The organism is Variovorax sp. LjRoot130, assembly GCF_964253755.1.
In the GTDB taxonomy this organism is placed as follows: Bacteria; Pseudomonadota; Gammaproteobacteria; order Burkholderiales; family Burkholderiaceae_C; genus Variovorax.
Window position 1 is genome coordinate 3,239,711 of record NZ_CAXURM020000001.1, and the last position, 112,149, is coordinate 3,351,859.

The 112,149-nt window shown below is 67.1% G+C and carries 110 protein-coding genes and 3 pseudogenes (2 of these 113 only partly in view); 34 read left to right on the plus strand and 79 right to left on the minus strand.

Annotated features, from left to right (window positions below; genetic code table 11):
• The 7 genes from ACSQ86_RS16090 to ACSQ86_RS16120 all read right to left on the minus strand — a co-directional run.
• Positions 1–710, minus strand: partial view of an NAD(P)H-dependent flavin oxidoreductase gene (locus tag ACSQ86_RS16090; RefSeq protein WP_436295650.1) — the 5' portion only. The gene continues 268 nt to the left of window position 1, outside the view; the window shows 710 of its 978 coding nt (coding positions 1–710); the start codon lies at positions 708–710; its stop codon lies beyond the left edge, outside the window.
• A gap of 3 nt (positions 711–713) precedes the next feature.
• On the minus strand, positions 714–1,934 hold the full coding sequence (locus ACSQ86_RS16095; RefSeq protein WP_093103536.1) for an amidohydrolase family protein: 1,221 nt from the start codon (positions 1,932–1,934) through the stop codon (positions 714–716).
• A gap of 62 nt (positions 1,935–1,996) precedes the next feature.
• Positions 1,997–2,317, minus strand: coding sequence for a 2Fe-2S iron-sulfur cluster-binding protein (locus ACSQ86_RS16100; protein ID WP_436304291.1), 321 nt, complete (start codon positions 2,315–2,317; stop codon positions 1,997–1,999).
• 13 nt (positions 2,318–2,330) lie between these two features.
• Positions 2,331–3,593 carry an NAD(P)/FAD-dependent oxidoreductase gene (locus ACSQ86_RS16105; RefSeq protein WP_436309118.1) on the minus strand — a complete coding sequence of 421 codons (1,263 nt, stop codon included), beginning with the start codon at positions 3,591–3,593 and terminating at the stop codon, positions 2,331–2,333.
• Complete coding sequence (locus ACSQ86_RS16110) at positions 3,590–4,828, minus strand: CaiB/BaiF CoA transferase family protein (RefSeq protein ID WP_436309119.1); 1,239 nt, start codon at positions 4,826–4,828, stop codon at positions 3,590–3,592. The genes ACSQ86_RS16105 and ACSQ86_RS16110 overlap by 4 nt, the downstream gene beginning before the upstream one ends.
• 16 nt (positions 4,829–4,844) lie before the next feature.
• Complete coding sequence (locus ACSQ86_RS16115) at positions 4,845–5,072, minus strand: hypothetical protein (protein ID WP_093103542.1); 228 nt, start codon at positions 5,070–5,072, stop codon at positions 4,845–4,847.
• Positions 5,073–5,320: 248 nt separating this feature from the next.
• A complete protein-coding gene (locus ACSQ86_RS16120) occupies positions 5,321–5,566 on the minus strand; it encodes a hypothetical protein (RefSeq protein ID WP_436304293.1) in 246 nt (81 codons plus the stop codon).
• 215 nt (positions 5,567–5,781) lie between these two features.
• Between ACSQ86_RS16120 and ACSQ86_RS16125 the strand changes: the two genes are divergently transcribed.
• Together ACSQ86_RS16125 and ACSQ86_RS16130 are read left to right on the plus strand one after the other, a co-directional pair.
• The gene (locus tag ACSQ86_RS16125; RefSeq protein WP_436309120.1) at positions 5,782–7,023 is read left to right on the plus strand and encodes a cytochrome P450; all 1,242 of its coding nucleotides are present in this window, start codon (positions 5,782–5,784) and stop codon (positions 7,021–7,023) included.
• A gap of 8 nt (positions 7,024–7,031) precedes the next feature.
• The gene (locus ACSQ86_RS16130) at positions 7,032–8,633 is read left to right on the plus strand and encodes a GMC family oxidoreductase (RefSeq protein WP_436309121.1); all 1,602 of its coding nucleotides are present in this window, start codon (positions 7,032–7,034) and stop codon (positions 8,631–8,633) included.
• Positions 8,634–8,654: 21 nt separating this feature from the next.
• Here ACSQ86_RS16130 and ACSQ86_RS16135 read toward each other — a convergent pair whose 3' ends face one another.
• The 11 genes from ACSQ86_RS16135 to ACSQ86_RS16185 form a co-directional block, all read right to left on the minus strand.
• Entirely contained in the window at positions 8,655–9,383 is a 729-nt protein-coding gene (locus ACSQ86_RS16135) for a 2-oxo acid dehydrogenase subunit E2 (RefSeq protein ID WP_093103549.1), read from the minus strand.
• Entirely contained in the window at positions 9,380–9,610 is a 231-nt protein-coding gene (locus ACSQ86_RS16140) for a biotin/lipoyl-containing protein (RefSeq protein WP_093103551.1), read from the minus strand. Before ACSQ86_RS16140 ends, ACSQ86_RS16135 begins: the two co-directional genes overlap by 4 nt.
• Positions 9,611–9,644: 34 nt before the next feature.
• Positions 9,645–10,655, minus strand: coding sequence for an alpha-ketoacid dehydrogenase subunit beta (locus ACSQ86_RS16145; RefSeq protein WP_436295642.1), 1,011 nt, complete (start codon positions 10,653–10,655; stop codon positions 9,645–9,647).
• Positions 10,652–11,635: a thiamine pyrophosphate-dependent dehydrogenase E1 component subunit alpha gene (locus tag ACSQ86_RS16150; RefSeq protein WP_093103554.1), complete on the minus strand. Its 984-nt coding sequence runs from the start codon at positions 11,633–11,635 to the stop codon at positions 10,652–10,654. Before ACSQ86_RS16150 ends, ACSQ86_RS16145 begins: the two co-directional genes overlap by 4 nt.
• 19 nt (positions 11,636–11,654) lie before the next feature.
• A complete protein-coding gene (locus ACSQ86_RS16155; RefSeq protein ID WP_436309122.1) occupies positions 11,655–13,370 on the minus strand; it encodes an FAD-binding protein in 1,716 nt (571 codons plus the stop codon).
• A 7-nt stretch (positions 13,371–13,377) separates the two neighbouring features.
• On the minus strand, positions 13,378–14,733 hold the full coding sequence (locus ACSQ86_RS16160; RefSeq protein ID WP_436304298.1) for an aromatic ring-hydroxylating oxygenase subunit alpha: 1,356 nt from the start codon (positions 14,731–14,733) through the stop codon (positions 13,378–13,380).
• A gap of 135 nt (positions 14,734–14,868) precedes the next feature.
• Entirely contained in the window at positions 14,869–16,071 is a 1,203-nt protein-coding gene (locus ACSQ86_RS16165) for an acetyl-CoA C-acetyltransferase (protein ID WP_436309123.1), read from the minus strand.
• 25 nt (positions 16,072–16,096) lie between these two features.
• Positions 16,097–16,675: a nuclear transport factor 2 family protein gene (locus tag ACSQ86_RS16170; protein WP_436309124.1), complete on the minus strand. Its 579-nt coding sequence runs from the start codon at positions 16,673–16,675 to the stop codon at positions 16,097–16,099.
• Positions 16,672–17,484: an SDR family NAD(P)-dependent oxidoreductase gene (locus ACSQ86_RS16175; protein ID WP_436309125.1), complete on the minus strand. Its 813-nt coding sequence runs from the start codon at positions 17,482–17,484 to the stop codon at positions 16,672–16,674. Before ACSQ86_RS16175 ends, ACSQ86_RS16170 begins: the two co-directional genes overlap by 4 nt.
• Positions 17,485–17,492: 8 nt before the next feature.
• Entirely contained in the window at positions 17,493–18,299 is an 807-nt protein-coding gene (locus tag ACSQ86_RS16180; RefSeq protein WP_436309126.1) for an SDR family NAD(P)-dependent oxidoreductase, read from the minus strand.
• A 56-nt stretch (positions 18,300–18,355) separates the two neighbouring features.
• Complete coding sequence (locus ACSQ86_RS16185) at positions 18,356–19,078, minus strand: SDR family oxidoreductase (protein ID WP_436309127.1); 723 nt, start codon at positions 19,076–19,078, stop codon at positions 18,356–18,358.
• Between the two features lie 207 nt (positions 19,079–19,285).
• Here ACSQ86_RS16185 and ACSQ86_RS16190 point away from each other — a divergent pair, with 207 nt between their 5' ends.
• The 3 genes from ACSQ86_RS16190 to ACSQ86_RS16200 all read left to right on the plus strand — a co-directional run bounded on the left by ACSQ86_RS16190 (position 19,286) and on the right by ACSQ86_RS16200 (position 23,380).
• On the plus strand, positions 19,286–20,440 hold the full coding sequence (locus tag ACSQ86_RS16190; RefSeq protein ID WP_436309128.1) for a serine hydrolase domain-containing protein: 1,155 nt from the start codon (positions 19,286–19,288) through the stop codon (positions 20,438–20,440).
• Between the two features lie 121 nt (positions 20,441–20,561).
• Positions 20,562–21,401: an IclR family transcriptional regulator gene (locus ACSQ86_RS16195; RefSeq protein ID WP_093103566.1), complete on the plus strand. Its 840-nt coding sequence runs from the start codon at positions 20,562–20,564 to the stop codon at positions 21,399–21,401.
• Positions 21,402–22,120: 719 nt separating this feature from the next.
• Positions 22,121–23,380 (plus strand): NAD(P)/FAD-dependent oxidoreductase, encoded by a 1,260-nt coding sequence (locus ACSQ86_RS16200; RefSeq protein WP_436309129.1) that lies wholly within the window; start codon positions 22,121–22,123, stop codon positions 23,378–23,380.
• On the opposite strand, the gene ltnD is transcribed toward ACSQ86_RS16200, so the two are convergent.
• Genes ltnD through ACSQ86_RS16230 form a run of 6 tightly spaced genes read right to left on the minus strand, consistent with a single transcriptional unit; the run spans position 23,373 to position 30,496 of the window.
• A complete protein-coding gene (gene ltnD / locus ACSQ86_RS16205; protein ID WP_436310272.1) occupies positions 23,373–24,212 on the minus strand; it encodes an L-threonate dehydrogenase in 840 nt (279 codons plus the stop codon). The two genes, ACSQ86_RS16200 and ltnD, sit on opposite strands and share 8 nt — an antisense overlap.
• Positions 24,213–24,226: 14 nt before the next feature.
• Positions 24,227–25,834, minus strand: coding sequence for an acyl-CoA synthetase (locus ACSQ86_RS16210; RefSeq protein ID WP_436309130.1), 1,608 nt, complete (start codon positions 25,832–25,834; stop codon positions 24,227–24,229).
• Positions 25,834–27,000, minus strand: coding sequence for an acetyl-CoA acetyltransferase (locus tag ACSQ86_RS16215; protein WP_436309131.1), 1,167 nt, complete (start codon positions 26,998–27,000; stop codon positions 25,834–25,836). Before ACSQ86_RS16215 ends, ACSQ86_RS16210 begins: the two co-directional genes overlap by 1 nt.
• 32 nt (positions 27,001–27,032) lie before the next feature.
• Complete coding sequence (locus ACSQ86_RS16220) at positions 27,033–28,259, minus strand: MFS transporter (RefSeq protein WP_436309132.1); 1,227 nt, start codon at positions 28,257–28,259, stop codon at positions 27,033–27,035.
• A gap of 4 nt (positions 28,260–28,263) precedes the next feature.
• Positions 28,264–29,442, minus strand: a complete 1,179-nt coding sequence (locus ACSQ86_RS16225) for an alpha/beta hydrolase (RefSeq protein ID WP_436309133.1) — start codon at positions 29,440–29,442, stop codon at positions 28,264–28,266.
• A gap of 55 nt (positions 29,443–29,497) precedes the next feature.
• On the minus strand, positions 29,498–30,496 hold the full coding sequence (locus ACSQ86_RS16230; protein WP_436309134.1) for a quinone oxidoreductase family protein: 999 nt from the start codon (positions 30,494–30,496) through the stop codon (positions 29,498–29,500).
• Between the two features lie 86 nt (positions 30,497–30,582).
• Here ACSQ86_RS16230 and ACSQ86_RS16235 point away from each other — a divergent pair, with 86 nt between their 5' ends.
• Genes ACSQ86_RS16235 through ACSQ86_RS16245 form a run of 3 tightly spaced genes read left to right on the plus strand, consistent with a single transcriptional unit; the run spans position 30,583 to position 32,916 of the window.
• Positions 30,583–30,906: a 2Fe-2S iron-sulfur cluster-binding protein gene (locus ACSQ86_RS16235; RefSeq protein WP_436309135.1), complete on the plus strand. Its 324-nt coding sequence runs from the start codon at positions 30,583–30,585 to the stop codon at positions 30,904–30,906.
• 4 nt (positions 30,907–30,910) lie between these two features.
• Entirely contained in the window at positions 30,911–31,729 is an 819-nt protein-coding gene (locus ACSQ86_RS16240) for an SDR family NAD(P)-dependent oxidoreductase (RefSeq protein WP_436309136.1), read from the plus strand.
• Positions 31,726–32,916 carry an MFS transporter gene (locus tag ACSQ86_RS16245; protein ID WP_436309137.1) on the plus strand — a complete coding sequence of 397 codons (1,191 nt, stop codon included), beginning with the start codon at positions 31,726–31,728 and terminating at the stop codon, positions 32,914–32,916. Before ACSQ86_RS16240 ends, ACSQ86_RS16245 begins: the two co-directional genes overlap by 4 nt.
• 46 nt (positions 32,917–32,962) lie before the next feature.
• Here ACSQ86_RS16245 and ACSQ86_RS16250 read toward each other — a convergent pair whose 3' ends face one another.
• Both ACSQ86_RS16250 and ACSQ86_RS16255 read right to left on the minus strand, forming a co-directional pair.
• Positions 32,963–33,553 (minus strand): NAD(P)-dependent oxidoreductase, encoded by a 591-nt coding sequence (locus ACSQ86_RS16250; RefSeq protein ID WP_436309138.1) that lies wholly within the window; start codon positions 33,551–33,553, stop codon positions 32,963–32,965.
• Positions 33,554–33,561: 8 nt separating this feature from the next.
• Positions 33,562–34,266, minus strand: a complete 705-nt coding sequence (locus ACSQ86_RS16255) for an NIPSNAP family protein (RefSeq protein WP_436309139.1) — start codon at positions 34,264–34,266, stop codon at positions 33,562–33,564.
• Between the two features lie 86 nt (positions 34,267–34,352).
• On the opposite strand from ACSQ86_RS16255, the gene ACSQ86_RS16260 reads away from it, so the two are divergent.
• The 7 genes from ACSQ86_RS16260 (at position 34,353) to ACSQ86_RS16290 (ending at position 41,254) form a co-directional block, all read left to right on the plus strand.
• Positions 34,353–35,303, plus strand: a complete 951-nt coding sequence (locus ACSQ86_RS16260) for a quinone oxidoreductase family protein (protein WP_436309140.1) — start codon at positions 34,353–34,355, stop codon at positions 35,301–35,303.
• A 14-nt stretch (positions 35,304–35,317) separates the two neighbouring features.
• Positions 35,318–35,923, plus strand: coding sequence for an NAD(P)H:quinone oxidoreductase (gene wrbA, locus ACSQ86_RS16265; protein ID WP_436309141.1), 606 nt, complete (start codon positions 35,318–35,320; stop codon positions 35,921–35,923).
• A gap of 39 nt (positions 35,924–35,962) precedes the next feature.
• Positions 35,963–36,808 (plus strand): IclR family transcriptional regulator, encoded by an 846-nt coding sequence (locus ACSQ86_RS16270; protein ID WP_436309142.1) that lies wholly within the window; start codon positions 35,963–35,965, stop codon positions 36,806–36,808.
• Positions 36,809–36,949: 141 nt separating this feature from the next.
• Complete coding sequence (locus ACSQ86_RS16275) at positions 36,950–37,798, plus strand: LuxR C-terminal-related transcriptional regulator (protein ID WP_436309143.1); 849 nt, start codon at positions 36,950–36,952, stop codon at positions 37,796–37,798.
• 81 nt (positions 37,799–37,879) lie between these two features.
• Positions 37,880–38,452, plus strand: coding sequence for a hemerythrin domain-containing protein (locus ACSQ86_RS16280; RefSeq protein WP_436309144.1), 573 nt, complete (start codon positions 37,880–37,882; stop codon positions 38,450–38,452).
• Between the two features lie 2 nt (positions 38,453–38,454).
• Entirely contained in the window at positions 38,455–40,230 is a 1,776-nt protein-coding gene (locus ACSQ86_RS16285) for an FAD-dependent monooxygenase (RefSeq protein ID WP_436309145.1), read from the plus strand.
• 52 nt (positions 40,231–40,282) lie between these two features.
• A complete protein-coding gene (locus ACSQ86_RS16290) occupies positions 40,283–41,254 on the plus strand; it encodes a Bug family tripartite tricarboxylate transporter substrate binding protein (protein WP_436309146.1) in 972 nt (323 codons plus the stop codon).
• Between the two features lie 28 nt (positions 41,255–41,282).
• Here ACSQ86_RS16290 and ACSQ86_RS16295 read toward each other — a convergent pair whose 3' ends face one another.
• The 5 genes from ACSQ86_RS16295 to ACSQ86_RS16315 form a co-directional block, all read right to left on the minus strand.
• Positions 41,283–42,422, minus strand: a complete 1,140-nt coding sequence (locus ACSQ86_RS16295; RefSeq protein ID WP_436309147.1) for an ABC transporter substrate-binding protein — start codon at positions 42,420–42,422, stop codon at positions 41,283–41,285.
• A gap of 34 nt (positions 42,423–42,456) precedes the next feature.
• Positions 42,457–43,173, minus strand: coding sequence for an ABC transporter ATP-binding protein (locus ACSQ86_RS16300; RefSeq protein WP_436309148.1), 717 nt, complete (start codon positions 43,171–43,173; stop codon positions 42,457–42,459).
• Between the two features lie 3 nt (positions 43,174–43,176).
• Positions 43,177–43,935: an ABC transporter ATP-binding protein gene (locus ACSQ86_RS16305; protein WP_436309149.1), complete on the minus strand. Its 759-nt coding sequence runs from the start codon at positions 43,933–43,935 to the stop codon at positions 43,177–43,179.
• Positions 43,936–43,996: 61 nt separating this feature from the next.
• Complete coding sequence (locus ACSQ86_RS16310; protein WP_436309150.1) at positions 43,997–44,944, minus strand: branched-chain amino acid ABC transporter permease; 948 nt, start codon at positions 44,942–44,944, stop codon at positions 43,997–43,999.
• On the minus strand, positions 44,941–45,828 hold the full coding sequence (locus tag ACSQ86_RS16315) for a branched-chain amino acid ABC transporter permease (RefSeq protein ID WP_436309151.1): 888 nt from the start codon (positions 45,826–45,828) through the stop codon (positions 44,941–44,943). Before ACSQ86_RS16315 ends, ACSQ86_RS16310 begins: the two co-directional genes overlap by 4 nt.
• A gap of 433 nt (positions 45,829–46,261) precedes the next feature.
• On the opposite strand from ACSQ86_RS16315, the gene ACSQ86_RS16320 reads away from it, so the two are divergent.
• From ACSQ86_RS16320 to ACSQ86_RS16330, 3 genes are all read left to right on the plus strand, one after another.
• Positions 46,262–46,717 carry a nuclear transport factor 2 family protein gene (locus ACSQ86_RS16320; protein ID WP_436309152.1) on the plus strand — a complete coding sequence of 152 codons (456 nt, stop codon included), beginning with the start codon at positions 46,262–46,264 and terminating at the stop codon, positions 46,715–46,717.
• A 69-nt stretch (positions 46,718–46,786) separates the two neighbouring features.
• Positions 46,787–47,989, plus strand: coding sequence for a cytochrome P450 (locus ACSQ86_RS16325; protein WP_436309153.1), 1,203 nt, complete (start codon positions 46,787–46,789; stop codon positions 47,987–47,989).
• Between the two features lie 95 nt (positions 47,990–48,084).
• Positions 48,085–49,209 carry an ABC transporter substrate-binding protein gene (locus ACSQ86_RS16330; RefSeq protein ID WP_436309154.1) on the plus strand — a complete coding sequence of 375 codons (1,125 nt, stop codon included), beginning with the start codon at positions 48,085–48,087 and terminating at the stop codon, positions 49,207–49,209.
• A 12-nt stretch (positions 49,210–49,221) separates the two neighbouring features.
• On the opposite strand, the gene ACSQ86_RS16335 is transcribed toward ACSQ86_RS16330, so the two are convergent.
• From ACSQ86_RS16335 to ACSQ86_RS16385, 11 genes are read right to left on the minus strand one after another with little or no spacing between them, the layout of a single operon-like run.
• On the minus strand, positions 49,222–50,007 hold the full coding sequence (locus ACSQ86_RS16335; RefSeq protein WP_436309155.1) for an SDR family NAD(P)-dependent oxidoreductase: 786 nt from the start codon (positions 50,005–50,007) through the stop codon (positions 49,222–49,224).
• Positions 50,004–51,248 (minus strand): cytochrome P450, encoded by a 1,245-nt coding sequence (locus ACSQ86_RS16340; protein WP_436309156.1) that lies wholly within the window; start codon positions 51,246–51,248, stop codon positions 50,004–50,006. The genes ACSQ86_RS16335 and ACSQ86_RS16340 overlap by 4 nt, the downstream gene beginning before the upstream one ends.
• Positions 51,249–51,267: 19 nt before the next feature.
• Complete coding sequence (locus ACSQ86_RS16345; RefSeq protein WP_436309157.1) at positions 51,268–52,032, minus strand: SDR family NAD(P)-dependent oxidoreductase; 765 nt, start codon at positions 52,030–52,032, stop codon at positions 51,268–51,270.
• Between the two features lie 17 nt (positions 52,033–52,049).
• Positions 52,050–52,838 carry an SDR family NAD(P)-dependent oxidoreductase gene (locus tag ACSQ86_RS16350; protein WP_436309158.1) on the minus strand — a complete coding sequence of 263 codons (789 nt, stop codon included), beginning with the start codon at positions 52,836–52,838 and terminating at the stop codon, positions 52,050–52,052.
• Entirely contained in the window at positions 52,835–53,302 is a 468-nt protein-coding gene (locus ACSQ86_RS16355) for a DUF3237 domain-containing protein (protein ID WP_436309159.1), read from the minus strand. Before ACSQ86_RS16355 ends, ACSQ86_RS16350 begins: the two co-directional genes overlap by 4 nt.
• 58 nt (positions 53,303–53,360) lie before the next feature.
• Positions 53,361–54,005 carry a VOC family protein gene (locus ACSQ86_RS16360; RefSeq protein WP_436309160.1) on the minus strand — a complete coding sequence of 215 codons (645 nt, stop codon included), beginning with the start codon at positions 54,003–54,005 and terminating at the stop codon, positions 53,361–53,363.
• 28 nt (positions 54,006–54,033) lie between these two features.
• Positions 54,034–54,357 (minus strand): 2Fe-2S iron-sulfur cluster-binding protein, encoded by a 324-nt coding sequence (locus ACSQ86_RS16365; protein WP_436309161.1) that lies wholly within the window; start codon positions 54,355–54,357, stop codon positions 54,034–54,036.
• A 32-nt stretch (positions 54,358–54,389) separates the two neighbouring features.
• On the minus strand, positions 54,390–55,427 hold the full coding sequence (locus ACSQ86_RS16370) for a branched-chain amino acid ABC transporter permease (RefSeq protein ID WP_436309162.1): 1,038 nt from the start codon (positions 55,425–55,427) through the stop codon (positions 54,390–54,392).
• 2 nt (positions 55,428–55,429) lie between these two features.
• A complete protein-coding gene (locus tag ACSQ86_RS16375; RefSeq protein WP_214683240.1) occupies positions 55,430–56,302 on the minus strand; it encodes a branched-chain amino acid ABC transporter permease in 873 nt (290 codons plus the stop codon).
• 17 nt (positions 56,303–56,319) lie between these two features.
• Complete coding sequence (locus ACSQ86_RS16380) at positions 56,320–57,033, minus strand: ABC transporter ATP-binding protein (RefSeq protein WP_436309163.1); 714 nt, start codon at positions 57,031–57,033, stop codon at positions 56,320–56,322.
• On the minus strand, positions 57,033–57,815 hold the full coding sequence (locus tag ACSQ86_RS16385) for an ABC transporter ATP-binding protein (RefSeq protein ID WP_436309164.1): 783 nt from the start codon (positions 57,813–57,815) through the stop codon (positions 57,033–57,035). Before ACSQ86_RS16385 ends, ACSQ86_RS16380 begins: the two co-directional genes overlap by 1 nt.
• A gap of 136 nt (positions 57,816–57,951) precedes the next feature.
• On the opposite strand from ACSQ86_RS16385, the gene ACSQ86_RS16390 reads away from it, so the two are divergent.
• From ACSQ86_RS16390 to ACSQ86_RS16405, 4 genes are read left to right on the plus strand one after another with little or no spacing between them, the layout of a single operon-like run.
• Positions 57,952–59,649, plus strand: a complete 1,698-nt coding sequence (locus ACSQ86_RS16390) for an FAD-binding protein (RefSeq protein ID WP_436309165.1) — start codon at positions 57,952–57,954, stop codon at positions 59,647–59,649.
• The gene (locus ACSQ86_RS16395) at positions 59,649–60,479 is read left to right on the plus strand and encodes an SDR family NAD(P)-dependent oxidoreductase (protein WP_436309166.1); all 831 of its coding nucleotides are present in this window, start codon (positions 59,649–59,651) and stop codon (positions 60,477–60,479) included. The genes ACSQ86_RS16390 and ACSQ86_RS16395 overlap by 1 nt, the downstream gene beginning before the upstream one ends.
• A 19-nt stretch (positions 60,480–60,498) precedes the next feature.
• On the plus strand, positions 60,499–61,230 hold the full coding sequence (locus tag ACSQ86_RS16400) for an SDR family NAD(P)-dependent oxidoreductase (RefSeq protein WP_436309167.1): 732 nt from the start codon (positions 60,499–60,501) through the stop codon (positions 61,228–61,230).
• 13 nt (positions 61,231–61,243) lie between these two features.
• Positions 61,244–63,223, plus strand: a complete 1,980-nt coding sequence (locus tag ACSQ86_RS16405) for an FAD-dependent oxidoreductase (RefSeq protein ID WP_436310273.1) — start codon at positions 61,244–61,246, stop codon at positions 63,221–63,223.
• 450 nt (positions 63,224–63,673) lie between these two features.
• Here the strand turns inward: ACSQ86_RS16405 and ltrA are convergent.
• Together ltrA and ACSQ86_RS16415 are read right to left on the minus strand one after the other, a co-directional pair.
• Positions 63,674–65,045: pseudogene (ltrA, locus tag ACSQ86_RS16410) on the minus strand (group II intron reverse transcriptase/maturase).
• A gap of 423 nt (positions 65,046–65,468) precedes the next feature.
• Positions 65,469–66,677, minus strand: coding sequence for an ABC transporter substrate-binding protein (locus tag ACSQ86_RS16415; protein ID WP_214683248.1), 1,209 nt, complete (start codon positions 66,675–66,677; stop codon positions 65,469–65,471).
• Positions 66,678–66,873: 196 nt separating this feature from the next.
• Here ACSQ86_RS16415 and ACSQ86_RS16420 point away from each other — a divergent pair, with 196 nt between their 5' ends.
• Genes ACSQ86_RS16420 through ACSQ86_RS16430 form a run of 3 tightly spaced genes read left to right on the plus strand, consistent with a single transcriptional unit; the run spans position 66,874 to position 70,361 of the window.
• Positions 66,874–68,091 (plus strand): cytochrome P450, encoded by a 1,218-nt coding sequence (locus ACSQ86_RS16420; RefSeq protein WP_436309168.1) that lies wholly within the window; start codon positions 66,874–66,876, stop codon positions 68,089–68,091.
• A 58-nt stretch (positions 68,092–68,149) separates the two neighbouring features.
• Complete coding sequence (locus ACSQ86_RS16425; RefSeq protein WP_436309169.1) at positions 68,150–69,364, plus strand: CaiB/BaiF CoA transferase family protein; 1,215 nt, start codon at positions 68,150–68,152, stop codon at positions 69,362–69,364.
• A gap of 13 nt (positions 69,365–69,377) precedes the next feature.
• Complete coding sequence (locus ACSQ86_RS16430) at positions 69,378–70,361, plus strand: NADPH:quinone reductase (protein ID WP_436309170.1); 984 nt, start codon at positions 69,378–69,380, stop codon at positions 70,359–70,361.
• A 59-nt stretch (positions 70,362–70,420) separates the two neighbouring features.
• On the opposite strand, the gene ACSQ86_RS16435 is transcribed toward ACSQ86_RS16430, so the two are convergent.
• Positions 70,421–70,756, minus strand: a complete 336-nt coding sequence (locus ACSQ86_RS16435; protein WP_436309171.1) for an aldolase/citrate lyase family protein — start codon at positions 70,754–70,756, stop codon at positions 70,421–70,423.
• A 354-nt stretch (positions 70,757–71,110) separates the two neighbouring features.
• Here ACSQ86_RS16435 and ACSQ86_RS16440 point away from each other — a divergent pair, with 354 nt between their 5' ends.
• Positions 71,111–71,710 (plus strand): flavin reductase family protein, encoded by a 600-nt coding sequence (locus ACSQ86_RS16440; protein ID WP_436309172.1) that lies wholly within the window; start codon positions 71,111–71,113, stop codon positions 71,708–71,710.
• Between the two features lie 45 nt (positions 71,711–71,755).
• Here the strand turns inward: ACSQ86_RS16440 and ACSQ86_RS16445 are convergent, their stop codons facing one another.
• From ACSQ86_RS16445 to ACSQ86_RS16500, 12 genes are all read right to left on the minus strand, one after another.
• Positions 71,756–72,430: an amino acid ABC transporter permease gene (locus ACSQ86_RS16445; protein ID WP_436309173.1), complete on the minus strand. Its 675-nt coding sequence runs from the start codon at positions 72,428–72,430 to the stop codon at positions 71,756–71,758.
• Between the two features lie 6 nt (positions 72,431–72,436).
• The gene (locus tag ACSQ86_RS16450) at positions 72,437–73,117 is read right to left on the minus strand and encodes an amino acid ABC transporter permease (RefSeq protein ID WP_436309174.1); all 681 of its coding nucleotides are present in this window, start codon (positions 73,115–73,117) and stop codon (positions 72,437–72,439) included.
• Between the two features lie 6 nt (positions 73,118–73,123).
• Positions 73,124–73,867, minus strand: a complete 744-nt coding sequence (locus ACSQ86_RS16455; protein ID WP_436309175.1) for an amino acid ABC transporter ATP-binding protein — start codon at positions 73,865–73,867, stop codon at positions 73,124–73,126.
• A 19-nt stretch (positions 73,868–73,886) separates the two neighbouring features.
• Positions 73,887–74,711, minus strand: a complete 825-nt coding sequence (locus ACSQ86_RS16460) for a transporter substrate-binding domain-containing protein (RefSeq protein WP_436310274.1) — start codon at positions 74,709–74,711, stop codon at positions 73,887–73,889.
• Positions 74,712–74,749: 38 nt separating this feature from the next.
• Entirely contained in the window at positions 74,750–75,727 is a 978-nt protein-coding gene (locus ACSQ86_RS16465; RefSeq protein ID WP_436309176.1) for an N-carbamoyl-D-amino-acid hydrolase, read from the minus strand.
• Positions 75,724–77,229, minus strand: coding sequence for a dihydropyrimidinase (hydA, locus tag ACSQ86_RS16470; RefSeq protein WP_436309177.1), 1,506 nt, complete (start codon positions 77,227–77,229; stop codon positions 75,724–75,726). Before hydA ends, ACSQ86_RS16465 begins: the two co-directional genes overlap by 4 nt.
• 12 nt (positions 77,230–77,241) lie before the next feature.
• On the minus strand, positions 77,242–78,180 hold the full coding sequence (locus ACSQ86_RS16475) for a dihydrodipicolinate synthase family protein (RefSeq protein WP_436309178.1): 939 nt from the start codon (positions 78,178–78,180) through the stop codon (positions 77,242–77,244).
• Positions 78,181–78,210: 30 nt separating this feature from the next.
• Positions 78,211–79,740, minus strand: a complete 1,530-nt coding sequence (locus ACSQ86_RS16480) for an amidohydrolase family protein (RefSeq protein WP_436309179.1) — start codon at positions 79,738–79,740, stop codon at positions 78,211–78,213.
• A gap of 38 nt (positions 79,741–79,778) precedes the next feature.
• On the minus strand, positions 79,779–80,579 hold the full coding sequence (locus ACSQ86_RS16485; RefSeq protein ID WP_436309180.1) for an ABC transporter permease: 801 nt from the start codon (positions 80,577–80,579) through the stop codon (positions 79,779–79,781).
• Entirely contained in the window at positions 80,572–81,357 is a 786-nt protein-coding gene (locus ACSQ86_RS16490) for an ABC transporter ATP-binding protein (RefSeq protein ID WP_436310275.1), read from the minus strand. The genes ACSQ86_RS16485 and ACSQ86_RS16490 overlap by 8 nt, the downstream gene beginning before the upstream one ends.
• Positions 81,358–81,368: 11 nt before the next feature.
• Positions 81,369–82,355 carry an ABC transporter substrate-binding protein gene (locus tag ACSQ86_RS16495; RefSeq protein WP_436309181.1) on the minus strand — a complete coding sequence of 329 codons (987 nt, stop codon included), beginning with the start codon at positions 82,353–82,355 and terminating at the stop codon, positions 81,369–81,371.
• Positions 82,356–82,483: 128 nt separating this feature from the next.
• Positions 82,484–83,443, minus strand: coding sequence for a LysR family transcriptional regulator (locus ACSQ86_RS16500; RefSeq protein WP_436309182.1), 960 nt, complete (start codon positions 83,441–83,443; stop codon positions 82,484–82,486).
• 134 nt (positions 83,444–83,577) lie between these two features.
• Between ACSQ86_RS16500 and ACSQ86_RS16505 the strand changes: the two genes are divergently transcribed.
• Positions 83,578–84,261 (plus strand): aspartate/glutamate racemase family protein, encoded by a 684-nt coding sequence (locus ACSQ86_RS16505; RefSeq protein WP_436309183.1) that lies wholly within the window; start codon positions 83,578–83,580, stop codon positions 84,259–84,261.
• Here ACSQ86_RS16505 and ACSQ86_RS16510 read toward each other — a convergent pair.
• Positions 84,203–84,709 (minus strand): aminotransferase class I/II-fold pyridoxal phosphate-dependent enzyme, encoded by a 507-nt coding sequence (locus tag ACSQ86_RS16510; RefSeq protein WP_436309184.1) that lies wholly within the window; start codon positions 84,707–84,709, stop codon positions 84,203–84,205. The two genes, ACSQ86_RS16505 and ACSQ86_RS16510, sit on opposite strands and share 59 nt — an antisense overlap.
• Between ACSQ86_RS16510 and ACSQ86_RS16515 the strand changes: the two genes are divergently transcribed.
• Complete coding sequence (locus tag ACSQ86_RS16515; protein WP_436310276.1) at positions 84,698–85,168, plus strand: LysR substrate-binding domain-containing protein; 471 nt, start codon at positions 84,698–84,700, stop codon at positions 85,166–85,168. The two genes, ACSQ86_RS16510 and ACSQ86_RS16515, sit on opposite strands and share 12 nt — an antisense overlap.
• Positions 85,169–85,184: 16 nt before the next feature.
• On the opposite strand, the gene ACSQ86_RS16520 is transcribed toward ACSQ86_RS16515, so the two are convergent.
• From ACSQ86_RS16520 to ACSQ86_RS16550, 7 genes are all read right to left on the minus strand, one after another.
• Entirely contained in the window at positions 85,185–86,654 is a 1,470-nt protein-coding gene (locus ACSQ86_RS16520; protein ID WP_436309185.1) for an N-acyl-D-amino-acid deacylase family protein, read from the minus strand.
• A gap of 11 nt (positions 86,655–86,665) precedes the next feature.
• Complete coding sequence (locus tag ACSQ86_RS16525) at positions 86,666–87,667, minus strand: Bug family tripartite tricarboxylate transporter substrate binding protein (protein ID WP_436309186.1); 1,002 nt, start codon at positions 87,665–87,667, stop codon at positions 86,666–86,668.
• 110 nt (positions 87,668–87,777) lie between these two features.
• Entirely contained in the window at positions 87,778–88,833 is a 1,056-nt protein-coding gene (locus ACSQ86_RS16530; protein ID WP_436309187.1) for a threonine ammonia-lyase, read from the minus strand.
• A 14-nt stretch (positions 88,834–88,847) separates the two neighbouring features.
• The gene (locus ACSQ86_RS16535) at positions 88,848–89,834 is read right to left on the minus strand and encodes an N-carbamoyl-D-amino-acid hydrolase (protein WP_093103646.1); all 987 of its coding nucleotides are present in this window, start codon (positions 89,832–89,834) and stop codon (positions 88,848–88,850) included.
• A 266-nt stretch (positions 89,835–90,100) separates the two neighbouring features.
• Positions 90,101–91,096, minus strand: coding sequence for a LysR substrate-binding domain-containing protein (locus ACSQ86_RS16540; protein ID WP_436309188.1), 996 nt, complete (start codon positions 91,094–91,096; stop codon positions 90,101–90,103).
• A 1,670-nt stretch (positions 91,097–92,766) separates the two neighbouring features.
• A complete protein-coding gene (locus ACSQ86_RS16545; protein ID WP_436309189.1) occupies positions 92,767–92,958 on the minus strand; it encodes a hypothetical protein in 192 nt (63 codons plus the stop codon).
• A 111-nt stretch (positions 92,959–93,069) separates the two neighbouring features.
• Positions 93,070–93,294, minus strand: coding sequence for a hypothetical protein (locus ACSQ86_RS16550; RefSeq protein WP_436309190.1), 225 nt, complete (start codon positions 93,292–93,294; stop codon positions 93,070–93,072).
• 416 nt (positions 93,295–93,710) lie between these two features.
• On the opposite strand from ACSQ86_RS16550, the gene ACSQ86_RS16555 reads away from it, so the two are divergent.
• Positions 93,711–94,259 (plus strand): cation transporter, encoded by a 549-nt coding sequence (locus ACSQ86_RS16555; RefSeq protein WP_436309191.1) that lies wholly within the window; start codon positions 93,711–93,713, stop codon positions 94,257–94,259.
• A gap of 255 nt (positions 94,260–94,514) precedes the next feature.
• Here the strand turns inward: ACSQ86_RS16555 and ACSQ86_RS16560 are convergent.
• Positions 94,515–95,006 (minus strand): annotated as a pseudogene (locus tag ACSQ86_RS16560) (phosphatase PAP2 family protein); the annotation flags it as partial.
• Between the two features lie 204 nt (positions 95,007–95,210).
• Here ACSQ86_RS16560 and ACSQ86_RS16565 point away from each other — a divergent pair.
• From ACSQ86_RS16565 to ACSQ86_RS16580, 4 genes are all read left to right on the plus strand, one after another.
• Positions 95,211–97,310 (plus strand): phosphatase PAP2 family protein, encoded by a 2,100-nt coding sequence (locus tag ACSQ86_RS16565; protein WP_436309192.1) that lies wholly within the window; start codon positions 95,211–95,213, stop codon positions 97,308–97,310.
• A gap of 48 nt (positions 97,311–97,358) precedes the next feature.
• Complete coding sequence (locus tag ACSQ86_RS16570; protein ID WP_436309193.1) at positions 97,359–98,537, plus strand: MFS transporter; 1,179 nt, start codon at positions 97,359–97,361, stop codon at positions 98,535–98,537.
• 88 nt (positions 98,538–98,625) lie between these two features.
• Positions 98,626–100,569: an FTR1 family protein gene (locus ACSQ86_RS16575; protein WP_436309194.1), complete on the plus strand. Its 1,944-nt coding sequence runs from the start codon at positions 98,626–98,628 to the stop codon at positions 100,567–100,569.
• 8 nt (positions 100,570–100,577) lie between these two features.
• Complete coding sequence (locus ACSQ86_RS16580; RefSeq protein WP_436309195.1) at positions 100,578–100,874, plus strand: hypothetical protein; 297 nt, start codon at positions 100,578–100,580, stop codon at positions 100,872–100,874.
• A gap of 33 nt (positions 100,875–100,907) precedes the next feature.
• On the opposite strand, the gene ACSQ86_RS16585 is transcribed toward ACSQ86_RS16580, so the two are convergent.
• From ACSQ86_RS16585 to ACSQ86_RS16645, 13 genes and pseudogenes are all read right to left on the minus strand, one after another.
• Positions 100,908–101,396, minus strand: coding sequence for a single-stranded DNA-binding protein (locus ACSQ86_RS16585; RefSeq protein ID WP_436309196.1), 489 nt, complete (start codon positions 101,394–101,396; stop codon positions 100,908–100,910).
• Between the two features lie 27 nt (positions 101,397–101,423).
• Complete coding sequence (virB11, locus tag ACSQ86_RS16590; protein ID WP_436309197.1) at positions 101,424–102,494, minus strand: P-type DNA transfer ATPase VirB11; 1,071 nt, start codon at positions 102,492–102,494, stop codon at positions 101,424–101,426.
• An 11-nt stretch (positions 102,495–102,505) separates the two neighbouring features.
• Positions 102,506–103,741: a TrbI/VirB10 family protein gene (locus ACSQ86_RS16595; protein WP_436309198.1), complete on the minus strand. Its 1,236-nt coding sequence runs from the start codon at positions 103,739–103,741 to the stop codon at positions 102,506–102,508.
• Between the two features lie 2 nt (positions 103,742–103,743).
• Positions 103,744–104,562: a TrbG/VirB9 family P-type conjugative transfer protein gene (locus tag ACSQ86_RS16600; protein WP_436309199.1), complete on the minus strand. Its 819-nt coding sequence runs from the start codon at positions 104,560–104,562 to the stop codon at positions 103,744–103,746.
• Entirely contained in the window at positions 104,559–105,365 is an 807-nt protein-coding gene (locus tag ACSQ86_RS16605; protein WP_436309200.1) for a virB8 family protein, read from the minus strand. Before ACSQ86_RS16605 ends, ACSQ86_RS16600 begins: the two co-directional genes overlap by 4 nt.
• Entirely contained in the window at positions 105,362–105,499 is a 138-nt protein-coding gene (locus ACSQ86_RS16610; RefSeq protein WP_436309201.1) for a hypothetical protein, read from the minus strand. Before ACSQ86_RS16610 ends, ACSQ86_RS16605 begins: the two co-directional genes overlap by 4 nt.
• A gap of 10 nt (positions 105,500–105,509) precedes the next feature.
• Positions 105,510–106,463 (minus strand): type IV secretion system protein, encoded by a 954-nt coding sequence (locus ACSQ86_RS16615; RefSeq protein ID WP_436309202.1) that lies wholly within the window; start codon positions 106,461–106,463, stop codon positions 105,510–105,512.
• Positions 106,464–106,476: 13 nt separating this feature from the next.
• Positions 106,477–106,740, minus strand: a complete 264-nt coding sequence (locus ACSQ86_RS16620) for a hypothetical protein (protein WP_436309203.1) — start codon at positions 106,738–106,740, stop codon at positions 106,477–106,479.
• Positions 106,741–106,744: 4 nt separating this feature from the next.
• Positions 106,745–107,467 (minus strand): P-type DNA transfer protein VirB5, encoded by a 723-nt coding sequence (gene virB5 / locus ACSQ86_RS16625; RefSeq protein WP_436310277.1) that lies wholly within the window; start codon positions 107,465–107,467, stop codon positions 106,745–106,747.
• A 1,396-nt stretch (positions 107,468–108,863) separates the two neighbouring features.
• Positions 108,864–109,985: pseudogene (locus ACSQ86_RS16630) on the minus strand (conjugal transfer protein TrbE); the annotation flags it as partial.
• The gene (locus ACSQ86_RS16635) at positions 109,985–110,320 is read right to left on the minus strand and encodes a hypothetical protein (protein ID WP_436309204.1); all 336 of its coding nucleotides are present in this window, start codon (positions 110,318–110,320) and stop codon (positions 109,985–109,987) included. The gene ACSQ86_RS16635 and the pseudogene ACSQ86_RS16630, both read right to left, overlap by 1 nt.
• A gap of 5 nt (positions 110,321–110,325) precedes the next feature.
• Complete coding sequence (locus ACSQ86_RS16640; RefSeq protein ID WP_436309205.1) at positions 110,326–110,580, minus strand: hypothetical protein; 255 nt, start codon at positions 110,578–110,580, stop codon at positions 110,326–110,328.
• A 170-nt stretch (positions 110,581–110,750) separates the two neighbouring features.
• Positions 110,751–111,380 (minus strand): lytic transglycosylase domain-containing protein, encoded by a 630-nt coding sequence (locus tag ACSQ86_RS16645; RefSeq protein WP_436309206.1) that lies wholly within the window; start codon positions 111,378–111,380, stop codon positions 110,751–110,753.
• A 238-nt stretch (positions 111,381–111,618) separates the two neighbouring features.
• Here ACSQ86_RS16645 and ACSQ86_RS16650 point away from each other — a divergent pair, with 238 nt between their 5' ends.
• Positions 111,619–112,149: the 5' portion of a helix-turn-helix domain-containing protein gene (locus tag ACSQ86_RS16650; RefSeq protein ID WP_436309207.1), read on the plus strand. It continues 327 nt past the right edge of the window; only the first 531 of its 858 coding nucleotides appear in the window; it begins with the start codon at positions 111,619–111,621; its stop codon lies off the right edge, out of view.

Genomic DNA, 112,149 nt, shown 5'->3' on the forward strand with positions numbered 1-112,149 from the left:
CGGATGCTGTCACCGAAGCGGCGGCCGACCAGCGTGGTGTCGGTTTCAGACGCGGCGAGCATGCGCGCCTTGACCTGCGGGTGCAGGGGCGACTCGCGCGTCAACAGGAAGCGCGTGCCCATGCAGACGCCCTCGGCGCCCAGCGCCAGGGCCGCGACCAGGCCGCGCCCGTCGGCAATGCCGCCGGCGGCCAGCACCGGGATCTTCAGCGCCCGCGCCGCGGCCGGGATCAGCACCAGGCCCGGCACGTCGTCAGCGCCCGGGTGGCCGGCGCATTCGAAGCCGTCGATGATCACCGCATCGACGCCGAGCGACTCGGCCTTCAGCGCATGGCGCACGCTGGTGGCCTTGTGCATCACCTTGACGCCGGCATCCTTCAGCGCATCGAGATACCGGGCCGGGCTGCCGCCGGCCGTCTCGACGACCGGAATGCGCTCTTCGCAGACCACCCGCACGTAGCCATCGACGTCAACGCCGCTGGCGCCCGGCAGCAGCGTCAGGTTGACGCCGAAGGGCCGATCGGTCATCGAACGGGTGCGCTCGATCTCGCGGCGCAGCGCCTCGGCATCCGGCTGCGTGTGCGCCGACAGGATGCCGAAGGCGCCGGCGTTCGAGACCGCGGAGACCAGCTCGGCGCGCGAGGCCCAGCGCATGCCGCTCTGCACGACGGGAAGCCGGCTGCCGAGCAGCGCACTCACCTTGGTCTTCATGCTTCACACCACCGGCGCGAGGAAGCGCCGGCCGTTGTCATGCATCACGCCCTGCGTCTGCTCGGCACCGAGCTGCTTGCAGGCCTCGTCGGCGAAGTCGCGCGGCGCCGGCACGCCTTCGGCATGCGGGTAGTCCGAGCCCATGATCATCCACTCGTGCGAACCGACCTGGTCGACGATCGTCTTCAGGTCGTCCTCCGGATAGGCCACCACGCTGACATGGCGCTGGAAGATCCGGCTCGGCCGCTCCTTCAGCTGCCCGCCCGGCCAGTAACCGTTCTTCGCCATGCCGCGGCACTTGTCCATCTTGATCAGCATGGTCGGCACCCACTCGGCGCCGTTCTCGGCCGACAGTACGCGCAGGTTGGGGAAGCGCGCGAAGAAGTTCCAGAAGATCAGCGACGAGATCGTCTCCACCACCGGCCGCTCGCTGTAGCCGTGCATCCAGACGAAGGCAGTCTGGCGCTGGCGCGACTGCTGCACCGGCTCGCCCCACACCGCCATGTGGTCCTTCATGTAGATCGCCTCCGACACGTGATAGACCACGCGGCAGTGCGCTTCGTTGAGGATGGACCAGAAGCGGTCGAAGTCAGGATGCGCCGGCGGCTTGCCGCCGAAGGGCCCCATCGGCATCAGGAACAGGCGCGTGCCGTTCCTGATGGCCCATTCGGCCTCGGCGCAGGCCGCATCCAGGTCGTCGAGCGAGACCAGCGGCGCGGAGTAGATGCGGTCCTTGTAGTTGAAGCCCCAGTCGTCGAGCATCCAGCGGTTGTAGGCATGCATCACCGCCGCCGCGGCCTTCGGCTCGTCGAGGTAGCTGATCGACGCGACCATGTTGCCGCAGTAGAGGAAGCAGCCTTCGACGCCGAACTCGTCCATCTTCGCGAGGCGGGCGTCGCGGGCATACATGTCTTCGGTCATCGGCACGCGCATGTCGACGTTCTCCTTGCCCTCCTTCTGCGCGCGCAGCCACTCGTGCAGCTTGCCCGGCGGCGGCACGCGGCCGTCCTCGGAGTAATAGCCGGCACTGATCTCGACCTTGCGCTGGCCCACGTACATCGCGTATTCGCCGTCGGCGCCGACCTTCCACTCGTAGCTCCAATCCTTCCTGAACTGTTCGGGCAGGTAGCGGCTGAAGGAATCGGGGGTTTCGTAGAGATGGGTGTCGCCGTCGAAGATCGGGCCCTTGAAGAGCGGTGCAGCAGAAGTGGTGGTGGTCGTCATCAGGTTCTCCGGGGATGGGATGCCACTCCGCGCGGTCGCGGCACGGCTCGAATTGGGGTGCTTCAGACTTGCGATGCGGGCAGGCGGATCACGAGGCCCTCGATCGCGGGCGTGACGCGCAACTGGCACGACAGGCGGCTCGTCTCGCGCTGCTCGAGCACGCACTCGAGCATGTCGCGCTCGGTGGATTCCGGCGGCGGCAGCCTGGACATCCAGATTTCGTCGACGTAGCAGTGACAGGTAGCGCAGCTGCAAGAGCCGCCGCAGTCGGCGAGGATGCCGGGCACCAGGGCGTCGATGGCGCCCTGCATGACCGACTGGCCGACTTCGGCGTCGACCTGGTGCTCGGCACCGGTGTGCTCGATGATCGTGAAACGGGGCACGGTGGTTTTCTCCTTATTGGGGCAAGGCTTCCGCAAGCAGGCTCTTCAGCGGCGCGCCGTCGTCGACCAGCCGCTCGGGCGGGATGGCCATGCGTTCGCCGACGATGCGCCTGGCCAGCATGAACTCGGCCGGGCGATTCACGGTGTCGACCGCGATCACGCGTTCGCCCTTCAGGTAGAAGGCCGAGAACGAGCGCTGCTCGACCGAGCCGCGCAACAGGAACTGGTCATGGCCCTGCGACAGGCCGACCATCTTCAGCTTCAGGTCGTACTGGTCGGACCAGAACCACGGCGCGCTCTCGAACGGCCGCTCATGCCCGAGCAGCGCCGCCGCCGCGGAGCGCGCCTGTTCGAGCGCATTCGGCACCGACTCGAGCCGCACGCAGCGGCCATACAGCGCGCTGTCGAAGCGCGTGCAATCGCCGGCCGCGACGACCTGCGGGTCGCTGGTGCGTGCGCAGGCGTCGATGCGGATGCCGTCGTCGACCGCAAGGCCGGCGGCGGCGGCGAGCTCGGTATTGGGCACCAGGCCGATGCCGACGATCACCAGGTCGCAGGCCAGGCGCTCGCCGTCGGCGCAATGCACGCCGGTGACCCTGCGGCGCGCCGCATCGAGCGCGAAGCCGTCGACCTGCACGCCGACGCGCAGGTCGACGCCGGCTTCGCGGTGCACCTGCTCGTAGAAGGACGACACGCGCGGCGCGGTCACCCGCGCGAGCACGCGGTCGGCCGCCTCCAGCACGGTGACCTTCAGCCCGGCCTTCACCGCCACCGCGGCCACCTCGAGGCCGATGTAGCCGCCGCCGACGATCGCGACGCGCGCACCGGGCTCGAAGTGCCGGCGGATGCGATCGACGTCGGCGAGCGTGCGCAGGTAGTGGAAGTTGTCGGCGCCAATGGCCGCGCCCGCGATCGCCGGCGGCAGCGGACGGGGGCGCCCACCGGTGGCCAGCGCCAGCCGCGCATAGCCGATCGAGGAGCCGTCCTCGAACGCGACGCGCCGGTCCGCTCGGTCCACGGTCTGCACGCGCCGGCCCTGCACCAGCTCGACGCCGGCCTTCTCGAGCGTGGCGCGCGCCTTCAGGTGCAACGAGTCGAGCGTCGCGGTGCCGGCCAGGTAGGCCTTCGACAGCGGCGGCCGGTGGTAGGGCAGCGCGGTCTCGTCGCCGACCAGCTGGATGCGGCCCTGCCATCCGGCCTCGCGCGCCTGCACCGCGAGCTCGGTGCCGGCATGTCCGGCACCGATGACGACCAGCGCATCGCGCTCGCCGCTCACACGACTCCCTTCGACTTCAAGCGTTCGATCTCCTCGGCGGCCAGGCCGAGCAGGCCGCGGTAGATCTCGTCGTTGTGCTGGCCCAGCGTCGGCGGCGCGGTGTAGTCGGTGATCGGCGTGTCCGAGAACTTGATCGGATTGGTGCAGATCCTGACACTGCCGGCCAGTGGATGCGGTACCTCCGCGGCCAGGCCGCGGTGCTGCGCCTGCGGATCGTCGAACACCTGCTTGAGATCGCGGATCGGCCCGGCCGGTACGCCGGCAGCTTCCATCGCGGCGAGCAGGTCGGCCTGGCGCCAGCGGCGCGTGATCGCATCGAAGGTGGCGGCGAGCGGCTTGCGGTTGCCCACGCGCAGCGGGTTGGTCGCGAAGCGCGGGTCGTCGGCGAGCTCGGGGTGATCGAGCGCGCTGCAGAAGCGACGGTATTGCTCGTCATTGCCGCACACCACCATCACGCCGCCATCGGCGCACGGGAAGACCTGCGACGGCAAGCCGCCGCTGCCCTGCGTGCCGCGCCGCACCGGCACCTCGCCGGTCGCCAGGTACTGCGCCGCGTAGTGCGACAGCGAAGCCACCAGCGAGTCGAAGAGCGCGACATCGACGTGCTGGCCGCGGCCGCCGCTGGCCTCGCGGTTCGCATCGCGCTCGTAAAGGGCCGTGATCACGCCGATCGCGGCGAACTGCCCGGCCACGAAGTCGGCGATCGAAGGGCCGGTCTTGACCGGCGCACCGCCCTCCTCGTCCGGATAGCCGGTCACGCTCATGAGGCCCCCCATGGCCTGGAAGATCGAGTCGTAGCCGGGGCGCGGCGCATAGGGCCCGGTCTGGCCGAAGCCGGTCACCGAGCAATAGACGAGGCGCGGATTGAGCTCGCGCAGGCTTGCCTGGTCCAGGCCGTAGCGCTTCAGGTCGCCGACCTTGAAGTTCTCGACCAGCACGTCCGACATCGCGGCCAGCCGGCGCGCCAGCCCCTGGCCCTCGGGCTGGGCGAGGTCGAGCGTGATCGACTTCTTGTTGCGGTTGCTGCCCAGGATGATCGGCGTCTCGTGCGTGTCGCGGCCGTCGCGGTCCTTCAGGAACGGCGGGCCCATCCTGCGCGCATCGTCGCCCGCGCCGGGGCGCTCGACCTTGATCACCTCGGCACCGAGATCGCCGAGCATCTGCGCGGCCAGCGGGCCGGCGATGACGCGCGACAGATCGAGAACGCGAATGTGCGAGAAGGGCTTTCTGGACATGGCAGTGAAGTGAGGATCAGGTCCCCTGGAGTGTCGGTCGCGGCACCTGCGCCAGCAAGGCGGCGCTGCTGCGCGCGAGCAGCTCCAGACCGCTTTCGGCGCCCTTCTGTGCGCACTCGCGTGCGTAGGCCGCGTCGCGCCAGAAGCGCGGCACATCCACCCACCAGCCGCGCCCGGCCATCAGCCACTTGAATGCGACGAGTTCGGTCAACGTGCCATTCGAATCGATTTGCAGGCTGTTCATAAGACTCACCTCGCTGTTCGTATAGTCGAATGATAGTCTACTTTAAGAACATTGCAAACCCTTTGCAGCATGCCTTCACATGCCGGTGCAGCCCGACGCCACGGGCGGCCGCAGGGCAATTCCATCAGGGGCAGACGCGCCTGTACAAGCCATCGCACGATGGCATCGCAGGGCATCCGAAGCGAATTCCGGCTCAGGCTCGCCGCGCGGTGCGCGCCGGCCCGGGCGCGGTCGGCGAGGCGCCGACCTCAGCGGCGCGACGCCGCGAAGACCTGGCCGATCGAGCCTCCCAGGTGGCCGTAGGCACGAACCATCTCCCGGTAGCACTCCTGGGCCGTCGCAGCCGGCAGGTTGCTGCCGCCCGCCCGGCAGACCTCGGCCTTCGAGGGGGCCGCGGCGCGCGCTTCATCGGACGCGTCCGACTTCAGATAGCCGAGCGAGCCGAACACACCCACTGCCGAGCCGATTGCCAACACTTTCAGACCACTGAGCATTTCAGTCTCCTCAGGCGACCCCTGCGCCGGCGACCCCATCAACACCGTGCGACTATCCGCATGACAGTCGTTCTATTTGGTGAATACTATTCTGCAATTAATCCGTCATGATCCGGGAAAACCCGAGAGCAGTTGCTCGCGTACGTAGAAAACCAAGTCGTATAGTTGAACATCGTTCTGCAATATCAATGCCGCCGATATCGACAAGGATCACCATGGGCGCCATCCCCCGCATCCAGGACTTCGACGACCCGGCCTACGACCCCTTCGTCTCCGATGACGCCGCGTTCGGCGAGCACGACGATCCCTACCCGCAGCTTGCCCGGTGGCGCGAACAAGGGCCGGTGCATGCCTTCGACTACCGGAGCGCGCTGGGCCTGCATCCGGACGTGACGATGGCGGTTCTGCCGGCGTACCTGGTGCTCGGCTACGACGCGGTCGAGAGCGTCTTCCTGGATCCGCAGACCTACTCGAACGGCATCTACGCGCGCAACCTGGGCATCTCGTTCGGCCAGAGCGTGAGCACGATGGATGCGCCGGACCATCCGCGCTATCGCAAGATCTTCCAGAAGGCGTTCCTGCCGAACACGGTATCGAAGTGGGGCGAGACGCTGGTCGATCCCGTCGTGGCGTCGCTGATGGAGAAGTTCAGCGGCCGCGGCCGAGCCGATCTGGTGCAGGAGTTCACCCACCACTACCCGTTCCAGATCATCTACAGGCAGCTGGACCTGCCGCCGGAGGACGTCGGCATCTTCCACAAGCTGGCGATCGCGCAGACGGTGGTGTCGTATGACGTGGCCCACGGCACCGAGGCGTCGCACAAGCTGGGCGTGTATTTCAAGGCCCTGTCGCAGGAGCGGCGCGCGGACCCGGGCGATGACCTCGTGAGCCTGCTGTCACATGCCGAAGTCGACGGCGAGCGCCTGCCCGAAGAGATCCTGATCTCCTTCCTGCGGCAGCTCGTCAATGCAGGCGGCGACACCACCTACCGAGGCACGAGCATCCTGCTGACCGGCCTGCTGACCCATCCGGACCAGCTCGAGGCGGTGCGCAAGGACCGCTCGCTGATTCCGCAGGCGATCGAGGAAGCCTTGCGCTGGGACGGCCCTGTGCTGATCGCGACACGCACACCCTCGGTCGACACCGAACTCTGCGGGGTGAAGCTGCCGGCAGGCGCCTGCCTTTCAGTGGCTTCGGGCTCGGCGAACCGCGATCCCTCGCGCTTCGAGAACCCGGACCGCTTCGACATCTTCCGCAAGAAACAGCGCCATTTCGCGTTTGCGTTCGGGCCCCATGTGTGCATCGGCCAGCACCTCGCGCGCGTCGAGATGGCGCGGGCGCTGAATGCGATCCTCGACCATCTGCCGAACCTGCGCCTCGATCCCGACATGCCGCCACCGCGGATCCAGGGCACGATGATGCGCGTGCCCAAGCACATCCACGTGCGCTTCGACTGAGCGCTGCAGTGACCGACGCGACCTACCTCATCGTCGGCGCCGGCTCGGCCGGCTGCGTGCTGGCCAACCGCCTCAGCGAGAACCCCGGCCACCGGGTGCTGCTGATCGAGGCCGGGCCCGAGGACCACAGCCCCCTGATCGCCATGCCCAAGGGCTTCGGCAAGCTGCTAGCGGACCCGAAGCATGCCGACTACATCCTTGTGGCGCCCCACGCCGGCAACGGCAGCCGGCAGGAGGTCTGGGCGCGCGGGAAGATGCTCGGCGGATCGAGCGCGATCAACGGCATGGTCTACATGCGCGGCCATCCCGCGGACTACGACGAGTGGGCCTCGCAGGGCGCCGCCGGCTGGGGCTGGGCCGAAATCGCGAAGAGCTTCAAGGCGATCGAAGACCACGCACTCGGCGCCGACGACCTGCGCGGCGCCGGCGGGCCGCTGAAGGTGACGCCGCACGGCGAGCGCACCGAGCTGGCAGAAGCAACGATCGCCGCCTGTGCGCGCCTTGGCCTCGAGCGCCGCGACGACCTCAATCGTCTCGATCACGAAGGCATCGCCTACCTGAGCTACACGATCCGCGATGGGGTGCGGCAGAGCGCCGCCGCCGCCTTCCTGACCCCGGTGCGATCGCGCCCCAACCTGACAGTGCTCACCGACACGCGGGTCCGCCGCGTGCTGTTCGAAGGCCGGCGGGCCGTCGGCGTCGAGGCAGTGGTCGATGGCCGCGCACGGCGTTTCGACGCGACGCGCGAGGTCATCCTCTGCGCCGGTGCGCTCCAATCGCCGCGCCTGCTGCAGCTCTCCGGCGTCGGTGACGGCGAGCATCTTCGCTCCCTGGGAATCCGGGCGGTGGCGCACAACCTGGCCGTCGGGCTCCACCTGCGCGAGCACCTGCTGTACATGGCGCAGTGGCGGCTCGCCGACTGGCGCCATTCCCAGAACCGCGAGTTCAGCGGCTGGCGCCTCGGGCTCCATGCGACCAGGTACCTGTCGACGCGCAGCGGCGTGATGGCGACGGGCTCGTATCCGGTCGGCGGCTTCTACCGATCGTTGCCCGGGGCCGCGCGGCCCGACGCGCAGCTGATGATGTGCCCCTTCTCGCTCGATTTCGCGGCGGGCGGCATGGCGATGGAAGACTTCCCCGGCATGCAGCTCTTCAGCTACGGGCTGCGCCCGCGCAGCCAGGGTCATCTGCGCATCGTCTCGCCCGACCCGGACGTGCCGCCCGAGGTCGACCCCAACTACCTCGCCGAGGAGGAAGACCGCCGCATCGCGATCGCCTCGATGCGCTTCATGCGCCGCGTCGCGGAACAACCGAGCCTGGCGGCATGGATCACAGCGGAGACTCGACCGGGCCCGGCGGTGCAGAGCGACGAACAGATCCTGGACGCCTTCCGCAGCGGCGGCCAGAGCGGCTACCACGCCTGCGGCACCTGCCGCATGGGCGGCGACGAGCGCAGCGTCGTCGATCCGCTGCTCAAGGTGCGCGGCGTCGAGGCGCTGCGCGTGATGGACCTGTCGATCGCGCCGACCATGCCCGCCGGCAACACCAACGGTCCGGTGATGGCGATGGCATGGCGCGCGGCCGATCTGATTCTGGAGGATGCGCGATGACGAGCGGCTTGCAGGACTTCCTCAGGCGAGCAGCTGCTTCGGCTCGGCGAGTACCTCGTCCAGATGCCGCAGGAAGCGCGCCGCGTCGGCGCCGTTGATCACGCGGTGGTCGTAGCTCAGCGAGAGCGGGACCTTCAGCCGCCATTCGATCGCGTCGTCCGATCCGCGACGAGGTTTCCATTCGGCCTTGGCGATGCCGAGGATCGCGAGCTCGGGCGCGTTGACGATCGGGGTGAAGCCGGTGCCGCCGATGCCGCCGAGCGAGCTGATCGAGATGCAGCCGCCCTCCATGTCGCTCATCGGCAGCCCGCGGCCCCGGGCCTTGGCGGACAGGGCCGAGATGTCGGCCGCAATGTCGGCGAGCGGCTTGCGGTCGCAGTCGCGCACCACGCCGACCACGAGCCCGCGCGGCGTGTCGATCGCGATGCCGATGTGGAAGTACTTCTTCAGCACGAGGTTCCTGCCGCTCGCGTCCAGCGACCCATTGAACTGCGGGAAGGCCTTCAGGCCCGACACCAGCGCCTTCGCGAAGAAGGCCAGTGCGCTCGGCCGGGGCGCCAGCGTCGCACGCAGCGCTTCGACCGCGGTGATGTCCGCGTCGTCCTGGTGCGTGACGTGCGGAATGCTCAGCCAGTTGCGAGCCAGGAACCCGGCGGTCAGGCCCTGGATGCGCGAAAGCGGCCTGAGCTCGACCTCGCCGAAGGCTGCGAAGTCGACCACCGGCCACGCCGGAAGGTCGGCGCCGATCATGCGATCTCGGCCAGCAGCGCGCCGACCTCGTAGACCTCGCCGACGCGGGCCACGATCTTCAGCGTGCCGGTCGCGGGCGACTCGACCTCCTGCACGGACTTGTCGCTTTCCAGCGCGTACAGCGGCTGGCCTTCGGTGACGGCGGCGCCGTCGGCGACCATCCATTCGGCGAGCGTCGCCTCGTTCATGGAAAAGCCGATCTTGGGGAGCAGAACCTGGGTGGCCACGGGGATGTCCTCGGTCGTTTGGGATGGTCGCGCTTCAGTCCAGCGTCTTGCGGATCGCCGCCTCGATCGTCGCCGGCTGCGGCACGTGGGCTGCCTCCAGCGTCTTGGAGAACGGCACCGGCGAGTGGTTCGCGCCGACGCGCTGCACCGGCGCCTTCAGCGCGCTGAACAGGTGCTCGTGCAGCAGCGCGGCGATCTCGGCGCCCACGCCGAAGCGGCGCACCGCTTCATGCACGACCACCGCGCGCCGCGTCTTCGCGACCGAGCTCAGCAAGGTGGCCTCGTCCAGCGGCGAGATCGTGCGCAGGTCGATCAGCTCGACCTCCACGCCTTCCTTCGCCAGCTTGTCCGCGACCGCGGCGCAGTCCTGCACCATGCGGCTGTAGCTGATCACCGTCACGTCGCGGCCTTCGCGCAGCACCTTCGCCTTGCCGAGCGGAATGCGCTGGCCGAGCTGCGGCGGCGCGCCGGGCGTCCAGTAGCTCGGCATGTTCTCGATGAAGAGGCAAGGGTCTTCGTCGAAGATGCACGACAGCATCAAGCCGTAGGCATCGGCCGGCGACGACGGCGCCACCACCTTCATGCCGGCGGTGTGCGCGAACCAGGCCTCGAGGTAGTCGGCATGCTGGCCGCCGGTGCCGAAGCCGGCGCCGGTCATCGTGCGGATCGTGATCGGCACATGCGTCTGCCCGCCCGACATGTAGCGCAGCTTGGCCGCGTGGTTGACGATCATGTCCATCGCCACCGCGGTGAAGTTCATCAGCATGATCTCCGCCACCGGCCGCATGCCGACGATCGACGCGCCGATCGCCGCGCCGATGATCGCCTGCTCGGAAATCGGCGTGGAGCGCACGCGCGAGGTGCCGTACTTGGTCGAGAGCCCCTTGGTCACGCCGACGATGCCGCCCTCCTGGCCGTCGGCAATGTCCTCGCCGAGCAGGATGACGTTCGGGTCCAGGCCCATTGCTTCGTCGAGCGCCAGGTTGACGGCCTGGATCGTGTTCATCGGCTTGACCTTGTCGAGCACGGTGCTTGTTGTATTCATTGCGCAACCTCCTCGGCCAGCACATCCCGCTGCAGTTCGGACAAGTCCGGCACCGGGCTCTCCAGCGCGAAAGCCACGGCCTCGTCGATCTCGCGATCGATCGCCGACTCGAGCGCCGCCAGCTCGGATTCGGCCACGCCTCCTTCGATCAGCCAGCTGCGGAAGCGCGGCACCGGATCCCTCGCCATCGCAGCCTCCTTCTCGCCCGGCGCCATGTAGGCGTCCGCGTCGCCGAAGACGTGGCCCTGGAAGCGGAAGGTCTTGGCTTCGATCAGCGTCGGGCCCTCGCCGGCGCGCGCGCGGCTGACGGCCTCGCGCGCCGCCGCATACACCGCCAGCGGGTCGTTGCCGTCGATCGTGACGCCGGGCATCTGGTAGCCCGCGGCGCGGTCGGAGACCTGCTTCGCGGAGGTGGCCAGCTCGTAGCGCGTGTGCTCGCCATAGCCGTTGTTCTGGCAGACGAAGATCACCGGCAGCTTCCAGACCGCCGCCATGTTCAAGGCCTCGTGGAAGGCGCCGATGTTCGAGGCGCCATCGCCGAAATACGCGACGGACACGTGCTTCTGCCCTCGGATCTGCGCCGCCAGCGCCAGTCCGTTGGCGATCGGCATGCTGCTGCCGACGATCCCGGTCGTCACCATCACGCCGGACTCCGGGTGCGTGATGTGCATCGGGCCGCCCTTGCCCTTGCAGGTGCCGGTCGCCTTGCCGGCGATCTCCGCCCACAGCAGCTTCGACGGCACGCCCTTGGCGAGCATGTCGTGGATGCCGCGGTAGATGGTGCAGATCGTGTCCTCGTTCGTGAGGTTCACCGACACCGCGGCGGGAATCGCTTCCTGCCCGCGTGGCGAGTAGTACGGCGCGACGATCTTGCCGGCCTTGATGACCGCGCGGAAGCGATCGTCGCTGCGCTGGATCAGGGCCATGCGGCGGTAGATGTCGACCAGGATGGCCTGGTCGATGCGCGTGTCTGGTGTCATGGATTCGTCCTGGTCGATGTCATTGCAGGGGTGCGCCCAGTGCGTGGTGCGCGGCGATGTAGCCGAAGGTGAAGGAGGCGCCGATGCTCGCGCCCGCGCCGGGATAGCAACGCCCAACCACCGAGGCGGTGCAGTTGCCGGTGGCATAGAGCCCGTGGATGACCGAGCCGTCCTCCCGCAGCACCCGCGCATGCTCGTCGGTGACCACGCCGCCGGCCGTGCCGACGTCACCCGGGTACATGCGCACCGCGTAGAACGGCGGCTTGTCGATCGCGCCGAGGTTGGGATTCGGCGTCACGGTCGGATCGCCATGGCAACGATCGAAGGCGCGCGAGCCGCGGCCGAAATCGCTGTCGACGCCGCTGCGGCAGAAGCCGTTGAAGCGCTCGAGGGTCCGCGCCAGCCCTGCCCCGTCGATGCCGGTCTTCTTCACCAGCTCGTCGATCGACTCGGCCTTCACCATGTAGCCGCTCTTCAACCACTCCTCGGGCACCTGGCCGGGCTGCGCGGTGCCCCAGGGGTAGTAGGCGCGTTGGCGGCTGTCCATGATGACCCAGCTCGGCACGGCCTTTCCGGTCTCGCGCTGGCGCTGGTACATGCGCTGGCCGATCTCCATGTAGGCGCCGGCCTCGTCGCAGAAGCGCTCGCCGAGCTGGTCGACCATCATCGAGTACGGCAGCGACAGGTCCAGGTGGTGCATGAAGGGCAGCGGCGTGCCGTCGGCCGCATAGCCGCCGGGCTTCGGCGGCTGGCCGTCCGGCGCGAGCGAGGTCACGACCCACCAGGCTTCGTCCATGCAGTCCACCGCCGCGCCGAGCGCCATCGCCCATTCGATCGCCTCGCCGGTGTCGCCGGGGTTGGCATTGGTCCAGGTGGCCGAATTCGGCTGGGGCTGGAAGCGCTGGCGCATCGCCGCGCTGCGCGAGAAGCCGCCGACGTTCATCAGCACGCCATCGCGCGCCTGCACGCGCACCAGCCTGCCGTCGCGCTGCACCGCAACGCCGACGACGCGATCGCCGTCGAGCACGAATTGCGCAAGGGCCGAATCGGTCCAGATCGGCAGCTGCTCGCGCAGCGCGATCTGCAGCATCCGGCCCTGGATCGCCGCGCCCGCGCCGGCGAGCCGCCGGCCGGTCAGCTTGGCCTTCAGCATGCGTCCGACCATCGACAGCGCGGTCTTCTTGCCGCCCCAGGTGCGCTTGGCCAGCATCAGCGACGGGAACTGATCGGTCGGCAGCGGCAGGCTGAAGCCCTTGTAGCGCGACAGCTTCGACTCCCATTCGCCCAGCTCGCGCGTGTCGAAAAGCTCGGCCAGGAGCGAGCGGCCGCGCGGCTCGCCGCCGGGCAGCTCGTCGTAGTAGTCGGACCAGCCGTCGGCGTAGACGAACCTCATGCCCTGGCCTTCGAGGAATTCGACCATCTTCGGGCCGTTGCGCAGAAAGGCATCGCGCCGCGCGGGGCTGGTGCCCGGGCCTTGGTAGGTGACGGCCGCATCGAGGTACTGCCGCGCGCGCTCGGCACTGTCGGCCACGCCGGCGCGTTTCATCACCGGATTGTTCGGCACCCACCAGACGCCGCCGGAAAAACCGGTCGAGCCGCCGATCAGCGGCTGCTTCTCGACGATCAAGGCGCGCTTGCCGAGCTGCTTGGCCGCCAGCGCGGCGCACATCGAGCCGCCGCCGCTGCCGACGATGACGAAGTCGAAGGCCTCGTCCCAGGTTCCGTTGGTCGACATCGTGTCCTCAGGCCCTGCTCGTCTCGTCGAACAGGATCTCGCGCAGCGCGCGGTGGAAGTTCGAGATCGCGGACTCCTGCAGCGGGTTCGTGCGCGCGCCTCGGAAGGCCTGGGACTTCATGCCCTTCTGCACTTCGGTCATGTTGGCGAAGTCCTGCGACAGGATCAGGCCGAAGCGCTCGACGGTGTCGGTCTTCCAGTCGTCCGCGCCCCAATAGAACTCGCGCTCGAGCTTCGGCTCGGCGCCCGGCGCGTAGCGCGCGATCGAGCAGATGTCGTAGAAGCAGGAGTCGGGGTTGTCGCCGTCCGGCCGGGCGCGGTAGAAGAGCATGCCGTCGGGCGACATCAGGAAGATCATGTTCGGGAACACGTGCCAGTCGGTCCCGGCCTTGTAGATCTGCTCGCCCGTGATGTTCGGCCAGCCTGCCCCTTCGGCGATCGCGGCCTCGGCCTGGAACTGGCCCACCTTCATCAGCAGCTCGAGGTGCGGCGTGTCGGGCGAGCACTCGGTGAGGATGCGCCTGGCGGCATCGAGGTCGCGCTGGGTGGTGATCGCCTTGAGCTGGTCCTCCAGGTCGGCGAAGAACTTGACGATGCCGGGGCGCACGTCGTCCGGGACCGGCCGTCCGGTGCGCGGCGACGGCGCGCCCGGCAGCCGCGCCGGCGCCGGGTAGCCGAACATGCCGTGCCTGCCGAAGGTGAAGCTGCGCGTCACGTCGTCGCCCTGGCAATCGAGCAGCTGCGGGTGCGTGCCGAAGACGTGGTAGCCCTCGCTGAAGGCTTCCAGCGCGACCTTCCAGTTGCAGGGCAGGCGCACCGACTTGTACCAGCGGTAGCGCATCTTCTCGAACTCGTAGCAGTCGGTGTATTCCGGCACCGGCGCCAGGTGCCGGGCGAGCGGCTCGCAGGCCGGATCGAAATTGACGAAGACGAAGCCGGCCCAGGTGTCGACCTTGATTTCCGGCAGCGAGAAGTCCTCGTCGCTCATGTCGGGACAGCCCTGCCAGTCGTCGCGATCGACGATGCGGATGACCTTGCCGTCCAGGCTCCATTGCCACCCGTGGAAGCGGCACTGCAGCCTGGCGGCCGACCCGCAGCCTTCGGTCAGGCGCCGCCCGCGGTGCTGGCACACGTTGTAGAAGGCGCGGATCGTGTCCGGCGTCTGGCGCACGACGATGACCGACTCGTCGTTGATGTCGTAGGTGACGTAGTCGCCCGGAAAGGGGATCTCCTCGAGGCGGCAGGCGAGCTGCCACACCTTGGGCCACAGCAGGCGCTTCTCGAGCTGCACGATCTCGCGCGAGATGTAGTGCTCGGCCGGAACGTAGTCCACGCGCACCTTGGGCTTCACGGCGGTATCCACTGTGTGTCTCTCCTGGTTCTGGCTGCACCGGACGCGAGCTGCCTCGCGGGCATCAGGTATCAATACTCGAATGACGTTCTGAAATATAAACGCGTCGAGTTGGCGCTGTCAATGCGGTACGACCCGTGAGGTTCACTACGACCCGGCCCGCTCGAAGAGCGCGGCCAGCCCCTGCCCGCCGCCGACGCACATCGTCTCCAGCGCATAGCGGCCCTGGCGCCGTTTCAGCTCGTGCAGCATCGTCGCGAGGATGCGCACGCCGGTCGCGCCGATCGGGTGTCCGAGCGAGATGCCGCCGCCATTGACGTTGAGCCGGTCGGCATCGTTCCATTCCCAGCCCTTCAGCACCGCCAGCACCTGTGCCGCAAAGGCCTCGTTCAGCTCGACGAGATCGAGCCGGTCGAACGACAGGCCGGTGCGCGCCAACAGCTTCTTCACCGCGGGCACGGGACCGATGCCCATGCGCGACGGCTCGCAGCCGGCGACGGCCCACCCGCGCACCCAGGCCATCGGCTCGAGCTTCAGTTCGGCCAGCTTGTCCTCGGCGACGACCAGGCAGGCGGCGGCCGCATCGTTCTGCTGGCTCGCGTTGCCGGCGGTCACGGTGCCGCCCTTCAGCACGGGCTTCAGCTTCGCCAGCGTCTCCATCGTGGTCTCGGCACGGATGCCTTCGTCGCGCGCGAAGTGCAACGCCTCGCCCTTCTTCGCCGGCACGGCGACGCTCACCACCTCGTGCGCGAAGCGGCCTTCGCGCCAGGCCGCGGCGGCGCGCTGATGGCTGCGCATCGCGAAGGCATCGGCGGCCTCGCGCGAGATGCCGTAGTCACCCGCCAGGTTCTCGGCGGTCTCGGGCATGCCGGAGATGTAGCCGAAGCGGTGTTCGGGCTGCGAGCGCTCGCGACCGCGCTGCAGGCGGTCGTGCATCGTGACCGAGCCGGCGCGCGCGCCCCAGCGCAGGTCGGTGCTGTAGTACTCGATATTGCTCATGCTCTCGACGCCGGCGGCCACGACGACATCGGCCGCGCCGGTCTGCACCTGCATCGCCGCATCGATCACGGCCTGCAGCCCCGAGCCGCAACGCCGGTCCAGCGTCATGCCCGGCACCGCGACCGGCAAGCCGGCATCGAGCGCGGCATAGCGGCCGAGGCAAGGCGCCTCGCTGTTGGCGTAGGACTGGGCCATCACGACCTCGTCGATGCGCTCCGGGTCGATGCCGCTGCGGGCGACCAGCGCCTTCAGGACGGCGCTGGCGAGCTGGTCGGCGGGCAGCGGCTTCAGGCTGCCGCCGAAGGCGCCGACGGCGGTGCGCAAGGGGGAGACGATGGCTGCTCTGCGCATGCGTCAGCTCCTCGTGGATACGGGATCAGGGTGCATGCGTCACCGCGCGTCGGGCAACGTCCCCCTGCGCCTCCCAGTAGGCCGCCCAGCTCGGCCAGGCATGCGGCAGGCTCGGCGCGAACTTCGGGCCTTCGTACTTGCCGGGCCAATTCTGGAAGCCCGCGCCCTCGCCGCGGTTGGGGCGCTGCTGCCAGTCGGTCGAGTACCAGTGCTTCTCGTCGCGGCGCTCGAAGCACCAGAGGCCTTCGCTGCGGACGTAGCGGTCGAAATAGCAGATGGACATCTCGATCCACAGGTCCTTGTCTTCGTGTCCGGCACGGCAGTAGACCGTGCCGCTCGCGTGATCGGCGTCGATCAGCTCGATCGTCTGGCCGCACACCAGGTGGACCGAGCGGTAGAAGGCCGTGAGCACATGCCGGCTCGCGTAGTAGCGCTTCAAGGCCTCGCGTCCGATGCCCCAGCGGCCGCAGTCCACATCGGCGGCGAAGAGCGCGACCAGGGCATCGACATTGCGTGAGTCGACCGCGACGGCGTAGCGCGCGGGCAGTTGCCCGATCGCCAGCTCAGCCTCGACGCGGGCCAGACGCTGCGCCAGATCGCTCACGATGCTGCCTCGCGTTCTGCGAAGTCCGCGACGTAAGGCTGGTGCGCCAGCGAACCGCCGTCGACGCAGATCACCTGGCCGGTGATGAAGCCGGCCTCGTCGGAGGCGAGGAAGATCACGGCGGCCGCGATGTCCTCGGGCCGCCCGAGCCGCGGCGTCAGATGGTGGCGCAGCATGATCTCTCCGACGCCGGAGGCGGCATAGCTGTCCCTGGTCGACGGCGTGACGATCAGCCCCGGCGAGATCGCGTTGCAGCGGATGCCTTCCTTGCCGTGCTGCGTCGCGACGCTCTGCGTCAGCGAGTTGATCGCGGCCTTGGAAGCGCTGTAGGCGCTGTGCGAGAGCGCGCCGGCGAGCGCCGCATTCGAGCTGGTGTTGACGATCGAGCCGCCGCCGCGCCGGCGCAGGTGCGGGATGGCCGCCCGGCAAGCGAGCATCGTGCCGCGCAGGTTGACGCGCAGGATCGCGTCCCAGACCTCGGTCTCGACGGTGGCAACCGGCCGGTCGCGCGTCGACGAGAGCCGTGTGTCGGCCGCGTTGTTGTGCAGGATGTCGAGGCCGCCGAGCCGGGAGACGGTGGCTTCGACCATCGCGAGCACCGAGCCCTCGTCGCCGAGATCGACCTGCAGCGCGATCGCCCGGCCGCCCTCCGCCTCGATCGCTGCGACCTGGCGCTCGGCGGCGGCCAGGTCGATGTCGCCGACCGCGACCGCGGCGCCTTCACGCGCCAGCGCCATCGCGCAGGCCGCGCCGATGCCGCCGCCCGCGCCGGTCACCAGCGCCACTTTTCCTTGCACGCGTCCCGTCATGGCTGTCCTCACAATGCGGTGTACAGGCCGCCGTCGACGGGCAGGTTCTGCCCGCTGACGTAGCCCATCAGGTCGCTGCAGAGCGCCACGACGGCGCGGCCGATGTCCTCGCGCGGCGCGCCCATGCGGCCGAGCGGGAACATGCGGAGGTAGGCGTCGCGGACCGCGGGGTTCTGGGCGAAGAACACCTGGGTCGGCTCGGTGGCAGCGGCGGGCTCGATCGCATTCACGGTGATGCCGTAGGGCCCCCACTCGCGCGCCAGCGACTTGACGAAGCCGCGGTCGCCGCCCTTCAACGCCGAATACACCGGATTCATCGCCGCGCCATGCAGCCCGAAGGCCGAGCCGAGCACGATGAAGCGGCCGCTCCCGCTGGCCCGCAGGTGCGGCACCGCGGCCTGGGCGCAATGCAGGTTGCCGTCCCAGGCGACGCGGGCCTGTCGCAGCCAGTCTTCTTCCGTGACCTCTTCGAGCGCGATCGGATGCGCCGAGTCTGCGCCGGCGTTCGCGTTCTGCACCAGGATGTCGAGCCGCCCCCAACGGGCGACGGTTGCTTCGACCGCACGGTTCACCGCCGCGGCGTCGCCGACATCTGCCTCCAGCGCGAAAGCAGTGCCGCCCTCGGCGGCAATCAGCGCGACGGTGTCGTCGCAGGTCGCCCCCCGGCGCCCGGTCACGGCCACCCGCGCGCCCGCGGCGGCGAGCGCCAGCGCGATGCCGCGGCCGATGCCGGCGCCGGCGCCGGTCACGAAGGCGACGCGGCCCTGCAGCAGGCCCGCGCCGGTTGTCGTCGTCGTTGCGCTTGCATTGCTCATTGGAGTACCTTCGCCTTCGGCTGCGGTGCGAGCGCCTTCGGGCGGCCGGGCGGCGCTCATGGCACCATCCAGTCGCCGCCGTCGAGGTTGAAGCTCGCGCCCGTCACGCCGCGCGCCCCATCGCTGCCGAGCCATGCGATCACGTCGGCCACCTCGGCTTCCGCCTCGGGCACGCGGCCGAGCGCTGGCGGCGGCGGACCGAGCTCCGGCGTCGGCGGCAGCGCGGCGTCTGCCAGCGAGGGCGCGTAGCGCTGCGCCCCGACGCCGACCCAGTTGAGGCGCATGCCGTGCCGGCCCCATTGCCGCGCCGCCGACTTGACCAGCGTGCGCTGCGCTTCGGCCAGCGTGATCAGCGCGACGAGGCCGGCCGCACCGACCAGCGCCGTCGAAGGGCCGACGACGACCGTCGCCCCGCCCGCCTCGCGCTGCTGGCGATGGGCCGCCTGCAGGAAGTACAGGCTCGTGAGCATGCTGCGATGCACGGCGGAGTGCCATTGCTCGGCAGAAAGCGCCTCGAGCGGGCGCGACGCCAGCGCCGCAGGCGTGGCGCCCGCATGCACGACGAGGTCTGCGCCGCCGGCCTCGCGCGTGGCATCCCCGAGGGCGGCCTCCGCGTCGGCGCGCGAGCCGGGCGCGACGTCGATCTCGACCACGCGCGCCCCATGCCGCCGCAGCCCGCGCGCCAGCGCAGCACCGAGGGCCAGCCCCGGCATCGCCACGATCGCGCACCGGCCCGCCAGCAGTGCCGCATCGGCGTCTTGCGCTACTCCTTGAACCATGCCTTGCTCCTTTGTCGACCCGGGCCCAGGGCTCTCGAGCTCGTGAAAAAGCGACGTCATTTATTTGAACGTCGTTCTACAATATAAACCAATTGGCGAGGCCTCAACAAGAGCTTCGAGGCTTCTTTTTCGATCGAAGGCCCCGCTGCGCGCCCAGGTCGCCGCTGCCACATCGACCCGTGCAGCCCACCTCGAAAGGAGACCCGCTTGACCCCGCCCATGCTCGACGCCAACCCTCCGGTGCAACGCGCCATCGATGACGCGATCGCCAGCGGCCGCGAGATCGGCATTCAGGTGGCCGCCTACCATCGCGGCCGCCTGGTGGTGGATGCGTGGGGCGGCCTGGCCGATCCGGCAAACGGCCGCCCCGTCGACGGCGAGACGCTCTTCAACGTCTACTCGGTCACCAAGGCCGTCGCCGCGACGGCAGTGCACATGCTGGTCGATCGCGGCCGGCTCGACTACGACGCACCCGTGGCGACATGGTGGCCGGAGTACGCCGCCCACGGCAAAGGCAGAACCACGCTGCGCGACGTGCTGACGCATCGCGCCGGCATTCCGCAGATGCCGGAGGGGATGACCCCGGAGCGCTTGTGCGACTGGCCCTGGATGACCCGCGCGATTGCCGAGCTCACGCCGCTGGCGGAGCCCGGCGCGAAGACCATGTACCTGTCAATGACCTTCGGATGGATCCTCGGTGAACTGGTGCGCTGCGCCGACCCGGACCATCGCTCGCTCGGCCGCTTCGTGCGCGAGGAGATCGCTGCGCCGCTCGGCGCGCCGGACCTCTGGATCGGTATCCCCGATGCTGTCGAGCCGCGGATCGCGCGGCAGTTCGACGCGATGCGGCCGCTCCCGGCCGAGCACTTGCCGCCGCTCTATCTCGCCTCGATGCCGCCCGCGGTCGCGCTGGGACCGGCGGTGTTCGAGCGACCCGAGGTGCGCCGCGCCGAGGTGGCCGGGGTGGGCGGCATCTTCACCGCACGCAGCGAAGTGCGTTTCTGGGCCATGTTGGCTGGCGGCGGCGAGCTCGACGGGGTGCGGCTGCTCTCGGAAGGCCTGGTGGCCACGCTGAACACGCCGCGTGCGCACAGCGACGAGGCCGATCCGGTGATGTTCGGCTTCCCGATCCCGATCACGATCGGGGGTTACTGGTTCGGCGGCGAACATCCACCAGTGTGTTCGGCGAAGAACCCGCGCGCGATCTGCCATCCCGGCCAGGGCGGCTCCATCGGCTGGGCCGATCCTGATGCGCAGCTCGCCGTGGCGATCTGCCACAACCGTCTGTTCAACCCGGCAACACGCGACGAAGACGCGATCCTGACGATCGCCGAGGCCGTGCGTGGCGCATTGAAACTCTGAAGAGATCGCGCAGCGCGTGCCGCGACCTTCGTCAATCGCCTGTCGATGAATCGCCAGAGTCGGTAGGGGGGTGCCCCAGTAAAATGGCGATTCAGCATCCCTGAATGGGCGAAGGATTCGAATGACAAGACAGGCGAGATCGGCGCCGCTGCCCGCGGAAGACCCTGAACGCGATACCACCGGCCCGCGTTCCCTGACGCGCCTGTTGGGATTGTTCGACGTGTTGTCGCTGACGCAGAACGGGATGTCGCTCGCCGAGTTGAGCGCAACGCTGGCAGCGCCGAAAAGCAGCCTGCTGAATCTGCTGCGCCCCCTCGTGGCCGAAGGCTACCTGATCCACAGTGAGGGCAGCTATCGCATCGGCCCCTCGATCATCCGCCTCTCGGCGAGCGTGATGTCCGCATGGAACTTCCCGAAGATGATCCGGCCTTTCATGGAAGAACTCGTTGAACGCACCGGCGAGACCGTTTTGCTCGGCGTGCTCAACCGTGAGGCCGAGGCCGTGGCGTTTGTCGAACTTGTCAATAGCCCGCATCCGGTTCGCCTGCAAGTACCCGTCGGTACGGTTCGGCCGCTGTATGCGAGCCCGACCGGCTGGTTGCTGCTCGCATTTGCCGACAAGGGGTTCCGGGACGCGTACATGGCCTCGGTGCAGTTCAAGATCAAGATGCCGGCCGGGATCGCGAGGGCCTCGATCACGCGCGAGATGGCAAAGATCCGGACTGAAGGTGTGTGCAGTTCCATCGATACCCCTATCGCTGGGGTCGGGTCCGTGATTGCGCCCGTATTCGACGGCAATGGAGAGTGCATCGCATCGCTCACTGTCGCTGGCCCGGCAGATCGATTCCGGAAGGACATGGATCTGCTCAGAGCGACAGTCAAGGAATTGGCGGCGAGGGCTTCGGGCGTCGTCGGGGCTGTCCAGCCGAGCATGCCACCCATCTCAAGCCGAACAGGATGACGCCAGACGGGTGAAAGAGGCGCTGGATGCGGGAAAGACACTTGAGGGAGATAGCTGCCTGAGACGCGGCTGACGCTGCGAGCAGGATGGCCGCAACGCAGTCTGAAGCAGTCCATACTCATACCTGCCGCTGCGCGCCCACCACGGCGGGGATAACCGGTAAGCCGTCCCGCTTCGGCATCACGATATAAGCCGATGCGCTCATGGTTCAGGTTGAGGTCTGCCCTCCTCTACTCTCGACATGTGACACGCAATGCCGGAAAACTGCGAAGTAACGACAAGAGATGCCAGAACTTGAGGCTAGCGTGCTCGAATTGCCGTCGAAGCCGTGACATCCTTTGCCGGAATCACCGCCAAGCATTATCGAAATTCACAGCTGTCTCTGCGACTTAACTCATACTTTGGCCCCAGGAGCTGCTTTAGCATGGCCATAGCTCCTTCCGCCAGCCGCCCCCACTCAGGCGAGTGCTGCAACTCTGCGAACGACGTCGCGTTTGCGAATGCATCGATGGCGTGAATGTCCCCTTTGCAGGGACAGACAGCCCACGTCTTTGAAGTGACCATTCCTGGCTAGGAGGTATATAGATGGAATGGCTGCTCCCGTACAAGCTGGAAACTGACGAAGCCCAGATCAGTGGGCATCAGAAGGCGTGCCCCCAAACCGTTGAATCAGAACCCGAGGGACATGCGCTGCATCGAACAGAACAAGGCGCCGGCCCGTGGGCGCGCATATGCGCGGCGATGGCACCTTTCTGGAGGCGCTCGCAATGCAGCAGGTCGTGATCATCGGCGCCGGCCACGCGGGCTTCCAATGCGCGGCGTCCCTGCGGCAGGAAGGCTTTGACGGAAACATCATGCTGCTCGGAGACGAGGATTGCCTGCCCTATCAGCGTCCCCCGCTGTCCAAAGCCTACCTCCTCGCGAAGGCGAAGGCCTCGGATCTGCTTTTTCGACCGGGGCGCTTCTTCGACGAACATCGAGTTCAACTGGTGCTGGCGCGTGCGGAGTACATCGACCGCCAGGCGCAGCGCGTTACGCTGCAATCCGGCGAAAGCATCTCCTACGACCACCTGGTGATCGCCACTGGCTCCAGCCCGCGCAAGATCGCGCTCGAAGGCGCGACCCTCGACGGCGTGCTGAGCCTGCAGACGTTGACCGATGCGAACGGACTGCGGGAGCGGCTGCTTGCCAGCCGGCGTGCGGTGGTGGTGGGCGCGGGCTTCATCGGCCTCGAGTTTGCTGCCGTGGCACGCACGCTCGGACTGGAGGTCACAGTGGTGGATGTCGCCGACCGGGCACTGGCCCGCGCAGCATCGGCCGAATGCGCCCAGGTCATTGTCGAGTCGCATGTAGAGAGCGGCACGCGCCTGCTGTTTCGATGTGGCATCTCGGCTTTCGAAGGAAGGAACCGGAAGATCGCCGCTGTGCGCACCGTGGATGGTCAGGAATTGCCTGCCGACATCGTGGTGGTCGGCATCGGCGCGGAGCCTCGGACGCAACTCGCGGCGCGGGCCGGGCTCGCAGTCGAGAACGGCATCAGCGTGGACGAGCAGTTAGTCAGCTCCGATCCGTCCATCTCAGCCATCGGCGACGTGGCGGGCTTCCCGGATCAGGTGTCCGGCCGGCGGATCCGACTCGAGTCGGTGCAAAACGCTTCCGACCAGGCGCGCAGCGTGGCCGCGCGTCTGGTGGGAAAGACGGTGTCGCACAACCCGGTCCCCTGGTTCTGGAGCGACCAGGGAGACTTGAAGCTTCAGATCGCCGGGCTGCGCGCCGCAGACGATGAACACGTGGTCCTGGCCGAGCCGCATTCCCGTGCACGCACGGTGCTCTGCATCCGCAACGAGCGACTGGCCGCGGTGGAGACCATCAACCGCGCCGGCGACCATATGCTCGCGCGGCGGCTTCTGGCCAAGGGGGTCCACGTGACCGGCGCGCAGGCGCGAACGCCGGGCTTCCAACTCAAGGAACTCAGCTGATCCCCGGAAAGACTCTGATGACCGCGCTGTCGTCGGCGCGTCCAAGCCCGGCAGCCGCAGCTCTCGCGAACAACTCGTAGGCCGTCGACGCCAGCGGTGTCGGAAACTCGGCCTCGCGCGCTGCGTCGAGCACCAGTGCGAGGTCTTTCACGAAGATGTCCAGCGCAGTGTGTGTACTGCCGTCGCCCGAAAACATTCGAGGTGCCCGATCGCCGAAAGCCCAGGAGTCGCCAGCGCCGCTGCGGATGGCCTCGTACAGCAACTGCGGGTCCACGCCTTGCCGCATGCCGAACGCCATGGCTTCGGCCGCGGCCGCGATCTGCACGCCGACCAGCAACTGGTTGATCACCTTGACCTTGGAGCCAAGCCCAGGTGTCGCGCCGAACCGGAAGATGCGCGAAGAGACTGCCGCAAGCACATCCTCGCACGCGGCATATGCCTCTTCGGGCCCCGAGGTGAGCATTGTCAGTGTGCCTGCCGCCGCGCCACTGACGCCGCCGGTCACCGGGGCGTCGAGCAGAAGAAGGCCACGTTCCGAAAGACGCTGCGCAAGCCGCGCCACGAAGGCCGGCGGGGTGGTGGCCGAGGCCACCACCACCCGGCCCTCGCACATCGCCGCGGCCGCGCCGGTGGCGCCGAAAAGCACCTCCTCGGTCTGCTCAGCATCGACAACGAGCACGATCAGCACATCGCAAGCGGCACCGACCTGCGCCGGCGTGTCGGCCGCATGACCGCCGGCGCGCGCGAACGCCTCGTGGGCCTCGGGGCGCACGTCGCAGCCATGCACCTCGAAGCCGGCGCGCAGCAGATTGCACGCCACTCCCTGGCCCATGGCGCCCAGGCCGATCAGGCCGACGCGGCGCACTTGCGTCCCATCTCTATCTCGCCGCGCTCGAACAACTGCTGCCGGATGTCCTTCTTCACGATCTTCCCGTAGCCGGACTTCGGCAGCGTGTCCCAGAAGAAGACGTGATGCGGCCAGCGGTAGCGCGCGCAGCGGCCCTCCAGGTGTGCCATCAACGCGTCGCCATCGACCCGTGCGCCTTCGCGCTTGACCACCACGGCCACGCCGACCTCGCCCCACTTGCGGTCTGGCACCCCCAGCACCGCCACCTCGGCGACGCCGGGATGCGTCAGCAGCACCTCTTCCACTTCGCGCGGGTAGACATTGGAGCCGCCCGAGATGTACATGTCCGATTCGCGGCCGGTGATGAAGACCAGGCCGCGCTCGTCCATCCTGCCGAGGTCGCCGGTGTGGAACCAGCCGCCGCGCAACGCCTTCTCGGTCGCTTCCGGGTTGGCGTGGTAGCCGGAGAACACCGCCGGGCCGCGGCAACAGATCTCGCCGACCTCGCCCGCGGGCAGCTGCTTCAGTTCGGCGTCGAGGATTGCCACCTCCATGCCAGTGCGCGGGCGGCCGCAGCAGCCGATATTGGCGTTCGGGTCTGCGTCGTCGGCCGAGTGCATATCCGGCGGCAGCACGGTGATGTTGCCGGTCACCTCGCCGAGGCCGAAGTACTGCACCAGCACCTTGCCCAGCTTCTGCAGCGCCAGCTTCTGGTCAGCGCGGTACATGGGCGCGCCGGCGTAGATCATGTAGCGCAGCGAGCTGTGGTCGTAGCGGTCCACCGCCGGGTGCTCCACCAGGATCTTGACGATAGTAGGTACGGTGAAGAGATTGGTGATGCGGTGCTTTTCCACCGCTTGCCAGAAAGCCTCCGCGTCCAGCCTTTCGCTGGCCAGCAACACGGTGGGCGCGCCGCGCGCCACGTTCAGCAGCGCATGGATGCCTGCGCCGTGCGACAGCGGCGCGACCGCGATCGAGCAGTCGCGCTCGGTCGTGCCGGGGATCAGGTCAGCCAGGTGGTTGGTGACCACAAAGGACATCTGGCCGTGCGTCAGCACGCCGGCTTTGGGGCGCCCCGTGGTGCCGGAGGTGTAGAAGAACCAGAGGGGGTCGTCGCACGCCACCGTCTCGTGCTCGCCGGGCAGGTCGCGGTGATCGCGCACCAGGTCCTCGTATGAATGCTCACCCGCGCGCGGCGTGCCAATCGCGATCACGTGCTTCAGCGCCGACGAAGCTTCGCGAACCGCGTCGGCATGGCCCGCGAAAACGTCCTCCACGATCATGGTGCTGGCGCCGCTGGAGGCGCCCAGATACGCAACCTCCGACGGCGTCAACCGGAAGTTGGTCGGCACCCAGACGCAGCCCAGCCGGAATGCGACCCAGCAGCTTTCGAACATCTGTACGTTGTTGCGCGACTGCACGAGGATGCGGTCGCCCTTGCGCAGGCCAAGCTTGCGCAGCGCCGCCGTCATCGCCGCGACGCGCAGCTCCATCTCGCGCCAGGTCCAGGTCCGCCCTCCTTCGTGGATCAGCGCCGGCCGGTCCGGAAAGAGGCGTGCCGTGTGCGTCAGCAGCCGCCCCAGATTCATCACCTGCGCTGCGTTCATCACGCGCTCTCCAGGATGCTCAGGTAGCTGGCGACTGCGGAGCCGCCCATGTTGAACACGGCGCCGACGCGGGCGTCGCCCACCTGCATGCCGCCGGCGGTGCCCGACAGCTGCATCGCCGCCATCACGTGCTGCGACACGCCGGTGGCGCCGATCGGATGCCCCTTGGACTTCAATCCGCCGGACGGGTTGACGGGCAACTTGCCGTCCTTGCGCGTCACGCCGTCGAGGATCACGCGCGCGCCCTGTCCATGCGGCGCCAGCCCCATGGCTTCGTACTCCAGCAACTCGGCGATGGTGAAACAGTCGTGTGTCTCGACGAACGACAGGTCGCCCAGCTTCGTTTCAGCTGCCGCCAATCCCTTCTGCCAGGCCATCGCCGCACCCAGGAACTTCGTCGGATCACGGCGGGACATCGGCAGGAAGTCGTTGACGTGGGTGCGGGAGCGCCAGCGCACCGGCGACACCTTCGCACCGGCCAGCGGCTCGGTCGACAGCACCAGCGCGGCTGCGCCGTCGGACACCAGCGAACAGTCGGAGCGCTTGAGCGGCCCAGAGACATAGGGGTTCTTGTCCGAAGGTGTGCGGCAGAAGTCGAAGCCGAAGTCACGCCGCATGTGGGCGTACGGGTTGTGCATGCCGTTGGCGTGGTTCTTGGCTGCGATGGCCGCGAGTGCGTCGGACTGGTCGCCGAAGCGCTCGAAGTACTTCGTCGCGATGCCGCCGAAGATGCCTGCGAAGCCGGCCGGGTCGCTGCCCTCTTCCTTGACGTAGGAGCACTTGATCAGCGTGGCCGCCACCTCCGGCGTGCGCAGCCCGTTCATGCGCTCCATGCCGATCACCAGCGTGCGCTTCATACGGCCGGCTGCCATCGCATCCAGCGCGGCCCAGATCGCCGCCGAGCCGGTGGCACAGGCGTTCTCGGTGCGCACCGCCGGCGTGTGGCGGAACTCGGGCATCGCCACCGCCGGCAGCGAGGCGGTGAAGTCCTGGCCGACGAAGCCGGCGTTGAAGTGGCCGACGAAGATGCCGTCGATGTCCTTGGGCTCCAGGCCTGCGCTGTCCAATGCCGGTTGCACGGCGTCGCGGATGAGCTGCTCCAGTTCGACGTTGTCCAGCTTGCCGAAAGGCGTGTGGCCCCAGCCGGCGATGTATGCGTTGGTCATGATGGTCCTCGTGGGATGAAGGGTGGAACGATTCAGGGAGCGACGGGTTGAGCGACGTCGGGGCGGCCATGGCGCTGCACCAGCGTCAGGGCAATCAGGCCGGTGGATGCGACCAGCACGCCGGTGGTGAGCGACAGCACGGCGGCACTGCCGCTGCTGTACATCACCCCCATCCAGGTGCCGCACAGAAACGCGGCGGCGGCGAAGATGAAGCCACCGAGCGCCGAGGCTGCACCGGCTTGCAACGGGAACGGCGTGGCCATGCCGACATGGCCGCAGGGCTGGTGGATGCCGTAGGCCAGCAGCATCAGCCACAGGCCGGCGGCCAGCGTGATAGGTGTGTGCGCATTCGCGAGTTGCGGCGCGATCAGGAGCAGGGCGGCTGCCAATGACAAGAAGCCGGCGCGGCGTACGGCGACCACGATGCCATGCGCCGCGATCCAGCGCCGGCAGAGGAAGGTACCGATCAGGTAAGTGACGGACGCGCCTCCGATCACCAGCCCGAAGGCCACGCGCGAGACGCCGAAGGTCTCGATGAAGAGGTACGCGGAACTGGAGAAGAAGCCGAAGTTGGCCGCATAGCCGCAGGAGTTGAGGAGAGTCCAGGACCGGAAGGCCGGGTTACGAGCGATGCGCACATAGCCGGCGAACAGCGGCCCGAGCTGCAAGGCGTCGGGATTGAGCGCACGCGCCGTCTCCGGAACGCGCAGCAGCACCAGCGCCACGCCGGCCACGCTGCACACGGCCATGGACCACAGCGTGGAGCGCCAGCCCAGCGCCTCCGTCAGCAGTGCACCGGTCACCGGAATCAACATGGTCATGCAGGCCAGCACGGACATCGCAACGGTCATGACATGGGTGCCGCGCTGTTGCTCGAACAGGTCGCGCACCATGGCGCGGCCGCAGACCATGGTGGCGGCGATGCCCAGGCCTTGCATTGCGCGGGCGGCGATGAGTACCTCAATGCTCGGCGCGAGTGCGCCCAGGCCCGCACCAGAGGCGTACAGCAGGAAGCCGGCCACCAGCACCGGCCGGCGGCCGAAGCGGTCGGCGGCGGGACCCCACAGCAACTGGCTGAGACCGAAGCTGAACACCAGCACGGCCAGCGTCAGCTGCACCACGCCCACCGACGCGGCGTACTCGTTGCGGATCGCGGGCAACGCTGCCAGGTAGAGATCGGTGCCGAGCGGCTGCACCGCCGTGGCAAGGGTCACGACGAGGACGACCAGCGCCGGCCCCATGGCCGCCTTGGCGTTCAAGGGATCAGGGCTCCAGCAGCCCGCGTTGCTGCAGCCAGCCGCGTATCAGCGCCGTGGCCTCCTTCAGCAGCTCGGGCTGGCCCGCGTAGTAATGGGTGGCGCCCTTGATGATGCGGAAGGTCTTGTCGGGCGACGCGGCCGCTTCGTACAGCATCTTGGGGTGCGTCTGCGGCGCAGCGTCGTCGGCGCTGTTCTCGATCACAAGCAGCGGAGCCTTGATCCGCTTCGAGCCCTCCAGGCCATTGCCGCACGAGTCGTCCAGCGACCATTGCGACAGCCAGGAGCGCAGCGTGGTGAAGCGGGCCAGCCCCACCGGGCCGGTGTTCACAGTCTCCGGGTTGCCCATGTAGCACCAGCGCGGCTTGCGGTCGTTGGGGTCGAGCATCGGGTCCAAAAAGCGCGGGTCGGCCAGTGTGCGGTGCACGATGAAGGGGCGCTCCATCTCGCCGGTGTCGCGCGCCTTCAGCTCGGCCAGCGTCTGCTTCACCCACGCCGTGATGCGCCGCATGCGGGCCAGCTGAGCGGCGCGGTAGCGCTGGATGTACTCGGGCGAGTACGGCGGCTGGTTCGGGTTGCGCGGATCGTAGATGTCGAGTTCGACCTCGCGTTCATCGGGATCCAGTTCGTCCTTCACCGACGGGTCGATGGCTTCGGCCAGCAAGTGGGCACGGGAAAGGTGCGCTGCCTGGTAAACCACGGCATCGGCCGGGATCAGCCCTGCTCCCTTCACATTGACCGGGTCGCCGGCCGGCGTGTGCGTGATGGTGGGGTTCTCGGCCTCGGCCTGGTAGCTCACCGCCAGCGCGCCGCCGCCGGACCAGCCGACCAGCACCACATGCTTGTAGCCCCAAACCTCCTTGGCGTGGCGGATGTACGCGCCCAGGTCGAGGAACACCTTTTCCATGATCAGCGCGGTGTCGTTGCGCTGGTAGCGGCTGCCCGCGCAGAGCACGTGCGCGCCGGTCTCGGCCATCGCGCAGGGCACCGGCAGCAGCTGTAGGGTGGAGGCCGGGTGCATGAAGACCATCAGCGTGTCCGACGCCTTGTCCGCGGGCCGAAAGCGGATGCCTTCGAGGTTCACCGCGCCCTGGTTGCCGGCGAAGCCGTAGGTTTCGGTGAAGGCGGCGCGCTCCTCGTACTGGAGGTGCACCCATTCGGTCAGGACGGCGAGGGCTTGGGTCATTGCACGACTGTAGGTGGGCATCGGCGCCACCACAGTCCCCCGGCGGCGGTACAGCCTACGGGATCAGGAGGACCGAGCCGACCGTGCGGCCCTGCTCGACGTCCGCGTGTGCCTGTGCCACCTGCGCGAGCGGATAGGTGCGGCTGACCTCGACCTTGATCGCGCCGCTGCGCACCAACTGGAACAGCTCGCCACAGGCTTCAGCGCGAGTTTCCGGCGTGGCGGCATGGAAACCGAAGCCCGGCCGGTGCAGGACGAGGCAGCCCTTCTGCGCCAGCAGCATCAGGTTGAAGGGTGGCACGTTGCCCGAGGCGTTGCCGTAGTTCACCACCGCGCCGAACGGCCGCATGCAGTCGAACGATGGGATGAAAGTGTCCTTGCCGACGCCGTCGAACACGGCGGCCAGGCCCTGCGGCGCTAGCTTGTTGGCGGCGGCGACGAAGTCCTCCTCCCGGTACAGGATGGTGTGGTCGCAGCCGTGGGTCCACGCGAATTCGGCTTTTGCTTCCGAGCCGACGGTGCCGATCACCGTGGCGCCCAGGTGGTGGCTCCATTGCGCCAGCAGGCTGCCGACGCCGCTGGAGGCGGCATGGACCAGGATGGCCTCGCCGGGCTGCGGCCGGTGGCAGCGGTGGATGACGACGGAAGCGGTCAGGCCCTTCAGCAGCATGGCCGCGGCCTGCTGGTCGCTGATATCGTCCGGCAGCTTCACCAGGCATGTCGCCGGCAGGTTGCGCTGCTCCGCATAGGCACCGGTGTCCTGGAAGAAAAGGCCGCCAGTGCCGGCGTAGGCGACGCGGTCGCCGGTGCGCAAGCCCGTGACCTCGTCACCGACGTCTTCCACCACGCCCGCAGCCTCGTTGCCCAGGATCACCGGGAACTGCGGCTCATTGCCGAGGTAGAAGCCGCCGTTGCGGACGTTGATGTCGGAGAAGTTGAGGCCGATGGCCGTGTGGCGCACGCGTACCTGGTGTGGGCCCGGCGGCGGCAGTTCGAGCGGCACGGCCTCGAGCACTTCGGGGCCGCCGTTGCGGTGGATGGCGATGGCTTGCATGTCGACGAGTGTGCGGCGAAGCGGCGTGCTCCGCCGTCCCCTCCGAGGGGACTGACATCCGATCGCGGACCGCCGACAGTGACGCCATGACAAAGGCCACCTTCATCTGCGCCGACGGCGCGCACCGCGACGTCGACGTCGCCATCGGCACCAACCTCATGCGCGCTGCCTGCGACCACGGCATCGATGAAATCATCGGGGACTGCGGCGGCGCGCTCAGCTGCGCAACCTGCCACGTGTTTGTCGAGGACGGCTATACGGATCGCCTGTCCTCGATGGCACCCAGCGAGGACCAGATGCTGGACTACACCGCGGCCGATCGCCAGGCGAACAGCCGCTTGGCCTGCCAGATCGTCATGAGCGCCGCCACCGAAGGCATCGTGGTGCGCATCGCCAATCCGCAGGTCTGATGCGATGGCTGATTCCTGGCTGCAACTTGAAGGCAAGGTCTGCGTCGTCACCGGCGCGGCCGGTGGCATCGGCATCGGCATCGCGCGCGAACTCGCGGAGGTCGGCGCCAGGGTGGCCCTGCTGGATCGCGACGAACAGGGCGCGACGAAAGCCGCGGCTGACATCGCGAGGACGGGAGCCCGCGCGATCGCAGTCGCCTGCGACATCACCGACAAGGCCGACGTGGAACGCGCCGCCGCGACCGTGGAACGCGAGTTGGGCCACTGCGACGTGCTGGTAAACAACGCCGCCACCATCTACGCCGCGGCGCTGATGGACATCGAGCTGGAGCGCTGGAACCAACTGATGGCCGTCAACCTCAACGGCTTCCTGCTCTGCGCGCAGGCCTTCGGCCGCCAGATGATCGCCGCGGGCGGCGGCAGCATGGTCCATGTCGCCTCGATCTCGGGCCGCGTGCCGCAGCCGTACAGCGGCCCTTACAGCATCAGCAAGGCAGGCGTGAAGATGCTGTCGCAGCTGCTGGCCGTGGAACTGGGCGAACACCGGATCCGCAGCAACGTGGTGAGCCCGGCAATGGTGCGCACGCCGCTGACCGAAGGCATCTACCAGGATCCATCCGTGCTGAAGAAGCGCGAGTCCATCGTGCCGGCGGGGCGCATCAGCGGGCCGAAGGACATCGCCGACGTGGTGGCGTTCCTCGCCAGCCCGCGGTCCGGCTACGTGAACGGCCAGGACGTGCTGGTCGATGGCGGCCTCAGCACCACATGGCTGTCGCTGATCCCGCGCCCCGGCTTCGAGAAGCAGGACGCGGAAAAGGCATGACCGGCGTGCGGCGAAGCGGCCTGGCTGCGCTCGCCACGGTGCACTTCTGCAGCAGCGCGATGATGCGCGTCTGCGACCCGATGCTGCCTGCGTTGGCGCAGGCCTTCGGCGTCACTACCGGCCGCGCCGCGCTGACTGTTTCGGTCTATGCGGTGGCCTACGGCCTGCTGCAATTGCTGTTCGGCCCGCTCGGCGACCGTTACGGCAAGCGGCGCGTGATCGGCTGCGCCGCGCTGGGCTGCGTGGTCGGCAACGTGCTGGCCTTGTTTGCGGTGAGCCTGGAAATGCTGGTGGTGGCGCGCTTCCTCGCCGGCGCCACCGCCGCCGGCATCATCGCGCTGGTCCTGGCCTGGGTCGGCGACACCGTGCCGTATGCCGACCGGCAGCCGGTGCTGGCGCGCTTCCTGATGCTGTCGCTGGGCGGGATGATCGCCGGCCAGTGGGTGTCGGGCGTCCTCACCGAATGGCTTGGCTGGCGCGCAGTGTTCACGCTGCTGGCCGTGGTGTTCTGCGCAGGCGGGCTGGCGATCAGCTTCAATCGCGACGTCCGCGCGGAACCTGTGCGGCCGCCCTCCCCCGATGGTCACTTGCGCGACATCCGCAACGTGCTTTCGGTGCCGTGGGCGCGTTGGATGTTGCTGATCGTGATGGTCGAAGGCGCCTTCGCCTTCTGTGGCCTGGCGTTCCTGCCGGCCTTCCTGGTGCGCGAGTTCGGGCTCGGCCTGTCGGCGGCGGCGGCCGTGGTGGCGCTGTACGGCGTCGGCGGTTTCTTCTACGCCTTCACGGCCCGGCGACTGCTGGCGGTGCTGGGCGAAAGCGGCATGGTGCTCGTCGGCGGACTCGCGCTGGGCATCGGCTGGCTTGCACTGGCCGCGGGCCATCAATGGGCGCTGTCGCTGCCGGCCTGCCTCCTGGCCGGCGTCGGCTTTTACATGCTGCACGGCACGCTGCAAACACATGCCACCCAGATGGTGCCCGCGCTGCGCGGCACCGCAGTCAGCCTGTTCGCCTCCACCATGTTCCTTGGCATCGCCGCCGGTGTGGCCGTGGCCTCGGCGGTGGTGGACCGCGTCGGCACGCGCCCGGTGTTCATGGCCTGCGCGATCGCGTTGGCCATGCTGGGCGCGGTGTTCGCCCTCAGCCTGCGGGAACGGCTGCATGCGGCAGCCACCACTCCTCCAGCGTGATCTCGAGGGAATGTCAGCAATGCCACTGCAGGGGGACAGGCGCGCTTCAGTAGCCGGTGCCGACGAGCCGGCCCAGGTGGCGGGCCGCTTCCAGTTCGTCCACCAGCGCGCAGGCAAAGTCCGCATACGAGATCGTGCTGCGCCCCTGCGCATCGCACACCAGCGCGCCCACCGCCATTCGGTAGCGGCCGGTCCGCTCTCCCTGCGCGATCTGCGCCGCCGGAGCGACGCAGGTCCAGTCGAGATCGGATGCAGCCAGCACCGCTACCGCGTCCTCGTGCGCCTTCACCTTCGGCAACAAGGCCACCGGGAAGCCGGGCTGGTCCGCGAGACGCGCGCCAGGTGCCACGGCCAGGCCACCAGCACCACCCACCGTGATCAGCCGCCCTACGCCCGCCTCACGCGTCGCCTGCACCAGCGATGCCGTGACGGTCGCCAGCAGCTGCGGCGCATCGGCCGGCGCTCCATAGGCGCTGATCAGTACGTCCTGCCCCCGCAGCGCCTGGGCCAATACATCGGGATCGAACAGGTCGACCTGCGCCCGCAGCAGGCAGTGCACTGCATGGCCCCGGTTGAGAGCTTCGCGTGCTACATGGCGGCCAATGCGCCCGGTGCTGCCCACCAGCGCGATCTTCATCGCGCCGCTCAACCCGCGCTGCGCCCCAGCCCCGCGCGGATCGTCATGCCCGGTGCCGGGTCGAGCAGGTTGACTTCGGCGCGCTGGAAAAATGTCGTTCCGTGCTTCTTGCGCTGCTCGACCAAGGCCGCGCGCAGCGTCTCGTTGCGGTCCAGCGTCTGGCGCCCCGCGTGCCACTTCGCAGCATCCGGCCAGGCGTACAACAGCACGATCTTCTGCATGCCGGCGCCAGCAGCCATGTCCCACACGGCCAGCACGCGAGCGCCCGCCTCGCGCACCAGCGGCAGCCAGGTTTCCTGCAGGAACACGTTGGCATTGGCGTTCTGCCCTGGCGCGATCTGCTGCTGCACCAGCTCGTGCAGGCCGCCCACCGTCGTCGCCGAATCGGCATTCATGGTCCAGGCCACGTTGGGCTTCAGAAAGAACAGGTCGTGCCGCTCCACCATCTCGTGCCCGGCATTGGTCTCTGCGCGGATGCGCCACCATTCGGCGTCCGCGTAGAAGCTGGCCCACACCGCCTCGCGGTGCGCGTAGTCGCGGTAGGCCATCAGGTAGACGAAGCGCGGCGCGTCGGGGCCCGCCACCGCATTCCAGCGCGCGACGCAATCGACGCCATGCTTGGCGAACAGCGCCGGAAAGTGCTCGTTGAAGCGGGCGTGCACGTCGACCATGCGGCCCGGTGCGACGGAATAGAGGCGCAGCTCGTAGATCATGGCGTTCAGCTTAGCTGCGCGGCGCCGGCTGTCTGTCCCGTCGAAGGGGGGCATACCGGGCCGCGGGCGCTGCCTATGCTGGCTGGATGAAAGCCATCGTCTCCACGGCTGAAGGCGCGCGGCTGGCCGACGTGCCGGTACCGCAACCCCTGCCCAACGAAATCCTCGTCCGCGTGAAAGCTGCCAGCCTGAACCGTGCCGATCTCGCCGGACTCGCGGCCAAGGACGGCAAGGTGATCGGCATGGAGTGGGCGGGCGAGGTGGTCGAGGCGGGGCCGCAGTCCGGCGGCTGGAAGCCGGGCGACCGCGTGATGTGCACCGGCGCCGGCGCCTATGCCGAATACGCCGTCACCGACGGCGGCCGCGCCTGCAGAATTCCGGACAGCACCCTGCCCTACGAGGAAGCCAGCATCCTCATCCTGGCGCTGCAGGCCATGCACGATGCCATCGTCACCCACGGGGAACTGAAGCGCGGCCAGGACATCCTGATCCACGGTGCCGCCTCCGGCGTAGGCCTGATGGGGCTGCAGATCGCGCGGCTGCTCGGCGCCGGCAAGGTGATCGGCACTTCCACCAACGCGGCGCGCCGCGCGCGGCTGGCCGAGTTCGGCGCCGACCTGGTGCTCGACCCCGGCCAGCCCGAGTGGCACCAGCGCGTCCTGGAGGCCACCGGCGGCAAGGGCGTGGAAGTCGTCGTCGATCAGGTCACCGGCAAGCAGTTCGCGCAGACCATGCAGACGGCCGCGGTCGGCGGGCGCATCGTCAACCTCGGGCGCCTCGGCGGCGCCGGCGGCGAGTTCGACTTCCAGCTGCACGCACTGCGCCGCATCAGCTACATCGGCGTCACCTTCCGCACCCGCTCAATCGACGAGGTTCGCACGCTCAACGCGAAGATGCTGGCCGACCTCGGCAGCGCCATCGGCGAGCGCCGTCTCACGCTGCCCATCGACAGCCGTTTCCCATTGGCCGAAGCCGGCGCCGCGCTGGAGCGCATGAGCGCCAATCAGCACTTCGGAAAAATCGTTCTCATCGTCTAGACAAAGAAGAAGCCATGGCCAACGTCACCATCGTCTACTACAGCAGCACCGGCCATACCTGGCAGATCGCCCGCGCCGTCGAGGAAGGGGCGCGCGCCGCCGGCGCCGAGACGCGGCTGCGCAAGGTACGCGAGTTGGCCGACGTCGAGGCCATTGCCGCCAAGCCGGCGTGGAAGGAACACCTGGAGGTCACGCGCGACGTGCCCGATGCCACGCTGGACGACATGGAGTGGGCTGACGGCTTCGTCTTCGGCACGCCCACGCGCTTCGGCCTTCCGGCGGCGCAGCTGAAGCAGTTCATCGACACGCTTGGCCCGCTGTGGGCGCAGGGCAAGCTGCAGGACAAGGCCGCCGCCGCCTTCACCGGCGCCGGCAACGTGCATGGCGGCCAGGAGGCCACGCTGCTGGCGTTGCACAACGTCTTCTACCACTGGGGTTCGATCATTGTGCCCGTGGGCTACACCGACAAACTGCTGTACGCGGCGGGCGGCAATCCGTACGGCGTGAGCTTCACCGACGGCCGAGGCAAAGGGTTGCCGGAGGAGAAGTTGGCTGCCGCGCGCTTCCAGGGCCAGCGCATTTCGCGTTTCGCTTCCATCCTGGCCGCGGCCCGCGCCTGAGCTCATGGCGGCATGGGAGCCCATGCTAGGCTGATGCGGATGAATCCGTCCACGCCAACGACCGAAGAAGACCTGCCCGGCAACGGCAGCGCTGCGAGCGACGAGGACGCCGGCGGCGTGCAGGCGGTCGACACCGCGGTGCGCGTGCTGTCGGCGCTGATCGACACCGGCGCGCCGCTGATGCTGAAGACCGTGGCGGAGCGTGCCGAGATGCAGCCGCCCAAGGCCTACCGCTACCTGGTGAGCTTCTGCCGCGGCGGCCTGGCCGAGCGCGACGCCGCGAGCGGCGGCTACCGACTGGGTCCGCTGGCTGTGCGCCTGGGGCTGGCGGCGCTGCGGCGGCTGAATGTCGTGCAGGTGGCGTCGCCCACGCTGGGCGAACTGCGCGACGAACTCGGCTTTACCGTCGGCCTGGCGGTCTGGGGCGCGGCCGGTCCGACCTTTGTGCGCTTCGAGGAAACGAATGACGCGCTGATCATCAGCGGCCGGCCCGGCTCGGTCATGCCGATCCTCACTTCATCTACCGGGCGCGTGTTCGGCGCGTACCTGCCCGCGTCGCAGACCGCACCTCTCATCCAAAGGGAAATGGCCGGCTCGCAGCACCCCGGTGCCACCCCCACTCAGGTCGCCCGCAAGATGAACAAGGCGGACGTCGAGGCGCTGTTCGCGGCCGTGCGCAGTCACAAGCTCGCGCGCGTCGAGGGTGACGTCAATCCGGGACTGCATGGCGTCTCCGCACCGCTCTTCGACCACGCCGGCGCGGTGGTTGGTGTGATCACCGTGATGGGTTCGGCGGGCCTGATCGACACTCGGCTGGATGGCCGCATCGCCACCACCCTGGCCGCGCGCGCGGAGGAGGTTTCGCGCCGAATGGGCTGGGCCTGAACGGCGCCATTCGAGGGTTTCCACTAGAACAGTCAAGATTTCGATAGGCGTAATCTGATTACGTATTATGAAACTTGCCATGGAACGCAGAAATCCGGGCACCCAGCGCAGCAGCGCATGCCAGTCACCAGGAGACACCCCATGATGACGTTGATGGTTCAGGACCAACCTGACGCCGGCCGCAGCCCGGAGATTGCCCTCGCCCGCCTGGTCGACGGCCTGGGCAACGACCGCTTCGGTCCGGCGCTGGCCAGCTACCTGCACGGGCTGTGCGGTGCCGACCACTTCGCGGCCTTCCGCCTCGGGCACGACGAACTGCGCGAAGTGGCAGCCTGCTGCGTGCAACCGGAGCGCACCGCACGCGACCGCGTCGAGAGCTACGTCAAGCAGGGCCTGTGGAAACACGACCCGGCGATGACAGAGGCGCAGCGCTGCGTCGAGGGGGCTGCGGCCGCGATCATCCACGTCGACTTCAGCGACCACGGTTACGACGACCTGCGCCCACGCGTGTACCCGCACGTGCGCGACCGCATCCTGCTGTGCGGCCGCGGCGCCAATGGCGCCTTCGGCCTGAGCGTGCTGCGCGCCGACTCGCATTCGCCCTTTGCCCACGAAGCCATCGAAAAGCTGGGCCAGGCGGCCGAGCTGCTGGTGGCCATGCTGGCCAAACACGCCAACGTCTGCCAGAGCCGTCCGAACGTAGCGCAGGCCCTGACCTCGCTGCCCGAGATCGAGAGCTGCATCGTCGCGACCAGCCCTCTGCCGCGGCGCGAGGCCGAGGTGTGCGCCCGTATCCTTTACGGCCTGTCCTCGGTGGGCATCGCACTGGACCTGACCGTGAGCGAGGAAACCGTCAAGACCTATCGCAAGCGCGCCTACCAGCGCTTGGTCATCGGCAGCGAGCGCGAGCTGCTGACGTGGTACCTGGCCCGCTGGAGCCGCTGGAGCGCCGAGCGCTTTCAGGCCGCGGCCTCCACCGCGCTGCACTGAGCGCTTCTCGGCGTCCCCCGTAGCGGGGACTGACCCCGACGCGCGGCCGTGCGTCAATGCGAGCATGCCAACGCGCCGCCGATGACACTCATGCAGCCGCCTGCCATCCAGCTGATCGTCGAGGACCACCAGGCCCTCGCCGCGGTGCTGCGGGCGCTGCGCGACGCGGTCGAGCGCGCCGGCAGGTCCGGCAGCGCGCCGGACTTCGACGAGCTGCGCGCGATGCTGTTCTACCTGGACGAGATGCCCGCGCGCGTGCACCACGCCAGCGAGAGCAAGCTGCTGTTCCCGCGCATCCGCGAGCGCTGCCCGGCGCTGCGCCCGGTGTTGGACCGGCTGGAAGCCGAACACGAGCGCGGTGAATCCGCCGTGCGCGAGCTGGAGCACGCCCTGGCCGCCTGGGAGGTGATGGGCGAGGTCCACCGCGAGTCGTTCGAGCTGCTGGTGCGAACCCACGTCAACGTCTACCTCGGCCACATGGACGTCGAAGAGAGCTACGTGCTGCCGGTGGCGGTGGACTTCCTGTCGCCCGCCGACTGGCGCGAGCTCGCCGAGGCACTCACCCGGCAGCGCAGCGAGCTCGGCGTATCGATGGCGCAGAGCCACCGCGCACTGTTCGCGCGCATCACGGCCAACCATCCCCTTCAGAAATGACCATGCAAGACATCGAAGTCCCCGTCCTGATCGTCGGCGGCGGCGGCTGCGGCCTCGCCTCCTCGCTGTTCCTGTCGCGCCAGGGCATCCGCAGCCTGCTGATCGAGCGCCATCCCGCGCCCGGCCGCTTGCCCAAGGCACGCTACGTCAGCCAGCGCACGATGGAGCTGCTGCGCCAGTTCGACGTGGCCGACCGCGTCTACGAGCGCTCGATGCCGCTCAAGCACATCTCGCACATCCGCTGGTGCACCACGCTCGCCGGCGACGGCGAGCTCGACCGGCGCACCTTCTACCGCATCGAATCCTTCGGCGGTGGTTCGCTGGCGCAGCACTACGCCAGGGACAGCCCGTGCGAGTCGACGCTGTTCCCGCAGGTGCGCATGGAGCCGCTGCTGCGCGAGATCGCTTCGGCAGAAGACAAGGCGCAGGTGCTCTACAACCACCAACTGCAGTCCTTCGAGCAGGATGACGACGGCGTGACGGCGATCGTGCGTGATCGCGCCACCGAAAAGGACATCCGCGTGCGCGCCAAGTACCTGGTCGGCGCTGACGGCGGCAAGACCGTGGGGCCGGCAGTGGGCGCCGTCATGACCGGCGCCACCGACCTGGCGCACATGGTCACCGTGTACTTCCGCGCCGACCTGTCGCAGTACTGGGACGACGACTACTCGATGACGACCTGGTTCGTGAACCCCGAAGGCGGGTCGTGGGCAAGCGGCGTGCTGGGACAACTGGGCCCGACCAAGTTCGGCCGGCACTCCGAGGAGTGGATGTTCCACTTCAGCTTCCGCCCCGACGATCCCTCGCGCTTCGAGGAGGCGTCGCTCCTGCCGCGGATGCGCGAACTGCTGAAGATCCCGGACCTGAACCCGGACATCATCGGGATCGGCCACTGGACGGTCGAAGGCGTGCTGATCGACCGCTACCGCTGGGGCCGCGTGCTGCTGGCCGGCGATGCCGCACACCGCCATCCGCCCACCACCGGCCTGGGCCTGAACTCCGCGATCCAGGACGCACACAACCTGGCATGGAAGATCGCCGCGGTACTGAAAGGCCAGGCACATGACAGCCTGCTCGATAGCTACGAGGCCGAGCGCCGCCCGGTGGCGGCGGCCAACATCCAGTGGGCGCTGATGACTTTCCAGAACCACCAGCTGACCGATGCCGGAATCGGGCTGGTGCGCGGAAACGCCGAACTGAGCCAGGCCAACTTCCGCCGCTACTTCGCCGACGACCAGGAAGGACGGACGCGCCGCGCGCGGCTGGCGCAGATCATGGATGTGCAGCGCATGGAATGGCAGGCGCACGACATCGAGCTCGGCTACCACTACGACATCGGCGCGGTGATGCCGGACGGCACGCCGACGCCGGAGCGCGACCCGCTGGGACAAACGTATGTGCCGACCACACGGCCGGGGCATCGCCTGCCGCATGCATGGCTCGAGCGCGATGGCCAGAGGCTTTCCACGCTCGACCTGGTCAAGCCAGGCCGCTTCGTGCTGCTCACCGGCCGCAAGGGTTCGGGCTGGGCCGAAGCGGCAGCGGCTGTGGCGCGCACCAGCGGCGTCCCGATCGAGGTAGTCGAGATCTCGGACGAGTCCGCGGTGCGCGATGCAGACCTCAGCTGGCGCCACCTGCGCGGCGTGTCCGCCGACGGGGCGGTCCTTGTGCGGCCCGATCAACACGTGGGCTGGCGCTCGGCGGGGCGCAGCGAGAAGGCGCAGGCCACGCTGGCAGCAGCGCTGACCCGAATTCTTCAACGAGACATCACGGCCTGACCTGTAATCCCGCAGCGAGGCCCGGCCTGCAGAAAACAAGGAGACATTCACCATGCATCGACGCACCCTCCTCTCCCTGGCCGCCGCCGCCCTGGCGCCCGCGGCCTTCGCCCAGTCGACCTGGCCCAGCCAGCCGATCCGGCTGATCGTCCCCTACCCGGCCGGCGGCGGCACCGACTTCTTCGCGCGCCTGGTCGCGCCCGGCATGGGCGAGGCGCTGGGCCAGCCGGTCATCGTCGAGAACCGCCCCGGCGCTTCCGGCATCATCGGCGCCACCGCGGTGGCCAAGCAGTTGCCGGCCGACGGCCACACCTTCCTGCTGGGCGACATGACGACCTACGCCGTCAATCCCAGCATGTTCGAGAAGCTCTCGTACGACCCGCTGAAGGACCTGGTGCCGGTGACCATGACCGCCAAGTTCGACTTCGTGCTGGTGGTCAACCCCACCGTCCTGCCGGTCAGCAACGTGCAGGAACTGATGGCGCTGGCGGCGCGCACGCCGGCGGGGCTGAGCTATGCGTCGCCCAGCGTCGGCACCACCCATCACCTCGCGACCGAGTTGCTCGCCCGCGAGACCGGCATGAAGCTGGTGGCCATCACGTACAAGGGCGGCGGCCCGGCCGTGCAGGACCTGCTGGGCGGCCAGGTGGGCATGATGTTCCTGGACCGCGCCTCGGCCCGGCCGCACATCGAGTCCGGCAAGCTGCGCCCGATCGCCGCCGCGGGTTCGAAGCGCATCGCGGCCTACCCCAACGTGCCGACGCTGGCCGAGCAGGGCGTCAAGGGTTTCGAAGTGGAAGGCTGGCAGGGCTTCACCGTTCGCGCAGGCACCCCTGAACCGGTAATCCGCGCGCTGAACGCTGCTTATCTGAAGTCGATCGCGCCGGCGGAAGTGAAGCGCAAGCTCAACGAAGCCGGGATCGATCCGGTCGGCGGGACACCCGAGCAGTTCACCGGATACATCCAGGCCGAGACGGTGAAGTGGCGCGGCGTGGTGCGGGAGCGGAACATCAAGGCCGAGTAGGCGCCACCCGGCCTGCGCGAGGCGACGACTACGGTGCCGACACGAAGGCGCCGTTCTTCACCTGCAGGATCGCGGCGCCGTAGCTCGGCTGACGTCCCGCGTCGAGTGTCCACAGGCCGTCTCCGATCACGACCGGCACTTTGCTCGACTTGGCCAACTCGGCGCGGACCTTCGCACGGTCCGGGTTCGGGCCGGCGTTGCGGAGCGCCTGGATGCCGATCAGCGCGGTGCTGTAGCCCATGGCCGCCCAGTTGTCCGGCGCCGTGCCATAGCGGGCCTTGTAGGCTTCGGTGAAGGCGGCGTTCACCGGGTTGGCGCTGGTGGCGGCGTAGTCGGCCACCACGTAGGCGTTCTCGACCGCCTTGCCACCGGCCTTGATGAAGCCTTGCGAGGCCAAGGAGGCCGGCCCCATGAAGCGCGTCTTGGGATTCACGCCCGCCTGCAGCAACTGGGTGAAGAAGTTGGCCGACAGTTCCGCCGGCGCGGCGATGAAGACGGCATCGACGTCCTGCGCCGCGATCTTGGTGGCCAGCGGCAGGAAGTTGGAGTCCGAGGCCTGGATGCCCTCCTCGGCCAGGATCTGCGCGCCGCTGGATTTGAGCGCATCGCGCATGGCGTTCTTCTGCGCGATGTAGCCCTCGTTGCCCTGGTCGAAGACCACCAGCGCCCGCTTCACGCCGAGCTTCTCCACCGCATAGCGGCCCAGGCGCCCGGTGGTCTGCGTGGCCTGCGCGCCGACCTTGAACGACCAGGGGCCGGCATCGAGGATCTCGGCCGACGAGGAGGTGCTGATCATCGGGATCTGCAAGGCGTTCGACACCGGCGCGCCTGACACGGCCTCGACGCTCGTGGTCGGCCCGAGCAGCAGGATCGCGTTGTCACGGCGCGCGAACTGGTTGATCAGGTTGATGGTCTGCGCCTTGTCGCCGGCGGTGTCGCCCTCGACCATCTTGATCCTGGCGCCACCGGGCAGGCCCTGCTTGTTGGCCTGTTCGATCGCCAGGCGCATGGCGTTCTGGATCGGCACGCCGCCAAAGGCGTAGACACCGGTGGTCGCGTTGAACACGCCCACGGTCAACTCCGCACCCTGCGCCCACGCGGTGCCGGTTGCTCCGGCGGCGACCGCGGTCATGGTCGCCAGCAGCCAATGTCTGCGTGTCTCGTTCATTTCACTTGTCTCCTCATCAAGAATCTTCTGTTCATCACGCGACCAGGCCCGCGCGGCCGAAATAGTGATCGGCGATCACCGGGTCGTTCGCCAGGTCCGAGGCCACGCCCTGGTGCACGATGCAGCCCTGCTCCAGCACCGCGGCGCGATGGGCCGTCTGCAGTGCGAGGCGGGCGTTCTGCTCCACCAGCAGGATGGTCATGCCCTCGCGATTGAGTTGCACCAGTGCGCGGAACACGTCCTTGATGATCACGGGCGCGAGGCCAAGGCTGGGCTCGTCCAGCATCAGCACCTTGGGACGACCCATCAGCGCGCGGCCGATCGCCAGCATCTGCTGCTGGCCACCGGACAGCGACCCCGACAACTGTTTGCGCCGATCCTTCAGCACCGGGAACAGCGCGTGCACGCGATCGAGGTCGGCCGCGTCGCCGCCGCGCACGCCCGCCGCCTGCCGGCCCAGCTCGAGGTTCTCGGCCACCGAAAGCGGTGCGATCACGCGCCGCCCCTCGGGTACCTGGATGATCCCGGCGCGCGAGCGCAGGTGGGCGGCGCGGCGGCCGAGCGGCTCGCCCTCGAACAGGATCTCGCCGCCGGAGGGCACGATGCCCGACAGCGCATTGACCAGGCTCGACTTGCCGGCGCCGTTGGGACCGATCAGGGCGAAGATCTCGCCCTTCTTCACCGTCAGGTCCACGCCGCGCAGCGCCTGGATGCCACGGTAGTGCACGTCGAGGTTTCTGATTTCCAGCATGCCTCAGGCTCCCAGGTAGGCTTCGACGACCTTGGGGTCGCGGCCCACCGCCTCCGGCAGGCCTTCGGCGATCAACCGGCCCGAGGCCAGCACGTAGAGGTGCGCGCACAAGGACATGACGAAGCGCATGTTGTGCTCGATCAGCAGCACGGCGACGCCACTGTCGGCCACGCTGCGGAAGATGCCGGCCAGGCTTTCGGCCTCGGCGTCGTTCATGCCGGCCACCGGCTCGTCGAGCAGCAGCAATCTCGGTTCGGTCGCCAGCGCGCGCATCATTTCGATGCGGCGCTGGTGGCCGTAGGACAGGCCGCCGGCGCGGTGCTCGGCCAGCGCCGTCATGCCGAAGCGCTCCAGCAGCGCCATCGCCCGCTCGTTCATCCGCTTCGCCTCGGCGCGCGCGGAAGGCAGGCCCAGCAGGTTGGCCCAGAGGCCTGCCTTCTCGTGCCGGTGGAAGCCGGCCACCACGTTTTCGAGCACGCTGGCGTCGGGCACCAGGCGGATGTTCTGGAAGGTGCGGGCCACGCCGGCGCGAGCCAGGTCGGGCGCTTCTTCGCGGGAGACGTCCCTGCCGTCCAGCAGCACCTTGCCCGAGCTGAGGTGCAGCAGTCCGGTGATCAGGTTGACCACCGTGGTCTTGCCGGCGCCGTTGGGTCCGATCAGGCCGGTGATCTGTCCGGCGGGAACCTGCAGGCTCACCTTGTCGACGGCCGGCACGCCGCCGAAATGACGAGCCACATCCTGGAGGACCAGCGTAGCGGTCATTGGAGTACCTTCGTGCTGCGCACTGCGGTGCGAGCTTGCTTGGGGCGGCCCGGCGCGGCGCTCATGCGTGCACTCCTGCGTCGATCGACGAGTTGACGGGCGGCGCGCCCGCGCTGGCGGCGCCGCCGACCACCACGGTATCGGCCGGCAGGCGAACGGCCCTGCGGCGCAGCCGGCGGTCGCGCAGCATCGCGATCACGGTGTCGGCCACGCCGCGCGGCAGGTACACGATCACCAGCATCAGCAGGATGCCCTGCACCACGTTGCGATAGTCGGCGAACACGCGGAACAGTTCGGGCAGCGTGGTCAGGATGGCGGCACCCACCAGTGCACCCCACACCGAGGTGCGGCCGCCCAGCACGACCATCGCCAGCGTCGCCACGAGCATCCCGAAGCCGAACTCTCCGGGCGTGATGGCATAGCTGCTGGTGGCCTGCAGCGCGCCGCCCATGCCGGCCAGCAGCCCGGACAGGATGAACGCGATGCGGTGGTAGTAAGGCACCGAGATGCCCAGCGACACCGCCACGGTCTCGTCCTCGCGGATCACGTCCATGGCTCGACCCACGCTGTAGCGGCCCATGGCGACCAGCAGCAGCACCACGACCACGACCACCGACAGCAGCACGCCGGTGCCGGCCACCTTGGGAATGCCGTTGACACCCAGCGCGCCGTTGGTGAGGCTGACCCAGTTCTGCGTGCCCGAGAGCACGATCTGCACCAGCGCCAGCGTGGCCACTGCCTGGAACACGCCGCGAAGCCGCGACAACGGGAACGCCAGCAAGGCGCTGGCCAGGGTGCCCAGCACGGTGCCGGCAACGATGGCCGCGAACGGGGGCCAGCCGGCCTTGGTGATCAGCAGCGCACAGCCGTAGGCGCCCAGCGCGGCGAAGCCCGCGGTGCCCAGCGAGAACACGCCGGCGCGCAGCACCACGTACTGGCTCATCGCCAGCAGCGCGTAGACCAGGATGTGGTCGAACAGCGACTGGTAGGTGTAGAAGAAATTCATCATGCGCGTTGGATCCGCATCGCGGCGGTCGACCGGCCGAACAGGCCGGTGGGCTTGACCAGGATGACGATGAACAGGGCGACGAACACGACGGCCTCGGCGACGCCGGAGGAGACGTAGGCCACCGCAAGGGTCTGCACGATGCCGATGGCCAGCCCCGCGATCAGCGCGCCCGGGATGCTGCCGAGTCCGCCCAGGATGATGATCACGAAGGCGCGCAGCAGCAGCGGCTCGCCCATCGCGAAGTGCACCGAGTTGAAGACCAGGCCGATCAGCACGCCCGCCATACCGGCCAGCGCGCCCGAGATCAGGAACACCTGCATGTTGACCGGCCCCGGGTTGATGCCCAGCAGGCGCGAGGTCTGCTCCGAGTACGCGACAGAGCGGATGCGCTGGCCGAAGGTGGTGCGGTACAAGTACCAGACCAGGCCGAAAACCATCGCCACCACCAGGCCGATGATCACCAGTTGCAGCAGCTGGATGCGCAGCCCGAACACGGTGTAGACCACCACAGGGAAGGCATCGAACGGGAAGCGCATGACCGCGGTGTTGGAAACCTTCTGCGCGATCGCCAGCAGCACGAGGTCGGCCCCTATCGAGGAGACGATGGCCGAGAACTCCGGCGCATTGCGGCGGCGCAGCGGCCGGAAGGCGAACACGTCCAGCGCCACCGACACCAGCCCGCCCGCCAGCATGCCGATGAGCAGCGCCACATAGATCGGCGCGTCCAGCATGGTGACGGCGTACAACCCGGCGAAGGCGCCCCACATGAACACCGAGCCGTGAGCCATGTTCATGATGTGATTCACACCGAAGAGCAGCGTGAACCCGAGCGCGAACAGGGCGTAGACACTGCCTACGACCACGCCGTTGAGAAGTTGTTGCATCAGCATGCCGGAAGAATAGGAATGCAGGTGCCGGATGTATGTCCCCTTGCGGAGGTACGGACTTGCATGGGGTTTCGTGCGCCGGGATGCGAGTCCCCTGTCACGGGGACAGACGGCACCGCAACGCGTCATGACACTGCCGGGCATGCGACTGCTGTCCACCGATGCCTCGGCGCCAACCGCGGGACCCGTCACCGAAGCGAGCACGCGGTTCGATCCGTTCGAGCCGGCGTACGTGCTCGATCCCTACCCGCTGCTCGCGCAGCTGCGCGAGAGCGAGGCGGTGTTCTTCTGGTGGCGAGCGTCGCGCGCCACCAGCCCGGCCTCACGCTGGTGCCCGGCCAGGACTACCCCTACACCCCCAACACCTCCTTCCGCGCCCTGCGTCGGATGATGGTGGCCTGGTAACCCGTCATTCCCTGGAGAACCCAAGATGCGCTTCCCCCACCTGCCCGTCGAAGACGAGCTCGAGATCCGTTCGGTCTTCGCCCGCTACGGTCATCTGGCCGACGCCGGCGATCCAAACTTCGCCCAGCTGTTCACAGAGGACGCGAGCTGGACGCGCGCCAATTCGCCGCCCGCCGCGCAGGGCGGCAGCGGACTGCCGCCTGAAACCATCCGCGGCCGCGACAAGCTGCTGGCGCTGATGGAAGAAGTGATGAAAAAGAAATTCAAACAGCGCATGCACCACCAGATGACCGACTTCTACGTGGTGCCGGGCGCCAATGCCGACGACGCCATGGGCCATGCCCGGGCGCTGATCACGGACTGGCGCGACGGTCCCGGCAAGATCGCCATGTTCGGCAAGTACGACGTGCGCTTCCACCGCACCGACGTGGGCTGGCGCATCAGCGACATGACGGTTCGCGTGCTGCCTAGCGGGGATTGAAGCCATGAGCGCAGCGCCGGGCCGCCCCAAGCAAGCTCGCACCGCAGTGCGAAGCACGAAGGTACCTCAATGACCACCGTCCTTGCACCCGACGCGCCGGTCCTCGACGAGGATCCGTTCTCCGACGAGAACATCGCGGACCCGTACCCCTTCTTCGAGCGCATGCGCGAGCTCGCGCCCGCGGTCTTCATCGCGCCGCACGGCTACTACGCAGTGGGTCGGCACCAGGAGGCCGGGATCGTCGCCAGCGACTACGCCCGCTTCACGACCGAGGGCGGCGTGGGTATGAGTGACATCCGCAAGCCGGGCGCCTGGCGCACCCGCAGCCCGATTGCCGAACTCGATCCGCCGGAGCACACGCGAGTGCGGGCCGCGCTGCAGAAGATTCTGTCTCCGCTGGTCATCAAGACCTGGAAGGAGAAGTTCGCCCATCGTGCCGAGGAAGTGGCCGACCACGTGGTCGCCAAGGGCACCATCGACGGGGTGGCCGACATCGCCGAAGCCTTCGTGCTCGACGTCTTCCCCTCGGTGCTGGGCGTCAACGTGCCGCCCGAACGCATCAAGCTGACGGGAGAGCTCAACTTCAACCAGATCGGGCCGAACAACGAGCGCGTGGCCCGCACGCTGGAACGCGCCGGGCCGATCATGGACTGGTACCAGCAAGTCCTGCAGCGCGAATACATGTTGCCGGGCGGCTTCGGCGAGAAGATCTACCAGGCCGAGGACGCTGGCGATTTCGATAAGGGCACGGCGCCCTTCCACGTCCGTACCTTCTTCCGCGCCGGAGTCGACACCACGATCGCCGGCATCGGCTCGACGCTGAAGCTGTTGTCGGAGCACCCGGACCAGCTGGCCAAGGTGCAGGCGAACCCGGCGCTCATCAAAGGGGCATTCGAAGAGGCGCTGCGGATGGAATCGCCGGCGCAGGTGATGTTCCGCACCACCACCGCAGAGGTGGACCTGAGCGGCGTGCGGCTGCGCGCCGACACGAAGGTCGGCTACCACATGGGTGCCGCCAATCGCGACCCGCGCCAATGGAAAGACCCGGACCGCTTCGACGTGACGCGCCAGACGACCGGCGTGCACCGCGCCTTCGGCGTGGGTGCGCACGTCTGCATCGGGCAGATGATCGCGCGGCTCGAGGCCGAATGCATGCTCGGCGCGGTGCTGCGTCGTGTTCAGCGCATCGAGCCCGCGGGCCCGGCGCGCTGGCGACCCGTGAATACACTGCGCACGCTGGACGTGCTTCCCCTGACGCTCGTCGGCGCCTAGGGTCGCGCCGTCCCCTGACACGGGGACAGACGCGCCCGGCGCGGGCATCCACACTGCCGAAGAGTTTTCGAGCACAAATGGAGACAACCATGCACATGCAACGCAGAGCCGCCGTGGCCGGCGCGCTTCTTCTCGCCAGCGGCGGCCTTGCCTTCGGGCAGGGCAAGGACATTCCCGTCGGCGTGTTCAACGCCCAGACCGGCACCTACGCCTTCGGCGGCGTGCCGATCCAGAACGGAATGAAGCAGGCGCTGGAAGAGGCCAACGCGCAGGGCTTGCCCGGTGGCAACAAGTTCAAGGTGTTCGAAGGCGACACGGCCGGCGACAAGGGCCAGACCATCAACCTGGTCAACCAGTTCGTGAAGCGCGACAACGTCATGTTGATCCTGGGCCCCACCATCAGCGGCGAAGCGCTGGCCGGCGCGCCCGTCGCCAACGATCTGAAGGTTCCGATCCTGGCCATCGGCAGTTCGCCCGGAATCCTGGCCACCGGGCCATGGGCTTTCAAGATCCAGGCCACGCCGGTGGACATCATGGGTTTCCTGGGCAAGCTGGCGGTGGAGAAGCTGGGCGTCAGTCGCATCATCCTGCTGCACGACCAGAGCAACGACGGCTACGTCGGGCAGAAGACCGCCCTGGCCGACTACCTGACCAAGGCGGGCGCGAAGATCGTCGCCGACGAGAAGTTCGTTTCCTCCGAATCCAACTTCTTGGCGCTGGCCACCAAGATGGCCACCACGCCAACCGACGCCATCTTCATCGCCGCCCCGGCCGAAGTGACGGCCAACCTGATCCTGCAGATCCGCCAGGCCGGCCTGGACTCCAAGGTCAAGTTCATCGGCCCCTCCACGCTGGGCTCGCTCGGCTTCATCAAGGCCGGCGGCAAGGCGGTGGAAGGGACCTACGTCGTCTCCGACTACTCGCCCAACAATCCGGCGCCGATGAACCAGGCTTTCGTCAAGGCTTACCAGGCCAAGTACAAGGCCGTGCCCGACAACTGGGCGGGCATGGGTTACGCACTCGGCCAGGTGGCGGTGCAGGCGGTGAAGAACGCCGGCCCGGACCCGGACAGGACGAAGATCCGTGACGAGCTGGCGAAGCTGAACAAGGTGCCGATGGTGCTGGGCAATGGAATGTGGAGCGTGGATGCGGGACGCAACCCGAGCTACGGCGGTGTCCTGCTGCAGGTCAAGGACGGCAATTTCGTCGCCGTCCAATGAGGCCGTCCAACGTCAAGCGGTCATGCCGCCGTCGACGTTGTAGACCCCACCCGTGATGAAACTCGCCTGCGGCCCCAACAGCCAGAACACGAGGTTCGCCACCTCCTGCGCCGTTGCGGCCCGCCGCAGCGGCTGGTTCAGGAAGTGCTGTTTCAGCGCCGCTTCCGCCTGCTCCTCGGTTCGCCCATCCACCCGGAAGGTGCTGCGCAGCAGAGGCGTGTCGATCGGCCCCGGGCAGATCACGTTGATGCGGATATCGTGCGGTGCGAATTCCAGCGCCGCCTGCTGCGTCATGCGGATCACCGCCGCTTTCGACGCGCCGTAGACACCCAGCCCGGCCTCGGCCCGGCTGCTGCGCTGGCCAGACACCGACGAGGTGTTGACGATGGTGCCGCCACCCTGCGCCCGCATCACCTTGCCCACCGCTTGCATCCCCAGCAGCACGCCGCGCACGTTGACCGCGAAGATCCGGTCGAAGTCGGCCATGCGGAAGTCCAGCAGCGAGGACTGCGGGCCGACGATGGCGGCGTTGTTGTGGAACAGGTCGATGCGGCCCCATTTCTCCACCGTGGCATCGGCATAGCGCTGCACGTCGGCTTCCAGCGCCACGTCGGCCTGCAGCGCCAGCACTCGACTGGCGTCCAGCCCGTCCAGCGCCCGGTCCAGCGACAGGACATCGCGGTCCACCACCGCCACCTTGGCACCCGCATCCAGCAGCTGTCGCGTCAAGGCCAGGCCAACGCCGCTGGCGCCGCCGGTGACCACTGCCACCTTGTCCTCGAAAACGCGAGCACTCATTGCAGCGTCACCCGCAGCGCATCCGCCGCGCGGAACACGAAGGTGTGCATGTGCTGCGCCGTGTCCGGCTGCACCAGCCTCATATTCGGGAAGCGCCTGGAAAACTCCTCGAACACGATCTTCATCTCCAGCCGCGCCAGCGGCGCGCCCAGGCAGAAGTGCACGCCGTTGCCGAAGGTGAGCTGCTTGCGCGCGTTTGCGCGCCGGATGTCGAAGCGGTGCGGATCGGGGAACACCTCCTCATCGCGATTGGCCGAGGCCAACGACAGCATGATCGGCGCGCCCTTCGGGATCGTGACGCCGCGAATCGCCACGTCCTGCAGCGCGATGCGGCGCCAGCCGATCACCGCGCCGGCATAGCGCATGCCCTCCTCCACCGTGTTGGCCGCCAGCGTCGGGTCGCCGCACAGCGCCTCCCATTGGCTGCGGTTTTCCAGCAGCGAGCGGAAGGTGTTGGTCAACTGGTTGGTGGTGGTCTCGTGGCCGGCGAAGGCCACGCCAAAGGTGTGGGTGATGATCTCGGGGATGCTGATGACCGCGTCGTCGCCATTGCGCAGTGCCAGCATGGTGCTGGTGAAGTCGTCGCGCGGCTGCTTCAGGCGGTCCTCGACGAGGGCCGCACAGTATTGCCAGAAGGCGGCCATGTTGCGCGCACCTTCCAACTGTTGCTCGTGCGTCGCCGGGCTGAAGTCGATCACGCTGCGGGCGCCGGCCCATTTCTTCACGTTCGGGATATCCGAGTCGGGAATGCCCATCAGCTTGAACACGACCTGTGCCGGCAATTCATAGTTGACCTCGCGCAGCAGGTCGACCTCGTCCTTGCCTTCGATGCGCTCGATCGCTTCGGCCACCAGGCGGCGAATGTGCGACTCCAGCTTGACGAACTCGCGCAGGTTGAGCTTCTGGCTGGTGACGGCACGGGTGCGCTTGTGCACATCGCCGTACAGGGTCGAGTGGCTGGCCGTCGAGGCATAGCCCTCTTCCTTCAGGATCGCCATCGCCTCCGGGCTCATGGGTGTGACCGGCCGCGTGGTGTTCTCCGACGAGAAGCGCACGCCGTCGTGCAGCACCGCGTAGACGTCGCTGTGCCTGGTCAGCACCCAGTAGCCGATTTCCTCGCACCAGAAGACCGGCTCCGTGCGCCGCTGCACTTCGAAGGCAGCGTGCAGCTCCGGGCTGTAGTACGGCCTGAAATCCCTGGTGGCGGCGGCCTGGAACGGACAGCCTGCGGTCGTATTCATTCGTGGTTCTCCTGTTTGTTCAGCGCATCAACATGCCGCCGTTGACGTCGAGGGTGGCGCCGGTGACGAAGCCGGCGCCGGGCGACACCAGGTACGACACCGCGGCAGCGATCTCCTCCGGCAACCCGATGCGCCCCAGCGGCACTGCCGCCGTGCCCAGGTACTTCCCGTCGCCGCTGCCGGTGGGCACCGTCTGCTGCAGCATCGGGGTGTCGATCGGGCCGGGCGCCACCGTGTTGACCGTGATGGCCATCGATGCCGCTTCGCGCGCCGCGACCTTCGACAAGGCCAGTACCGCGCCCTTGGACGCGCTGTAGGCCGAGCCGCTCTGCATGCCGCCCATCTGTCCGGCCAGCGAGGCCACGGTGACGATGCGGCCGTGTTCGATGGTGCGCCCGGCACAGCGGCGCAGCATCTCGCGCACGCACAGGAAGGTGCCGCCGGCGTTGACGCGCATCACTCCCTCCCACTCCTCCAGCGTGATGTCCACGGTGGGCAGCCGGCCCGGCACCGGATGGGCGCTGAGGATGCCGGCAAAGCACGCCAGCACGCCGATGCGGCCCAGCTTCTGCTCTACCGTGTCGAAGGCTGCGCGGACGCTGCCTTCGTCGGCCACATTGCAGGCCAGGCCGATGTGTCCGCTGCCAGGCAGCGTCGCGGCGGCCCGTTCGGCAGCCTCCGCGTGCAGGTCGGCCACAGCAATGGTCAGGCCGTCTTCGGCCAGCTTGCGGGCGCTGGACAGCCCCAGCCCGCCCGCGGCGCCGGTGACGAGTGCGATGCGCATGAAATGTCTCCTGGAGTTCAGCGGTCCGGATGGGCGTCCACCCAGCACTGCACCAGCGCCTCGCTGATGTAGGCGCTGGAGGTCTGGCCGCCGTCCACCGCCAGCACCTGGCCGGTGACGAAGCCGGCGTCGTCGCTGCACAGGAACGCGGCAGCGCCGGCAATCTCTTCGGGCATGCCGGGCCGGCCCATCGGCGTGGTGCCGACGATCGTGGCCTGAAAGCGTGCCGTGTTCAGTCGGCCTGCGGTCTGCGGCGTCGCGATGATGCCCGGCGCGATGGCGTTGACACGGATGCCCTTGTCGGCGTAGTCGGCGGCCAGGTTGCGGGTCAGGCCGATCACGCCGGCCTTGGCCATCGAATACACGGCCTGCCGCCGATACCCCACCAGCCCGAGCGTGGACGCGATGTTCAACACCACGCCCCTGGATTGGATCAGCGCCGGCAAGGCGGCGCGGGTGATCATGAAGGTCGCCTTCTGGTTGATGTCGGCGTACTTCTGGTAGTCGGCGTCCGTGGTTTCGTGGAACGGCGGGCAGTTGCCCAGCCCGGCGTTGTTGACCAGCACGCGAATGCCGTCGAAGTGGCGCAAGCACTCGTCGACGATCGCTTGCGGCGCGCCGTCGGCGGTCACGTCGGCGACGAAGGTGCGCAGCGTTTCCGAACGCGGCAGCGCGGCCAGGCCCTCGTCGTTGATGTCGATCGCCAGCACATGGGCGCCCTCCTCGTGCAGCCGCAGCGCGATGGCGCGACCGATGCCCGAGGCGGCGGCGGTGACGATGGCCGGACGGCCGGCAAAGCGCTTCATGCCACTTCCCAGACGTCGTACACGGGCCCGTTGGGCTCGCGGGTGCCGGTGCCGATGGCGATCTTGTCGTTCAGCCATTTGAGGCCGGGAGCGGCCGTTTCGAACTGCACCGCAACGCGGAAGTAATCGGCGCCGCGCGGGATGGGCTCGCGGTTGACGATCTTGTTCATGATCTCCGGCGTCGGCCCATTGCGGCGGCCGCTGTAGGTCATGTAGATCAGTTCGCCGGCACTGGTTTCGAGCACCAGGCGCACGTCCAGGTGCAGGCCGCCGTCGGGCCGCTCCAGTACCACGTCGGCGCCGCCCGGCAGCACCCGGCCGCGCAGGCGCTCGCCTTCGAAGTGGCCGCCGCTGACGCACATCACGCGGCGCGTGTAGCCGTGCGGCACGGCACCCACCAGCTGAGGCGGCGCATCGACATCGGCCTTGATGGTGAACAGCGGGCGCAGTTCGATCGGGGTCACTTGATAACCTCCGTGCTGCGCACTGCGGTGCTATTCGCCTTGGGAGCGGCTCGGCGTCTCATGCCGGCTCTTTTTTTGCGTAGCGCTTGCGCACATCCTTGATGAGCTCGAGCAGCGCCTCCGGCACGTCGCGCCCTTCGGCCTTGGCCTTTTCCTTGCAGTCTTCCCACAGTTTCAGGTCGGCGTAGCCCTTCTCGGTGTGGCGGTTCCACTCCTTGTCCAGCGGGGTGGTGATCTCCAGCCGGATGCCGGCGGGGTCATGGAAGTAGATCGACAAGATCAGGCCCTTGTGGTCGGTCGGCCCGATCACGTCGACGCCTTGCGACTTGAGCCACTCGTACCACCTCAGCACCTCGGCGCGATCCTTCGCCTCCAACGCGATGTGGTTGAAGATGTCGTAGGCAGGATGGCTGGACTTGGAGGGCGGCGGCACGCCGGGGGCCTCGAAGAAGGCCAGCGTGGAGCCGTCGCCCATGCGGAAGAAGATGTGGAAGTAGGGGATGGCGTCGCCGGTGGACGGCACGCTGTCGTCCAGCACCGTGCTGGCCAGCTCCATCCCCATGATGCGGGTGTAGAAATCCGTGGTGGCTGCGGCGTCCGGCGTCACCCAGGCCGCGTGGTTCAGCATCATCGGCGTGAGGCCGGGGTTGGGGGTCAGTGCGACCTTGGGCTTGGCGCCGGAATGGGAAGCAGTGGCTTGCATGGGAGTGATCTCCGGTTAGGTTCGGTTCTTACAGTTGTGGATCGGCGATGCGCACGGCGATGCCGTCGAGCGCGTCGGTCATGACGATCTGGCAGGACAGCCGGCTGCCCGCTTCGCGCGGCGCGGCGGTGTAATCCAGCATCTGGTGCTCGGTATCGACCGGCGGCGGCAACAGCGCGGTGAATGCGTCGTCCACGATCACGTGGCAGGTGGCGCAGCTCATCACGCCGCCGCAATCGCCGACGATGCCGTTCAAGTCGTTGGCCGTGGCGGCCAGCATCAGGCTCTGACCGTTGGCGACCTCGACTTCGTCGCGTTCGCCGTTGGGATGGATGTAGATGACGCGGGGCATGGTCGTGACTTTCGTTGAGGCGCGCGCCGCCGTCAGTCCCCTCGCCGGGGACGTTGGCCGCGGGTGCGCAGGCGGCGCAGGCCGTCGCGCACCAGGCCGACGAAGCCCTGCGGCATCAGGAACATGCACAGGATCAGGAAGCCGGCAAAGATGGCCGAGGGCGCGGATTTCGAGATCTGGTCGGCGACGTTGGGGATGAACTGGATGAAGGCGGCACCCACCAGCGCGCCCGAGATCGTGCCGAGGCCGCCGACGACGGCGCCAACCAGGAAGAAAACCGAGACGAACATGCCGAAGCTGTCCGGCGCGACGAAGGCCGTCGCGATCGCGCCCAGCGAGCCGGCCACGCCGGTGTAGAGCGCACTGATGCCGAAGGTCATGGCCTTGACGTAGGGCACGTTGATGCCCATGGCGGAGGCGGCGATCGGCTGCTCGCGGATCGCGATGGTGGCCCGGCCCAGCCGGCCGCGCAGCATGTTCCAGGCGCATACGAACAGGAAGGCGGCAATCGCCAGCACCACCAGGTAGAGCCACTGGTCGGCCGACAGCTCAAGCCCGAAGGGTGCTTCCGGCTTCAGCAGGGTGATGCCCTGCACGCCGCCGGTCCAGGGCTCCAGGGCCTTGTGTTTGAGCAACTGCGGCGTGGCCAGCGCGAGCGCGAAGGTGGCGAGCGCCAGGTAGTGGCCCTTGAGCCGCAACGCCGGCCAGCCGAACAGGAAGCCGAAGGCGAAGCAGACGACGGCCGACACCGGCAGCGTGGCCCACCAGGCGAAGCCGCCGTGCTCCATCAGCACCGCCGTCACATAGGCGCCCAGCGCGTACAGCGCGCCGTGGCCGAGCGACAGCTGGCCGTTGTAGCCCACCAGCATGTTCAGCCCCAGCACCGCGATCGCCGTGATCAACGTCATGGTCGCGAGGAAGATGCGGTAGTCGGACAGCACGAAAGGCACGGCCAGGGCGGCGAGCACCAGGGCGCCGAGAGCGACCGGGCGCCACGACCATCGCGCGGCAGTGGCGGGCGGTGCGGCCGAGCGGGAGGGCTGGCTGGAGGAAACGGGCAGTGTCGACATGCTCACACCCGCGCGACGAGCTTGCGGCCGAAGATGCCGGACGGCCGGATCAGCAGCACGCCGACGATCAGCACCAGGGCCAGCGAGAGCTTGAGCTCGGTGCCGACCACGTAGGTGCCCGCCAGGTTCTCGATCACGCCGACGATCAGGCCGCCGGCCACCGCGCCCCAGGGGTTGTCGATGCCGCCCAGCAGCGCCGCAGCGAAGGCGTAGATCAGCACGCCCCCCATCATGTTGGGCTCGAGGAAGACCACCGGCGCCACCATCAGCCCCGCGACTGCGCCGATGAGGGCCGACAGTCCCCAGCCGAGCGAGAGCATCAGCGATACCGGGATGCCGGCCAGGCGCGAGGACACCGGATTTTCTGCCGAGGCGCGCATCGCAAGGCCCACCTTGGTGAAGCGAAGGAAAGCGTAGAGGATCCCCATGACCAGGAGAACCACGACGACGGTCCCCAGCTCGTGGCCGGAGATCAGCGTCGTGCCGCCCGGGACCTTGTCCGGGAACGGGCTGGGGAAGGGTTCCAGCTGGTGACCGAAGATCCAGCCGGCCAGCGAGTTGATGCCGACGAACAAGCCGATGAAAACCACGATCACCGACAGCTCCGGCACGTCGCCCAGCGGCCGCAGCACAAGGCGTTCGATGGCGAAGCCGGCCACGAAGCCGAAGGCCAGCGTGGCGAGCGCGGCGGCCCAGTAAGGCAGACCCCACTTGAGCAGCAGGAAGGCGATGAAGGTGGAGAACATCGCCATCTCGCCCTGTGCGAAATTGATGTGATGGGTGGACTGGTAGATCATCACCAGCGCCAGCCCCAGGCAGGCGTAGATGCCGCCCATGGCGATGCCCGAGGCGAGCTGTTGCAGCAGGCTGTACATGGGTGCGTCCTTGCTAGTTAGAAACCGAGGTAGGAGCGGCGGATCTGCTCGTTGTCGCGCAGCTCCTTGGCAGTGCCGGACATCACGGTGCTTCCGGTTTCCAGCAGCCAGGCGTGGTCGGCCAGATCGAGCGCGCGCGCAACGTTCTGCTCCACCAGCAGGATGCTCACGCCCTCCTGCTTGTTGATGACGCGCATGATGTCGAAGATCTCTCGGATGATCAGCGGCGCCAGGCCGAACGAGGGCTCGTCCATCAGCAGCAGTTTGGGCCGCTGCATCAGCGCCCGGCTGATGGCCAACATCTGCTGCTCGCCGCCGGAAAGCGTGCCGGCTTGCTGCTGGCGGCGCTCGCGCAGGCGGGGGAAGTAGCCGAACATGCGTTCCATGCCCTCTTCCACCTCCTGCTTGCTGCGGCGCAGGTACGCGCCGACGCGCAGGTTCTCCTCCACCGTCATGTTGACCAGCGTGCCGCGGCCGTCGGGCACGTGGGCGATGCCGAGCGCGGCGATCTTCTCGGTGGTGTAGCCATCGATGCGCTGGCCGGCAAAGCGGATCTCGCCGGTGCGCCGCACCAGGCCGCTGAGCGCGCGCAGTGTGCTGGTCTTGCCCGCGCCGTTGGCGCCGAGGATGGTGGTAATGCCGCCTTCGGCCACCTCGAAGCTGATGTCCTTGAGTACGCGGGTGGGGCCGTAGAAGGCCTCGATGTTCTTCGCTTCCAGCAGGGTGGCCATCAGGCGGTCTCCGTTCCGAGATAGGCGCGCACCACCTCCGGGTCCGCCTGCACTTGCGCCGGCGGGCCGTCGGCGATCTTGCGGCCGAAGTTCATCGCCACCACCTGGTCGGAGACGCGCATCACCAGGTTGAGGTGATGCTCCACCAGCAGCACGGTGACCTGGAAGCGATCGCGCACGTCCGAGATCAGTTGGCGCAGTCCGTCGACTTCCTCGTGGTTCAAACCGGCGGCCGGCTCATCCAGCAGCAGCAGCTTCGGATCGGCCACCAGCGCACGCGCCATCTCGACACGCTTGCGAGTACCGAAGGACAGGTATTTGACCGGCGTCTCGGCCATGTCATCGAGGTGTAGCAGGGCCAGCAGGCGGTCGGTGCATTCGCGCACCTCGGCCTCCTCGCGCCGCACCGCAGACAGGCGGAACGCGTTGGCCAGGTAGCCGGTCCCCGTGCGGCAGTGGCGGCCGACCATCACGTTCTCGCGCACAGTCATCGCCGGGAACAGCGCCACGTTCTGGAAGGTCCGGCCGATGCCGGCGGCGGCGATCTCATGCTGCGGTTTCGCCAGCAGGTCGGCGCCGTCGAAGGTGATGGTGCCGGTCGCGGGCGTGTACAGACGGCTCAGGCAGTTGAAGAGCGTCGTCTTGCCGGCGCCGTTGGGACCGATCACGCCACAGATCTCGCCGCGGCGCACGTCGAACGAAATGCCGTCGAGCGCGACGATGCCGCCGAAGCGGACTGAAAGGTCGCTCACCCGCAGCAGGGCATTGGAGGTGGAAGACATGGGAGGAGTATTCGTGCCCGCAGCAAGTGCGTCTGTCCCCTGCCGGTGGTACTGCCCTGCGTGTACCTTGCCATGGGGACAGACGCCCGCGAAAGCCGCTGTCACATTCGGCGCACTCTCCCGAAAAGGCATTCCCATGATCGAAACTGACGTCGTGGTCATCGGCAGCGGCGCCGCCGGCCTCACGGCCGCCATCACCGCACGCGAGCTTGGCCTCGAAGCGCTGGTGGTGGAAAAGACCGAGCTGTTCGGCGGCACTACTGCCTATTCGGGCGGTGCGCCCTGGATCCCCTGCAACCACGTGATGAAGCAGATCGGCCTGGACGACAGCCGCGCCGCGGCCGAAACCTACCTGCGTGCCGTGCTGGGCGAGGCCTTCGACGAAGACCTGGTCAGCAGCTATCTGGACAACGCCGCTCCGATGCTGGAGTTCATGGAGCGCCATTCGGACGTGCGCTTCAAGCCCTTCCCCCTGCCCGATTACGAAAGCGATCTGCCCGGCGCCGCACGCTGCCGCTCCCTGCTGACGCCGGAGTTCGACGGCCGCCTGCTCGGCGATCGACTGGCGGACCTGAGGATGCCGCTGCCGCAGCTGATGCTGTTCGGCAGCATGCAAGTCGAAGGCGCCGACATCCATCCCATGCGCCATGCGTTGAAGACCTGGGCCGGCTTCAGGCACACCGCCAAGGTGATGCGCCGCTTCGTCATCGACAAGGTGCGCCACGGCCGCGGCACCCGGCTGGTGAACGGCAATGCGCTGGCGGCGCGGCTGTTCTACTCGGCGATCCGCGCGGGCGTCACGCTGTGGAAAAACACCCCCGCGCTGGAGTTGATCGTCGAAGAAGGCGCCGTGCGCGGCGTTGTGGTGCAGCGCGATTTCCACCGCATCGCCATCAAAGCGCGCCGAGGCGTCCTGCTGGCAACCGGCGGCTATGGCGCCAACGAGAAGATGCGCGCCACGTACATCCCGTTCGCCGAGCACCATCACTCTCTGCAGCCGGAAGGCAATGTCGGCGACGGCATCCATCTGGGCCTTTCAGCGGGTGCGGTGCACGACCCCGCGCATGCGGGCGACTGCATCTGGACGCCGGTGTCGCTGCTGCGCAAAGCGGACGGCAGCGTCGTCAAGTACCCGCACATCTTCATCGACCGCGCGATGCCAGGCTGTATCGCGGTGGACCCGCAAGGCCGTCGCTTCGTCAACGAGGGCACGTCCTACCAGACCTTCGTGCGCACCATGCACGAGCGCGGCTTGACCAAGGTGCACCTGATCGCCGACCGCGAATTCGTCCGCAGCTACGGCCTTGGCCTGGCGCGCCCGCAACCCTTCAACCCGCAGCCCTTCGTCGATGCCGGCTACCTGGTGGAGGCGGCGACGCTGGCGGAGCTGGCGCACAAGATCGCCGTCGACGCTGTCCAGCTCGAAGCGACGGTGCAGCGCTTCAACGAAGCGGCGCGGCGCGGCGAAGACCCGGAGTTCGGCAAGGGCGTGGACGCCCATTCCAGATTCCGCGGCGACCAGACGCATCAGCCGAACCCCGCCGTCGCCCCCGTGGGCATCGGTCCGTACTATGCGGTCGCGCTCTATCCGGGCGACCTGAGCACGGTGGGCGGACTCGACACCAACGGACGCGCCCAGGTGCTGAACGCGCAGGGGCAGCCCATCCCCGGCCTCTACGCCGCCGGCCTGGACATGAACTCGATGATGCGCGGCCGCTACCCCGGCGGCGGAAGCAGCATCGGCCCTGCCATGACCTTCGGCTACATCGCGGCGCGCCACATGGCCAAGGGTCGCACCCGGGCCGAACAGAAACAACTTGCGGAGGTGGCGTGATGGACTACGGATTGCAGGGCCGCGTCATCTTCATCACCGGCGGCGGCAGTGGCATCGGCCGCGCGATCGGCATCGAGGCCGCGCGCGGCGGCGCGAAGGTGGCGGTGGTCGATGCGGTGGTGGAACGGGCCGAACAGGTTGCCATCGAGCTGCGCGACCTCGGAGTCAAGGCGGTGGCCGAGACGCTGGACGTGCGCGATCCCGCAGCGTGCGAGGCGACCGTCGCCCGTGTCGAACAGACGCTCGGCCCGATCGACGGCATGGTGGCCTGCGCCGGCATCTCGCCGCCCTCGGCCGCCCATCTGATGCCGGACGAGATCTGGACCCGCTGCCTGGACGTCAACCTCACTGGCATGTTCCGCTCGGTGCAGCCGGTGGGCAGGCGCATGGTGGAACGCAAGCACGGCGCGATCGTGACCATCGCCTCGATCGACGGCCTGGGCGGCCATGCGGGACGCGCGCACTACAGCGCCTCCAAGCATGGCGTGATCGGCCTGACCCGCGCGCTGGCCATCGAATGGGGCCGCTTCGGCGTGCGCGTCAACGCGGTGGCTCCCGGCGTGGTCGACACGCCGCTGTTGAAGGCCAACATCCCCCCAGACCACCTGCAGCACGCGATGGTGGACCGCAACCCGCTAGGCCGCCTGTGCCGGCCGCAGGAGCAGGCGGGCCCCACCCTCTTCCTGCTATCGGACGCTGCCAGCTACGTCACCGGCTCGGTCATGACCGTCGACGGCGGCAGCTCCGCCGGCTTCTTCACGCGCTGGAATGGCGCCGACCTGGGATCGCGCGCGCTGATGGAAGCCGGCGCCTACGGCCAACCCGAATAACTCTCTCGAAGGAACCACCATGAAAAACCTGTTCGACCTGCGCGGCGAGCGCATCCTGATCACCGGCGCCGGCGGCGCCATCGGTGGCGCCACGGCACGCGTGTGCGCCGCACTGGGCGCCGAGCTGTTCATCGCCGACCTGAAGGCGCCCACCGAGCTGGCCAGCGAGCTGAAGGCCCGCGCCGCCGCGCTGGACAACACGAAGCGCGAGGACGTCAACGCGCTGGTCGAGGATATCGGCCAGATCGACGCGCTGATCGACACCAGTGGCTATTACGTCAAGGGCGACTGGCTGGACGGCGGCGACGAGTGGGAACAGCTCTTCGAGCGCACCATGGCCATCAACGTCAAAGGCCCGCTCAACCTGGTGCGCGCCGTGCTGCCCGCGATGATGAAGCGCGGCAGCGGCCGCATTGTGCTCACCAGTTCGATGGCCGCGCGCAATGCCGGCTCGACGCTCGCGGTGGAGCCCGCCTACGCAGCATCCAAGGGCGGCTTGTCGGCGCTGGTGCGCTACTTCGCGCGCCAGGCCGCGGCTTCCGGCGTGGTTGTCAACGGCGTCGCCCCGGGACCGATCCTCACGCCGCTGCTGGTCTCGGCCAACCAGCCCTTCACCGTGGACCAGTACCCGATGAAGCGCCTGGGCCAGCCGGACGAGATCGGCTGGCCGGCCGCCTTCCTGGCTTCGCGCGGCGCCAGCTTCACCACGGGCGCCGTCCTGGACGTCAACGGCGGCATGTGCTTCTCCTGACGCGGGCGTGAAGATGCAGCAGCTCGACGCCCTCTGGAACCCGATCGGCATTGGCCACGTGCAGGCCCGCAACCGGATCTACCTGCCGGCGCACCAGGTGAGCCTGCCGCCGGCGGAATACGGCGCCTACCTGGCCGAGCGCGCGCGCGGCGGCGTGGGGTTGATCGTCACGCACGGCTTCCACGTGCACCCGGCCAGCGCCCGCGCCGGCGTCTCGCCCTGGGAGCCGGCCTGGGCCGATGCGGTCCACAAGTTCGTGACGCCGAGCAAGCAGCAAGGCGTGCCGGTGTTCGTGCAGATCACGCACATGGGCGCGAGCGGCACCCGGCGCACCGACGACATCGGCTTGTGGGGCGCGGTCATGGCGCCTTCGCAGATCCCTTCACCGGTGCATCGGGCTAGCCCCAAGCCGATGGAGGAAGAGGACATCCGCGAGGTGATCGAAGGATTCACAGCCACCTGCGCCAATGTCAAGGCAGGTGGCGGCGATGGCGTGGAGATCCATGGTTCGCACGGCTACCTGCTGAGCAACTTCCTGTCGCCCTACTGGAATCGGCGCAACGACGCCTGGGGCGGCGACACCGAGCGGCGCACGCGGCTTGCGCTGGAGATCGGGAAGGCGGTGCGCCGGCGTTGCGGCAGTGATTTCGTGGTCGGCATCAAGCTGAGCCTCGACGAGTACCTGGGCGACGTCGGGACCACGCCTCATGAAACCATTCGCGTGCTCCAGTTGCTGGAGCAGGCGCGGCTGTTCGATTACGTGTGCCTGTCGCACACCGACTACCACCAGAACCACAAGCTGGTGCCGCCGCAGTCCAGTGGAGAGACGGCGCCGCTCGCCGCCAATGCAGCGCGTGTGCGCGAGGCGCTCGGCGGCCGCATCCCGCTGTTGATCCAGGGTTCGGTGCGCGATCTCGAGAAGGCGGCCGAAATCGTGCAGTGCGGACAGTCGGACATGGTCGGCCTCGTGCGTGCGCACATTGCCGATCCCGAGATGGTGAAGAAGGCACGGGAAGGCCGCCTCGATGAAACTCGCCGCTGCGTCGGTGCCAATCAGGGCTGCTGGCGCAGGCTCGGGCAGAACGTGAGCTGCACGGTGAATCCGGCGGCGGGGCGCGAGCTGCAGTTCGGCGTGGCGGTGGCGAGGCCCGCCGCCTCGGCGAAGAAGGTGCTGGTGATCGGCGGTGGTCCCGGCGGGCTCAAGTTCGCCGACACCGCGGCGCAGCGCGGGCACCAGGTCACGCTGTGGGAGCGCAGCAGCCAGCTCGGGGGCCAGATCCGCAAGGCCGGCCTGCTTCCGGACTACGCCTCGTGGAACTTCCTGGTCGACGACCTGGAGGCCTCGGTGCGCCGGCGACGTGTCGAAGTTGTCCTGAACAAGGAAGCCACGGCTGATTCGGTGGCAGCGTTGGCCGCCGACGAAGTGATCGTGGCAACGGGCGCCAGCTGGCAGACCAGCGGCTTCTCGATGTTCCGCACTGACCGCGATGCAATCCCGGGGGCGGAGTTGCCGCACGTGGTCGACGCGCTCAGCGCACTCGACAGCCTGTCGGTTTGCGGCCGGCGCGTCCTGATAGTCGACGACAACGGCGACTACCTGCCGCTGGGGCTGGCACGGCTCCTGGCAGCCGCGGACCGCGAGGTGACCGTCGTCACTGCCGATGGCATGCTCGGCCGCAAGCTCGAAGCCACGCTGGACTGGCCGTGGCTCATGCCGCGGGTGGTGCAAGCCGGCGTCGCGCTGCGCACCTCCACATCGGTCGAGCGCATCGAGGCCGGCAAGGCGATCCTGCGCAGCACGCTGGGTGGCCCGGCCGAGACGCTGGCCGCCGACACCGTCGTGTTGTCCATGCTGCGCACCAGCGATGACTCGCTCTATCACCAGCTGAAGGCGCGTGGCCTGCCGGTGCGCCGCATCGGCGACTGCGTGGCGCCGCGCGAAGTGGACGACGCGGTGCTGGAGGGCTTTCGCGAGGCGCAGGCGATTGCATGAAATTCCGTGCGGCCCGCCCGTTATATGGGCGGCGCATCAGTCCGCGCGCGCTGCCGCCAGCAGCTGGTCGCCGAACAGCGTAGACCACTCCTGCGGCGTGAGCTTGGCGCGCGCCTGCAAGTACTTGGCGCGGTCGCCGTCGAAGATGGCCGTGCGGGCTGCGGCGATGGCAGGCCGCTGTTCGATGCGTGCGATCCACTGCGCCAGCGCCGGAAAATCGTCCGGGTCTACGAGCCGCCGAACATGTCGTGCCGCACCAGGCGATACCGCAGGCCCAGCTCCTCCAGCGCGATGCCGATCTTCAGGTTGTTGCCCCTCGGAACGTAGTGGAGGTCGATCATGGGGAGCCTTCGGCGTGTGGAATCGGGATAGGGGCCGGACAACAAAGACCGGACCCCTCCCACACCACCCGGCATGCGGGTCCGCACCGGGCGGTTCGAGAAGTTGAGGTCAGCATAGGCGGGGAACTCCAAGACGGTCGAAGTGTGCGATGGTGAGGATCCGGTTCAGCCCGAGGGCGCTGTTGTGCCACCAGCGGCGAGCGTTCCCAGCGATCGGGGTTGCCACATCGCGGCTGACGCCCAAGGCGCGCAGTTCACGGTAAATGGTCGGGCCCCGACGCCAGAACTTCAGCTGGATGGCACGCAGGCGATGGCGCGTCCATGCGTCCAGTCGACGCCAGACCTTGGGCGTTTGCGCCAGCCGGAAGTACGCCTTCCAACCCGGCAGGAACGCCTGCAGGTCTTGCGCGATCTGGCTCATGCTGCGCCCCGTCTGACGCCGGGTCATCTGGCGGATGCGCTGCTTGTAGCGTTGCACCACCTCCCCGGCCACAGCCAGTTTCACCTGCTGTTGCGGCGCAGCCCACAGGCAGTAGCCCAGGAACTTGCGCCCCCATACTTCCGCCACCGCTGTCTTGGTCTCATTGACCTTCAGCCGCAGCTTGGCATAGCAGGCCCGCAGCCCCTCCAGCACCCGTTGCCCGGCACGTTCGCTCTTGACGTAGACGTTGCAGTCGTCCGCGTAGCGCACGAACTTGTGCCCCCTGCGTTCGAGTTCGCGGTCCACCTCGTCGAGCAGCACGTTGGCCAGCAGCGGCGACAGCGGCCCGCCTTGCGGCGTACCTTCCACTCGCATCTGCATGACCCCGTTCGCCATGATGCCGGCGTTCAGGTAGTGGCGGATCAACCGCAGCACCGCCTTGTCGGCGATTCGCCTCGCCAACCGATCCATCAGGATGTCGTGATTCACGCGGTCAAAGAATTTCTCCAAGTCCACGTCCACCACCACACGCCTGCCTTGCTCCACGTACTGCTTGGCCGCTTGAACCGCCTGATGCGCGCTGCGCCCCGGCCTGAAGCCATAGCTGTGCTCGCTGAAGGTCGGATCGATGAGCGGCTGCAGCACCTGCAACAGGGCCTGTTGGATCAGCCTGTCCACCACGGTGGGTATCCCCAGCTCCCGTGTCCCGCCGCCCGGCTTGGCGTATGCCCACTCGGCGCACCGGACTGGGCCGGTAGGTGCCGTCGAGCAAGTTGCGCCGGATGTCGGGCCATTGGGTCCTCAGGTCTTCCCCCGTTTGCTGCACCGTGCGTCCATCGACGCCGGCGCTCCCCTTGTTGGCTTTGACGCGTTTCCACGCCGCGGCCATGTTGTGCTGTGCCAGTGCCTGCCCCAGCAGGTCCTCTGGCCCCCAGTGCGCTTGGCCATGCCGCGACCCCCGTGCTTCATCACGCCCACGCTCGCACGCGGCTTCACCCCGCCCTCGCGTCGGTCGCTCCGCTTGCGCGGACTTCTGATGCCTTGCACTTGCGCTCGTCATGCCTCCTCACTGTCCTTCTCGTTCGGCCCTTCGCCGGATCACCCGACTACTACGGCCTCTGCTGACTTCTCGCTCCGGGCAAGCCCGTCGCCCTTTCAGGCACGAGGCGAGATCTCCCCAGGTAAGAACGCACTCCTTCATCACACAACCGCCAGATTTACGCCGCCTGAGCCTTGATCACGAGAGCTTCGCGGATTCATGCCCGCTCGCCCCGCTCGACAGCGCCTCCTATCTGGTTCTTGTTCATCGGCTCATGATTTACGCTCCACGCTTCCTTCCCACAATCGGTCACCCTCTTGCAGTTGCGCTTCGCTTCGTTCGTCGTGATCAACTTACGGCGGGACTTGCACCCGCAGGAGTGCGCCCATGCTGGGCGCACATGACAAAGAGGCCGCTGACGCGGCCTCTTGACTGGAGCGTGGATCAGCGATCGATCGTGATCAGTTCCGTCATCGGCTTCCACGACTTGCCGTCGAACTTGGCGAGGCGCGCCTGGCGGATCGGGTAGTAGTCGTCCTGGCGGAAGTTGATCTTCATGCCAGGCAGCAGCATGCCCAGCTCCACGTCCTTCAGGCCCTGGATCTGCTTCAGCAGGTTCTCGCGCGTCAGGTTGTCGCCGCAGCGCTCCAGTGCCAGCGCCGTCAGTTGCGCCCCCATGTAGGTGTAGACCGAGGTGGTGTCGCCCGGATCGTCGTTGGGCAGGTACTTCTTGAAGAAAGCCAGGTAGTCCTGCATTGCCTTGTCGTCGGACCAGGTCGGGTCCGAAGGCGTCTTGAACCAGTAGCTGGACACCAGGCCCACCGAGTTGTCCAGACCGGCCGGCGTCAGCACGCCAGTGATCGAGCTGGACACATAGGGCACGATGTAGAACGGCTTCCAGCCGATGGCGGCGACCTTCTTGATCGCCTGCGCCTGCGCCTTGTTGGAGGTGAACACCACCAGCGTGTCTGCGCCCGAGGCCTGCAGCTGCAGGATCTGCGAGTCCACGGTGGGGTCGCTCATCTCCTGGCTGACCTCCTTGACGATGTTGCTTTGCTTGGCGCCAAGCGCCTTGCGGAACCCGCGGATGTACGACTTGCCCACATCGTCGTTCTGGTACAGCACGCCGATCTTCGCGTCGGGCCTGGCCTCGACCATGTACTTGCCATATATCGATCCCTCGATGTCGTAGGCAAAGGAGAACGGCACCGTCCAGGGCGTGGCCTTGGAATCGTGCAGGCCGGGACTGGACGCGTAGAACAGCAGCTGCGGCACCCGCTTCGAGTTCAGGTACTTCTGCACGGAAGTCTGTGCCGCGGTGCCCATGGAGTTCACCATGGCCATCACCTGGTCGGACTCGACCAGCTTGCGCGTCACTTCCACCGTCTTCGGCGGGCTGTAGGCATCATCCACCGACAGCAGGTTGATCTTGCGCCCGTTGATGCCGCCCTTCGTCTCGTTGAGCATCTTGAAGTAGGCCACCGACATGCGGCCCACCATCGAATAGGCGGAACCGGGGCCGCTGTAGGCGACCGTCTGGCCCAGCTTGATCTCGGTGTCGCTGGCGCCGGGACCATAGTTCTTCTGGGCCTGCGCCGGCACGGCGACCGCAAGGGTCGTGCCGGCCAGCAGGGCAAGGAGGGAAGCGCGCATGTTGTCTCCTGGAGTCGTGGGATCGGGATTTGGTGGCGCAAGTAAATCAAGGAGCAGGAAAGACGTCTGTCCCCGTCGCGAGTGACAAGGATGTCGCATTCGCTGGAATGCCAACAAGGTCGTCCCCGGAAAAGGGGACAGACGCTCGAACGACCACACCCTAAATTCTCCGCATCCCCAAGCAAGGAACCTGTGCATGACTACCGCCGCCGAAGCCAACGCCCTTCGTGAAGCGCCCGTGCTGGACATCGATCCCTATTCGATCGAGGTGCTGCGCGATCCCTACCCGTTCCATGAGGCGCTGCGCGAGGCTGGGCCGGTGGCCTTCATCAAGCCACACGGCGTCTATGCCGTGGGCCGCCATGCCGAAGCCAAGACAGTGTTGTCCGACCACGCGCGTTTCACCAATGCCGGTGGCATTGGCATTCAGGACATCCGCAAACCGGGCGACTTCCGCATCCCCAGCCGGCTGCTGGAGGCCGATCCGCCGGACCACACCAAGATCCGCACGGTGGTGACGCGGCTGCTGTCGCCACTGGTGATCCGCAAGTGGAAGGAAGGCTTCGATCGCAAGGCCGAGGCGCTCGTGGAACAGTTGCTGGAGCAGCGCGAGTTCGACGGGGTGGAAGATTGCGCCGAGCGCTTCATCCTCGAAGCCTTCCCGGCGGCCGTCGGCGTGCGTCTGCCACGCACCGAGACGCTGGCCATCGGTGAGATGCGCTTCAACCAGAGCGGCCCCCGGAATGCGTTGTACGAGCGCGCGATCGAGGCCGCCCAGCCCTACCTGGCGTGGTTCGAGGAAAGCGTGTCGCGCCAGGGCGTGATGCCCGACTCGATTGCCGAACTGTTGTTCCGCGCAGAGGACGCCGGCGAACTCGACGAGGGCATCGCCTCCAACGTGGTGCGCAGCTTCGTGGGCGGTGGCACCGATTCGACCATCGCCGGCATCGGCTTCACGCTGCACCAGCTGGCGAAGAACCCGGCGCAGTGGCAGCGCGTGCGCAGCGAGCCGGCCAAGGTGAAGGCCGCCTTCGAGGAAGGCATCCGCCACGAGACCCCGTTCCAGGTGACCTACCGCACCACGCGCGGTGCAACCGAGCTGTCGGGCGTGCGGCTGGATGCCGACACCAAGATCGGCGTGTTCATGGGCGCCGCCAATCGCGACCCGCGACAGTTCGCCGAAGCGGACCGCTTCGACGTGGACCGTCCTGCCCTCGCCGGCAATCACGTGGCCTTGGGCAGCGGCATCCACGCCTGCATCGGCCAGATGCTGGCCCGCCAGGAGTCGGAGGCGCTGATCGGCGCCCTCGCCCGCCGCGTTGTCAGCATGGAGCTGACGGCGCCCGCCACCTACCGTGCGATCAACCAGATGCGCACCCTCGACAAGCTGCCGATGCGCATCGTTCCGGCATGAGACGCCGGGCCGCTCCCAAGTCGAATAGCACCGCAGCGCATAGCGCGGAGGTTACCGAATGAGCCCCACGGGGCCGCTGGCCGGCCTGAAAGTCCTCGAGATGGGCCAGCTGATCGCCGGCCCCTTCGCCGCCAAGACACTGGCCGATTTCGGCGCTGACGTGATCAAGATCGAGCCTCCGGGTACGGGCGACCCGCTGCGCAAGTGGCGGCTGCTCAAGGACGGCACCTCGGTCTGGTGGCAGGTTCAATCGCGCAACAAGCGCTCCGTCGCGCTGGACCTGAAGGACCGCGAGGCGCAGGCCATTGTGCGCAGGCTGGCTGCCGAATCGGACGTGCTGATCGAGAACTTCCGCCCCGGCGCCATGGAGGGCTGGGGCCTGGGGCCCGAGGCGCTGCTGGAAATCAACCCGCGCCTGGTGATGCTGCGCGTGAGCGGCTATGGCCAGACCGGCCCATACCGCGACCGACCCGGCTTCGGCGTCGTTGCGGAAGCCATGGGCGGCTTGCGCCACCTTACCGCAGAGCCGGGCCGGGTGCCGGTACGCGTCGGCATCTCGCTGGGCGACACGCTGGCTGCGCTGCATGGCGTGATCGGCATCCTGATGGCGCTGCAGGAGCGGCAGCATTCGGGCCGAGGCCAGGTGATCGACGTCGCACTTTACGAGGCGGTGTTCAACTGCATGGAAAGCCTGCTGCCCGAATACAGCGCGTTCGCCGCCGTGCGCGGCGCAGCGAGCAGCGCCCTGCCCGGCATCGCGCCTAGCAACGCCTACCTCTGCCGCGATGGTGGCTACGCGCTGATCGCCGGCAACGGCGACAGCATCTTCCGCCGGCTGATGGCCGTCATCGATCGGGCGGACCTGGCTGCCGATCCGCAACTGGCCGACAACGCCGGCCGCTTTGCGCGCGTGGCCGAACTCGACGCTGCGATCGGCGCCTGGACCGCGCAGCGCAGCGTGGCCGAGGTGCTGGCCACGCTCGACCAAGCCTCGGTTCCTGCCGGCAAGATCTACACCGTGGCCGATATCGCGGCCGATCCTCACTACCAGGCGCGCGGAATGCTGCAGCCCATCACCACCGACGACGGCGCATCACTGCTGGTTCCCGGCGTCGTGCCCAAGCTCTCGCGCACGCCGGGGGGGCACCAGCGCAACGCACCCGGCATCGGCCAGGATACCGACGCGGTGCTGGCGGAGATCGGCTTGACGCGCGAGCAGATCGCCGAGCTCAAGCGACGCGGTGTGGTGGCTTCGACCGGCAACGCAACTTGATTACAAGGAAGAAATGCACGCAGCCTTCTACACGCGGCAAGGTCCTGCCGCCGAAGTGATTCGTGTCGGAGACCAGCCAAAGCCCGCGCCAGGCCCCGGCGAGGTGCTCGTGCGGCTGCACACGTCCGGTGTCAATCCCTCGGACTGGAAGACGCGTCGTGGCGGCGGAAACCGCCAGTTGTTCGCACCGTTGATCATCCCGCACAGCGACGGTGCTGGCGTTGTCGAAGCCGTAGGTGAAGGCGTGCCGGCTGCGCGCATCGGGGAACGCGTGTGGACCTGGAATGCCCAATGGCAGCGAGCCTTCGGGACGGCGGCGGAGTACATCGCGCTGCCCTCCGCGCAAGCGGTGCCGCTACCGGCGCACCTGGGCTTCGCGGAGGGCGCATGCCTCGGCATTCCAGCCTTTACCGCCATGCAGGCCGTGCGGCTGGCGCAGTGTGCGGCCGGGATGCGCGCGCTGATCCCTGGCGGAGCTGGTTCCGTCGGCCACTATGCGATCCAGCTGGCCAAGCTCCGCGGCGCCGAGGTCATCACCACCGTCAGCTCCGCGCGGAAGGCGGAGCACGCGGCGAATGCCGGCGCCGACCACGTCATCAACTACCGCGAAGACGATGTCGGCGAGCGCGTGCAGGCGATCACCGGAGGCGCGGGCGTCGATGTCGTGCTCGAGGTCGATCTCACCAACAACGCAACGGCCTATCCGCGGATCCTGCGGCCGGGCGCCCGCGTCGTCGTCTACGGCACCTCGGGGTTGGAGGCGCTCCTGCCCAGCGTCGCCCTCATGCAGAAGAGCATAGGCCTGCAGTTCTTCATGATCTACGACATCCCGGCACACGACCGACAGGAATGCGTGATGGAGCTTGGGCGGCTGCTCGAGGAAAACCGACTGCGGCACACCATTGGGCAGGTTCTGCCGCTAGAGCGAACCGCGCAAGCCCATGAATTGCTGGAACAGGGCGACGTGATCGGCAACGTCGTCCTGGCCATCACCTGAGTCTTGCCGATCGCTTCTCGATTACCAAGGTGCACTCATTGACCGTCGACCTACCTCGCCTACGAAGCACAGTCGACGCGCCGGCAATGGGGGCCCTTCATCGTGTCGAAGCCGACGAAGAGCATGCTGGCACCCTCCGCGATCGCGACCCGTCCCCGGTCGGGCGTTACCGCGAAAGCGACGATAGGAAAGCCCCGGGCAAGGATCCGGCGACGTACGTGTTCCATCGCTTCTTGAACTTGCGGATGCGAAGGCTGTCCGACGAAGCCCATGTTTGCGGGGAGGTCCAGGGGTGCCGCGATTACGCCGTCGAGGCCCTCGACCGCGAGGATGTCGTCGATGTTCTCGATGGCCCGCGGGTGCTCGCCCTTCGGCGGGTATCTCGATGCGGCCACCGCTTGCTCACCCCTCAAGACTCCCCATGCATCGCCCCTCCTCCGACATGTTCAGGCCTACGGGATGTAGTGTTCGCCTGACCATGTCCGATGACACGGCGGACTTTTTCATCAAGGCCCCGGACAACAACGTCTTGGACGTTTGCTCTATCCAAGAAGGTCATGCTGGTGGAACCCGACATCAACTTTGCGCCGCCAGCATCAAGACCAAGCACTCCGAGGGACGTTACGATGAGGTGCCGATCCGAAGGGGCCCTGCGTGCATGCGCGGACGGTATTTCTTTTCTTCGAGGCCCTTCGCCGGCGCCTTCTGGCTTTAGAGTCCGGCGTCCTGAGGTCTCCCACGAGTGACGTATGGAAGTCGATTTCGGTACTCTTTCCGCCCACCAGCGCTACAAGCTGATGTCGAGTCTCATCGTGCCGCGGCCCATCGCGCTCGTGACGACGGTCAATGCTCAGGGCCTCGTGAACGCAGCGCCTTTCAGCCTGTTCAACATGATCGGCGAGGAGCCGCCGCTCATCCTCATCAGCGTCAGCAAAGGCCCGGATGGCTCTCTCAAGGACACGGCCGCGAATACCCTTGCCAACGGGGAGTTCGTCGTCCATATCGCCGATGAGGCGATGGCCAAGGGAATGCACGACTGCGGGGCGCCGATGCCATCGCACGTCAGCGAAGTGGAGGCCATCGGATTCGAGGTGATCGACTCGAATGCGGTCCGTCCACCCCGGATCGTTGCAGCGCCTGTCGCCTTTGAATGCTTCCTCCACGAAACCATGGAAACCGAGAGCAGGCACATCTTTATCGGACGCGTCGTCTGGCTGCATGCTCGGGAGGGGCTGATCGACATGAAAAATCACCACGTCCGCCTGGACCAATACCTTCCAGTCGGCCGCTTCGGCTCCACGCTATACGTGCGGACACGCGACCGCTTCGATCTCGAAGGTCAGCTGTGACTCCTTGCGGACCGAACGTTCCGCGTCCGCATGTCCAGGCGTGTCTCAACGCGCCCGGATATGCCGATGCTCCAGGCGGCTCAGCCAACGCACCAGCGGCCACAGGAGCGCCAGGTACATCAGCGCCGCCAGCACGATCGGGGAAGGGTTGTACACCAGCGACTGCGCATCGCGTGCCACGCGCAGCAGCTCGGGGATCGCGACCACGCTGGCGATGGTGGTGAGCTTCACCACTTCGATGCTGTTGCCCACCAGGTCCGGCAGCACGTTGCGCGTGGCCTGCGGAATGACAACGTGCCGCAGCGCCTGCATGCGCGTAAGCCCGGTGGAGCGCGCAGCCTCCGCCTGGCCGCCCGGCACGCTCTCGATGCCGGCGCGGAACACCTCGGCGTAGTAGCTGGAGTTGTTGAGCATGAAGCCGATCGCCACCGCCATCAGCTTGGGCAGGTCGATGCCCAGGAAGGGCACGCCGTAGTAGATGAAGATCAGCAGCACCAGCGGCGGAAAGGCGCGGAAGAAATCGACGTACGCCGCCAGCAGAAAGCGCACCCAGCGGCGGCGCGTCTGCGTTGCGGCCACGGCGATGACGAGACCCGAGGCCGCGCCGATAGGGATCACCAGCAGCGACAGCCACACCGTGGTCCACAGCCCGCGCAGCAGGAAGCCGAAGACATCGCGATATACCGCGAGGTTGAAGAAGTTCTGGAGGATGGCGTCCATGCTTGTTCAACGCTTCCAGCGCCAGCGCGTTTCGAGCCAGCGCGCGCCGAGCACCACCGGCAAAAAGATGATCAGGTAGGCGGCGGCGCCCAGCGTCAGCGGTGTCGGATTGCCTGCATTGCTGCTTGCGGATTGGGCGTTGTTCAGCACTTCATTCAGTGCCACCACGGAGCCGAGCGCCGTGTTCTTGGTGATGGAGATCACGCGGTTGGTGAGCGCGGGCACCGCGATGCGCAATGCCTGCGGCAGCAGCACGAAGCGGATGGTCCGCCACCACGACATGCCCGTGGAACGCGCCGCTTCCGACTGGCCGCGCGGCAGCGCCAGAAGACCACCCCAGATGCTTTCCTCCGCATAGGCCGCGAGCACCAGCGACAGCGCGATCCATGTGGCGGTGAACGACGACATGGACAGCTCGATGTACGGAAAGGCGAAGAACAGCACGATGATCACCACCAGCGGCGGCAGCGCGCGCAGGATGTCGGCGAAGGCCACGATGGGCAGCGTCAGCCACGGCCGGTGCAGCGTGCGCAGCACGGCGAGCAGCAGGCCCAGCACGAGGCCGGTCGCGACAACGCAGAGGCCGAGCACCACCGTCACACCCATGCCCTTGACGATGTCGGGCAGGTAGCGCGCCGCGACGTCAGCGTTGAAAAAGGTGAAGACCAGCCGGTCGAACCACTCCATGGCGGCTCAGCCCGGCGCGTGGTGCCGCGACAAGAAGGCGCGCGTGCGCTCGTGCGCCGGGCGCTCGAAGACCTGCGCGGCCGGACCTTCTTCCACCACCACGCCGGCGTCCATGAAGACCACGCGGTCGGCCGCGGCGCGCGCGAAGGCCATCTCGTGCGTGACCACCAGCATCGACATGCCGGCCTCGCGCAGATCGCGCATCACGGTCAGCACGCTGCCGACGAGCTCGGGGTCGAGCGCGCTGGTGGGTTCGTCGAAAAGCATCACGCCCGGTTCGAGCGCGATCGCGCGCGCGATGCCCACGCGTTGCTGCTGGCCGCCCGACAGCTCGGCGGGCAGCGAGGCCGCCTTGTCGGCGAGGCCCACGCGCTCCAGCGCCGAGCGCGCGCGGCGCCGCGCTTCGTCCTTCGAATGCCCCTGCACCCGCCGCAGCGCGAGCATCACGTTGCCCAGCGCATCCAGGTGCGGATAAAGATTGAACTGCTGGAACACCATGCCGATGCGCTGGCGCACGCGGTTCAGATCGACGTCCGCGCGGGTGATGTCCACGCCTTCTACGACGATCTGCCCCGCGCTCGGCTCTTCGAGCCGGTTGCAGCAGCGCAGCATGGTGCTCTTGCCCGAGCCTGAGGGGCCGATGACGCAGACCAGCTCGCCCTGGCGCACCCGCAGGTCGATGCCACGCAACACCGGCGTGTCGCCGTAGGCCTTGTGCAGACCGACGATTTCGAGGATCGGTGCGCTCACGGGCCGGTCTTCCTCCGCATCACGCGCACTTGAGCGTGACCGGGGTCGCGTCGTAGCCGTCGAGGCCCGGCACGCCGTGGCCCGGCGCGATCTTGACGGCGGTGGTGCCGGCGTCGGGCTTGGCGCCGAACCACTTTTCGGCGAGGCGCGCGACGGTACCGTCCTGCTTCATACATTTGAGCGCCATCGATGCGGCATCGCGCCCGGCCTTGTCGTCGGCACGGAAAGCCAGCGCCCAGACCAGGCCGGTCTTCACGGTGTAGCTGGTCTGCACGGCCGGGTTCTGCTTGGCGGCCCAGCCGGCCACGGTGTTGCCCGCGAGGTTGGCGAAAGCGCGGCCGGACTGCACGGCCTGCACCGCATCTGCGTTGGTGCCGTACACGTCGAAGCTGAAGCCGTACTTCTGCGCGTTGTCCTTGGCCCAGTTCTCGTAGGCCGAGCCCTTGTTGACGGCGATGGTCTTGCCCTTGAGCTCCTCCAGCGCGGCGATGGGCGCCGTGCCCTTCTTGATGACGAAGGTGTAGTCGGTATCCAGGTAACCTTCAGTGAAGAGCATGGCCTTGGCCCGTTCGGGCGTGACGGTAACGGGCGCGAGGATGAAGTCGTACTTCTTCGCGTTCAGTCCGGGCACGAGGCCGGAGAACTCGGTGCCTTCGATCTCGAGCTTGCGGCCTTCGCGCTTCGCCAGCTCCTCGCCGAGCTCGATGTTGAAGCCCTGCAGGCCGCCGCCGAGCTTGACCATCGCGTGCGGCGCGAAGGTCGCGTCCACGCCGGTCTTGAGCGGCGCGCCTGTTTGCGCCGTGGCGGAAAACACGGCGGCGCCGGCAAGCGCTGCCCCCAGCATGCGGATCGCGACAACGCGGTTCAGTTCGCTCATGGTGGCTACTCCTGGAGAGATGAAGTTGAAGTGGAAAGGGGTGGCCCGCCCAGCGGCTCGCCGGCGCCGGTGCGCTCGACGATCAGCCCGTAGTGCTCGGGCCGCCGGTGCTTGGCGAAATTGAAGACGTGCTCGCGGAAGTTGTCGCTCAGCGCGAGGTCGGCGTTGACGACGAGCACCTCGTCTTCCTCGCCCTGCGCTTGCGCGACGATCTCCCCGCTGGGCGCGACGATGGCGGAGCCGCCGATCATGTGGAAGCCGTCTTCGGCCCCGCACTTGGCCGAAGCCGCGACCCACATCGCGTTCTGGTAGGCCGCGGCCTGCAGCGACAGCAGGTGGCTGGACATGCGCAGGTGCGGCGGCTCGCTCCAGTGGATGTTCCAGCTCGGCGTGTTGTAGCCCAGCACGGCGAGCTCGGCGCTTTGCAGGCCCATCACGCGGAAGGTCTCGGGCCAGCGCCGGTCGTTGCAGATGCACATGCCGATCCGCGTGCCGAGCGTCTTCCAGACCTTGAAGCCCTCATTGCCAACCTCGAAGTACTTCTTCTCCAGGTGCTGGAACGGCGCCTCGGGCTTGTGGTCCGAATGGCCGGGCAGATGGATCTTGCGGTAGCGGCCGACGATGTTCGCCTGGTCGTCCACCAGTACGGCGGTGTTGAAGCGCCGGCCGTCCTCCGTGAGCTCAGCGTAGCCCAGATAGAAGCCGATGCGCAGCTCGCGCGCGAGGTCGAAGAGCGGCTGCGTCTCGGCGCTCGGCATGGAGGGCTCGAAGAAACGCTCGGTGACCTCCGCGTCGGGTAGCCAGTAGCGCGGAAAGAAGGTGGTGAGCGCAAGCTCGGGAAACACCACCATGCGCGCGCCGCGGCTGTGCGCCTCGCGCATCATGGCGACAAGGCGGGCGACGACGCAAGCGCGGCTGTCCGCGAGATGAACCGGCCCGAGCTGGGCGACGGCGAGGCCGAAGTGACGCGATGTCGAACTCATTCAGGGTCTTTCTGCATGCCTTTGAGGCGCTTGAAAAATGGGCTGGGGGTGCCATCGGCGGCTCGGCGCGCGTGCGCGGCCAGCGGCTCGGGCGTGCCGCGCGGAAGGTACTGGCCCGATCCGCGTTCGGCGTGCATCCGGCCGTCCTCGACGATCACGCGGCCACGGCTCACGACCACCTCCGGCCAGCCGCGCACGGTGCGGCCTTCATAGGGCGTGTAGCCCACGTTGTCGTGCAGCATCGCGGTGCTCACCTGCACCTCGCGCCCGGGGTTCCACAGCGCGATGTCGGCGTCGGCGCCGACCGCGATGGTTCCCTTGCGCGGCAGCAGACCGTAGAGGCGAGCGTGGTTGGTGGCGGTGAGCGCGACGAATTCCTCGATCGTGATGCGGCCGCCCATCACCCCCTCTGAGAACAGCAGCGGCATGCGCAGCTCGATGCCGGGCACGCCGTTGGCCATGTCCTTGAAGGTGGTCGCATCGCCATGCGGCAGCTTGCCGCTCTGGTCGTAACGGTAGGGCGCGTGGTCGGACGAATACACGGACAGCGTGCCGTCCTTGAAGCCGTCCCACACTGCCTGCTGCGAAGCCGCGTCGCGCGGCGGCGGCGAGCAGCAGAACTTGGCGCCCTCGAGCCCGGGCTTGTCGAGGTCGTCGGCCGTGAGAAAGAGGTACTGCGGGCAGCTCTCCGCATGCACGCTGGCGCCCAGCGCGCGTGCGTCGCGCAGCACCTGCACCGTTTCGGCGCCGGCCACGTGCACGATCAGCGCGGGCACGTCGATGAGCCGCGACAGCGCGATCGCGCGCTGCGTGGCCTCGGTCTCGGCCAGCGGGTCGTGCGCCACGCGGTGGTACCTGGGCGCGACACGGCCGGCATCGAGAAGGCGGCGCGCGATCCAGCGGATCATGTCGTGGTTCTCGGCATGGATCATCACCAGCGCGCCCTCCTCGCCCGCGAGCTCCAGCACGTCCAGCAGCTGGTAGTCGTCGAGCTTCAGGCGGTCGTAGGTCATGTAGACCTTGAGCGATGTGATGCCGTCGCGGATGGCCTGCGGCAGGTCCTGCTTCAGCGCCCGATCGTCGGGGTTCGCGAGGATCAGGTGAAAGCCGTAGTCGATGACGGCCTTCTCGCGCGCGAGTGCCGCGTAGTCGGCCAAGACCTTCGGAATCGCCATGCCGCGGTGCTGCGCCGCGAAGGGAATGATGGTGGTGGTGCCGCCGAACGCGGCCGACACGGTGGCCGAGTGGAAGTCGTCCGCGCACATCACGCCCATGCCCGAGAGCTGTTCGACGTGGCAGTGGCTGTCGATGCCGCCGGGAAGCACCCAGCGGCCGGTCGCGTCGATGTCGCGCAGTCCCGCCGGCAGACCGGGCGCGATGGCGGCGATGACGCCGCCGCGCACGCCGATGTCGGCGGTGAAGGTCTCGGTGGCGGTGGAGATGCGGCCGCCCCGCACGGTGAGGTCGAAGGGCGCGGCGGGATCAGCGACGGACGTGTTCATCGTCGTCACCTACTATGCGATCGCCTGCGCGCCGGTCGCTTGGAGCGACAGGCCGACGCGCGCCACGACGGCTTCGATCTCGGCCTCGGTCAGAGCATCGATGCGCATGCCGGGCGAACGAATGGCTGCCGAGCCGATCGCCCCGCGCCGCATGTAGATGTGTTTGCGCAGCGCCAGCCCGACCTTGGGCTGGAACTCGTAGCGGATGAGCGGGCAGTACCTGTCGAACACGGCCGCCGCGCCCACCACGTCGCCGGCCGCGTAGAGCGCGTGGATGCGCACGAGGATTTCGGGGAACGCAAAGCCGGTCATGGTGCCGATGGCGCCGCGCTGCAGCTCTTCGAGAAAGTACACGCCGCCGAGGCCGCCGAAGATGCGCATGGCGTCGCCGGCCAGTTCGCGGATGCGCGTGATCTTCGGCCCCACGGGCGGCTCTTCCATCTTGATGATGTTCACGCCGCCTTCTTTCGCGAGGCGTGCCACCAGCTCGGGCCTGATCTCGGTACCGAAGGAATCGGGGAAGTCGTGGATGGCGACGGCGATGCCGACCGACTGCGCGACCGTGCGGTAGTAGTCGAAGAGCACCGCGTCCGACGCGTTGTCCAGCGGCGCGACGAACACGGCCGCCCCGCCCAGCGCCTCGGCCTCGGCCGCCTGCTCCACCGCGCCCGCGATGCCGAGCGCGCGCACGCCGACCCACACCGGCAGGCGCCCTGCCGACGCCTTGATGAAGGCGCCGATCACGTCGCTGCGTTCCTGCCTCGAGAGCTTGTGCGCTTCACCGAGGAAGCCCAGCACGGCGAGACCCGCGACGCCGGCATCGACCTGGAATTCGACCAGCGTGGCAATACTTTCGAGATCGATCTCGCCGTTGGCGAGGAAGGGCGTCGGGCAGATGGAGTAGACGCCGGTGGCGCTCATGGCGCCGCTTGGAGAGAGTGTCTTTGTCATTCGAATGTCGACCGGATCAGGGAATGCGTTTCAGTGGGTGTGCTGGCACGCGCCGTAGCGATGCACGTGAAAGGGCTCCGCCGCCAGGCCGGGGCAGAAGCTGCCGACCACCGGCTCCAGTTCGCAGTAGAGCGCGTGGTTCGAGTGGTTCAGGCGCTCGAGCCGCTCGACGGCGTTCTCCGCGTCGCGCGCGAGCTTGTGCATGTCGACATGCAGCAGCTTGCGTTGCGCCACGACCATGCGCCCGCCCACCATCACCGAGTCGACCGCACCGCCGTCCTCGGCATGCACCAGCGAGTTGGTGATGTTGATGAGCGGGATCATGTTGATGTTGCGGCTGTCGAGGAACACCACATCCGCCTTGTAGCCGGGCGCGATGCGGCCCAGCGTGTCGCCGAAGCCCAGCGCCCGCGCGCTGCCCACCGTGGCGGCGTGCAACACCTCGCCGGTGGTGATCCAGTTCTGCCAGTCCGGTCCTTGCACCTTCGACACCATCGAAGCGAGGCGCATGGCTTCGAACATGTTCTGGTTGTCCGAGCAGTTGGAGCCGTCGGTGCCGATGCCCACGTTCACTCCGCTCGACAGCATCCTGCGCATGTTCGCAAGGCCGCTGCCCAGGCGCATGTTGCTGCCCGGGTTGTGCGCGACCGAGGCACCCCTGTCGCCGAGCAGTTTCATGTCGTCGTCGTCCAGCCATACGCCGTGGGCCACGGTGAAGCCGGGACCGACGAGGCCCAGCTTGTCCATGTGCGCCGTGAGCGTGGTGCCGTAGGTGCGCATGCCGGCGATGGCCTGGACCTTCGATTCGGACACGTGCGAATGCATCGGCAGACCGTGTTCGTAGGCGAGGTTGCGGCAGCCGATCAGGAACTCGTCGGTGCAGTGGTGCGGAATGGTCGGCGCGATGGCGAGCCGGACCTGGCCGGTGTCGCCCTGCCAGTGCTTCACCGTGTCGGCCATGGCTTTCAGGATCGAATCGGTGGGCGCCATGCGCATGCGCTCCACTTCCTTGCGCAGCTTGGGCGGAAGCGCATCGAGCAGCCCCGGAATCGCCTCGAAGAAGCTCAGGTCCGCCACCATCGGCGCGAGCACGGCGCGCATGCCCGCCTGCGTGTAGGCTGCGGCGGCGGCCTGCATGCCCTCCACGGTCGGGCTCGGAAACTCGAAGGTCAAGTCGTAGCAGGCGGTGCAGCCCTTCAGCAGCATCTCCGATGCGCCGATGAGCGTGGCGAGGTGCTTGTCCTCGGTGGAGCGGTTGCCGCTGATCCACGGGCCGGCGGTGAGCAGCAGCTCCAGCGTCCAGCGGTCGCCCATGCCGCGCGCGAGATTGCCGTGGCCGTGCGTGTGGGCGTTGATGAGCCCGGGGTGCAGCAGCATGCCGTCGGCGTCGATCTCCTGCGTGCCTTCGGGCACCTCCATGCCGGGCGCGCCGAGTTCGTGGATGGTGTCGACCTTGATGAGGATGTCGACCGTGCGGGGCATCGGCACGCCGGGCTCGACCAGCCGGCCGCCGCGGATCACGGTCCAGTCCGGCGTCGTACGGGCAGTTTCGTTGGGCATGGGGAGGGGTCCTGGGAAAATGAATTGACGTTGGCGGCTCAGTGCACTTCGCGCTGGTTGCCGGCGGCGCTCCACGGGAAGAGCCAGCGCTCCAGCACCACGATGAGCTGGAACAGAACGATGCCCATCACGGAAAGCAGGATCACGGCGCCGAAGGCGAGCGGCACCTTGAAGAAGGCGGTGGAAGTGACGATCAGGTAGCCCAGCCCCTGGTCCGCGTTGACGAACTCCGCCACCACCGCGCCCACCACGCAGAGCGTGATCGCGACCTTGAAGCCGCTGAAGATGAAAGGCACCGCATAGGGCAGCCGGATGCGCACGAGTTCCTGCCGCCAGGTGGCCTTGCAGGCGCGGCCCAGCTCCAGCAACTCGGGCGGCACGGCGAGCAGGCCGGTGGAGATGGAGATCACCAGTGGAAAGAAGGCCACCAGAAAAGTCACGACGACGCGCGGCAGCTCGTTGGCGCCGAGGATGACCACGAGCAGCGGCGCCAGCGCGACCTTGGGCACGGACTGGGTGAGCACGAGCAAGGGATAGATGGCATTGCCGACCGCCGGCGAAGAGGTGATGGCGAGCGCCATCGGCAGGCTGATCGCCACCGAGACCACGAAGCCCAGCAGCACGGTGCGCAGAGTCGCGAGGCCGTGCATGCCGAGATTGCCGGCCACGCTCCAAGATTCGCTGGCGATGCTGCTCGGCGCCGGCAGCAGGAACTCCGGCACCCTGAAGGCGCGCACCAGCACCTCCCACAGCACCACGGTCACGAAGAGCGCGAGCGCGGGGATGCCGAGTTCGCGCACGAGCGCCGACGGGTGGCGGCGTGCGGTCTTCTCAGACATCCTGCGTTGCCTCGTTGCGCTTGAAGATCTGCCGGCGGATGCGCTCCGAGGCTTCGGTGAATGCGGGCAGCGCCGACATGCCGAAGGCTCTCGGACGCGGCAGCGTGATGTCGATGACGTCGGCGATGCGACCGGGTCGCGCCGACATCACGACCACGCGGTCGGCGAGCAGCACTGCTTCGGAGATGGAATGCGTGACGAACACCACCGTCTTCGGCCGTGCGGCCCAGATGCGCAGCAGCTCCAGCGTCATCTCTTCGCGCGTGAGGGCGTCGAGCGCGCCGAAGGGCTCGTCCATCAGCAGCAGGTCGGGGTCGTTGAGAAGCGCCCGGCAAATGGCGACGCGCTGCTGCATGCCGCCGGAGAGTTCGCGCGGCGAGCGGCCTTCGAAGCCTTGCAGGCCGGCAACCTTGATGAGATCGTGCGCCGCGGCCGTCTGCGCCTCGGTGACGGAACGGCCGGTGACGCGGATGGGGAACAGGATGTTGTCGAGCACGTCGGCCCACGGCAGCAGCGTGGCGGCCTGGAACACGATGCCGGTACGCTCGCGCGGCTCGCTCAGCGCTTCGCCGCCGACGTAGACGCGGCCGGCGGATGGCTTGATGAGGCCGGCCATGATGCGCAGCAGCGTCGATTTGCCACAGCCCGAGGGGCCGACGAGTGCGATGAATTCGTTCTGGCGGATGTCCAGCGAGACGGCGTCCAGGGCGATCGTCCGCTCGCCGTCGCGCGAGTCGAAGTAGCGCGATACCGCGTCGACGTGCACCGCGGCATTCATCAGGGCGTCGCTCACTTCGCGGACAGGAAACGGGTGTCGACGGCTTGCGCCGGGTTCCACTTCGGGTCGAGGTCCTGCGATTCGGCGACGACGTGCCAGGTTTCCTTCAGGCGTTCGGGCATGACCTGACCGAAACCGTGCTGTTTCTGATAGTCGTTGAAGACGAATTCGAGCGTGGCCTTGAGGCTGTTGAGGCAGTCGTCGAGGTCGACCTCGGGCACGCGCTGGACGTGCATCTTGCAGGCCTCGACCTGGTTGTCGCGCGCCCATTCGAAGGAGCGGCGCGCGGCGCGCAGGAATTTCCTGACCGTCTCGGGCCGCTCCTGGAGCATCTTGTCGGACGTGATGAGCGAGGCCGAATAGATGGCGAAGCCGCTCTTGACGAAGGGCAGCACCACGATTTCTCCGCCGGCTTTGCGCGCGGCCTTGTTCTGGTAGTAGTGGTGGATCGAATAGAAGGGTGCGGCGTCGATGTTCCTGGCGAAGAGCTGTGGGCCCATGGCACCGCCGTCCATGTTGACCCAGACGATCTTGCTGGCGTCGGTGCCGGATTTGGCCGCGACCTTGGGGAAGTAGAGCTTGTGGCTGTTGCCGGGCGTGATGCCGATCTTCTTGCCTTCGAGTCCCTTGAAGTCCTTGATGCCGGAGCTCTTCAGGACAAAGAGCGAGTGCGGCGAGTAGGTGTAGACGGCCGCGATGGTTTTGACGGGCATGTTGGCTCGGGCGCGGGCGGTGAGCACGGCACCCATGTCGGAGACGCCGAAGTCGGCGGCGCCGGCACCGACCTTCGCCGCGGTATCGCCGCTGCCGTAGCCGCGGGTGATGGTGACGTCGAGGCCCTCTTCCGCCCAGATGCCCTTGACCAGCGCGCCGTAGTAGGCGGCGTGCTCGCCCGAGGCGAGCCAGTCGGTCTGGAAGCGCACTTTCTCCTGCGCCATGGCGCCCCCGGAAAGCAATGCGGTGGAAGCGAGAACGGCAAGAGCGATGATCTGTTTCACGGGTCCGATCCTTTGGGATGCAACGCGAGGCGTCGGACGCAATGGTGTGGCGCGCGGCGGCGCTTGTCGTATGCTGATTTGTGGTGCGTCCTTAACAGGACGTTATGGTGCGGTTCGGAGCGCCTGTCTCAGGCGGCGTGACGCAGCAGCTCGGAAGCTGCGTCATTCGCCGGCACATCCGCATCCGGCGAGGCAAAGCCCTGCTGCGCCAGCAACGCACGCAAGGTACTGATAAAAGTCTGCGCCGGCTGCGACAAAGGCTCGTAGCACGGGTACACCAGGTTCGCGACCAGCGAAGGCGCACCCGCCAACGGCCGAACGACGAAGTGATTCGCGGGCCAACTGCGCACCGAGAATTCGTCCACGATGGCGATCCCCGCCCCCATCTCGACCAGCGCGCAGGCGTTCTGCGGCGAGCCGACTTCGATCGCCGCCTTCAACGGCTCGTCCGCCGCCTCGTACATGCCGGCGATGCGCATGCCCAGCGGCGTATCGCGCCCATAGCTCACCAGCGCAAACGGTCGCAGGTCCACGAGCTTCAGCGTCGAGCGGCGGGCCAACGGATGGTTGTACGGGCAGATGCAGACCATCGTGCCACGCGCGATCGGCGTCACCTGCAGGTTCGGATGGTCCATCGGAAGGATGACCACGCCGAGATCCGCCTGTCGGTTGAGCAGCCGGTCCTTCAGATGCGTATAGCTCAGGAACTGGAAGGTCACCCGCACATCCGCGTTGCTCTGCCTGAAGCGCGCGATGACCTGCGGAATCAGCGTCTGGCCGATGCTCGGGCTCGATACCACGTGCAGCAGACCCTGTCGCCCATCGGCCAGGTCGTGCGCCAGCTCGCTCACGCGCTGCACGCCGAGGTACACGTTCTCCACCTCGCGAATCAATTGCTTGGCCTCCGGTGTCGCATAGAGCCGGCCCTTGATGCGCTCGAACAACCCGAAGCCGAGGCGACTCTCGGTATAGGACAGCAGGCGGCTCACCGCGGGCTGCGACACGTGCAGCAGACGGGATGCGCCGCTGATGGAACCCGTCGTCATCACCGCCCGGAACACTTCGATCTGACGCAGGTTCATGGACATGGAGACTTCCTTGCACTGGATTGAGGGCCCTTAACCTCGCGTTAAGGGAGGCCAACAAAACAGCAAGGAACGTGCCGTTCACGCGCGGCAGGCCGCACCTAGACTTTGAGCGACCACCACTCTGGAGGACCGCGATGCGATCCACCGTCTTCGTCATCAACCCGAACTCGACCGAGGCCGTGACCGCGGGCATCGACGCCGCCATGGCGCCATTGCGCATGGCCGGCGGCCCCGACATCCGCTGCCTCACGCTCGCCGAAGGCCCGCCAGGCATCCAGACGCAGCGCGACGTGGAATCGGTCATCCCGCCGCTCGCGCACCTCGCGCAGTCGCTCGAAGAAGAAGCCGGCGCCTTCGTCATCGCCTGCTTCAGCGACCCGGGCCTTCATCTGGTGCGCGAAACGGTGCGCCGCCCGGTCCTGGGCATCAGCGAATGCGGCGTACTGACAGCCCTGACGCTGGGTCAGACCTTCGGCGTGATCGCCATCCTGCAAGGCTCCATTCCACGCCACCTGCGCACCTGGGGCGCGATGGGCGTGCTGGACCGCTTCGTCGGCGAGATGGCGATCGACATACCGGTGACCGAACTGATCGACGCCGAGCGCACGCTGGCGCGCATGATCGAAGTGGGACGGCGCCTCCGCGACGAGCGCCAGGCGCAGGTGATCGTGATGGGCTGCGCCGGCATGGCCGCATACCGGGCGCCGCTGCAACGCGCTCTGGGCATTCCGGTCGTCGAGCCGAGCCAGGCGGCGGCGGTCATGGCGCTGGGACGCGTGCGGCTCGACTGGGAAATGGCGGCCGGAAGCGCCGCATGAGCGAGGCCTCCATGAACGACTCCGACGCGCGGGTGTGCTCGGTGGTCCTGCAAGCCGCGTCGAGCACCGGCATGTCCACCGCGTAGGCGATGCGCAGGTAGTTGGCGAGGTCGAGGTCGATTTCGAGCCGCCGGCCCTCGGGCGTGGAACGGCCCAGCAGTTCCTTGCAGTTCGCGAAGACGTAGAACGCGCCTTCAGGTGTGCCGCTCGCGAGGCTGTCGATGCGTGCGACGGTCTGCAGCACGCGGCCGCGGCGTTCGGCGAGCATCGCCAGCCAATCGTCGATGAAGCCGGCTCCCCCGTCGAGTGCCGCCACGGCGGCGGCCTGCGAGATCGAGCAGGCGTTCGAGGTGCTTTGCGACTGCAGCACCTGCAGGGCGTCGGCCAGCCAGCGCGGCCCCGCCGCGTAGCCGATGCGCCAGCCCGTCATCCAATGATGGAGCAGCACGAGCTCGACTGCGCGCTGATCGTCAAGCCCGCTTACCCGCTCGAGGGCTTGCTGCGCTGGCGCTCTCTGCGGCAGGAGCCCTTCGTGCTGATCGTGCCGCCAGGCGAGGCGTCGAGCGACGTGACATGGCTGCTTTCGAACTACCCCTTCATCCGCTACGAACGCCGTTCGCACGGCGGCAGCCTCGTCGAACGTTTCCTGCAACGCAAGAAGTACGCACCGAAGGAGTCGGTGGAGACCGATTCGATCGAAGCGATCGGCCTGCTGGTGGCGCGCGGCCTTGGCATCTCGGTTCTTCCACGCACACCTGCGCTCTCGGTCATCGGTTCGCGGGTGCGTGAGATCAACCTGGGGGCCGACACCTTCTATCGCGAGATCGGATTGATCGAACGCATCGACAATCCGCGCGCGCCACTCAACGGCGACTTCTGGGACGCGCTTGTGGCGGGCGGCACATGAGATCGAGCAGGTCGTCTCACTCGTGGGAGGGGCCGGACTCGTCGGTCAGGCGTACCACGCGCCCGCTGCGCACGCCGAGCGATTGGCCGCCGCGCCACACAGGCCGCCCATTGACGATGACGGCATCGATGCCCTCCGCGCGCAGCGTAGGGGCCTCCCAGGTCGCCCGGTCGGCGATCCGGCCGGCATCGAATACGGTGATGTCGGCAAAGGCGCCTTCGCGCAGCACGCCGCGGCCGGGCAGGCGGAAATGCCGGGCAGTCAGTCCCGTCATCTGGTGCACCGCCTGTTCGAGCGAGAACAAGCCGACGTCGCGGCAGTAGTGGCCCAGCACGCGCGCAAACGTGCCCCACAGGCGCGGATGCGGTGCCGTGTCGTGGGGCATGCCATCGGAGCCGATCATGGTCTGGGGAAAGGCGAGCACGCGCTGCACGTCAGCCTCGTCCATCAGGAAGTAGATGGCGCCGGCCGGCTGCAGCAGGTCGACCGCGTCTTCCATCGACACACCGAGGCGCCGCGCGATCGCGTCGAGGTCCATGCCCGAGAACTCGGGGTGCGACTGGGACTGGGTAACGATGATGCGGCTCGACACCGGAATGCGGTCCTTGCGCAGGATGGTGGAGCCCGCGCAGTAGGGATAGCAGTCGAGCGCGATGGACTGGTGCGCCATGGCCTGGCGCACATGGGCCAGCGTCTGTACCGAACGGCCATGGTTGCGCGGGCCGATGAGCTTGTGGTGCGACACCACCACCGGTGCATGCGCTGCACGGCCGATCGCGAAGGCCTCGTCCAACGCGGCGAAGACATGGTCGCCCTCGTCGCGGATGTGGCTCGCGTACACGCCGCCGTAGGGGCCGATCACTTCGGCCACCTGCGCCATCTCTTCGGTCGTGGCCGGCATGGCCGTGGGATAGGCCGCGCCGGTGGACAGCCCGATGGCGCCGCTGGCCATGGCCTCGCCTAGCAGCGCCCGCATGCGTGCGATCTCTTCCGGTGTGGCGGCCCGGTCGAGACGTTCCATCGTCGCCGCGCGCAAGGTGGTGTGGCCCACCAGGCAGGCTGCGTTCACCGCCGCAGGCGCAGCCTCCAGGCGCGCGAGGTAGGCCGCGAAGGTGGCATCGCCGAACAGGGCAGGGTCGTGGCCCAGCAGGTTCAGCGGCGGCGGTACGGTGGTTCCGGCCGGCGCGCCCCAGGGCGCGAGGCTGATGCCGCAGTTGCCGGTGACGACCGTCGTCACGCCCTGGCTCAGCTTGGCTGGCATGTCCGGGTCGAGCATGAGGTAGCGGTCGTCGTGCGTGTGCGAGTCGATGAAACCCGGCGCCACGATACGGCCGGTGGCGTCGATCTCGACCGCGCCACACAGTCCCGCCAGGTCGCCGACGGCAGCGACGTGCGCGCCGCGGATGCCGACATCGGCCTGGCGCCGGGCGCTGCCCGTGCCGTCGATCAGCGTGCCGTGGCGCACCACGAGGTCGAATTCGGCCATGTGCGCCCGCCTCAGTCGATCTTGGCGCCCGAGTGCTTGACCACATCGGCCCAGACAGGACGTTCCTTTTTGGCGAGGTCGAACAGGTCCTGACGCGGGCCGGTGTGGATCTCGTAGGCCTGGGCGGCCAGCTGCTGCTTCACCGCAGGCGAATTCAATGCCTTGTTGAAAGCGGCGTTGAGGGCGTCGAGGATCTTCGGATCGACGCCAGCCGGTGCGACATAGCCGGTCCAGGCGACGGCCTGGTATTTCTTCAAGCCGGTTTCGGCGATGGTGGGCAGCTCGGGCAGGCGGCTGTCGCGCGTGGCGCCGGTCACCGCCAGCGGCGTGATCTTGCCGCCCTTGAGGTGGGGAGCGATGGAGGTGATGTTCTCGAACACCAGGTCCACCTCGCCACGCATCAGCGCCAGATCGGCTTCCAGTCCGCCCTTGTACGGAATGTGCACGATGGACACGCCAGCCATGGACTTGAACATCTCGGCGCTCAGGTGGCCGGTGGTGCCGTTGCCGCCGGAGGCCACGGTGAGCTTGCCGGGCTGCTTTTTGGCCATCTCGATGAGGCCGGCCACATCCTTCACGCCGAGGTCGCTGCGCACGGCCAGCACGTTCTGGACGAATCCGGTCAGTGCCACCGGGGCGAGTTGCGTGTCGGCGTCGTAGGGCAGCTTCTTGTAGAGCGACTGATTGATCGCCAGCGTCGCCACGTTGGCATAGGCGATGGTGTAGCCGTCCGCAGGGGCGGCGATGGTGGCTTGCGTGCCGATGATGCCGGAGGCGCCGACACGGTTCATCACCACCACCGACTGGCCGAGGTCGCGACCCACCGCATCGGCGAGCAGCCGCGAGACGATGTCGGGCGTTGTGCCGGCGTTGAAGGGCACGATCAAGGTGATTGGCTTGTCGGGATACGCGGCCTGCGCGTAGCCGCACAGGGCCAGCGCGGCCAGCGGCGCAGCCAGCACCTTGAGGAGCCAGCGGCGGCAGGAAAGAGAACGAGCGTTGAAGAACGACATGGTCAAGGCTTTCTGAAGATCGATTGAGGGGCTTGCGGTCTCCTGGGCGACGCTGCGCCGGGGCACGGCGGCGTCGGCCTCGTTGCTATGGGGAATGGGTGCAATGGCGGTCAGCCCTCGGTCCGCGCCATCACGGATTGCAAAACCGGCAGGTCGACATTGCCACCGGAGAGGACGAGCACGGCGCTCTGCCCGCGCAACGAGACACGGCCGGCCAGCATCGCCGCGAGCGCCACGCTGCCGCCGGGCTCGACGACGAGGTGCAGTTCCTCCAGCACGAATCGCATCGCGCGGGCCACCTCTGCGTCCGTCACGGCCACGGCCTCGTGCAGCAGCGGCTGGTTGATGGCGAACGGCAGCTCCGCGGGCGTGACGGCCTGCAAGGCATCGCACAGCGTGCGGGCACCGGGGGCATTGGTCTCGCGCCGACCGCTGCGCAGCGAGCGCACGGTGTCGTCGAAGCCCGTGGGCTCGGCGGCCACGCGCCGCGCGCCGGGGCTCAGCGCATCGAGGACCAGGCAGCAGCCGGCCATGAGGCCGCCGCCACCGCAGGGTGCGGCAAACAGGCCCAGGGTTTCCTGCGCACCGGCCGGCAGGTCTTGCAGCGCCTCCAGGGCCACGGTGCCCTGCGCGGCCAGCACCTCGGGGTGGTCGCCCGGCGGGATCAGCGTCCCACCGGTCTCGGCCAGCAGGCGCATGCCGATGTCTTCGCGGCTTTCCCTCTCGCGGTCGTAGTGGATGACCTTCGCGCCCTGCGCGAGCGCGCGCGCCACCTTGGTCTTCGGGGCATCGATCGGCATCACGATGGTGGCCGACACGCCCAGTTGCCGGGCCGCCCAGGCGATCGCCTGGCCGTGGTTGCCCGTCGAATAGGCCACGACGCCACGCTCCCGCTCCTGCGGCGTGAGTGCCAGCAGGGCATTGAAGGCGCCGCGGGCCTTGAAGGAGCCGGTGACCTGCAGGCTCTCCGGCTTGATCCAGACGGTGCCTCCCACCAGCGCGTCCAGCGCGGGCGAGCGCAGCAGCGGCGTGCGCCGCACGTGCGGCGCGATGGCGTGTGCGGCGCGCAGCACGTCTTCGAAACGGGGCACGCGCATCGTGCCGAGCATCGCGTGCTCGATGTGGTCCGGCAGCGCCGCGGCAGAAGGGGTGGAGGTGCTCGTCATCGCGGAGTCCTCCTTCACGCCGATTGCCACACCGGGGGCTCGGTGCTGCCGGTCTGGCTGGTGAGCCGGGTGTAGGCCTCCAGGCGGCGGTGCTGGGTGAAGTTGAAGATGGTGTTGCGGCCCAGCAGGCACATGTCCAGGTTGCAGTCGGCCACCACCAGTTCGTCGTCCCAGCTGGTGGCCATGGCCATGATCTCGCCCTGGGGGTTCACGATGATGGAGTGGCCCATCAGCTCGAAGCCGTCCTCGTTGCCGGCCTTGGCAACGCCCACGCCGAAGGTGGCGTTCTGGTAGCACCCGGCCTGGATGGAAAGCTGGGAGTGGAAGTTGCGCAGGTGGTGCGCCTCGAAGCCGCGGTTTTCCTGGTTCACCGCGGGCGTGTTGTAGCCCAGCATGACCAGCTCGACCTGCTGCAGGCCGAGCTCGCGCCACGATTCGGGCCAGCGGCGGTCGTTGCAGATCAGCATGCCCAGGTTCACGCCGTCCACCTTGCCCACCGGGGCGCGCACGACCGGGAAGCCCAGGTTGCCCACCTCGAAGTAGCGCTTCTCCAGGTGCTGCACCTTGCGGATGGTGGAGAACTCCTTGTGCCCGGGCAGGTGGACCTTGCGGTACTTGAGCACGATCTCGCCCGAGGGGGCAATCACCACCGACGTGTTGAAGCGACGCTTGCGCACCAGGCCGGTCTCGTCAGCCTCGTGGGCGATCTCCGCGTAGCCCAGGTAGCAGGTGAGCCCATGGCGGCGGATGGCATCGAAGAGCGGCTGCGTGGCGGGCGACGGCAGCATCTCCTCGTACCAGGGGTCGGCCTCGTCGAGGTTCTCGACGTACCAGCGCGGAAAGAAAGTGGTGAGCGCCAGTTCGGGAAACACCACGACGTTGGCGCCGCGCTGATGCGCGCGCTCGAGCAGGCGCACCATGCGGGCCACGACGACATCGCGGCCTTCGGCTTTCTGGATGGGCCCGAGCTGGGCGGCGGCGACGGTGATCGAGCGGTTCATGGCGGCAGAAGAGTTGGTCTGAGCAGGATGATCTGGCTCACCGCCTCTACGACCAACTGCGCCTGAACCGTCCTGGCAGGCCGCGAGGGCATGCTTCGAATCTGCCGCAAGTGATTGATTTCAAAGACAAAACGCGTGGCGCCCAAGGCGCCTCGACCAGTCCGTCGATAACCGCGCGTTATGGCCTCGGGACAAAAGGTGATGGACATCCGAACCGCACTGTCGATGGTGCGCAACGACACCTGCGCCGCGTCGACTGGCTCGGCTCAGGGGCGAGGCGCGCGTACGGGCACATCCTCGCCCGGGTGCTCGGGCAGCGTGAGGGCGAGCGCACTGTCGCGCCCCTCTTGCTTCAACAGGCGCTTGAAGACGGCCAGGAACTCCTTGGCCATGGCCGACAGCGGGCTCACGTTGGTGTGGATCAGATAGATGCGGTGCGCGAGCCTGGGCACGAGCGGCTTGAGCACCACGCCATCCGTCGCCGGGCGCCGCGCACCAAAGGCTTCGATCAGTGCCACGCCGACGCCTTCACGCACCAGCCCCATCGCCTCGGGCGTGGAGCGAATCTCGATGTCGGCGCGCAAAGGCAAGCCCGACGCGGCGAAGAAATCGGCCGTGAGTCGGCCGAAGGGCGTGTCGCGCCCATAGCCGATGAAGGTTTGGCCCACCAGATCGGTCGCGCTCACAGCCTCGGCCTGCGCCAGCGGATGGCGCTCGGGCACGGCGCACTCGATGAAGCTGTGCCCGATCGCCCGCGCTGCCGCGTTGGCACTGGGCGGCGGCGGCATCGAAGAGATCGCCAGGTCCGCGTGTCCCAGCAGCACGTGCGGCAACAACGAGTCGAACGGCAACGGCCTGTACTTGATGCGCACATCGGGATAGCGGGCCCGAAAACGCTTGATCGCCACCGGTATCAGCCACTCGCTGAAGCTGGGGCTGGAGACCAATGACAGTTCGCCCTGGGAGCCGCCAACCAGGTCGGCCGCCAGCGCATTGAAGCGGCGCACACCCTCCAGGATGCTTTCCACTTCGGAGAACAGACCGCGCGCCTCAGGCGTGGGCTGCAGGCGCCCGCGCACGCGCTCGAACATCAGCATGCGCAGCCGGCTTTCGGTCGTGGCCAGCACGCGGCTGACGGCCGGCTGGGAAACACACAGCATGCGCGCCGCCCCGCTGAGGGACCCGGCGATCATGATGGCGTGGAAAACCTCGATCTGCCGCAGATTCAGCGGTACCGGCGGGGTCGGGAGCGTGGCAGGCATGGAGCAGGAAAACGGCACATGTCCGAGCTCCATGCAAGTAACACGCCACCGCGCGCAGAAGCTGCGCGGCCGGTCAGCAGAAGGGATGGCACGACAAATGCGACTCTGTCGCAATCAACCATTCGTCGTATCGCCGCCCGGACTCGGGCGTGCTCAGGGTTTGATAGGCGCATGGCAACGACATTGGTGGTGCGTTCGCCATATCGCTCGGTCATCACCTGGAGCGACAGGTTCAGGGCGTCGGCGGGCCGCTAGTCGGAGAAGGTCGAGAGGCGACCTTCCTCCGGCCAGTCTGCCGTGTTCCGATCCGGAAAGACGCGACTGGCCGTTTCCGGCTGTTGGAGGCCGAGGTGATGCGAGCATTCGCAGATCGCGCTTACCTTTATTTATGTACCGGGCCACGATCGTGGAGCACGGGGACCACGATCCTGGAGCAAGCCCGTATCCGGCCGCCCGGCAGATGTCCACAGGCAACTGAGGCCGGCCCGCAGTGTCCGAATTCGGCAGGGGCTTCATTGGGGAGGGAATTCGGACACCGGCGTCCGAATTCAGGCACCTGTCAACGGGGCGGCCTCCTAGAATCGTCTCAGGGCGCGCAGAGGGCTCAGCCGCTAGCTGCCCTCGGCCTCGTCCCGTTTCGCGCTTGGTAGCCCTCGTGAGAGGCCTGGTTTGAAGACCTGTTGAAGGCGCCGAAACAGCCGGCTGCTTGGGCGTTGCGTCGGAGCTCACCGCGCCGAATTCCTCCCCCAAGATCGTGGCCTTGCCGAAAACTGATCGTGATCCGGCCCTTTTCCTGCTCTTGCCAAGACGGCGCCTCTAAGTCGTTGATTTAGGCTGAATTTTCCACCTTTTCCCATTCTGTCTCGGCTGATCCCGCTTCCTCTAGGTTCGTGTCCCTGCACACTCTGGGCCGATGCGGAGCCTGTGGCGCCTTGGGAGTGGCGGAGGGCTCAGCACGACCCCGGGAAGACCGCCTGTACTGAGACACTGACGGCTATGCGAGAGTGGCCAATAGCGAGGCTCTGATGAAGAGATCCGACTACGCTGGTCCGATGGGATCGTAAAAGACGATGAGCAGCTCACCGTCGAGGGCGTACCTGTGCACCCTGGCGGCGGACTGTGGCACCCCGACACCCTGAGAACCGTTGGACCCTTGAGCGGGTCATGGCGGCCGGCAACGAGACCTACGGCGACGGCACGTACTGGATTGAGGAACGGGAGGCCTGACGCGTGGATGCCAGAGCAAGCCGCCGCCAGGCCTCCAAGAGTGGGCCTTCTTCCTGTTGCCGTCGTGTACTACCAAATGTTTATAACTTCACCGCGCCGGCACCTTAGCGCCACAAGACTGAGGCGGAAAGTTCTCCACTGTGGCAGTGGACAGAACGGTGCAAAAGAATGTGCGCAACTCTGCAGACCCTTGCCACGCAGGCATCACCAAGCTGTGCCTGTAAAATCGGCATGGGCCCCGTTGGAGTCGCGACAGTCGCCGGCATCGAGGAACCGCCCATAACAGGCGGGTGCCGAAGCAACCTCTACCAGCGCCGGCAGACTGTCTGCTTAAAGCATGCCACGCCAGCCCTGGATTTCAAGCTCAGGCAAGGGCGCCGGTTTCCCGTTCCTCGCCGCAAGGGGGAATGGGCCTGGTCAGATACCCCTCGGATTTTTGTAGCTCATGGCGGAATCGGTCTACTTGCCTCGCGGTCAATATCGCCACGCAGCGTCTCATCAAGGATGGGCACCTCCCCATTGATTAGCCGCGTTCGGGCCGCAAGCACCACAGCCTTGTGCACAGCCTCCGGCAAGGTGCGTCCGTTCAGATAGTCGGCGACCAGGGCTTCGGCGGCTTCAAAGAAAAGGGCCAAGGCGTACCTCCCAGGCACCCGAGGGGCGCAACACAGTAGACCTCGGCGGCCAGCACCTTGCTAGCCCATTGCGTCAAGCCCCGGTGGCACCCGCCGCCTACTGCCCCCAAGTCAGCCGCATGCCGCTCTCATTGGCGCGCGGCCCCTTTCGGTCACCCGCAGGACCACGGCAGCATCGTCATACCGATGCGGGCCCGAGGGCCGGCGCATCTTGGGAACCTCTGCCTCAATCAGATTCGTGGCCTTCAACACCGCCAGCTTGTCGATGTCTTCTGGATCCTCGACCATCAAAGGGAGCTGCACTGCTCGCAGGCGCTTCAAAAGCGTGAATGGCATGTCTTCACCTTAGTTGCTGTGTTCATCGCGGACGCTTGTGCTCGGGCTGCTTGATTCCGAGCAATCCTCATGCTACGTCGCAGACGTGATGGCTCCACAGGCGGATTACCCTAAAACATACGTTCGCATACCCCTCAGCGAGCCTCGAAGCAATCAAGTCCCCCAGCCCGCAGCGAATGGATTTTTGTGACCACTCAACCGTGCGCCAGCAAGGGCGGGCGCTGAAGCAACCTCTACCAGCGCCGACTGACTGTCAGCCCCAAGCATGATGCACCAGTGTTACGCCACGATTAAGAGGCGGGGCCCGATGAATTTTCGGCTGCTCGCAGTTCTCCCAAATCACTCTCAACTCGGCGCCTACATTGGCGCTGTCAGCTCTAGTTTCTCCAACCCCACTCCTCTGTGAAGGGCTGACCTTGGCCCGCTTCGGCGGGCTTCTTTTTGGCCACTACCCGTGCGCCAGCAGCATCTTTCAGGAACGTGAGGCCGTTGCGCTGGCCTTTGTCCTCGTCGCAGTTGTTGAAGATGATGTGCGTGTTCCGGACTTCATACGCGATGCGTACCTGCATGTGATTGCCGACGCGGCGACTTCCGTCCTCGCCATCGCGGCATTGATTGGCGGCAAGTTCTGGGGCGCGGGCTGGCTCGACCCGGTGATGGGCATTGCGGGTGTCGGCCTGGTTGCCGTATGGGCCTATGGGCTGCTGCGCGACTCAAGCAAGGTGCTTCTCGATGCGGAAATGAATGCGCCGGTGGTGGCAGAGATACGTGAGGTGATCGAGGCCAGCCCGGTCAAGGCCCGCATCAGCGAACTGCACGTCTGGCGCGTGGGCAAGGGCAAGTACGCTTGCATCGTGTCGCTGGTCACTTCGCCTGATGCGGGCCCTGAATATTTCAAGCAGCGGCTCAGGATCCACGAGGAACTGGTCCACATCACGATCGAGATCAACGCCCTCGTTGAATGATCCCCGGTGTGCCCACCGCGGCCGCCCTGCCATGTCGTTTCGCGCTCTGAACCAGAACGTGACCGCTCGCGAGAACAATGCACAGAGCCACGTTGTCGTTTCTGGCTTGGACCCACGCGGTCGTCCCGATCGAATGGATTGTGAATCTCCACGCGAACGGCCAGCCTTCACGACCTCGGGAGCCAGCGGGCCTTCACGGAAGTCATCGCGCGCGATGATCGGGGCGATGTAGCGGCGGCCCAGCCACTGAACGACAGAGAAGGCTCCGGCGACTGCCGCAGCGACCAACAGCCCGGCCGCGATGTCCAAAGGAAAATGGACGCCGACGTACACCCGCGCCCATGCGGTGATGGCGGCCGCGGCGACCATCGCAAACCCCAGCACCCGAAGTCGAGGGCGCAGCAGGAAGATCAGGGCGACAGTGAACATCACGGATGCATGCGCACTTGGCAGCGATCCGCGAGCCCCGTGTGCGATGTAGGCAGGGCTCAGGCCCACCATGAAAGGGCGCGGAAAATTGAGCAGCCCCGCGATGGCGTGCGCAGTGAGAGCAGTTGCCGCGGAGGCCACCAAGGCGGCCATTACATAGCCGCGCTCCGATGGGCGCTGCCATACCGTCCACCCTATCAGGCCCACAGTCACCCAGGCACCGCCGAGCGCGATGGCGCAGGCGAGAGGCAGCAGCCAGGGATTGGGGTCATAGCCCGCGGCGATCCACTGGAACAGGGCGAGATTCAGTGTCGTCATGCGGCGTCCCGTATTCGGTCGAATGGCACCCCGCGACCGCCCGACGCTTCACCCAAGCACCCCGGACGGCGATTCACGTCAAAACCGAGGCGGCATGAGAGTAGCTCGTAGAAACGTGAACCCAGGGCTTTAAAGTCAGCATCGCGCGATGCTAGGTTTCACTTATTAACGCAAGCTGAACCAGGTACTCAACTTGATAGCTTTGTGATCGACGCCGAGTTACTGACGCAACGACGGCCAGGTTCAATCAAGACGTTCGATCACCCGTGGAACGGTCCGGGCACCGACAATGGAGCGCTGGTGGAATCACATCTTCAAGCGCTGATCGGCTATTTCTCAGAGCACCCGCAAATGGCGCTCGGTGCGGTGTTCGCGGCGGCCTTGCTCGAGGCGCTGGCCGTGATCGGTACGGTTGTTCCGGGCAGTTCGATCGTCTTCGTCGGCGGCATGCTCGTCGGGCTTCAGGCGCTCGACCCGGCGTGGACCGCAGCTGCGGCAGTAAGCGGTGCTGTCGCCGGCGACAGCATCAGCTACTGGCTCGGCCACCGCCATCGCGAGCGGCTTCGAGCGCTGTGGCCGGTGAAGGCCCATCCCGCCCTTTTCGATCGAGGGCAAGCGTACTTTGCGAAGAATGGTGGCAAGAGTGTGTTTCTTGCCCGCTTCCTCGGCCCGCTTCGAGCCGTCGTGCCCGTCATTGCCGGCATGTCGGGCCTACCGGCCCCGCAGTTCTACGTGTTCAACGTCCTGTCGGCGATGGTGTGGGCGGCGGCGCACCTTGCTCCCGGCTTCTTTTTTGGCGCTTCGCTTCAACTGGCTGGAGCCGTGAGTTCACGGCTCGCCGTCCTGGTGCTCCTCGTCGCCGGCGCCCTGTGGCTCGTTGCTTGGGTCGTCGCCTTCCTGCAGCGCCAGGCGCGTCCGCGCATCGAAGGCTGGCGTGATCGTGCCGTGGCTTGGGCGAGCACACGAACGAACCTGCCCGCGCGCATCCTGCTGTCTCTGTTCGATCCCACCCGAGTCGAGTCCAAGGCGCTGCTCGCCGCCGCGTTGATGCTGATAGGCGGCGCTTGGCTATTCTTCGGCGTGCTTGAGGACGTGCTCTCCAATGACCCATTGGTACAGGTCGATCGCCGCGTCTACGCGACGCTGCAGACGCTTCGCACGGCATGGGGCGACAACGTCATGGTGGCCGTCACCGAATTGGGCAGTGCCCCCGTCGTGATTTCCGTAATCACCGCCGTCTCGTTATGGCTGGCCGCGAAGCGCTGCTGGCGCACACTGGGCTATTGGCTGGCGGCCGCCGGTTTTGCCCAACTGCTCGTCCGGACTCTGAAGTTCACTCTCGGGCGCGCGCGACCGACCGGAATCTACAGCGGGGTCGATCCCTTTTCGTTTCCGAGCGGTCATGCCGCGATGAACATCGTGGTCTACGGCTTCCTGGCCTTCCTGCTGGCACGTGCCAAACCGGCTGGAACGAAGATCGCCATCACGATGTCGGCGGCGATGGTGATTTCGCTGGTCGCGTTCTCACGGTTGTACCTGGGCGCTCACTGGTTCTCGGACGTGCTCGCCAGCTTGAGCCTGGGTCTTGCCTGGGTGGCGTTGCTGAGCATCGCCTACCTCAACCATGTGCGACATGAGAAGGTGTCTGCCTTGCCGCTGTCGACGGTGGTCGGGATGACCTTGGCGCTCGTCGGTGGTTGGGTTGTCGGCGAATACCACCGCGCCGATCTGGTGCAGTACGCTTATCACCCACGAAACGACACGGTACCTGTCGCCGACTGGCGAGGGGACGGATGGCGCGGACTTGCCTCCACCCGAACCGACCTCGGCGGGGACGCCGAAGAGCCGCTGTCGGTCCAATGGGCGGGCCCAGCGGAGGAGGTCGGGGGCGTTCTGAATCGGGCGGGATGGCATGTCCCCCCGCCCTGGGCCGCGAAGACGGCGCTGCTATGGCTGTTGCCGAACACGCCGATCGAACAGCTCGCCGTGTTGCCGAAGCTCGACTATGGCGAAGCGCAAGGGATGACGTTCATGAAAGTGCTGAACGTCGACGAACGCATCGTGCTGCGCCTGTGGCCGTCGCCCTATGTCGTCGAGAGCGACGGGGCAGAGCCGCCGCGCCCCTTGTGGATCGGCATGGCGACCATCGAGCGCCTGCGGCATCCTGCCGGCTTGATCACGCTCGCCGCAACGCAACACGACTTCACGACGCCGCTGCGGCGGCTGGCACAGGATGTTCACGATCAGCAGGGCTCGGCGCAGTTGGAGGAACGGACCGGGCGAGTCGTTCTGCTGGTCTGGTAAGCCGCGCAGGACAAATCCGATGAACAGCCCACAACGAACAAGAAATCCATGACCCCATCGGCGCCCCTGCGCGTCATTCCGCGTACCGTCTGGGTGCTCGGCTTCGTCAGCCTGCTGATGGACCTGTCGTCCGAACTGGTCCACAGCCTGCTGCCCGTCTTCCTCGTCGGCACGCTGGGCGCCAGCATGCTGACCGTCGGTCTGATCGAAGGCATCGCCGAAGCGACCACGTTGATCGTCAAGGTCTTCTCGGGTGCCATCAGCGATTTCATCGGCCGGCGCAAGGGCTTGCTGCTGTTGGGTTATGGTCTCGCAGCACTGACCAGGCCCTTGTTCCCGCTCGCCGTCTCGGCCGAGATGGTGTTCACCGCGCGCTTCCTGGACCGCATCGGCAAGGGCATCCGGGGCGCACCAAGAGACGCATTGGTGGCCGACGTGACGCCGCCGGAAACCCGGGGAGCGAGCTTCGGCCTGCGCCAGTCAATGGACACGGTGGGCGCCCTTCTGGGGCCTGCGCTGGCGATCGGCTTGATGGTGGCGTTCAGCGGTGACATCCCGCGCGTACTGTGGTTTGCGGTCATTCCGGCGTTCCTCGCGCTCGGCCTGATCGTCGTCGGCGTGCGCGAGCCGGCGCACGACACCGCTTCGGGTCGCTTCCGGCCCCCTATCCGGCTCGGCGCATGGCGGCGCTTTTCCCGTTCCTACTGGTGGGTCGTCGCGGTCGGTACCGCATTCACGCTGGCTCGCTTCAGCGAGGCGTTCCTGGTCTTGCGCGCACTGCAGCTAGGGCTGTCGCCGACATGGGTGCCGCTGGTGCTGGTCGTGATGTCCTTGTTCTACGCACTGTCGGCCTATCCCGCCGGACTGTGGTCGGACCGGATCCGCCGCTCGGCGCTGCTGGCCGTGGGACTCGCGTTGCTGATCGCGGCGGATCTGGTGCTGGCCTTGGCCGGGTCGGTGGCGTTCGTGCTTGTCGGCGCGGCGCTGTGGGGCCTGCACATGGGTTTCAGCCAGGGCATCCTCGCGGCACTCGTGGCCGATACCACGCCCAAGGAACTCAAGGGCACGGCGTTCGGGATATTCAACCTGCTAAGCGGTGTCTGCATGCTACTGGCCAGCGCCGTGGCCGGCTGGCTGTGGCAACAGCACGGAGCGCAGACGACCTTCTACGCCGGCGCGGCGTTTGCGCTCGGCGCCTTGGTTCTGCTGTTGGTCTGGAGGCGCTGATCCCCGCCGCTTCAGAAAGAATCCATCCTCAAGCGCCCAAGACGAGTGCGGCCTAGAATGAGAATGACTCATATTCTCAAAACGACCCATGGAGCTTGTCGGTTTCCTCCTCTGGAAATTCTTGGTGATCGCGACGGCGCTGACAACGTGGTCGGCCAGTTCATGGGGTGGCGAGCCGCCGGCGGGCGACAAGGCCAAGCAGACGTGGCAACTCCTCGACTACCTCGCCGTCGACTATGGCGGCGCAGTGCACGAGGGTCAGGTTGTGAGCGCTGCGGAATACGAAGAGATGAAGGAGTTCGCTGCGACCGCTGCGCAGCAACTCGCCACGCTCCCAAGCACGCCCACGCTCCCCGACCTTCAACGCCAAGCGTCAAGGCTGAACGAGCTCATTGCTGGCAAGGCCGATCCGAAAGCGGTGGCAGATGCCGCTCATGCGCTGGCCGCAGCGCTGATCAAGGCCTATCCATTCCCCGTTTCGCCCACGAAGTTGCCGGATCTCGCGCGCGCTGCAGCGCTTTTCCAGTCCAACTGCGCTGCGTGTCACGGGGAGCGTGGAGCGGGTGACGGCCCTCTGGCCGCGCGCCTTGACCCCCATCCCACGGCCTTCACGGACCGGGACCGAGCCCGCAATCGATCGCCGCTCGCGCTGTACCAGGTCATGACCCAAGGGGTCCAGGGCACGCCCATGGCGAGTTTCAAGGAAGCCTTGTCTGACGACGATCGCTGGGCGCTGGCGTTCTTCGTGGGCGGGCTTTCATACTCCGATGTCGAGCGCTCGGCGGGCGCAGCGCAGTGGAAGAACGATCGGCGGGCCAGAGAGTCCGTTGCGGGCCTGGATGCGGTGGCCCAGCTTTCCGAGAGTGCGCTGAGCGCCAAATTGGATCCGAAAGCCGCGCCGCTGATCGTGGCGCATGTGCGCGCCCATCCGGAGGCGGCCGCAGCTTCGCAGCAGGGTACGGGAGCGACCAAGGACAAGCTTCGTGAAAGTCTGGCCGCCTTCACACAGGGTGATCGCCAAGGGGCGAGCAAATTGGCCTTGTCGGCGTACCTGGACGGCTTTGAACCTTTGGAGCCATCGCTGCGGGCCCGCGACGCAACCTTGCTCGCTCGAATCGAGACAGCCATGGGCACATACCGTGCGGCGCTCGGCGCTGGCGACCCAGTCAAGGTCGAGGACGCCGAACGGTCCCTTCAGTTGCTGCTGGACCAGGCTGAGGCGGCTCTGCGGCCCGGTGACAGCGATGCGCTCACCACGTTCCTGGCGGCTTTGACGATCCTGCTGCGAGAGGGTCTTGAGGCCCTGCTTGTGGTGGTCGCGATGGTCGCGTTCCTGCGCAAGGCCGAGCGCACGGACGTTTTGCGCTACGTGCATGCGGGATGGGCCCTGGCTCTCGCAGCCGGCGGACTGACCTGGTTTGCGGCCACTTATCTGGTCAGCGTGAGTGGGGCCAGCCGCGAACTCACCGAAGGATTCTCTTCGTTGTTCGCCGCCGTTGTGTTGCTCGGCGTCGGCATCTGGATGCACCGGAAGAGCGTCGCAGGGCGCTGGCAGATCTATCTCAGGGAAAAGCTCTCGAACGCACTGAACCAGCGCACGGCCTGGTTCCTGTTCTCGCTGGCCTTCATCGCGGTCTATCGCGAAGTTTTCGAGACCGTGCTGTTCTTTGCGGCGCTTTGGACCGAGGGCAACGGCTTGCCACTGCTTGCGGGCTTGGCAGCTGGATTCGTGCTGCTCGGGGTCATCGCATTCGTGCTGTTGCGCACGAGCGCGCGCCTTCCTATAGGGCAGTTCTTTGCGGCAAGCTCTCTCCTGGTCGCGGTGCTGGCAGTGGTGCTGGCCGGCAAGGGCGTAGCTGGACTTCAAGAAGCCGGTCTCCTGAACGTCTACCCCGCACCGGTTCCACGGATTGAACTCCTCGGAATCTATCCTTCTTGGCAAACCGTGCTTGCCCAGCTTGCTGTCCTTGTCATCGCCTTCGGCGGTTTCATCGCGAACCTGCGGCCGACGAAGACATCCAAAACGGTGTGAGGCGGCAATTGATCCTCGGCCCGGTCGCGCAGGGCACCGACGAGAGACATCTTTCCCCGCGCGTGTGTTTCGTTGAGCGGTTCAAGGCTTCGGTTTTTTGGCCGATCCAAATCAAAGTGCTGACAGACACGTTCGTGAGGCAGGTGAAGCACAAGGGTGCCGCGATCGGCGAGCGTTACGCCGACGCCGGCGGCATGTACCTGCGCGTTCGACCGGAATGCCCGGTCACGATGGCCCGGAACGGGCGGTCACGATGCGCCGGAATACCCATCCAGGTCATGATGCGCTGTCCACGCTCGGTATGACTTTAGACGCCTGGGGCAGGCCAAGCGTGTAGGTCACAAACGCGCGCCCGCTGCCTCTTGCTCAAGAGACTCGCGCACACTTCCGAGCATCCCCGACAAGTCGGCGAGGGACACATCGCGCCTCCTGCCGCTGGCGCGATCCCTGAGCAGCTTCTCAATCGACGACAAGCCCTTCGCTGCCAGTACCACGCGATCTCTTCGCGGCGCACCACTGATCACCTTCAACTCGTCCACCAGAATTTCAAAGCCGCGTCGCTGGCTGCCATCGCGCCCGGTCCAGCGTGTTGATCGCAACCGACCCTCCACAAACACCTCGGCTCCCTTTCCCAGCGTGGACAGAGCCCACTGGGCCAGCCGGCCTTTGCAGACCAGCCGATGCCACTCGGTGTGCTCGACGTCCTGGCCGGCCTTGTCCGTCCAGCGTTCGTTGGTCGCCAGGTTAAGAATCGCAAGGACATCCTCGGCCGAGCCGGCCCGCTCCGCATCCCGGCCAAGACGTCCGATCAGTTGCACATGATTCATGTCCATCTCCTACTGTTGCCGGATCATCTAGCCCACGACGGATAGCGCATGCATCGGGTCGTAGTAGACGGCCGGGACGTGCCGCCCCAGCTCGCGATCGAACACCAACTGCACGACGACATGCACCAGCGTGTGCAGCAGCCGCATGATCTCCTGAAGCGCCAGGCTGCGGCCCTCGTCGGACGCCTTGATCAACAGCGCGATCCGAACGAACGCCTCCTGTGGCGAGTTTGCATGAACGGTCGTGACGCCGCCCGGGTGCCCCGAGTTGAGAACGTTCTGCACGTAGTAGAAGGTCTCGTCACCGCGCAGTTCGGCGAGCAGCACGCGGTTGGGCGTCTTGCGCATCACGGCCTGCAGCACCTGTTTGGCCGTGGCACCCACCACACGCTCGCCGGCATGCGAATCCCGCCGATAAAAGAGCGCCTGCGAGTTCGGATGATTGCGCAGCGGCATCTCCGGCGTGTCCTCGACGGTGATGAGTCGCTCCCAGGCCGGGATCAACTCGATGAGGGCACGGATAAAGGAGGTCTTGCCGCTGCCGGTGGCACCGGAAACGATCAGGTTCTGATGTTCTCTCACCGCCCGTGCGAAGAATGCCGGCCAGTCACCCGCCCTGGCCAGATCCCATAGCTCGACCTGTGCCGGCTCGAGATGAACGAGCAGTCGCGCACGCTCGTCATCCGACAGAGATGCCGAGTGCACATGCCGCGTGCGCTGGAAGTAGCGCTGCTCGACAAACTGGCCCAGCTCGAAGGACTGGCTCGTGTGCTTGCGCAGGTTGAGGTAGATCATCCCGCGCGCCGCGGTCGGCGGCATCGTCATCTCGATGCGCTCGCCACCTGGCAGGTAGGCAGACAAGATCGGGTCGCCCTCGTCGAAGGGCTTCTGGGAGATGTTCGCCAGGAAGTTGCCCAGCGCCTGAAGGTACTCGAAGCTGATCGCGGGCGCCTCGACCTGCTCCCACACGCCGCGCTTCCACAGCTGCACGACTCCCGGCGCGTTCACCGCCACCTCGTTGACACTCGGATCGGCCAGCCAGCCTTGGAATGCACGCAGGTGCGCCAGGATCGAAACGTACTTGTCGGGTGCGCCCATGACCGCGCTCCTCAGTTCACCGATGCGGCCGGGCGCAACTCGTAGACCGTCGAGAAGTCGACGTCTCGCGCCACGAAGATCTTGATGACCTCGCCCTGGTTCTTGTAAAGGCTCGGCCGCAGCTGGCTGCCCTGCTTGAGCATCTCCTCGACGATCGACTTGGTCGTGCTGCCGGTGTTGTTCAGTTGCGAAAGCGAACCCTGCGTGCCGATGTTGTACGTATCGCCGTACGTATTGCCCGCTGATCGCGAGGCGCGCACGTCGTCCCGGGCGATGTAGCTCTGCTTGGCATCCTCGAACAGCGAAAAGAACACCGCGCCGGCAAAGCGCTCGAACCACTTGTTGTCGACATAGCCGGAGGTGCCTGCGCGGCCCAGCGCATCGGTACCGGGCGAATTGAGCTGGACCGAGACGAAGTTCGGCGTCACAGCGCGGGACCAGAGGGTGAAGATCGTCTGCTGGCCGGCCTGCAGGCCCTGCGCGTACTCGCCCTCCATGGTGGTGCCCGCTTCCATCAGCACCACCTTGCCGTCCATCGACATCACCGGCGCGCTCAGAATGCATTTGAGGAAGCCTGGCTGGTCGGTCAGGATCGCCGTCAGCAAGGTGCAGTCCGGCAGCGTGCCCTTGGCCAGGGTCATCGACGGATTGCGGTTGATGGTCGCGCTGGTGCCCGGCGTGATCGTGGCGGACAGTGCGCTCGCCAGGGCATTCGTGCCGCCTTGCGGCGTCGAGGCGCCGGGCAGGCCAGACGCCGTCGTCACTACAGCGCCCAGCTGCGCCGCAGCAGCCGACACCGGTTGCATCGCGGCAAGGTTGATCGCGCTCTTGCGGCGGCGCTCGCGGACACGATCCTCCTCCGTCATGCCGCCCTGGGCGGCGGGCTGGCCGGTGTCGGGTTTCTTTTCGAGCTCGGGGCAGTTCAGGCCGACCGGAAGACGCAGGCCGCCGGGGCATTCCACGTACGTCGGCGGAGCGGCCACCGGACCGAGCGCCAGCGGGACCTTCACCTCGGGCGCGGCGAGCGGCCGCGCATCGGTCTTGGTGTCATTCTTCGATGCTGCCTGCGCCCCGAAGAGGCCGAAGTAGTTGTTCTTGCTGGCGATCCCGAAGAGGATCAGCAGCGCCGCCACGGTCGACGTCGCCACCAGGATCAGCTTCTGCCCGGGCGCGACGGCGCGCTTGCGCTCGACCAGGCCCTCGCGCTCTTCCTCGGCAACCGGTGCTTCCCTTTTCTGCTCGAACATCGCTAGCCTCCCGGTTCCCGGATTGCGCGCTGGACCCTGCCGCTGGCGGTGCCGGTCGGCGATGACTGGATCGGCAGGCTCGGCGAGCGGTTGGTGATGCCCGCCACCAGCGCGCCGCGGCGCAGGATGACGCGCTGCACCACGCAGTGCAGCACCATGGTGTCCTCCTCGACGTGGTAGTCGACCAGGCTCTCGGTCCCGTCGGGCTCGATGACGAACGCCGCGGGCAGCGGGTTGGCAGCAGAAAACAGCATGAAGGTCTGTCGGCCGTTGTCGTGCATGGACAGGGGCTGCAGCTCCTGCGGCCCCACGATCCAGTAGTCGTAGTTGAGCGTTCCTTCACGCGAGGACGCCTTGAAGTCCGAATTCATCTGCCTGCGCTCGGCCTCCTGTTTCGCCAGCGCGATGGCCTCAGGTGTGCTGGCGTCCTGCTCCGGGTACTGCAGGCGCACCCAGTACGCGACGCTGCGCGACGTGCGGCTGGTGGTCTTGAGCTGGAACAGGTACGAGCGCCGATTCGTGAAGATGGTCAGATTGGTGTCCGCCTTGACGTCCTTGGGCTTGAGCACGAACAGGTTGCCGTTGATGGCCGCATGCCAGGCATCGCGGTCACCCATCGCGAAGTCCTTGATCTCCTCCTTCTTGCTGAGCTCGATCGTGGTGACCACCCCTTCGGCGGCGGCGATACGGATGATGTTGTCGCCGGTGAACTTCACGGTCTGGATGCGTGCATCGCCCGCCGACGGCACGGTGCCGATCTCGGCGCGGACGAATCCGGCCGAGAGCAGCAGCGCAAGGAGCGCACACGCACAGTGGTTCATCTGGTTGCGGCCTGCGGCATGCCGACATTGGCCGGCGTGATCGCATTGGATGTCGACGAGACAGGAGCGGGCCCCACCGACCCGGGCGCTGCCGGCGCGCTGAGCACCTGCGGCACGCCCTCCTGGTCACGCCGGTAGTTCACCGCGCAGAAGCCAAAGGCATTGACGTGCAGGTCCTTGATCTGGGACGGGACGTTGGCCTTGTCGTACCGCACCGTGAGGGTCGAGATGTAGCGCGTGCGCACAGGCGGGGCGACGCCGCGCGTCACGGTTTTGTCGAAGCGCACCTGCGCCACGCGCAGATCGTCCTGGTCGGTCGGCAGGAACGTGATGCTCTGAATCTCGGCGCGCTCGGCATCGGTCGGCGTCATCGTCTTGACCGGCGACTGGGCGTTGATCTCGGGATTGAAGTAGTTCTCCCAATCGGTGCGCACCGGTCCGCAGGACATCAGGTAGGCCGTCTTGTAGTTGGCCTCGGCCTCGCCGCGCGTGAAGCCCTCCCGCGCAAGCACATAGCGAGCGACATCCGATTGAACGATCTTCTGATCGCGGTCGCGGCCCACTGTCACTGTCTCACCGGGCGCCTGGACGTCGTAGGCACCGGTGGCGTTATCGACGCGGATGATGGCGGGGACGAACTGCTTGAGTGGAAGCAGGACGCTGATGCTGAGCACACTCAAGGCGCACAGGATGCCGCAGGCCCAGGCGATCTTGGCATTGCGCGACGCGCGACGCTCCAGATCAAGGCGCTGCTGGGTATCCCAGTCCAGCGCCTGCGAGAAGTAGGTCTGCTTGTCGGTCACTTCACCGCCTTGGTGCCCTGTGACGCGTTGATGGGCCGCTCCTCACCTGCCGGCCAGCCGGGCGGCTTGGGCACGCCGCAACCGAGGAGGCTGATGACCACGGCGAACAAGAACAGCTTGAGCAGGTGCTTCATGTCAGCAGCCTCACTTGGAGCTTGAGCGGCTCGGCAGCGACCGTCCGTGAATCAAGTTCGTGAGTCCTGCACCGAACGAGCCACCACTTCCGCCTGTGAGCGATGCGCACATGACCGGGATCTGCAGGAACATGAAGAACATGGCAAGCGATATGAGCAGAATGGGTATGGTCAGTGCGGCGACATTCAGCCCGTCTCCTTTTGCTCCCACCAGCCGCGCAACCATCGAAAGCACGCCACCGCCTCCCGAAACGCCGCCCAAAGTCATATTCAGCTTGCCAACGTAGCTGTTGACGATTCCGATGAACATGAAGATGAATAGCGCAGTAAACACGTGATAGAAGACGAAGTACAAAGCCGTGTTCAGCCACGAGTAGAAGTAGTTCCTCGTCTGCGGGAGGATAAGCGCGAGCAAGAAGAATGGCCCGACAGCGAGCACCATGCTCAAGCCGAGTTTCGAGAAGATGATTGAAAACATCGCGGCAGCTAGCAGCAGGTACGTAGCCACGATCACCAGGACGCCCATCAGGAACAGGGCGATCGCTGGACCAATCGCCAAATCTTTCACTAAGTTCGTGCCAGCAGTGAACATCGCTGAGACGAGGTCTACGATTTTCTCGTTCACTTGACCCAATAAATCGGGTGCACTGGAAGATGTTGCGCTCAGCGCGGTCGTAAGTTCAGATGGAAGGTTGAAGATGGGTCGCGCGACCCACGACAGATACCCGTTGCCCATTGCGTAGAGGACGATCATGAAGCCGACGAACTTCAACAACCAGTCAGTGATCGGCACCGCAACCTTGCCCTCAATTACGAGATAGCACCAGATCAGCATGCAGATGCCCAGAAGCACCCAAGCGACGGGAATGACATACCCCGAGATGCCCGCAGCGGCCGTTTCGTAGAACGATCCCAACGCCCGTTCAAAGTTGTTATAGATGTCACCGATGATGTTGTCGGCCATGACGTGCGTCGCATCAGAACCTGACGGTGAGTGGCTTAGTGAGCTTTCCGACCTCGTCTTGCACCTTGCAAACCGCCATCCGCTTGCCGTTCTTTTCGACCTCTTCGGTGCAGGCCTTGTTCAGCTCCGTTAGCGGAGCGAGGTTGCCCTTGTCTGTCTCTGCCGCGATGGCTTTGGCGTCGAACCTTGGCAACTGGCTTATTTCTTCTTTCTTGCCGCATCCGGCGAGGGATGCCACAAGCACACCCAGAGCGACAAAGAGGTTTGATGTTTTCATAGCGTCAAAACCTGATGCCGCCAGCCGCCCCACGGGTCATGCCAGCGTTGAAGTTGTCGATGGCCGACTGCTGCAGCAGGCGGCGGTCCGCCTCTTCCATCGCCTGGATGGTCGAGAGCTTGATCTGCTCGTTCTGCATCCGCACGGTTTCCACCTGGATGCGCGCCTGCACTTCGTTGATCGCCTTCACGTCAGTCGAAGCGTTGATCGAACCGACGAACGTCTGCAGGTTGCGGATGTTCTCGGCAGCCTTGCGGTAACCCATGTCGCCGATCTGCTTCTGTAGTGCCAGTTGCTGCCACTGCTGGTTGCAGGAAAAACGCATGGTGGGGTCGCTGTTGAGCTCCGCGCACGATCGCAGCTGATTGGCTCGCATGATGTCGTTCAGCGACCCTGAGATACCGGCAAACGACCCGCTGCCGTACTTGAGCGACCGCACCGCGCCAACGTAGTCCTGTGGCAGGTACTGCGTCAGCAGGTCGTTGTTCATGAGGCTGCCCAGGTTGCGCATTCCCTGCAGCGTCCCGTAGACCTGCTTCATCTGGTCGAGCTGGTCGCTCATCGAGCGCAGCTGCTCGGTCCACTTCATGATCGTCTCGATCTGGTTCATCGTCGCCGGGATGTCGCTCGTGACCGTCACCGGGATCTGGGCGTTGGCGCCGCTGGCCAGGCCAGCGCTCGCCACGAGTCCGAGAAGAAAGCGCATCGCGCGCGTGAATAGCTTCATCACACTCTCCTTTTAGAAACAGGGGCAGCCAGGCGGCCGGCTCGGGACCCCCCTCGGCGATCGCTGAATGCATGACCTCGACGTTGTCCAGGCTCGCCGAAAGGACGGCGAGCATGTCGTCCATGCCGCTCAGGTCCATCCTGACCAGCACCGACTCGGCGCCCTTCTTGAGCAGGAACTGGCCCGAGTTCTCCTCGGTGTGCTTGATGAGGTGAAACTCGCGCGGCGTGAGCTTCAGGCCGTCGATGTAGTCGGCCTGCTCGGCCTCGCCGTTGGGAAGGAGCAGCTGGGTCGGGAACTGCGACAGCAGCGTGCTGCCGAGCGGCGAGCGGCTGATGTCGCTGGGCTCCTGCGTGTCCAGTCCGATCACGCCGTCTTCCTTGCGGATCGTCTTGCCCTTGTTCTCGATGAAGCTCTGCATCAGCGGATCCTTCAGCGCCCGCCAGGCCTCGGCGATGTCGATGATGTGCGGCGCGCCGGACGCCTGCTGCGCGATCTTGTGCGTCAGGTATCGAAGGATCGGCGTTCTCGCCTCCTCGATGTCGAGGAAGTTGGTCATGTCGAAGCCGAAGGTGTCGGCGCCGCTCAGATCGAACCGGTCGGTCTCGTTGTCCAGCACCCACGCAAAGGCGCCGCCGTCGCACCAGCGACCCAGCGCGTTGTAGAGGCTGCTCTCGCGATGGGTAGGCAAGGAATCCCGAACCCGGGCGTATCGGCGATGCTTGGGCTCCAGTTCGTAGACCTGCCGGATGCTGCGCAGCAGGTCCTCTTCGTCCTTGTGCGTCATGACGTACTTGCCATCGAACTGCGCATTCCAGCTCATGATGCTCAGGATGACGGAGATGTTCTCCGGGGTCGGGGGCATGGAGAACGGGTTCATGCCTGTCGGCTCGCCGCCGGTGATCCGGAAGTACCGCCCTCCCATCGCGCGAATGCAGATCTCCTCGCCATAGTCCTTGTCGAAGCTGAAGATCTTCAGTGGCCGGCCGCTCGCCATCTCTTGCTTCCTTGCGAGCAGGCGCAGCGCGAGTTTCAACACCGTCTTGCCGCCGCCCGAACGCCCAATGATCTTGTAGTTGCCCAGCTCCTTGCGGTGCGCCCGGGCTCGCGCGTCACCGGCGGCGTCGTTGGCCGCCCCGCCCTGGTCTTCCTCCGAGCCGCGCCGCGCCGCCGGCTCGTCGTCGTAGTCGAGGCGGATGCCCTGCTCCAGCAGCCGGTTGCGGCTCACGTGGTAGTTGAAGAAGTAAGGCCCACCCGCTGCGGTCTTCAGCAGCGCAATCGGCGCACCCCACTGGCTGCCCTGCGCGTTGCCCCTGGGATGGTTGTGCATCGGGAAGAACTTGGAGAAGTTCTTGCTGCTGATCGGCATCGCCCGGATGCGTCCGTAATTGAAGTTGCCCGGCAGCGTGCTGAAGTAGGTGCAGATCAGCGCCCCACCGCGCTCGCGCGAGGTGTTCATGCTCTTCTGGTCGAGCAGGGTCACGGCGGTGTTGACGTTCTGGTTGAGCTCCTTGATGGAGTCGCCATAGACCACCAGGATCAGCTCGTGCTCGAACATCGAGAACTTGCCGGCCTGCAGCTGGGTGCGCGCCGCGGCGACCTCCTTGAGCTGCTCCTCGTTGTCGCTGGTGGACTTGATCTTGTTGTACTGGGTCTTGAGCAGGGCATCGGCCTTGTCGAAGGCCATCACCGTCACCGACTGACTGAGAACGAACTCGAAGGACGAGGACAGCAGGCCTTCGAAGACCTTGGCATCGAGCTGCTCGGCTCGGTACGGGGCCACCAGCGTGAGGATGGCGGCAAACCGCGAGCCGGCCGCGCCCTCGATCTCCACCGTCTCGGCGCCGAAGTTCAGCGCCGCGGCCTGCAGGCTCTGGCTCAACGCGTACGCCCCGAGCCCGATGTTCCGGTCGGTGTTGTTCAGCAGCCGGCCATAGAACCCGGCGGTGCGCGAGCACAGCTGCCCATCGAGGTCGTAGGTCCCGAGCCGCCGCGGGTGGTAACGCTTCAGGCTTGCCATCAGTTGCGCGGACAGCTTGGACAGCTCGTCGCGCGCCCGCAATCGCAGCTCGGTCGTGGCCTCGCTCGAACGCTTCGACAACCGGATGCTGGTGCGGTCCGCCCGGTTGCCGGCAAGGCGATACACCGGCGAGACGAACAGCTGGTTGGTGAAGTGCTGCTCGCCCTCGAACTTGCGCGCGTACTGCCGGGCGAACTCCTCGGAAAGGCTGTTGTCGTAGCGGATGTCAGAGAAGTCGTGGCGCACGCGCCGGCGCTCCAGATGCGTCCACAGCGCCACGTTCGGGCTGCGCGCGATGTTGTTGATCGCGGAGAACCATTGCTGATTGAGGTTGTCCAGCTCCCTGTGGCTGAGGGTCTCGAACGACAGGCCCTGCACCGAAATCGTCTGCGTGAGGTCGCCCTCGTAGGTGATGACGGTGTGGTCGTCGATCTGCTGCGAGTACGGCAGGCAGCTGGCGACACTGCGCTCGGCCTTGGTGCTGGGCACGGCAGACATCACTGCACCTCGCTCCGATTCAGGTGCGGGCTGAAGCTGACGACGCCGCGGCCGTGGCTGTTCTTGTTCAGGGCGAACCAGCGGTGCCGGTAGCTCGCCACCAGGTCCCGTACCCAGAACGGGTTGTCGTTGGTCTTGAGAACCAGGACCAGATGCAGCGGCAGCAGCAGGAGGGTCCAGAACCCGAACAGGCGCGTGCACAGCAGCAGGAGCATGCATTCGGCGCCGAACACGGGCAGCGGCACGTAGGCCTGCAGCACCGGTGCCTGCGGCCCGCGGTAGATCACGGCGCGCTCGAGCGCCGGCTCCTCGTGGCGTTGACCGGCCTCCATCATGGCCCTCAAAGGTTCGAGATGCCCGAGGCCGATCCGCCCACCATGTCCTTGACGAACTGGATGATCGCCACGACACCGAAGGCCAGCGCCGTTCCCAGCAGCGCCTGGAAGAAGATCTTCTTCGGATCGTCGCGGCCGAGCCAGTTGCCGGTCACCCAATTCAGCAGCGTGAGCAGGCAGGCGATGGCGCCGATCACTCCGACAACGCCGTAGATGACGTTGAAGATGTTGACGCCGGCCTGCTTCAGGCTTTGGGCCATGACGGGATCGCCAGCTGCTGCGAGCGCGCCCGCAACGCATGCCATGCGCGCCCAACCGGCCGCGCGGCGAGCCTTGGCGAGATCAATCCTGTGGAGCGGCATGGTGAACTGGGCAAGCATGGAATCCTCCCGAGGTGAAGTGGTCGGTGTTTGACTGCGCAGGTAGAGGGTCAGAAGCCCGGGCGGCTGCCGGCCTTTTCGAAGATGTCGAGCGACTCGCCGGCAAGGGTCGGCTTGCTCTTGGCTTCGTCCACCGGCAGCGCAGCGACGTTCGCCGCCGCGCGCGGGGCCGAGACTGCGGGCCGGGCGGCCAGTGCACCGGCGCCGAAATGCACCGAGGGCGGCGCACTGCTCATGTACGCGAAGATCCGGCTGCAGTACGCATCGCTGATCGCCCGGTCCACGCCGCCGGAGTTGTAGCCGCGCAGCGCCGCCCATATCGCTGCCATGCCGGAATAGCCGGAGGCCGCGGCACGGTGGTAAGAGTTCCAGAGGATCTTCTGGCCGACAGCGAGGTTCTGGCACGGATCGAAGGCCTGCTGCCAGGTCAGCCCGTACAGCGACACGTTGCTCGCGTGAATCTGCGCCAGTCCGACCGAGAACTTGCGGCCAGCGGCAACCAGGGCCTTGGCAGTTGCGACGGCCTCCTCCAAGGTCGCCGGCTGCTTCACCGAACCGTGCGCCTTGTCCATGCCGATCGCCAGGGGCTGCCAGGCCGACTCAGCACGCACGAGCGCCTGCATCAGCACCGGCGAGACCTGCGGAGCACATTGATCGAGCAACGCAGCGATCGCTACCATTGCGCCGCTCCTGCATTGCCACGCGTACCGCTTGCAAGGAAGGGCGCAAGCCGTAGACCATCGCACAACGTCGCGGTGGAGTGGCTTTGCATGGTCGTAGCGAGCATTTTTTGATCGTCAACGGATGGAAAACTAGTCAGTGTTGTCTGGCGTGGCGTATTATGTATCGCATGACGATACAAAATATTATTTGTAGTTGCGCGTGACGCAAACTTACATTTGGATAAGGCCAGAGTAGATGACATCCAGTCCGCCCCCCGACGAAGACGAACCACCGTCGCAAGCCGCTCAGGCCGTTCGCGCCCTGCTCGACCGCCACGGCATCCCCAAGCACAGGCAATCCACATTCGTCGGCGAGTTCTTCAATCTCTCGCGCGCTGCTGCGCACCGCCGCGTTCACAGCACGGCTGCCTGGACCATCGACGAGTTGCAGACCCTCGCGGAAAAGTTCGGGGAGTCGCTTCCGGAGATGCTCGGCGGCGGACGTGCCAAGGGAGGGACGAGAGCGACGTTGCAGGTGGGAGAGGTCCGGGCCCCGTGCCGCGTCTGGTTTGCCGATGGCGATGAGCTCGGCAACGCCACCTTTGTGGCCGTGGAAAGCGCCGGCGCCTACAAGGTCGTTCCTGCAGACTCGGTACCCAAATCGTCCAGGACCCGGCAGATTGCCCGCTTCGAAATCGACCAGACGATCGGCCCGCCTGCCCGCATCGCGGTACTGGACGACGACAAGGAAGTCACCAAGACGATCTGCGCCGTGCTGCGTGAGAAA

Bases quoted from the DNA above. Each gene is read 5' to 3' on its own strand.
- ACSQ86_RS16095 (WP_093103536.1), bottom strand. From the start codon at position 1,934: ATGACGACCACCACCACTTCTGCTGCACCGCTCTTCAAGGGCCCGATC.
- ACSQ86_RS16110 (WP_436309119.1), bottom strand. From the start codon at position 4,828: ATGTCCAGAAAGCCCTTCTCGCACATTCGCGTTCTCGATCTGTCGCGC.
- ACSQ86_RS16115 (WP_093103542.1), bottom strand. From the start codon at position 5,072: ATGAACAGCCTGCAAATCGATTCGAATGGCACGTTGACCGAACTCGTC.
- ACSQ86_RS16120 (WP_436304293.1), bottom strand. From the start codon at position 5,566: ATGCTCAGTGGTCTGAAAGTGTTGGCAATCGGCTCGGCAGTGGGTGTG.
- ACSQ86_RS16125 (WP_436309120.1), top strand. From the start codon at position 5,782: ATGGGCGCCATCCCCCGCATCCAGGACTTCGACGACCCGGCCTACGAC.
- ACSQ86_RS16135 (WP_093103549.1), bottom strand. From the start codon at position 9,383: ATGATCGGCGCCGACCTTCCGGCGTGGCCGGTGGTCGACTTCGCAGCC.
- ACSQ86_RS16145 (WP_436295642.1), bottom strand. From the start codon at position 10,655: ATGAATACAACAAGCACCGTGCTCGACAAGGTCAAGCCGATGAACACG.
- ACSQ86_RS16150 (WP_093103554.1), bottom strand. From the start codon at position 11,635: ATGACACCAGACACGCGCATCGACCAGGCCATCCTGGTCGACATCTAC.
- ACSQ86_RS16155 (WP_436309122.1), bottom strand. From the start codon at position 13,370: ATGTCGACCAACGGAACCTGGGACGAGGCCTTCGACTTCGTCATCGTC.
- ACSQ86_RS16165 (WP_436309123.1), bottom strand. From the start codon at position 16,071: ATGCGCAGAGCAGCCATCGTCTCCCCCTTGCGCACCGCCGTCGGCGCC.
- ACSQ86_RS16175 (WP_436309125.1), bottom strand. From the start codon at position 17,484: ATGACGGGACGCGTGCAAGGAAAAGTGGCGCTGGTGACCGGCGCGGGC.
- ACSQ86_RS16180 (WP_436309126.1), bottom strand. From the start codon at position 18,299: ATGAGCAATGCAAGCGCAACGACGACGACAACCGGCGCGGGCCTGCTG.
- ACSQ86_RS16185 (WP_436309127.1), bottom strand. From the start codon at position 19,078: ATGGTTCAAGGAGTAGCGCAAGACGCCGATGCGGCACTGCTGGCGGGC.
- ACSQ86_RS16195 (WP_093103566.1), top strand. From the start codon at position 20,562: ATGACAAGACAGGCGAGATCGGCGCCGCTGCCCGCGGAAGACCCTGAA.
- ltnD (WP_436310272.1), bottom strand. From the start codon at position 24,212: ATGGGCCAGGGAGTGGCGTGCAATCTGCTGCGCGCCGGCTTCGAGGTG.
- ACSQ86_RS16210 (WP_436309130.1), bottom strand. From the start codon at position 25,834: ATGAACGCAGCGCAGGTGATGAATCTGGGGCGGCTGCTGACGCACACG.
- ACSQ86_RS16215 (WP_436309131.1), bottom strand. From the start codon at position 27,000: ATGACCAACGCATACATCGCCGGCTGGGGCCACACGCCTTTCGGCAAG.
- ACSQ86_RS16225 (WP_436309133.1), bottom strand. From the start codon at position 29,442: ATGACCCAAGCCCTCGCCGTCCTGACCGAATGGGTGCACCTCCAGTAC.
- ACSQ86_RS16230 (WP_436309134.1), bottom strand. From the start codon at position 30,496: ATGCAAGCCATCGCCATCCACCGCAACGGCGGCCCCGAAGTGCTCGAG.
- ACSQ86_RS16235 (WP_436309135.1), top strand. From the start codon at position 30,583: ATGACAAAGGCCACCTTCATCTGCGCCGACGGCGCGCACCGCGACGTC.
- ACSQ86_RS16240 (WP_436309136.1), top strand. From the start codon at position 30,911: ATGGCTGATTCCTGGCTGCAACTTGAAGGCAAGGTCTGCGTCGTCACC.
- ACSQ86_RS16245 (WP_436309137.1), top strand. From the start codon at position 31,726: ATGACCGGCGTGCGGCGAAGCGGCCTGGCTGCGCTCGCCACGGTGCAC.
- ACSQ86_RS16250 (WP_436309138.1), bottom strand. From the start codon at position 33,553: ATGAAGATCGCGCTGGTGGGCAGCACCGGGCGCATTGGCCGCCATGTA.
- ACSQ86_RS16255 (WP_436309139.1), bottom strand. From the start codon at position 34,266: ATGATCTACGAGCTGCGCCTCTATTCCGTCGCACCGGGCCGCATGGTC.
- ACSQ86_RS16260 (WP_436309140.1), top strand. From the start codon at position 34,353: ATGAAAGCCATCGTCTCCACGGCTGAAGGCGCGCGGCTGGCCGACGTG.
- wrbA (WP_436309141.1), top strand. From the start codon at position 35,318: ATGGCCAACGTCACCATCGTCTACTACAGCAGCACCGGCCATACCTGG.
- ACSQ86_RS16270 (WP_436309142.1), top strand. From the start codon at position 35,963: ATGAATCCGTCCACGCCAACGACCGAAGAAGACCTGCCCGGCAACGGC.
- ACSQ86_RS16275 (WP_436309143.1), top strand. From the start codon at position 36,950: ATGATGACGTTGATGGTTCAGGACCAACCTGACGCCGGCCGCAGCCCG.
- ACSQ86_RS16280 (WP_436309144.1), top strand. From the start codon at position 37,880: ATGACACTCATGCAGCCGCCTGCCATCCAGCTGATCGTCGAGGACCAC.
- ACSQ86_RS16285 (WP_436309145.1), top strand. From the start codon at position 38,455: ATGCAAGACATCGAAGTCCCCGTCCTGATCGTCGGCGGCGGCGGCTGC.
- ACSQ86_RS16290 (WP_436309146.1), top strand. From the start codon at position 40,283: ATGCATCGACGCACCCTCCTCTCCCTGGCCGCCGCCGCCCTGGCGCCC.
- ACSQ86_RS16295 (WP_436309147.1), bottom strand. From the start codon at position 42,422: ATGAACGAGACACGCAGACATTGGCTGCTGGCGACCATGACCGCGGTC.
- ACSQ86_RS16300 (WP_436309148.1), bottom strand. From the start codon at position 43,173: ATGCTGGAAATCAGAAACCTCGACGTGCACTACCGTGGCATCCAGGCG.
- ACSQ86_RS16305 (WP_436309149.1), bottom strand. From the start codon at position 43,935: ATGACCGCTACGCTGGTCCTCCAGGATGTGGCTCGTCATTTCGGCGGC.
- ACSQ86_RS16310 (WP_436309150.1), bottom strand. From the start codon at position 44,944: ATGATGAATTTCTTCTACACCTACCAGTCGCTGTTCGACCACATCCTG.
- ACSQ86_RS16315 (WP_436309151.1), bottom strand. From the start codon at position 45,828: ATGCAACAACTTCTCAACGGCGTGGTCGTAGGCAGTGTCTACGCCCTG.
- ACSQ86_RS16320 (WP_436309152.1), top strand. From the start codon at position 46,262: ATGCGCTTCCCCCACCTGCCCGTCGAAGACGAGCTCGAGATCCGTTCG.
- ACSQ86_RS16325 (WP_436309153.1), top strand. From the start codon at position 46,787: ATGACCACCGTCCTTGCACCCGACGCGCCGGTCCTCGACGAGGATCCG.
- ACSQ86_RS16330 (WP_436309154.1), top strand. From the start codon at position 48,085: ATGCAACGCAGAGCCGCCGTGGCCGGCGCGCTTCTTCTCGCCAGCGGC.
- ACSQ86_RS16335 (WP_436309155.1), bottom strand. From the start codon at position 50,007: ATGAGTGCTCGCGTTTTCGAGGACAAGGTGGCAGTGGTCACCGGCGGC.
- ACSQ86_RS16340 (WP_436309156.1), bottom strand. From the start codon at position 51,248: ATGAATACGACCGCAGGCTGTCCGTTCCAGGCCGCCGCCACCAGGGAT.
- ACSQ86_RS16345 (WP_436309157.1), bottom strand. From the start codon at position 52,032: ATGCGCATCGCACTCGTCACCGGCGCCGCGGGCGGGCTGGGGCTGTCC.
- ACSQ86_RS16350 (WP_436309158.1), bottom strand. From the start codon at position 52,838: ATGAAGCGCTTTGCCGGCCGTCCGGCCATCGTCACCGCCGCCGCCTCG.
- ACSQ86_RS16360 (WP_436309160.1), bottom strand. From the start codon at position 54,005: ATGCAAGCCACTGCTTCCCATTCCGGCGCCAAGCCCAAGGTCGCACTG.
- ACSQ86_RS16365 (WP_436309161.1), bottom strand. From the start codon at position 54,357: ATGCCCCGCGTCATCTACATCCATCCCAACGGCGAACGCGACGAAGTC.
- ACSQ86_RS16370 (WP_436309162.1), bottom strand. From the start codon at position 55,427: ATGTCGACACTGCCCGTTTCCTCCAGCCAGCCCTCCCGCTCGGCCGCA.
- ACSQ86_RS16375 (WP_214683240.1), bottom strand. From the start codon at position 56,302: ATGTACAGCCTGCTGCAACAGCTCGCCTCGGGCATCGCCATGGGCGGC.
- ACSQ86_RS16380 (WP_436309163.1), bottom strand. From the start codon at position 57,033: ATGGCCACCCTGCTGGAAGCGAAGAACATCGAGGCCTTCTACGGCCCC.
- ACSQ86_RS16385 (WP_436309164.1), bottom strand. From the start codon at position 57,815: ATGTCTTCCACCTCCAATGCCCTGCTGCGGGTGAGCGACCTTTCAGTC.
- ACSQ86_RS16390 (WP_436309165.1), top strand. From the start codon at position 57,952: ATGATCGAAACTGACGTCGTGGTCATCGGCAGCGGCGCCGCCGGCCTC.
- ACSQ86_RS16395 (WP_436309166.1), top strand. From the start codon at position 59,649: ATGGACTACGGATTGCAGGGCCGCGTCATCTTCATCACCGGCGGCGGC.
- ACSQ86_RS16400 (WP_436309167.1), top strand. From the start codon at position 60,499: ATGAAAAACCTGTTCGACCTGCGCGGCGAGCGCATCCTGATCACCGGC.
- ACSQ86_RS16405 (WP_436310273.1), top strand. From the start codon at position 61,244: ATGCAGCAGCTCGACGCCCTCTGGAACCCGATCGGCATTGGCCACGTG.
- ACSQ86_RS16415 (WP_214683248.1), bottom strand. From the start codon at position 66,677: ATGCGCGCTTCCCTCCTTGCCCTGCTGGCCGGCACGACCCTTGCGGTC.
- ACSQ86_RS16420 (WP_436309168.1), top strand. From the start codon at position 66,874: ATGACTACCGCCGCCGAAGCCAACGCCCTTCGTGAAGCGCCCGTGCTG.
- ACSQ86_RS16425 (WP_436309169.1), top strand. From the start codon at position 68,150: ATGAGCCCCACGGGGCCGCTGGCCGGCCTGAAAGTCCTCGAGATGGGC.
- ACSQ86_RS16430 (WP_436309170.1), top strand. From the start codon at position 69,378: ATGCACGCAGCCTTCTACACGCGGCAAGGTCCTGCCGCCGAAGTGATT.
- ACSQ86_RS16440 (WP_436309172.1), top strand. From the start codon at position 71,111: ATGGAAGTCGATTTCGGTACTCTTTCCGCCCACCAGCGCTACAAGCTG.
- ACSQ86_RS16445 (WP_436309173.1), bottom strand. From the start codon at position 72,430: ATGGACGCCATCCTCCAGAACTTCTTCAACCTCGCGGTATATCGCGAT.
- ACSQ86_RS16450 (WP_436309174.1), bottom strand. From the start codon at position 73,117: ATGGAGTGGTTCGACCGGCTGGTCTTCACCTTTTTCAACGCTGACGTC.
- ACSQ86_RS16460 (WP_436310274.1), bottom strand. From the start codon at position 74,711: ATGCTGGGGGCAGCGCTTGCCGGCGCCGCCGTGTTTTCCGCCACGGCG.
- ACSQ86_RS16465 (WP_436309176.1), bottom strand. From the start codon at position 75,727: ATGAGTTCGACATCGCGTCACTTCGGCCTCGCCGTCGCCCAGCTCGGG.
- hydA (WP_436309177.1), bottom strand. From the start codon at position 77,229: ATGAACACGTCCGTCGCTGATCCCGCCGCGCCCTTCGACCTCACCGTG.
- ACSQ86_RS16475 (WP_436309178.1), bottom strand. From the start codon at position 78,180: ATGACAAAGACACTCTCTCCAAGCGGCGCCATGAGCGCCACCGGCGTC.
- ACSQ86_RS16480 (WP_436309179.1), bottom strand. From the start codon at position 79,740: ATGCCCAACGAAACTGCCCGTACGACGCCGGACTGGACCGTGATCCGC.
- ACSQ86_RS16485 (WP_436309180.1), bottom strand. From the start codon at position 80,579: ATGTCTGAGAAGACCGCACGCCGCCACCCGTCGGCGCTCGTGCGCGAA.
- ACSQ86_RS16490 (WP_436310275.1), bottom strand. From the start codon at position 81,357: ATGAATGCCGCGGTGCACGTCGACGCGGTATCGCGCTACTTCGACTCG.
- ACSQ86_RS16500 (WP_436309182.1), bottom strand. From the start codon at position 83,443: ATGTCCATGAACCTGCGTCAGATCGAAGTGTTCCGGGCGGTGATGACG.
- ACSQ86_RS16505 (WP_436309183.1), top strand. From the start codon at position 83,578: ATGCGATCCACCGTCTTCGTCATCAACCCGAACTCGACCGAGGCCGTG.
- ACSQ86_RS16515 (WP_436310276.1), top strand. From the start codon at position 84,698: ATGGAGCAGCACGAGCTCGACTGCGCGCTGATCGTCAAGCCCGCTTAC.
- ACSQ86_RS16520 (WP_436309185.1), bottom strand. From the start codon at position 86,654: ATGGCCGAATTCGACCTCGTGGTGCGCCACGGCACGCTGATCGACGGC.
- ACSQ86_RS16525 (WP_436309186.1), bottom strand. From the start codon at position 87,667: ATGTCGTTCTTCAACGCTCGTTCTCTTTCCTGCCGCCGCTGGCTCCTC.
- ACSQ86_RS16530 (WP_436309187.1), bottom strand. From the start codon at position 88,833: ATGACGAGCACCTCCACCCCTTCTGCCGCGGCGCTGCCGGACCACATC.
- ACSQ86_RS16535 (WP_093103646.1), bottom strand. From the start codon at position 89,834: ATGAACCGCTCGATCACCGTCGCCGCCGCCCAGCTCGGGCCCATCCAG.
- ACSQ86_RS16540 (WP_436309188.1), bottom strand. From the start codon at position 91,096: ATGCCTGCCACGCTCCCGACCCCGCCGGTACCGCTGAATCTGCGGCAG.
- ACSQ86_RS16550 (WP_436309190.1), bottom strand. From the start codon at position 93,294: ATGCCATTCACGCTTTTGAAGCGCCTGCGAGCAGTGCAGCTCCCTTTG.
- ACSQ86_RS16570 (WP_436309193.1), top strand. From the start codon at position 97,359: ATGACCCCATCGGCGCCCCTGCGCGTCATTCCGCGTACCGTCTGGGTG.
- ACSQ86_RS16575 (WP_436309194.1), top strand. From the start codon at position 98,626: ATGGAGCTTGTCGGTTTCCTCCTCTGGAAATTCTTGGTGATCGCGACG.
- ACSQ86_RS16585 (WP_436309196.1), bottom strand. From the start codon at position 101,396: ATGAATCATGTGCAACTGATCGGACGTCTTGGCCGGGATGCGGAGCGG.
- virB11 (WP_436309197.1), bottom strand. From the start codon at position 102,494: ATGGGCGCACCCGACAAGTACGTTTCGATCCTGGCGCACCTGCGTGCA.
- ACSQ86_RS16595 (WP_436309198.1), bottom strand. From the start codon at position 103,741: ATGTTCGAGCAGAAAAGGGAAGCACCGGTTGCCGAGGAAGAGCGCGAG.
- ACSQ86_RS16600 (WP_436309199.1), bottom strand. From the start codon at position 104,562: ATGAACCACTGTGCGTGTGCGCTCCTTGCGCTGCTGCTCTCGGCCGGA.
- ACSQ86_RS16610 (WP_436309201.1), bottom strand. From the start codon at position 105,499: ATGAAGCACCTGCTCAAGCTGTTCTTGTTCGCCGTGGTCATCAGCCTC.
- ACSQ86_RS16615 (WP_436309202.1), bottom strand. From the start codon at position 106,463: ATGGCCGACAACATCATCGGTGACATCTATAACAACTTTGAACGGGCG.
- ACSQ86_RS16620 (WP_436309203.1), bottom strand. From the start codon at position 106,740: ATGAAAACATCAAACCTCTTTGTCGCTCTGGGTGTGCTTGTGGCATCC.
- virB5 (WP_436310277.1), bottom strand. From the start codon at position 107,467: ATGAAGCTATTCACGCGCGCGATGCGCTTTCTTCTCGGACTCGTGGCG.
- ACSQ86_RS16635 (WP_436309204.1), bottom strand. From the start codon at position 110,320: ATGATGGAGGCCGGTCAACGCCACGAGGAGCCGGCGCTCGAGCGCGCC.
- ACSQ86_RS16640 (WP_436309205.1), bottom strand. From the start codon at position 110,580: ATGGCCCAAAGCCTGAAGCAGGCCGGCGTCAACATCTTCAACGTCATC.
- ACSQ86_RS16645 (WP_436309206.1), bottom strand. From the start codon at position 111,380: ATGGTAGCGATCGCTGCGTTGCTCGATCAATGTGCTCCGCAGGTCTCG.